This window comes from Polaromonas sp. CF318 (genome assembly GCF_000282655.1).
GTDB lineage: Bacteria > Pseudomonadota > Gammaproteobacteria > Burkholderiales > Burkholderiaceae_C > Polaromonas.
In genome coordinates, this window is record NZ_AKIV01000065.1 from 1 (window position 1) to 85,801 (window position 85,801).

91 protein-coding genes, 1 tRNA gene and 1 pseudogene are annotated in these 85,801 nt (G+C 64.3%); 54 read left to right on the top strand and 39 right to left on the bottom strand.

The genetic code is table 11. From position 1 onward, the window contains the following. Positions 1-132: 132 nt before the first annotated feature. From PMI15_RS12505 to PMI15_RS25480, 4 genes are all read right to left on the bottom strand, one after another. On the bottom strand, positions 133-498 hold the full coding sequence (locus PMI15_RS12505) for an SPW repeat protein (protein WP_007869112.1): 366 nt from the start codon (positions 496-498) through the stop codon (positions 133-135). A gap of 126 nt (positions 499-624) precedes the next feature. Continuing rightward, entirely contained in the window at positions 625-2,730 is a 2,106-nt protein-coding gene (gene fusA / locus PMI15_RS12510; protein WP_007869113.1) for an elongation factor G, read from the bottom strand. 131 nt (positions 2,731-2,861) lie between these two features. Next, positions 2,862-3,566, bottom strand: a complete 705-nt coding sequence (locus tag PMI15_RS12515; RefSeq protein WP_007869114.1) for a glutathione S-transferase family protein — start codon at positions 3,564-3,566, stop codon at positions 2,862-2,864. Positions 3,567-3,596: 30 nt separating this feature from the next. Beyond that, a complete protein-coding gene (locus tag PMI15_RS25480) occupies positions 3,597-4,175 on the bottom strand; it encodes a methylated-DNA--[protein]-cysteine S-methyltransferase (protein ID WP_007869115.1) in 579 nt (192 codons plus the stop codon). A gap of 133 nt (positions 4,176-4,308) precedes the next feature. Between PMI15_RS25480 and PMI15_RS12525 the strand changes: the two genes are divergently transcribed. Next, positions 4,309-4,863, top strand: a complete 555-nt coding sequence (locus PMI15_RS12525) for a polymer-forming cytoskeletal protein (protein WP_007869116.1) — start codon at positions 4,309-4,311, stop codon at positions 4,861-4,863. A 107-nt stretch (positions 4,864-4,970) separates the two neighbouring features. Here PMI15_RS12525 and PMI15_RS12530 read toward each other — a convergent pair whose 3' ends face one another. The 11 genes from PMI15_RS12530 to purU form a co-directional block, all read right to left on the bottom strand. After that, on the bottom strand, positions 4,971-5,696 hold the full coding sequence (locus PMI15_RS12530) for an LrgB family protein (protein ID WP_007869117.1): 726 nt from the start codon (positions 5,694-5,696) through the stop codon (positions 4,971-4,973). Next, positions 5,689-6,060: a CidA/LrgA family protein gene (locus PMI15_RS12535; protein WP_007869118.1), complete on the bottom strand. Its 372-nt coding sequence runs from the start codon at positions 6,058-6,060 to the stop codon at positions 5,689-5,691. Before PMI15_RS12535 ends, PMI15_RS12530 begins: the two co-directional genes overlap by 8 nt. Positions 6,061-6,072: 12 nt before the next feature. Further along, entirely contained in the window at positions 6,073-7,287 is a 1,215-nt protein-coding gene (locus tag PMI15_RS12540) for a serine hydrolase (protein ID WP_036838792.1), read from the bottom strand. A 140-nt stretch (positions 7,288-7,427) separates the two neighbouring features. Next, a complete protein-coding gene (locus tag PMI15_RS12545) occupies positions 7,428-8,930 on the bottom strand; it encodes an FAD-linked oxidase C-terminal domain-containing protein (RefSeq protein ID WP_007869125.1) in 1,503 nt (500 codons plus the stop codon). 192 nt (positions 8,931-9,122) lie between these two features. Beyond that, the gene (locus tag PMI15_RS12550) at positions 9,123-10,322 is read right to left on the bottom strand and encodes a S1C family serine protease (protein ID WP_007869127.1); all 1,200 of its coding nucleotides are present in this window, start codon (positions 10,320-10,322) and stop codon (positions 9,123-9,125) included. 39 nt (positions 10,323-10,361) lie between these two features. Further along, entirely contained in the window at positions 10,362-10,922 is a 561-nt protein-coding gene (locus tag PMI15_RS12555) for a DUF2846 domain-containing protein (RefSeq protein ID WP_007869130.1), read from the bottom strand. A 36-nt stretch (positions 10,923-10,958) separates the two neighbouring features. Further along, entirely contained in the window at positions 10,959-11,087 is a 129-nt protein-coding gene (locus tag PMI15_RS25435; protein WP_007869132.1) for a hypothetical protein, read from the bottom strand. A gap of 27 nt (positions 11,088-11,114) precedes the next feature. Continuing rightward, entirely contained in the window at positions 11,115-11,897 is a 783-nt protein-coding gene (locus PMI15_RS12560; protein WP_007869133.1) for a carbonic anhydrase family protein, read from the bottom strand. A gap of 327 nt (positions 11,898-12,224) precedes the next feature. After that, a complete protein-coding gene (locus PMI15_RS12565) occupies positions 12,225-13,115 on the bottom strand; it encodes a LysR substrate-binding domain-containing protein (RefSeq protein ID WP_007869134.1) in 891 nt (296 codons plus the stop codon). A gap of 11 nt (positions 13,116-13,126) precedes the next feature. Then, positions 13,127-14,236 (bottom strand): tetratricopeptide repeat protein, encoded by a 1,110-nt coding sequence (locus tag PMI15_RS12570; RefSeq protein ID WP_007869135.1) that lies wholly within the window; start codon positions 14,234-14,236, stop codon positions 13,127-13,129. Positions 14,237-14,254: 18 nt separating this feature from the next. Then, positions 14,255-15,103 (bottom strand): formyltetrahydrofolate deformylase, encoded by an 849-nt coding sequence (gene purU / locus PMI15_RS12575; RefSeq protein WP_007869138.1) that lies wholly within the window; start codon positions 15,101-15,103, stop codon positions 14,255-14,257. An 88-nt stretch (positions 15,104-15,191) separates the two neighbouring features. On the opposite strand from purU, the gene PMI15_RS12580 reads away from it, so the two are divergent. Then, on the top strand, positions 15,192-16,532 hold the full coding sequence (locus tag PMI15_RS12580; RefSeq protein ID WP_007869140.1) for an aminotransferase class III-fold pyridoxal phosphate-dependent enzyme: 1,341 nt from the start codon (positions 15,192-15,194) through the stop codon (positions 16,530-16,532). Between the two features lie 231 nt (positions 16,533-16,763). Here the strand turns inward: PMI15_RS12580 and PMI15_RS12585 are convergent, their stop codons facing one another. Beyond that, the gene (locus tag PMI15_RS12585) at positions 16,764-17,573 is read right to left on the bottom strand and encodes a ChaN family lipoprotein (protein WP_007869142.1); all 810 of its coding nucleotides are present in this window, start codon (positions 17,571-17,573) and stop codon (positions 16,764-16,766) included. Between the two features lie 105 nt (positions 17,574-17,678). Between PMI15_RS12585 and PMI15_RS12590 the strand changes: the two genes are divergently transcribed. Beyond that, positions 17,679-18,791: an AbrB family transcriptional regulator gene (locus PMI15_RS12590; RefSeq protein ID WP_007869144.1), complete on the top strand. Its 1,113-nt coding sequence runs from the start codon at positions 17,679-17,681 to the stop codon at positions 18,789-18,791. Between the two features lie 111 nt (positions 18,792-18,902). On the opposite strand, the gene PMI15_RS12595 is transcribed toward PMI15_RS12590, so the two are convergent. The 3 genes from PMI15_RS12595 to PMI15_RS12605 all read right to left on the bottom strand — a co-directional run bounded on the left by PMI15_RS12595 (position 18,903) and on the right by PMI15_RS12605 (position 21,277). Then, positions 18,903-19,184, bottom strand: coding sequence for a DUF3567 domain-containing protein (locus tag PMI15_RS12595; protein WP_007869145.1), 282 nt, complete (start codon positions 19,182-19,184; stop codon positions 18,903-18,905). A gap of 168 nt (positions 19,185-19,352) precedes the next feature. After that, positions 19,353-20,429 carry a DUF3108 domain-containing protein gene (locus tag PMI15_RS12600; RefSeq protein WP_007869147.1) on the bottom strand — a complete coding sequence of 359 codons (1,077 nt, stop codon included), beginning with the start codon at positions 20,427-20,429 and terminating at the stop codon, positions 19,353-19,355. Then, a complete protein-coding gene (locus tag PMI15_RS12605) occupies positions 20,426-21,277 on the bottom strand; it encodes an IclR family transcriptional regulator (RefSeq protein ID WP_007869149.1) in 852 nt (283 codons plus the stop codon). The genes PMI15_RS12600 and PMI15_RS12605 overlap by 4 nt, the downstream gene beginning before the upstream one ends. Before the next feature lie 149 nt (positions 21,278-21,426). Between PMI15_RS12605 and PMI15_RS12610 the strand changes: the two genes are divergently transcribed. Next, positions 21,427-22,410 carry a fumarylacetoacetate hydrolase family protein gene (locus tag PMI15_RS12610; RefSeq protein WP_007869150.1) on the top strand — a complete coding sequence of 328 codons (984 nt, stop codon included), beginning with the start codon at positions 21,427-21,429 and terminating at the stop codon, positions 22,408-22,410. A gap of 200 nt (positions 22,411-22,610) precedes the next feature. Here the strand turns inward: PMI15_RS12610 and PMI15_RS12615 are convergent, their stop codons facing one another. Continuing rightward, complete coding sequence (locus PMI15_RS12615; protein ID WP_007869152.1) at positions 22,611-23,786, bottom strand: toxin-antitoxin system YwqK family antitoxin; 1,176 nt, start codon at positions 23,784-23,786, stop codon at positions 22,611-22,613. Continuing rightward, positions 23,783-24,388, bottom strand: a complete 606-nt coding sequence (locus PMI15_RS12620; RefSeq protein ID WP_007869154.1) for a MarC family protein — start codon at positions 24,386-24,388, stop codon at positions 23,783-23,785. The genes PMI15_RS12615 and PMI15_RS12620 overlap by 4 nt, the downstream gene beginning before the upstream one ends. Before the next feature lie 155 nt (positions 24,389-24,543). Here PMI15_RS12620 and PMI15_RS12625 point away from each other — a divergent pair, with 155 nt between their 5' ends. Then, positions 24,544-25,404, top strand: coding sequence for a PhaM family polyhydroxyalkanoate granule multifunctional regulatory protein (locus PMI15_RS12625; RefSeq protein WP_007869156.1), 861 nt, complete (start codon positions 24,544-24,546; stop codon positions 25,402-25,404). A gap of 48 nt (positions 25,405-25,452) precedes the next feature. Then, complete coding sequence (locus tag PMI15_RS12630; protein WP_007869158.1) at positions 25,453-26,745, top strand: FIST N-terminal domain-containing protein; 1,293 nt, start codon at positions 25,453-25,455, stop codon at positions 26,743-26,745. Positions 26,746-26,858: 113 nt separating this feature from the next. On the opposite strand, the gene PMI15_RS12635 is transcribed toward PMI15_RS12630, so the two are convergent. Next, positions 26,859-28,016, bottom strand: coding sequence for a hypothetical protein (locus PMI15_RS12635; protein ID WP_007869160.1), 1,158 nt, complete (start codon positions 28,014-28,016; stop codon positions 26,859-26,861). A 228-nt stretch (positions 28,017-28,244) separates the two neighbouring features. Further along, positions 28,245-28,976, bottom strand: coding sequence for a helix-turn-helix transcriptional regulator (locus PMI15_RS12640; protein ID WP_007869162.1), 732 nt, complete (start codon positions 28,974-28,976; stop codon positions 28,245-28,247). A 121-nt stretch (positions 28,977-29,097) separates the two neighbouring features. Between PMI15_RS12640 and PMI15_RS12645 the strand changes: the two genes are divergently transcribed. From PMI15_RS12645 to PMI15_RS12690, 10 genes are all read left to right on the top strand, one after another. Continuing rightward, positions 29,098-30,009 carry a hypothetical protein gene (locus PMI15_RS12645; RefSeq protein ID WP_007869164.1) on the top strand — a complete coding sequence of 304 codons (912 nt, stop codon included), beginning with the start codon at positions 29,098-29,100 and terminating at the stop codon, positions 30,007-30,009. Then, complete coding sequence (locus PMI15_RS12650; protein ID WP_007869167.1) at positions 30,006-31,964, top strand: MFS transporter; 1,959 nt, start codon at positions 30,006-30,008, stop codon at positions 31,962-31,964. The genes PMI15_RS12645 and PMI15_RS12650 overlap by 4 nt, the downstream gene beginning before the upstream one ends. Continuing rightward, positions 31,961-32,317: a DUF805 domain-containing protein gene (locus PMI15_RS12655; protein WP_007869170.1), complete on the top strand. Its 357-nt coding sequence runs from the start codon at positions 31,961-31,963 to the stop codon at positions 32,315-32,317. The genes PMI15_RS12650 and PMI15_RS12655 overlap by 4 nt, the downstream gene beginning before the upstream one ends. Before the next feature lie 23 nt (positions 32,318-32,340). Next, positions 32,341-34,614 carry an FAD-binding protein gene (locus PMI15_RS12660; protein ID WP_007869172.1) on the top strand — a complete coding sequence of 758 codons (2,274 nt, stop codon included), beginning with the start codon at positions 32,341-32,343 and terminating at the stop codon, positions 34,612-34,614. After that, a complete protein-coding gene (locus PMI15_RS24810; protein WP_007869176.1) occupies positions 34,611-35,657 on the top strand; it encodes a hypothetical protein in 1,047 nt (348 codons plus the stop codon). Before PMI15_RS12660 ends, PMI15_RS24810 begins: the two co-directional genes overlap by 4 nt. Then, the gene (locus PMI15_RS24050) at positions 35,641-36,684 is read left to right on the top strand and encodes an alpha/beta fold hydrolase (RefSeq protein WP_007869179.1); all 1,044 of its coding nucleotides are present in this window, start codon (positions 35,641-35,643) and stop codon (positions 36,682-36,684) included. The genes PMI15_RS24810 and PMI15_RS24050 overlap by 17 nt, the downstream gene beginning before the upstream one ends. A gap of 122 nt (positions 36,685-36,806) precedes the next feature. After that, positions 36,807-37,271 carry a YiaA/YiaB family inner membrane protein gene (locus tag PMI15_RS12675; RefSeq protein ID WP_036838845.1) on the top strand — a complete coding sequence of 155 codons (465 nt, stop codon included), beginning with the start codon at positions 36,807-36,809 and terminating at the stop codon, positions 37,269-37,271. 29 nt (positions 37,272-37,300) lie between these two features. Continuing rightward, positions 37,301-37,756, top strand: coding sequence for a hypothetical protein (locus PMI15_RS12680; RefSeq protein ID WP_007869184.1), 456 nt, complete (start codon positions 37,301-37,303; stop codon positions 37,754-37,756). 13 nt (positions 37,757-37,769) lie between these two features. Then, positions 37,770-38,582, top strand: coding sequence for a DUF2145 domain-containing protein (locus PMI15_RS12685; protein WP_007869186.1), 813 nt, complete (start codon positions 37,770-37,772; stop codon positions 38,580-38,582). A 37-nt stretch (positions 38,583-38,619) separates the two neighbouring features. Then, positions 38,620-39,702: a zinc ribbon domain-containing protein gene (locus PMI15_RS12690; RefSeq protein WP_007869187.1), complete on the top strand. Its 1,083-nt coding sequence runs from the start codon at positions 38,620-38,622 to the stop codon at positions 39,700-39,702. A 9-nt stretch (positions 39,703-39,711) separates the two neighbouring features. Here PMI15_RS12690 and PMI15_RS12695 read toward each other — a convergent pair whose 3' ends face one another. Beyond that, positions 39,712-40,713 carry an aldo/keto reductase gene (locus PMI15_RS12695; RefSeq protein WP_007869189.1) on the bottom strand — a complete coding sequence of 334 codons (1,002 nt, stop codon included), beginning with the start codon at positions 40,711-40,713 and terminating at the stop codon, positions 39,712-39,714. A gap of 235 nt (positions 40,714-40,948) precedes the next feature. Between PMI15_RS12695 and PMI15_RS12700 the strand changes: the two genes are divergently transcribed. Next, positions 40,949-41,431: a hypothetical protein gene (locus tag PMI15_RS12700; RefSeq protein WP_007869191.1), complete on the top strand. Its 483-nt coding sequence runs from the start codon at positions 40,949-40,951 to the stop codon at positions 41,429-41,431. 9 nt (positions 41,432-41,440) lie between these two features. Here the strand turns inward: PMI15_RS12700 and PMI15_RS12705 are convergent, their stop codons facing one another. Genes PMI15_RS12705 through queA form a run of 6 tightly spaced genes read right to left on the bottom strand, consistent with a single transcriptional unit; the run spans position 41,441 to position 48,091 of the window. Next, positions 41,441-42,229: a distant relative of cell wall-associated hydrolase gene (locus PMI15_RS12705; protein WP_007869193.1), complete on the bottom strand. Its 789-nt coding sequence runs from the start codon at positions 42,227-42,229 to the stop codon at positions 41,441-41,443. Positions 42,230-42,276: 47 nt separating this feature from the next. Beyond that, the gene (locus PMI15_RS12710) at positions 42,277-44,046 is read right to left on the bottom strand and encodes a glycosyltransferase family 39 protein (RefSeq protein WP_157214615.1); all 1,770 of its coding nucleotides are present in this window, start codon (positions 44,044-44,046) and stop codon (positions 42,277-42,279) included. Beyond that, complete coding sequence (locus PMI15_RS12715) at positions 44,027-44,560, bottom strand: GtrA family protein (protein ID WP_007869195.1); 534 nt, start codon at positions 44,558-44,560, stop codon at positions 44,027-44,029. The genes PMI15_RS12710 and PMI15_RS12715 overlap by 20 nt, the downstream gene beginning before the upstream one ends. Positions 44,561-44,576: 16 nt before the next feature. After that, positions 44,577-45,824, bottom strand: a complete 1,248-nt coding sequence (locus PMI15_RS12720; protein WP_007869196.1) for a glycosyltransferase family 9 protein — start codon at positions 45,822-45,824, stop codon at positions 44,577-44,579. Further along, positions 45,824-46,987, bottom strand: a complete 1,164-nt coding sequence (gene tgt, locus PMI15_RS12725) for a tRNA guanosine(34) transglycosylase Tgt (RefSeq protein WP_007869197.1) — start codon at positions 46,985-46,987, stop codon at positions 45,824-45,826. The genes PMI15_RS12720 and tgt overlap by 1 nt, the downstream gene beginning before the upstream one ends. A gap of 51 nt (positions 46,988-47,038) precedes the next feature. Further along, positions 47,039-48,091, bottom strand: a complete 1,053-nt coding sequence (gene queA / locus PMI15_RS12730) for a tRNA preQ1(34) S-adenosylmethionine ribosyltransferase-isomerase QueA (protein ID WP_007869198.1) — start codon at positions 48,089-48,091, stop codon at positions 47,039-47,041. A 17-nt stretch (positions 48,092-48,108) separates the two neighbouring features. Between queA and recG the strand changes: the two genes are divergently transcribed. The 4 genes from recG to ubiA all read left to right on the top strand — a co-directional run bounded on the left by recG (position 48,109) and on the right by ubiA (position 52,767). Continuing rightward, positions 48,109-50,253, top strand: coding sequence for an ATP-dependent DNA helicase RecG (gene recG, locus PMI15_RS12735; RefSeq protein ID WP_007869199.1), 2,145 nt, complete (start codon positions 48,109-48,111; stop codon positions 50,251-50,253). A 48-nt stretch (positions 50,254-50,301) separates the two neighbouring features. Beyond that, positions 50,302-51,300 (top strand): LysR substrate-binding domain-containing protein, encoded by a 999-nt coding sequence (locus tag PMI15_RS12740; protein ID WP_007869202.1) that lies wholly within the window; start codon positions 50,302-50,304, stop codon positions 51,298-51,300. Positions 51,301-51,392: 92 nt separating this feature from the next. Further along, complete coding sequence (locus PMI15_RS12745) at positions 51,393-51,917, top strand: Dps family protein (RefSeq protein WP_007869204.1); 525 nt, start codon at positions 51,393-51,395, stop codon at positions 51,915-51,917. Continuing rightward, positions 51,907-52,767, top strand: coding sequence for a 4-hydroxybenzoate octaprenyltransferase (gene ubiA, locus PMI15_RS12750; protein ID WP_007869206.1), 861 nt, complete (start codon positions 51,907-51,909; stop codon positions 52,765-52,767). The genes PMI15_RS12745 and ubiA overlap by 11 nt, the downstream gene beginning before the upstream one ends. A gap of 69 nt (positions 52,768-52,836) precedes the next feature. Here ubiA and PMI15_RS12755 read toward each other — a convergent pair whose 3' ends face one another. From PMI15_RS12755 to PMI15_RS12775, 5 genes are all read right to left on the bottom strand, one after another. Beyond that, positions 52,837-53,058 carry a hypothetical protein gene (locus PMI15_RS12755; protein WP_007869209.1) on the bottom strand — a complete coding sequence of 74 codons (222 nt, stop codon included), beginning with the start codon at positions 53,056-53,058 and terminating at the stop codon, positions 52,837-52,839. 146 nt (positions 53,059-53,204) lie between these two features. Then, on the bottom strand, positions 53,205-54,041 hold the full coding sequence (proC, locus tag PMI15_RS12760; protein ID WP_007869211.1) for a pyrroline-5-carboxylate reductase: 837 nt from the start codon (positions 54,039-54,041) through the stop codon (positions 53,205-53,207). 6 nt (positions 54,042-54,047) lie between these two features. Next, positions 54,048-55,211, bottom strand: a complete 1,164-nt coding sequence (locus PMI15_RS12765; protein WP_007869213.1) for an esterase-like activity of phytase family protein — start codon at positions 55,209-55,211, stop codon at positions 54,048-54,050. A 55-nt stretch (positions 55,212-55,266) separates the two neighbouring features. Further along, positions 55,267-56,760 carry a glycerol kinase GlpK gene (gene glpK / locus PMI15_RS12770; protein WP_007869216.1) on the bottom strand — a complete coding sequence of 498 codons (1,494 nt, stop codon included), beginning with the start codon at positions 56,758-56,760 and terminating at the stop codon, positions 55,267-55,269. A gap of 38 nt (positions 56,761-56,798) precedes the next feature. Further along, on the bottom strand, positions 56,799-57,566 hold the full coding sequence (locus PMI15_RS12775; protein WP_007869218.1) for a DeoR/GlpR family DNA-binding transcription regulator: 768 nt from the start codon (positions 57,564-57,566) through the stop codon (positions 56,799-56,801). Positions 57,567-57,865: 299 nt separating this feature from the next. Between PMI15_RS12775 and PMI15_RS12780 the strand changes: the two genes are divergently transcribed. The 26 genes from PMI15_RS12780 (at position 57,866) to PMI15_RS12900 (ending at position 75,167) form a co-directional block, all read left to right on the top strand. Next, the gene (locus tag PMI15_RS12780) at positions 57,866-58,951 is read left to right on the top strand and encodes an ABC transporter ATP-binding protein (RefSeq protein ID WP_007869221.1); all 1,086 of its coding nucleotides are present in this window, start codon (positions 57,866-57,868) and stop codon (positions 58,949-58,951) included. Next, a complete protein-coding gene (locus PMI15_RS12785) occupies positions 58,938-60,017 on the top strand; it encodes an ABC transporter ATP-binding protein (RefSeq protein ID WP_007869224.1) in 1,080 nt (359 codons plus the stop codon). Before PMI15_RS12780 ends, PMI15_RS12785 begins: the two co-directional genes overlap by 14 nt. An 85-nt stretch (positions 60,018-60,102) precedes the next feature. Continuing rightward, complete coding sequence (locus PMI15_RS12790; RefSeq protein ID WP_007869227.1) at positions 60,103-60,993, top strand: carbohydrate ABC transporter permease; 891 nt, start codon at positions 60,103-60,105, stop codon at positions 60,991-60,993. After that, positions 60,990-61,802 carry a carbohydrate ABC transporter permease gene (locus PMI15_RS12795; RefSeq protein WP_007869238.1) on the top strand — a complete coding sequence of 271 codons (813 nt, stop codon included), beginning with the start codon at positions 60,990-60,992 and terminating at the stop codon, positions 61,800-61,802. Before PMI15_RS12790 ends, PMI15_RS12795 begins: the two co-directional genes overlap by 4 nt. 75 nt (positions 61,803-61,877) lie before the next feature. Further along, the gene (locus PMI15_RS12800; protein WP_007869240.1) at positions 61,878-62,186 is read left to right on the top strand and encodes a DUF2160 domain-containing protein; all 309 of its coding nucleotides are present in this window, start codon (positions 61,878-61,880) and stop codon (positions 62,184-62,186) included. A gap of 108 nt (positions 62,187-62,294) precedes the next feature. Then, a complete protein-coding gene (locus tag PMI15_RS12805; RefSeq protein WP_007869242.1) occupies positions 62,295-64,025 on the top strand; it encodes an ABC transporter substrate-binding protein in 1,731 nt (576 codons plus the stop codon). A 137-nt stretch (positions 64,026-64,162) separates the two neighbouring features. Further along, complete coding sequence (locus PMI15_RS12810) at positions 64,163-65,752, top strand: glycerol-3-phosphate dehydrogenase/oxidase (protein WP_007869244.1); 1,590 nt, start codon at positions 64,163-64,165, stop codon at positions 65,750-65,752. Between the two features lie 352 nt (positions 65,753-66,104). Continuing rightward, positions 66,105-66,473 (top strand): 50S ribosomal protein L14, encoded by a 369-nt coding sequence (rplN, locus tag PMI15_RS12815; protein WP_007869247.1) that lies wholly within the window; start codon positions 66,105-66,107, stop codon positions 66,471-66,473. A gap of 9 nt (positions 66,474-66,482) precedes the next feature. Continuing rightward, on the top strand, positions 66,483-66,803 hold the full coding sequence (gene rplX, locus PMI15_RS12820; protein WP_007869250.1) for a 50S ribosomal protein L24: 321 nt from the start codon (positions 66,483-66,485) through the stop codon (positions 66,801-66,803). A gap of 1 nt (position 66,804) precedes the next feature. Next, complete coding sequence (rplE, locus tag PMI15_RS12825) at positions 66,805-67,377, top strand: 50S ribosomal protein L5 (protein ID WP_007869254.1); 573 nt, start codon at positions 66,805-66,807, stop codon at positions 67,375-67,377. A gap of 8 nt (positions 67,378-67,385) precedes the next feature. Continuing rightward, positions 67,386-67,691 carry a 30S ribosomal protein S14 gene (rpsN, locus tag PMI15_RS12830; RefSeq protein WP_007869264.1) on the top strand — a complete coding sequence of 102 codons (306 nt, stop codon included), beginning with the start codon at positions 67,386-67,388 and terminating at the stop codon, positions 67,689-67,691. Between the two features lie 18 nt (positions 67,692-67,709). Next, positions 67,710-68,105, top strand: a complete 396-nt coding sequence (rpsH, locus tag PMI15_RS12835; protein WP_007869267.1) for a 30S ribosomal protein S8 — start codon at positions 67,710-67,712, stop codon at positions 68,103-68,105. 24 nt (positions 68,106-68,129) lie between these two features. After that, on the top strand, positions 68,130-68,663 hold the full coding sequence (rplF, locus tag PMI15_RS12840) for a 50S ribosomal protein L6 (protein WP_007869269.1): 534 nt from the start codon (positions 68,130-68,132) through the stop codon (positions 68,661-68,663). 11 nt (positions 68,664-68,674) lie between these two features. Continuing rightward, the gene (rplR, locus tag PMI15_RS12845; protein ID WP_007869273.1) at positions 68,675-69,040 is read left to right on the top strand and encodes a 50S ribosomal protein L18; all 366 of its coding nucleotides are present in this window, start codon (positions 68,675-68,677) and stop codon (positions 69,038-69,040) included. Between the two features lie 17 nt (positions 69,041-69,057). Beyond that, on the top strand, positions 69,058-69,576 hold the full coding sequence (rpsE, locus tag PMI15_RS12850; protein WP_036838811.1) for a 30S ribosomal protein S5: 519 nt from the start codon (positions 69,058-69,060) through the stop codon (positions 69,574-69,576). A gap of 12 nt (positions 69,577-69,588) precedes the next feature. Further along, positions 69,589-69,771 carry a 50S ribosomal protein L30 gene (gene rpmD, locus PMI15_RS12855; protein WP_007869277.1) on the top strand — a complete coding sequence of 61 codons (183 nt, stop codon included), beginning with the start codon at positions 69,589-69,591 and terminating at the stop codon, positions 69,769-69,771. Between the two features lie 13 nt (positions 69,772-69,784). After that, complete coding sequence (gene rplO, locus PMI15_RS12860; protein ID WP_007869279.1) at positions 69,785-70,216, top strand: 50S ribosomal protein L15; 432 nt, start codon at positions 69,785-69,787, stop codon at positions 70,214-70,216. A gap of 20 nt (positions 70,217-70,236) precedes the next feature. Next, positions 70,237-71,556, top strand: a complete 1,320-nt coding sequence (secY, locus tag PMI15_RS12865; RefSeq protein WP_007869281.1) for a preprotein translocase subunit SecY — start codon at positions 70,237-70,239, stop codon at positions 71,554-71,556. Between the two features lie 18 nt (positions 71,557-71,574). After that, positions 71,575-71,793, top strand: a complete 219-nt coding sequence (gene infA, locus PMI15_RS12870) for a translation initiation factor IF-1 (RefSeq protein WP_007869286.1) — start codon at positions 71,575-71,577, stop codon at positions 71,791-71,793. Positions 71,794-71,823: 30 nt separating this feature from the next. Beyond that, complete coding sequence (gene rpmJ / locus PMI15_RS24385; RefSeq protein WP_028820150.1) at positions 71,824-71,937, top strand: 50S ribosomal protein L36; 114 nt, start codon at positions 71,824-71,826, stop codon at positions 71,935-71,937. Positions 71,938-71,961: 24 nt separating this feature from the next. After that, a complete protein-coding gene (gene rpsM, locus PMI15_RS12875; RefSeq protein ID WP_036838814.1) occupies positions 71,962-72,327 on the top strand; it encodes a 30S ribosomal protein S13 in 366 nt (121 codons plus the stop codon). Positions 72,328-72,340: 13 nt separating this feature from the next. Continuing rightward, a complete protein-coding gene (gene rpsK, locus PMI15_RS12880) occupies positions 72,341-72,745 on the top strand; it encodes a 30S ribosomal protein S11 (protein ID WP_007869288.1) in 405 nt (134 codons plus the stop codon). Positions 72,746-72,877: 132 nt separating this feature from the next. Beyond that, on the top strand, positions 72,878-73,501 hold the full coding sequence (rpsD, locus tag PMI15_RS12885; RefSeq protein ID WP_007869291.1) for a 30S ribosomal protein S4: 624 nt from the start codon (positions 72,878-72,880) through the stop codon (positions 73,499-73,501). Positions 73,502-73,595: 94 nt separating this feature from the next. Then, positions 73,596-74,585: a DNA-directed RNA polymerase subunit alpha gene (gene rpoA / locus PMI15_RS12890; RefSeq protein WP_007869294.1), complete on the top strand. Its 990-nt coding sequence runs from the start codon at positions 73,596-73,598 to the stop codon at positions 74,583-74,585. 85 nt (positions 74,586-74,670) lie between these two features. Next, on the top strand, positions 74,671-75,072 hold the full coding sequence (gene rplQ / locus PMI15_RS12895; RefSeq protein ID WP_007869297.1) for a 50S ribosomal protein L17: 402 nt from the start codon (positions 74,671-74,673) through the stop codon (positions 75,070-75,072). Positions 75,073-75,090: 18 nt separating this feature from the next. After that, positions 75,091-75,167 (top strand) — tRNA-Met (locus PMI15_RS12900). A 134-nt stretch (positions 75,168-75,301) separates the two neighbouring features. Here the strand turns inward: PMI15_RS12900 and PMI15_RS12905 are convergent. From PMI15_RS12905 to PMI15_RS12915, 3 genes and pseudogenes are all read right to left on the bottom strand, one after another. Beyond that, a pseudogene (locus PMI15_RS12905) lies at positions 75,302-75,685 on the bottom strand (toxin-activating lysine-acyltransferase); the annotation flags it as partial. A 114-nt stretch (positions 75,686-75,799) separates the two neighbouring features. Continuing rightward, positions 75,800-76,318 carry a DUF2846 domain-containing protein gene (locus PMI15_RS12910; RefSeq protein ID WP_036838816.1) on the bottom strand — a complete coding sequence of 173 codons (519 nt, stop codon included), beginning with the start codon at positions 76,316-76,318 and terminating at the stop codon, positions 75,800-75,802. Beyond that, the gene (locus PMI15_RS12915; RefSeq protein ID WP_157214616.1) at positions 76,315-76,917 is read right to left on the bottom strand and encodes a hypothetical protein; all 603 of its coding nucleotides are present in this window, start codon (positions 76,915-76,917) and stop codon (positions 76,315-76,317) included. Before PMI15_RS12915 ends, PMI15_RS12910 begins: the two co-directional genes overlap by 4 nt. Positions 76,918-77,148: 231 nt before the next feature. Between PMI15_RS12915 and PMI15_RS24055 the strand changes: the two genes are divergently transcribed. After that, positions 77,149-78,705, top strand: a complete 1,557-nt coding sequence (locus PMI15_RS24055) for a tetratricopeptide repeat protein (RefSeq protein ID WP_007869306.1) — start codon at positions 77,149-77,151, stop codon at positions 78,703-78,705. A gap of 92 nt (positions 78,706-78,797) precedes the next feature. Here the strand turns inward: PMI15_RS24055 and PMI15_RS12925 are convergent, their stop codons facing one another. Beyond that, positions 78,798-79,100, bottom strand: a complete 303-nt coding sequence (locus PMI15_RS12925; RefSeq protein WP_007869307.1) for a DUF1840 domain-containing protein — start codon at positions 79,098-79,100, stop codon at positions 78,798-78,800. Between the two features lie 143 nt (positions 79,101-79,243). Here PMI15_RS12925 and PMI15_RS12930 point away from each other — a divergent pair, with 143 nt between their 5' ends. The 6 genes from PMI15_RS12930 to PMI15_RS12955 form a co-directional block, all read left to right on the top strand. After that, positions 79,244-79,990 (top strand): 2OG-Fe dioxygenase family protein, encoded by a 747-nt coding sequence (locus tag PMI15_RS12930; protein ID WP_007869308.1) that lies wholly within the window; start codon positions 79,244-79,246, stop codon positions 79,988-79,990. A gap of 128 nt (positions 79,991-80,118) precedes the next feature. Continuing rightward, positions 80,119-82,443 carry a bifunctional salicylyl-CoA 5-hydroxylase/oxidoreductase gene (locus PMI15_RS12935; RefSeq protein ID WP_007869310.1) on the top strand — a complete coding sequence of 775 codons (2,325 nt, stop codon included), beginning with the start codon at positions 80,119-80,121 and terminating at the stop codon, positions 82,441-82,443. A 34-nt stretch (positions 82,444-82,477) separates the two neighbouring features. Then, positions 82,478-82,963 (top strand): MarR family winged helix-turn-helix transcriptional regulator, encoded by a 486-nt coding sequence (locus PMI15_RS12940; protein WP_007869313.1) that lies wholly within the window; start codon positions 82,478-82,480, stop codon positions 82,961-82,963. Continuing rightward, a complete protein-coding gene (locus PMI15_RS12945; RefSeq protein WP_007869316.1) occupies positions 82,960-83,814 on the top strand; it encodes an enoyl-CoA hydratase family protein in 855 nt (284 codons plus the stop codon). The genes PMI15_RS12940 and PMI15_RS12945 overlap by 4 nt, the downstream gene beginning before the upstream one ends. 24 nt (positions 83,815-83,838) lie before the next feature. Beyond that, positions 83,839-85,020, top strand: coding sequence for an acyl-CoA dehydrogenase family protein (locus tag PMI15_RS12950; RefSeq protein WP_007869319.1), 1,182 nt, complete (start codon positions 83,839-83,841; stop codon positions 85,018-85,020). Beyond that, a partial coding sequence (locus tag PMI15_RS12955; RefSeq protein WP_007869320.1) for an AMP-binding protein occupies positions 85,017-85,801 on the top strand: 785 nt, incomplete at its 3' end. The genes PMI15_RS12950 and PMI15_RS12955, both read left to right, overlap by 4 nt.

The window sequence follows — 85,801 nt, forward strand, 5'->3', positions numbered from 1 at the left end:
GCATAGCGCGCCTTTTGGCGAAGCAAAAGAAAAGTGAGTTGCCGCCGGGCAACCCCCGGCCAGCAAGCCTATGCAGAGAGCACAGGCGCGCAAGCCGGTGCGGCCCGTCAATGCCCTAGGGACACCAGGGCCTCAATGAGCGTGGTGATGCGATCTCCAGACCTTGAACTTGTCATAGAGCACGCGCTCCAGGGCCCAGCCCGAGGTCAGGGTCACCAGCAAGCCCATGAGCAGCGCATTGAGCAGGGCGTTGTCGTGCCCGCTGTAGCCCCAGACCCAGGGCGAGATCATCAGGCCCACGCCGAGCAGGACGTTGGCCCAGTCGTCCATGTGGTTGGGCAGGAAGAGATCTTGCGATGCGAGGACGATGACGGACACGCCCACGACCACCGAGCACCATGCCGCCGCCGCGGGCAGCGCCAGCGCCCATGGCGCGATGCACAGCCAGAGTCCCGCGAAAATCTCCAGCCTGTCCTGCCAACGATTGAGGGTATCCATGACAACCTCCGCAAGTGAAGCCAAGGGAATTTCAGTGTAGAACTCCGGCGGAAATACGCAACGGGCGCCGGCAGACCCTGAGGGCGTAGATGTCTTTGCCCCCCCGGGGCCCGCACGGTCCTCCCGTCAGCCGCCTTTGCCGCGCATGATGGCCGCGGCCACGTCGGAGGTGGTCTCGGCGTAGCGCTTGAACTCCATGGTGTAGGTCGCGCGGCCCTGGGTCAGCGAGCGCAGGGTGGTGGAGTAGCCGAACATTTCCGACAGCGGCACCTCGGCGCGCACCAGCTTGCCGCCGCCGCCCGCGATGTCTTCCATGCCCTGCACCATGCCGCGCCGCGACGAGAGGTCGCCCATCACATTGCCCATGAAGTCCTCGGGCGTTTCCACCTCCACGGCCATCACCGGCTCCAGCAGCACCGGCTTGGCGCGGCGCATGGCTTCCTTGAAGGCCAGGGAACCGGCCATGCGGAAGGCGTTTTCGTTGGAGTCCACGTCGTGGTAGGAGCCGAACACCAGCGTGGCCTTCACGTCCACCACCGGGTAGCCCGCGAGCACGCCGGCCTTGAGCGTTTCCTGTATGCCCTTGTTGACGGCGGGAATGTATTCGCGCGGGATCACGCCGCCCTTGATGGCGTCGACGAACTCATAGCCCTTGCCCGAGGGCTGGGGCTCCAGGTTGAGCACCGCGTGGCCGTACTGCCCGCGCCCGCCCGACTGCTTGATGAACTTGCCCTCGACGTCATTGACCGCCTGCTTGATGGTTTCGCGGTAGGCCACCTGCGGCTTGCCGACGTTGGCCTCGACGCTGAACTCGCGCTTCATGCGGTCCACCAGGATTTCCAGGTGCAGCTCGCCCATGCCCGAGATGATGGTCTGGCCCGACTCCTCGTCGGTGTGCACGCGAAATGACGGGTCCTCCTGCGCCAGGCGGTTCAGCGCGATGCCCATTTTTTCCTGGTCGGCCTGGGTCTTGGGCTCCACCGCCTGCGAGATCACCGGTTCGGGGAACACCATCTTCTCAAGGATGATCACGTGGGCCGGGTCGCACAGCGTGTCGCCGGTGGTCGCGTCCTTGAGGCCGACGGCCGCGGCGATGTCGCCGGCGCGCACTTCCTTGACCTCGTTGCGTTCATTGGCGTGCATTTGCAAAATGCGGCCCAGGCGTTCGCGCTTGCCCTTGACCGGGTTGTAGACCGAGTCGCCCGCGCTGATCACGCCGGAATACACGCGGAAGAAAATCAGCTGGCCGACGTAAGGGTCGGTCATGATCTTGAAGGCCAGCGCCGAGAAGGGCTCGTCGTCCTTGGGATGCCGCTCGGCCTCGCCGTCGTCCTCGGTGTGGCCCAGGATGGCGGGAACGTCCGCCGGCGAGGGCATGTAGTCGATCACCGCGTCCAGCATGGCCTGCACGCCCTTGTTCTTGAAGGCGCTGCCGCAGAGCATGGGCACGATCTCGTTGGCGATGGTGCGCTGGCGCAGGCCCTGCTTGATCTCATCCTCGCTCAGGGGCTCGCCCGCCAGGTATTTGTTCAGGAGGTCGTCATTGGCCTCGGCGGCCGCCTCGATCATTTTTGTGCGCCATTCGTTGGCGGTTTCCAGCAGCTCCGCAGGGATGTCGCCGTACTCGAAGTGCACGCCCTGGCTGGTGTCGTCCCAGATGATGGCCTTCATCTTGACGAGGTCCACCACGCCCTGGAAGTGCTCTTCCGCGCCCACCGGGATCTGCACCGGTACGGCCACGCCTTTGAGGCGCTCGCTGATCTGGCGCTGCACGCGGAAAAAGTCGGCGCCCACGCGGTCCATCTTGTTGACGAAGGCCAGGCGCGGCACCTTGTACTTGTTGGCCTGGCGCCAGACGGTTTCCGACTGCGGCTGCACGCCGCCCACGGCGTCGTAGACCATCACGGCGCCGTCGAGCACCCGCATGGAGCGCTCGACCTCAATGGTGAAGTCCACGTGGCCCGGCGTGTCGATGATGTTGATGCGGTGCTCGGGGTAGTTGCCGGCCATGCCTTTCCAGAAGGCCGTGGTCGCGGCCGAGGTGATGGTGATGCCGCGCTCCTGTTCCTGCTCCATCCAGTCCATGGTGGCCGTGCCCTCATGGACCTCGCCTATCTTGTAGTTCACGCCCGTGTAAAACAGGATGCGCTCGGTCGTGGTGGTCTTGCCGGCGTCGATGTGCGCGCTGATGCCGATATTGCGGTAGCGCTCTATGGGGGTATGGCGGGGCATGGCGGACTCCTTGTTTTGCCGGCCCGCCTATTGGGAGGGAGTTGTAGCGTGGCCGGGCCGCCAGTTTGCGCCAAAGCAGCGGTTTTTGCATGGCTCATTTGCAGCAGCCCCTCTGCCGCCAGGCCTGAAGCTCAGTCGCCCTGCAGCATTTTTGCCATGAAGGCAGGCAAAGGCCAGCCGATGGACAGCAGGTATTGCGCCATGGGGACCACCACGCTACGCACCGAAGGCCGCGCGCTCATCCTGTCCCGCCAGGCCAGCAACAGTGGCGTGGCCGGTGTGAGGGGAGCGCCCTGGCGTTCGCCGAACAGCATTGCCATATAGAGCGCGATATCGGCAAAGGAAAAACTTTCCATGATGAACTCGCGGCCCTGCAGGCGCTTTTCAAGCCGTGCGTAAAAGTCGCGCGCGCCTTCGATCGCCGCGACGGCTTGCGGGTCCTTCAGGTCGTGCTGCAGGCCCATGAGCCGGATGATGTGGGGAAAGTAAACCTCATCCGACATGTGTTCCATCTGGCGTGCGCGCGCACGGGCGGCGATGTCGGCGGGCCAGAGCGCCGGTTCGGGTTTCAGGTCCTCCAGGTACTCCAGGATCTGCGTTGAATCGAACAGCTCAAGGTCGCCGTTGATCAGCACCGGGACCTGCTTCTTGGGGTTGATGCGCACGACCTCCGGGTGCTTGGGCGAGTAGCCCTCGGTCTGCGTGAAGGGCACCATGACGATATCAAGAGGTATGCCTTTTTCAAATGCGGCGATCTGCACCTTGGCGCCGAACATGCTGAGGGAGGCCGAGTACAGGCGGATGGAGGGTGATGTGGACAGGGGTGTGGAGGGCATGGGTGTTGATGTTCCGTGTGAAGCAAAAAATCAGTGTGTGGAAAGCGGGGGCTCGCGGTCGAACAGGCCGGGCTCGCCGCCGATTTGGGCGCCCTCGATCAGCAGCATGCGCAGCTTGGTCGAGACGCCGCCCGGTGCCGAGAAGCCGCCCGAACGCGCGCCCGAAGCCAGCACGCGGTGGCAGGGCACGATGATGGGAAAGGGGTTGTGGCCCAGCGCCTGCCCCACGGCGCGCGCCGCACCGGGTTCGCCCAGCAGCGCCGCGATTTCGCCATAGGTCTTGGTCTTGCCGGGCGGGATGTCCTGCGCGGCTTCGTACACGCGCCGGTGGAAGGGTGTCTCGCGGCGCAAGTCCAGCGCGCAAAAGCGCAGGTCGCGCGCTTCGCCTTCCAGCAGGGCCACCATGGCGTCAATGGCCTGCTGCGCGGCCGTTGGTGGCGTGCCGGCTTCCAGTTGCGGGAATCGCCCGTGCAGGCGCGACAGCATGCGGCCGTCGGTCTGCTCGGGCAGGCGCACGGCGGCGATGCCGTGTTCGTTCCACACCAGTGCGCACCGCCCGATGGCGGTGGCAAAAAGCGTGAAGTGGTGAAGCTCGCTGTCGGTGCTCATGCTGCGCTACATGCTACACACTTGGTGCCGCCGCTGCTGAATGTAAGAATTAATTTCGTTACCTCTCTTGCATGCTGCTCAAGCTTTTAATTTTTCGCAGACGTACCATGCCTTCTTTTTTGAAGGAACTCACATGGCAACACCGTTCTTTGGCAAGCGAGAAAACGAGACACCGACGGGCCTGCGAAACAGCCCCGGAAACGGCTACAGCAACAGCGGCTCGGCCAGCACGCTGCATTCGGCCCCGCTGTCCGGCCAGCAGAACAATGCCGCCAAACCTGTGAACGAAGCCTCGCCTTCCACCACTGCCACCAAGGAAGGCGGCAGCAAGCTGACGGTGGGGCCCAACATCAAGCTCAAGGGCGTGGAGATCACCGACTGCGACACCCTCGTCGTCGAAGGCCTGGTGGAAGCCACCATGGATTCCCGCGTGATCCAGATCTCCGAGCAGGGCGCCTTCAAGGGCTCGGCGGAAATCGACGTGGCGGAAATCCGCGGCGAGTTCAACGGCAACCTCACGGTGCGCCAGAAGCTGGTGATTTATTCGACCGGCAAGGTGACGGGCATCATCCGCTACGGCAAGCTGGTGATTGAAGAAGGCGGCCAGCTTTCGGGCGAGATTTTGTTCGGTGCACTGGCTGCGGCAAAACCCGCCAGCGTGGTGAAGCCGGGTTTGCAGGCGGTGTAGGAGACTTCTAAAGCAACAAACAGGCGCGGTTCAGCCGCGCCATCGAAAAGCCACATCACCGCCTTGCCGTTCACGGCGGGAAGTGATGCGGCATTTCTGCGTTCGTCCTAGAAAAAGCGAAACGCCAGCGGTATCAGCGCGGAGGCCAGCACCACCTGCAGGCCCAGCGCCAGCCCGGCATAGGCGCCCGCATCGGCATTGACCTGCAGCGCGCGCGCCGCGCCCAGGCCGTGGGAGGTTGTTCCCAGCGCAAAACCGCGCGCGGCCCAGCCTTCGGGGCTGCGTGGAATGCGCAGCGCGTCAAACAGGTATTTGCCGCTGAGCGCGCCCACCAGGCCGGTGATCACCGCGAACACGGCCGCCAGCGCCGGGATGCCGCCTATCTTTTCGGCAATGCCCATGGCCACCGGCGCGGTGACCGATTTGGGCGCGAGCGACAAGGTCACTTCCCAAGGCAGGCCCAGCGTCCAGCCCATCAGCAAGGCGGAGCCGCTGGCCGCGATGCCGCCGGCCAGCGCGGCCAGCAGCAGCCGGCCCCAGCGCCGTCGCAACTCCTCGCGCCGCAACCACAGCGGCCAGGCCAGCGCCACCACCGCAGGCCCAAGCAGGAAATGGATGAACTGCGCGCCCGCGAAATAGGTGGGGTAGGGCACGCCGGTGGCCAGCAGCGCGCCGGCCAGGCACACCACCGTCCAGAGCACCGGGTTGGCCCAGGGCGCTTGCCCCAGGCGGGCATACACCGTTTGCGCCAGCACATAAACCACCAGCGTGGCTGTCAGGCCGAACAGCGGCGTGGCCGACAGGTAAACCCACAACTCCACGAATTTAGGCATCCGGCGACTCCCCGGGTGCGGTGTCGCCGCTGTCCCGCAGCAGGTGCAGCGTCAGCACGGTGACCAGCAAACCCGCCAAAGTGGACACCACCAGGGCCAGCAAAATGCGCGCGCCGTACTCGCTGACCAGCGAAAGATGGGTCATGACGCCCACGCCGACGGGTACAAAGAGTAACGAAAGGTGCGAGAGCAGAAAGTCTGCGCACACTGACACAGGGCCTCGCACCAGCTCTGAACGCAGGCCAATCAACAGCAAAACCATGCCGATTACCGGTCCCGGAAAGGGCAGGGAAAAGCCGCGCGACAGCAGTTCCCCCATGGATTGAAAAACCAGTAACCAGGCCAATCCGCGCAGGGCTGTCATCGCGTCAAGCCTTTAGGGGTTGTTGGCAAACAGGTCTCCTTGCGGCCATTCCTTCACCGCATTGGCCGCGCCCCACAGCGCCTGGTCGATGTCCTTGAAGAAGGCGCGGCGCTCGGCATGTTCCGGCCTGGAGTTGAAAGCCACCACCCAGGCATAACCCTGCCGGGTCCTGAGCGCCAGGGTTTGCAGGCCCGGCTGGCTGCCCGTGTGCCACCAGTTGTCGCCCTTGTCGCTTCTGACTACGTGGATGCCCGCCCCATAAAAGGCGCGCGGGTTGACTTCTTTGGCCAGCACAGGCTCGCTGCGCATGGCCCGCAGGGACTCTTCATTGAGCAGGCGCTTTCCCCGGGTGCCGTCTATTGCCAGGAAAAATTTCAGGACCTCTGTCGGCGTGGCAAGCCATGCACCCAGGGCATCCATGTTTTCGACCGAATAGGAACCATAGGGGCTGGGCACGTTCGCGTTCGAGACGCCGGGCGCGCCGCGCTGCAGCGGTTCGCCGGGAAAGGGGTAGTACTTGGTCTCGCCGGGCCGGCTTTCGGTGCTGCTGGCGGCCTGAAAACCTTTGCCGATGACGGTCTGCAGAAACTCCCGGCTGCTGAAAGCCCGGTAGGACTCGCCGGTGACGATCTCCACCACTCTCCCCAGCATGCAGTAGCCGGTGTTCGAATAGGCGAAGCGCTCGCCGGGCGTGAAGTCCAGTTTCTCCTGCAGCGAATCGCGGATGATGGCGTCGCAGCTGACGGGCGAGACACCTTGCCGGCGAGAAATTTCCCTGAGCCGCGGCTGGAAGAACGGGTCACCCGAGCGCTCCCGGTCAAACCCGCCGGAATGCTGCAACAGGTGGCGTATGCGGATGTCCTTCGCGCGCGGGTCGGCGGGCGAAGCGGGGGCTATCCCGGCTTTCTCGAACAGGGGCAGCACCGGGTCGTCCAGCTTCAGTTTCCCGTCCTCCGCGAGCTTGAGCACCATGACCGCCGTCAAGGTCTTGTTGATGCTGCCCATGCGGGTGAGGGTTTGCGGCGTCATGGCCTCCTGCCTGTCCTTGTCGGCATAACCGTAGCCTTTGGCGAGCAGCAACCTGCCGTCCTTGGCCACGGCCAGGCTGGCACCGGGAATGTCGTGTTTCCTCATGACCTCCTGCACGGCCTTGTCGAAAGGCTCGAGCTTGGGCAGTGCAGGGCCTTGCTCCAGGCAAAGCCCCGATTGCGGAAGCCATGCAAGCAAGACGCCTGCGAGACCGCAAAGAAGCCGTCCAGGTGTGGTGAGAGAAGTGCTGGCGCCGCTGGACCGTGTTGTGTGCATGACCTTGCCCCGGGGTTTTTCGCGCAGTCTACGTGATCCCCATCTGGCAGCCCTTGCCTTGTTTAGAAACGCGGCAAATCAGGATGCTTGATCTGCCCGGCGCGCACCAGCATTTTTCCGTATTCGGCGCAGCGGTTCAGCGTGGGGATCACCTTGCCCGGATTGAGCAAACCCTTGCTGTCGAAGGCGCGTTTGACGCCGAACATCTGCTCGTTCTCCTCGGCGGAGAACTGCACGCACATGGAGTTGAGTTTTTCCACACCCACGCCGTGCTCGCCCGTCACCGTGCCGCCCATGGCGACGCTGGTCTCCAGGATGTCGGCGCCGAAGAGCTCGCAGCGGTGCAACTGGTCGGGGTCGTTGGCGTCAAACAGAATCAAGGGGTGCAGGTTGCCGTCGCCCGCGTGAAACACATTGGCGCAGCGCAGCCGGTATTTCTTTTCCATCTCCGCGATCGCGAGCAGGATGTCCGCCAGGCGCTTGCGTGGAATCGTCGAGTCCATGCACATGTAGTCGGGGCTGATGCGGCCCGAGGCCGGGAAGGCGTTCTTGCGGCCGCTCCAGAAGCGCAGGCGTTCGGCCTCGTCACGGCTCACGGCGATGGCGGTCGCGCCGCAGCGGCGCAGCACTTCGCTCATGCGGCCTATCTCTTCTTCGACCTCCTCGGGCGTGCCGTCGCTTTCGCACAGCAAGATTGCTTCGGCGCTGAGGTCGTAGCCGGCGTGCACAAAATCCTCCACGGCGGCCGTCATGGGCTTGTCCATCATTTCCAGCCCGGCGGGAATGATGCCGGCGGCAATCACGGCGGCCACGGCGTCACCGGCCTTGCGCAGGTCGTCAAAGCTGGCCATGATGCAGCGCGCCAGCCGGGGCTTGGGCACCAGCTTCACGGTGACTTCGGTGGTCACGGCCAGCATGCCTTCGCTGCCGATGATGATGCTCAGCAAATCGAAGCCGGGGGAATTGAGCGCGTCGCCGCCGAACTCGACCTCCTCGCCTTCAATCGTGAAGCCCTTGACCTTGAGCACGTTGTGCACCGTCAGCCCGTACTTGAGGCAGTGCACGCCGCCCGAGTTTTCGGCGACGTTGCCGCCTATGGTGCAGGCGATCTGGCTGGAGGGGTCTGGCGCGTAATACAGGCCCAGCGGCGCGGCCGCCTCGGAGATCGCGAGGTTGCGCACGCCGCCCTGCACCACGGCCGTGCGGCTGGCGGCGTCGAGCTTCAGGATTTTGTTGAACTTGGCCAGCGACAGCGTGACGCCCAGCTTGTGCGGCATGGCGCCGCCGGAAAGCCCGGTGCCGGCGCCACGCGCGACCACCGGCACGTCCAGCGCATGGCAGGCCTTGAGCACGGCTTGCACCTGCGCATAGGTTTCAGGCAGGGCCACCACCAGCGGCCGCTGGCGGTAGGCGGTCAGGCCGTCACATTCGTAAGGTGTGGTGTCCTCGCTGTTCCAGAGCAGGGCGTGGGCCGGCAGCACCGCCTGCAGCGCGCGCACGACCTGGACCTGGCGTTCACGGCGTTCAAGCGGGTGCTGTTGCCAGGCTTCAGTGGGTGCGTTCATGGATGGCCTTCGGGAATAAAACCGGTTCTCGCCGGTGATGAAGGCACTTTAATGCAAAGCCGGGGCTGGCGGCGTGAAGAAAATGAGGGTGTTTTGTGAAAACGCTTGCGGGACAAGTTTTTCAGCCGTTGGGCAAAAATTTTCCTTTTTCAGCGACCCATCATGCCCAATGCGCCGCACCTCGCCCTTCAGTCACTCCTTGCGGATGTCGAACAGTTCCAGGGCTTCGTCGACAAGAAAGAAGTAGATGCCGGTTCCTCCGCGCGTTTTGGCATCAAATCGCACGACACGGCCAAGTTCAGGCGCGTACCACGCATTGGCGGTGTACACCGCGCTAACCCTGTTGCGTTCCGTAAACCCGGTGAACTCGACCCGCATGATGCGAAACTCGCGCTCACCGATGCGCATGGTCGACTCATCCGTTGCGCGGGCAGTGACGTTCATTCCGATTCGCTGGTTTTGCATCCGCGTTTCGTACTGAAGCTGCCATGTCTGCCCGGGCTCCGGTGTTTTGGTGATCCAGCCGCGCGGCGGCATGGCCAATTCATATTCCCCTGCAATGGCGCTGGTGAGCGTGACAACCTCGCCGCCGGCCCGCTCCACCCGGCTCCCCTGGTTGAAGATCAGCTGGTCTCCGTCCATGCGTTCCAGCCGGTACCTGATGTTCTGCGTCAATCCGGTGGTTCGATCGCGCAACCGGTATTCGAAGACTTGCGCATTTCCCGCCTGGTTGGTCGCGGCGGTTTTGCGTTCATTGCGAGCGGCCAGCGCTGCCGCCGAGCGCGCGGGGACTTCGGCAATCCACGCGGCCGGGAAGGCGAAGTTCAGGTTCTGTGCATCGCGACGGATCAGGGTCGTGATGCCAATCAGACGGCCCTGCGCGTCGAAAAGGCCGCCGCCGCTGGAACCCGGCGAAATGGGTACTGTGATTTGCAGCACGATGAACTCATCGTCGTCTGCACGGCGGATTCCAGACAGAAGACCATCGCTGATCGTCATTTCCATCCCGCGTGGATTTCCAATGGCATAGACCCGGGAGCCAACTTTCGGTGTCTCCGTAGCGATGATGACCGGCGGTGCGTTGAAATTTGCCACCTTAAGCTGGCACAGGTCGCGCGCGGGGTCTGCGTACTGCAGGGTGGCGCCGTAAGCCACGTTTTCGCGTGTCACCGAAACCTTGCGCGCCTTGATCAGCACATGGCAATTGGTGATGAGCGAGCCGGCTTGAATGACCACCGCGCTGCCTGTGGCAATCTGCCTTCCCGTGTCATCAAAGGTTCTGACAACCCAGATACTGGGTGACAGGCGCTCGAAGAGCTGTTCAGGGCTCGGCGTTGCATTTTGCGCAAGGGCATTGCAACCAACTAGCAACAGGCCGATGCCGCGAAGCATGAATTGAAGTCTCACGGTGCACCTCGTGGCGGGTTCGGTTTATCGTGCGGGAGGCAGCAGGCCGCTCAAATCGTCGAGCGTCACGGGGCCGGATGTGCGGGTTCGTTCGTCGGTGCCGCGCCCTGTGATGCTGTTCGAGGAACTGGCACGCGGTGTGCCAGGCACGAGTGGAATTCCACCGGTATAAGCCAGGCGAGACAGGTGTTTTATCGCCGTGCTTTCGCTTTGAAGGCCGAAAACGGGGTGACCCACAAAGAGGCCCATCGTGATGCCGGTCTGCACATAGGTTGTGCGACCGTCCTCCAGGTCAACGTCCAGGCTCGTCTCGATTTCAGTGCGAGCGCTGACCGTGTATTTACCTGCTGCGCGGTCAACAAAGAAAAAACCTTCGGGTTGAGACTTGCCGACAACTTCGCCATTGAGTTTGATGTCTGGCTGGACCGCCATCCCGAGACCTCCCGAGCGGTAAACCACCAGGCGCGCATCACCCGAGCGCAGGGTAGGGAAGCTGGCCTCCACCTCGGCATACTGGGGGCCGGTGGCCGCACAACCGGTGAGAAAAACGGCCACAGCAATGACAAGCAGTCGAAAAACCCGCATCAACTCCCCCGGCTTATTTGTTGGAATCGCGCGAGTCTAACATTCAGTTACGGCTGTGAAGTGCCTCAGCTTGATGCGGTCCAACGCCGCGCCCATGCCGGCTGCACCGGGCAGCGGGATGGGCGCCTGCAGCGTCAAGGCGACGGTGAGCTGGCGCTGGGCCATGAACCCGTCCAGCCATTCAGGAGGTTCTCAGGACTTCGTGCCAGGGGCCTTGCTGGCGCCCGGCGTGTCATAGAACTTCACCTTGCCGGTCTTCACGTCGTACATGGCGCCCACGATCATGATCTCGCCCTTTTGCTCCATCTCGCGCAGGATGGGGCTTTTCTCGCGGATGGTCTCCACCGTGAGGCGTACATTGCTCTCGGCCACCATCTCGACAAAGGCGTAATTCTTGGAAGTGCGGTCCTTGATGTCGGCGGAGACCAGGTTTGCGGCCGGTTTGATCTTGCCGATCAGGCCGGTCAGGTTGCCCAGCTGGGCATCGTCACACGCGCCCTTGATGGCGCCGCAGCTGGTGTGGCCCATCACCACCAGCAGCTTGGCGCCCACGACCTTGTGCGCGAATTCCAGGCTGCCCAGGATGTCTTCATTGACGATGTTGCCGGCCACGCGTGCGTTGAAGAGGTCGCCTATGCCCTGGTCGAACACGATTTCGGCCGGTGCGCGCGAGTCTATGCAGGACACCACGCTGGCCAGCGGGAACTGGCCGTCCGCCGTGGCCTTCATTTCCTTGAGATAGTTTTGGTGGCGCGGCTTGCCGGAGACAAAGCGCGTATTGCCGGCCTTGAAGCGCGACAGGATTTGAGCGGGCGTCACGGCGTCTTGGCAGGCCTTGGCGTCCTGGATGGTGCAAAAGGTGCCGGGCTTGACGGACTTGGCCGCGGGCTTGCCCTCGGCATGGGCCAAGGGCGACATGGCAAGCATGGACAAAACGATGCCGGCTACGCTGGCGCTGAACTGGTTCTTCTTCATGGAAATCCCCTCGCGAGATGGTTGGTTTTTAGGCTTGTTTGAGGCTGAAGCCGGAACAAGCTGACACTTGCCCGGCCGCAACCGACCCCACTCTAACCCTGAGCGATCCGGATGTCACCTGCCGGCGCGGCTCCTCTCGCCGCCGCCGCTGCGGCCTGTTCAGTAGCTGTTAATGCTATTTGTGTCATGTGCGTTGCGAGCCAAAACAGCATGGCGCAAAGCGCAAAACGCCGGCGGGGCCAAGCCCGTCAAGGCGCGGCGCGAAGTGGCGACTTCCTCACCATCCATTCGCAATTCGCATGAATAGCTAAATAGTGCCAGCCGGTCCTAGCCCAGGCTTTTGCGCAGCCAGTCCGCAAAAGCCGCGCATTCCCAGCGGTCCATGGTGCCGGTGCGCCAGCACAGGTAGTGCGCATGCGGGCTGGGGACATTCCCGGCGAAGACGGCGTTGCTGCCCAGGCGCACCAGCGAGCCGTTCTCCAACCAGGGCGCGCCCAGCTTGAGGCGTATCAGCGCGATGCCCATGCCGGCCGCGGCGGCGTCGCACATCAGGCCTATGTCGTTGAACTGGGAGCCGTCGGCGGGCTCGGGCCAGTCGAGCTTGTGGGCGGCAAACCAGGTGCGCCAGGGCTCCAGCGGCGAACGCAGCAGGCTTTCGCCTTCGAGGTCTTCGGCCGCTTCAAAAGGGCCGTGCTCGCGCACAAAAGCCGGCGAGGCCAGCGGCGCGACTTCGTCCTTGCTCAGGCAGACGTGTTCGAGGTCCGCATAGCGGCCGGTGCCGAAGCGCACGATCAGGTCGGCATCCTCGGCCACCACGTCCAGCAGCGGAATCGACACCTGCAAGGTCAGGTCGATCTCGGGATAGGCATCGGTGAACTGGCGCAGGCGCGGAATCAGGATGGAGCGCGCAAAGGTCGGCGTCACCGCCAGGCGCAGCTTGCGCTTGCCGGGCGTGCTGCTTTGCCCGGCCGCGCCGGGAAACTTCTGCAAGGTGGCCAGGCCTTCGCGCACATGGGCCAGGTATTCGCTGCCCTCGGTGGTCAGCGAAAAATCGGCGCGCCCGAACAGCTTGGTGCCGATGATTTGCTCCAGTTGTTTGACGCGGTGGCTGACCGCGCTGGGCGTGACGCACAACTCTTCGGCCGCCTGCGTCACGCTGCGCAGCCGCGCCAGCGCCTCGAAGGTCAGCAGGCATTGAATGGGCGGGATTCTGCTCATGATTCAGCCTCCTATTCCGACGGGGAGGTCTGGGCGATCTCCGGCTCAATGCGTGGTGGACACAGGGTGAGTTCAAGCCTGCGCAGCTCGGTTTTTCTCATGGTGCTGTATGACGGAGCCGCCCGGGTGTACCACATACAGGCAGCTTGCTGGTCTCTCTCAACGCCTGTTCCGCGAGCCAGGGTCAGGCCCCACATGATCTGCGCAGCGGCATACCCTTGCTCAGCCGTTCGCTTGAACCATTGCGCGGCCAGGGACGTGTCTTTGGCAACGATGGTTCCCTGCAGGTAGGCCCGGCCGACAAAAAGACCAATTTGTTGCCGGGCAGTGTCCATATGCGTGCCGCTGGCTTTGCCTGAGCGTTTGATGATGGTGGGGATGTCGCCTTGACCCGAGGCGAAGGCTTCCATTTCCTTGAAAACGGCGAGGGTAAAGGCCTCTGCCTTCTTTCGCGCGTCCTCTGGCGGCAGACCGAGATCGGCTTGCCGCGCCACCGCTTCGCTGAGCACCGCCAATGCCTCAAAGGGAGTGGCCTCACGTGGCATTGCCGGGGAGTACCACGCGGCCAGCATCAGTTTGTCGAGATCCATCAAGGTGTCGCGGCGGTAAGGAAAATAGCTCAAGACGGTTTTGCCGGACGGATGGCCTGGTATGCCCATGGCATGCATGACTTCATGAAAGGTGCAGCTCCATGTGGATCGGGATCGCATTCTGATCTGCACTTTGCTGAAGATACGATTCGACCATTGGAGGGGGCGCATAAAGCACGCTTGATGGTCCGGCAGGTCGGGGTCGTTGTCATTGGCTACTTCAATCTGCAATGCGGCGGTTTTTTCTCCATCGGCGTCGTCCGAAACATTGATCATTCGCAAGCGCGTTGCTTGGCCGGCGGCCTCCAGGGCGCGAATGATGTGTTCCCGGTGACGGGGCGCGTCGACGCCAAAGATGCGATACCGGACTTCGTGCTCCCAGCGCATCAGTTGCCACGGCGTGCCTCGCTCGTCCCACAAGCTTTCCCAAACTGTTTGCAAGTCGTCGTCGAGTTTGTCGGCGTGCGCCGTGCCCAGGCAAAGGCACAGCAGCACGCTGCTGAACAGGAGGCGCGGCAATCGCGTTGTCATGGGACGTAAGCTGTGGGCTTACTTGAAGATGACGGTCTTGTGGCCGTTGAGCAGCACCCGGTGCTCGCTGTGCCATTTGACGGCGCGCGCCAGCACCTGGCTTTCGGTGTCGCGGCCCATGGCTGTCAGGTCTTCCACGGTCTTGCTGTGGTCGACGCGCGCCACGTCCTGCTCGATGATGGGGCCTTCGTCGAGGTCGGCCGTCACATAGTGGGCGGTCGCGCCTATCAGCTTCACGCCGCGGTCGTGCGCCTGGTAATAAGGCTTGGCGCCCTTGAAGCTGGGCAGGAAGGAGTGGTGGATGTTGATGGCGCGGCCCGAGAGCTTCTGGCACAGCTCGTTGGAGAGCACTTGCATGTAGCGCGCCAGCACCACAAGTTCGGCGCCTTCGGACTCGATGATCTCCAGCTGCCTGGCCTCGGCCTGGGCCTTGGTGGCCGCCGTGACGGGGATGTGGTGAAACGGGATGTTGTAGCTGGCCGCCAGCTGGTAGAACTCGCGGTGGTTGGAGACGATGGCGCGCACGTCGACCGGCAGCAGGCCCGACTTGCAGCGAAACAGCAGGTCGTTGAGGCAGTGGCCTTCCTTGCTGACCATGATGACGGTGCGCATGGGCTGGGTGGTGGCGTGCAGCTTCCAGTTCATGCCGAAGGGCCCGGCAAAGGCCTTGAGCCGGCTGGAGAGCTCCTCATGGCCCAGCTTGTCGCAGGCGAACTGCACCCGCATGAAAAACAGGCCCGTGTCGTGGTCGTTGTATTGCGCGGCTTCTTCGATATTGCCGCCGTTGTCCAGCAGGAAGCCGGACACGGCATGAACAATGCCCATACGGTCCGGGCAGGACAGGGTGAGGATATAAGCGTGATTCATAGGGGATGAATTGTCGCAGGTGGGGCCGGCGCCCGCCCGGAAGTGCCAGAATGCCAGAACACCCCCTTTCAGACGCAGGAAACACGCCATGGCCTATCAGGACTTCAACATGGAGCACCACTGGCTCCCTTTCACGCCGAATCGCAGCTTCAAGAAGGATCCACGCGTGTTCGTGGCCGCCGACGGCATGCACTTCACCACGCATGACGGCAAGCAGGTCATCGACGGCATCTCCAGCCTGTGGTGCGTGGGCGCCGGCCACAACCGAAAGCCCATCAACGATGCCATCAAGAAGCAGCTGGACACGCTGGACTACGCGACCGCCTTCCAGGCCAGCAACGACCAGGCCTTCAAGGCCGCCGAAGTCATCGCCGGCATGGCGCCCGGCGACCTCAACAAGGTGCTGTTCTGCAACTCGGGCTCGGAAGCGGCCGACACCTCGCTCAAGGTCGCGCTGGCCTACCACCGCGCGCGCGGCGAAGGCCACCGCAACATCTTCATAGGCCGCGAAAAGGGCTACCACGGCGTCGGTTTCGGCGGCATGAGCGTGGGCGGCATTCCGGCCAACCGCAAGGTCTACGGCGCCGCGCTGCTGCCGCGCGTGGACCATATGCGCTTCATCCACGACCCGGTCAAGCACGCCTACATCAACGGCGCCGAGCCTGTGTGGGAGGAAGACCCGTTGCTGGAACTGGAAAACCGCATCCTGCCGCTGCACGACCCCAGCAATGTGGCCGCCGTCATCGTGGAGCCCGTGGCCGGCAGTGCCGGCTGGTATCTGCCGCCCAAGGGCTACCTCAAGCGCCTGCGCGAGATCTGCGACAAGCACGGCATCCTGCTGATCTTCGACGAGGTCATCACCGGCTTCGGCCGCCTGGGCACGGGCTTCGGCGCCGACTACTACGGCGTGGTGCCCGACATGTTGAATTTCGCCAAGTGCGTGACCAACGGCGTGATCCCGCTGGGCGGCGTGATCTGCTCGGACCGCATTTACGACGGCATGATGAACGCCAACAGCGGCGCGCCCGAGCATGCCATCGAGTTTTTCCATGGGTACACCTATTCGGGCCACCCGGTGGCCTGCGCGGCGGCGATCGCGACGCTCAGCCTGTTCAAGGAAGAAAAGCTCTATGAGCGCGCCGGGCAAATGGGCAAGGTGCTGGGCGACGCCATGCACAGCGGCCTCAAGGGCCTGCCCAATGTGATCGGCATCCGCGCCCTGGGCATGGCCGGCGCGGTGGAACTGGCGCCCGTGGCCGGCGCGCCCGGCAAGCGTGCTTACGACGTCTTCATGGAATGCTTCCACCATGGCGTGCTGGTGCGGCCGGCGGCCGACAACATCGTGGTCTGCCCGCCCTACATCGTGGAGAAAGAGCACATAGACCGCATCGTCAACGTGGTGGCCGACGCGATCCGCAAGTACGCCTGAGAACGGGTTCACCCCTGTCCAAGCTCACTGCGTGTAGCTTGCTCCCCCTCAAGGGGGCGGCGCCTGGGGCCGGCGGAGCCGGACCCTCGGCCCCCACTGGTGAAATACCACCCCGCTAGTGACACCCTGAATCTTCAAGCCAGCATGAGCCGCGGAACCGGCTTTGCCGGGCCGCAGGCGGGCGGCCCCCTCGAGGGGCAGCGCATTACACGAAGTGAAAAGCGTGGGGGCCTACTTTTTTGGCGCCAGCTGTTTGTCCAGGCCCGCGCAGTAGTCTTTTTCGGGCAGGGCGGGCGTTTCCCACACGGCATCGAAGGCCTCGGCCTTGTCGCTGGTCGCGGCGCCGCCGGCGCGCAGGCGAACGGCCTTGGCCTTCACGTCCGCGGGCAGGTGCTGCGGCACGCCCAGCTGGCGGTCCGCGTGGCCGCTGCCGGCCAGCAGCAGCACGGTTTTCCCCGGCAAGGCGGCCTGGGCCAGGGTGTTGGCCATGGTGATGTCCTTGGCGATCTGCAGGCGTGCCATGGGCGTGACCTGGCTCTCGGGCAGCAGGTTGCAGTGGCCGGTGCGCATCAACTGCTGCTGCGCCTTCAGGGCCGGGCCCGGCAACTGCTGGTCGAGCCGGCTGTCGGCCATGCGGGCCGGCATCAGCGCGCGCGGCAGGTTGGCGCCCAGCACCGGCACGCCGGCGCGCACGGCCGTCATCACGGCGGGACCGTAGGTGGCCCAGGGCCAGCCCTTGTCGTTCCAGGCCAGCGCGTTGCGCACCTGCTGCTCGGTGGCGCTGGGCTTGAGCGCGGAGGTGCTGGCGCCGGTGTCGGCCATTTCCAGCGCCAGTGCGGCCAGTGTGCCGCGCGCCGCGAGCAATGCGACGACCTGCTGCTGGATCTGCTGGTGTTCGGCCGCATCGTGCTGCTCGCCGAGGATCAGTACCTCCGCCGGAAGCACGGCTTCCAGCCGGGCGGAGGTTTGCGCGCTTTCAAGGCCGGGCGCCTGCAGGATGGGCGCCTCGGGCCGGCCCGCGCAGCCGGCGGCCAGGGCCATCGCGGCGGTGCAGGCAAGCCATGCCAAAGGACGAGGGGCGGCAAAATAAGGCATCGATGGATACTACTGCCTCCAGCCGGTTTTTTGTCGGCCGCGCCCTAAGCCATGCCGTTCTTTTCCCTCCCCGCCCGCGCCTTTTCCACGCGCGTCGTCCTGACGCTGCTTATTGCCTGGGCTGCCGCCTCGCTGTGCGTCTGGTTGCGCACGCCTTTGCCCTGGATGATCGGCCCGCTGCTGGCGACCGCTGTGGTCTCCATGCTGGGCGGCCCAACGGCCAGCTGGACGCCGCTGCGCAACACCGGGCAATGGGTGATCGGCTGCGCGCTGGGGCTTTACTTCACGCCGCAGGTCGTCACCCTGCTCGCCGGCCTGTGGTGGGCTATTGTGCTGAACATCGTCTGGGCATTGGCCCTGGGGCTGGCTTTCGGGGCCTGGCTTTACCGGGTGCACCATGGCCCCGGGCCGTTCCAGGTGAAAGGCCTGTCGCGCATCACGACCTACTTTGCCGCGCCCATAGGCGCTGCCTCGGAAATGACGCTGATGGCCGAGCGCCACGGCGCGCAGACCGACCTGGTGGCCTCGGCGCACAGCCTGCGCGTGCTGCTGGTCACGTTGGTCATTCCCTTCGGTTTCCAGTGGGCGGGCCTGCACGGGCTGGATGCCACCCTGCCGGGCGCGCGCGTGGTGCAGTGGCCCGGCCTGGCTTTGCTGGCCGCGCTGACCGGCATAGGCTGCTGGATCATGCTCAAGCTGGAGCGCACCAACCCCTGGTTCATAGGCGCATTGGTGGTGTCGCTGCTGCTGACGGCCTTTGGCTTCACGCTCTCAGCCCTGCCGCAGTGGATGACCAATGCCGCGCAGCTGGTCATAGGCATCAGCCTGGGTGTGCGTTTTACCAGCGGCTTTGTGCACATGGCACCGCGCTGGCTGGGTTCGGTGGCGCTGGCCACGCTGGGAATGATCGCGCTGTGCGCGGGGTTTGCGTGGTCGCTGGCCCAATTCACCAGCCTGCACTGGGCCACGCTGCTGCTGGGCACCTCACCGGGCGGAATCGCCGAAATGGCCATCACGGCCAAGGTCCTGCAGCTGGGTGTGCCGGTGGTCACGGCCTTTCACGTCACACGGCTGGCGGCCGTACTGTTGCTGGCCGAACCCATGTACCGGTGGATCTACGAGAAGCACTCAGCCGCGCAAGCCGAAATCCCACCCGCAGAGTAAGCGCGTGGCCTCTTCAATCAAGTAGGGGCCGCGGAACCGGCTTTGCCGGGCCGCAGGCGCAGCGGCCCCCTCGGGGGGCAGGGAACTACACGAAGTGAGTGACCGTGGGGGCTAGTGAAGTGACATGGGAGTGTTTGCCAGCCCGCTGTAGCCCTCCAGCGTATCTTCGATTTCTTCCTGCGTGGGCGTGTTCTGTGCCCATGCGCTCAGGCGCTGCTGGAACATTTCGGCCCAGGAGCCATCCAGGTAGACCTCTTTGCCCGAGCGTTTGTCCACGATTTCAAAGCCGTGGCGGGCCAGCTGGGGAACGGCGGGCGCGGGTGCGGATTCTTCCGGCGCATTCGCGTGAATCTGCAGCACGGCAAAGGAGTCGGAGTCGTAAAGCATTTGCATGGTGAAGTCCTTTCTCGTCAGATAGCTACGATGAGGCCAAGTTCAAGAGTTGGCACGCTACGGCATGCAAGTGTTCGGTAAAGACGCGGTACAGCGTGTGAAACCGCACAAAAAGTGGGCACCAGCGTGCGGCAATCGCAACGCGGTCCAGCGCGGGATAAGAGGTCCTCAACCCTTGCTGAGGGCGCGGAGCTGCTGGTCGATGAAATCCCCGTTGGACTGGGTGATCTTGTTGCGCACCGGCAGGTAGCCCAGTGAGGGCGCGTACCAGATCTCGACTTTCTGGTCGAATTCACGCCGCGGCTGGCGTGTGAGCTTGACCGCGGCCAGTTCGCCGAAAGGCAGGGACATTTTTTCCTCGGCCTCCACCAGGAAAGTCCAGGTTTCGGCATCGCGCGGCCCCACGGTGTAGATCGAGATGGTGGAGCCTGCCGGAAACCCTGCCGGGTTGCCCGCCAGCATGCCGCCCAATTGCATGAACACGCTGACCCGGTCTTGCGCGCCCTTGACCCAGGGCAGTGTGGGCGTGTTGGCGCTGAAGCTGATCTGGTTTTTCTCGGGCTCAAAATGCGCAGCCACTTCGGTTCTGGATTTGTCTGAAAAGCGCGTGGGTGCCAGGCCCTCGGGGCCCAGCTGCCCGGTGCTGGCCATGCTGCGCGAACCGAGGAACAGGGCGCTGACGCGCATCAGGGCGTCATAGGCGTCGCCGGTGTTCTGCCAGCGCAATTCGGCGTTCGCGTGGTAGTTCAAGCCCTTGGCGCTGCCGGTCATTTTGTAGTCGAGCACGATGCTCGCGGGCAAGGCGATGGTGGTCACCGGCGCCTCGGCGGGGCCGGCGGGCGCGGCCTCGGATGCGCTCGCGGCGGGGGCTTCGGCCCTGGCGGCTGCCTCCGCGAGCAGGTCTGTGGGGGTGGGCGCGTCGGGCACGTAGTCGGCTGGCCGCTGTTTGGGCGCCCGCACGGGCTCGACCTCGTTGTCCTCTTCTGCGGGGTCTGCCATGGCCGCCACCGGCTTTTTTCTTGCAGGTGCGGGCGCTGTCTCGGGCGCCGGGGCCGGTTGCGGCGGCGCAATGATGCGCGTCACGAAGGGCCGCTCGGTCAGCGGCGCGGTGTCCCGTCCGAGGCCGAAGCGCGCCGGCACGAAGGTCAGCACCAGCGTATGCACGATCAGCACCAGCATGGCCAGCAAAGCCAGCGCGCGCCGTGGCGGCGCGGTGTGGAGGGAGGCGGGCGCCGGCGTGCTCATGCCGCTTCGAAGCCCAGGTCGCGGGAAAGTTGCCGGGCCGCCGCCGCCAGGGGCCGGGCCACCGCGCCGTCCCAGTCGGCGTCAAAGGTGGCCAGCGAACCCAGCGCCACCATGCCCAGGGCCAGGTGGCCGTCGGCGTCGAAGACCGGCGCGCAAAAGCCGGCCACGCCCGGCAGCAAGGTATTGACGGCGCGCGCGATGCCGCGGCGGCGCACTTCTTCCAGCACTTCGGCCAGGCCGGCCATGGTGGTGGGGACGTCCTGGCGCGCCAGCTTCTGGTTGCGCGCGAGCTCGTCCTTGACCAGCAGCGCCAGCCGGCCCTGCGGCCTGCCGGCGGCCAGCAGGCGCGGCGATGAAAACGCGGTAAAGCACAGGCCGGTGGCCGAAGACAGCAGCGGCATCACGTCGCCCAGCCGCAGGTTGACCGTCACCGCCCGCGGTGACTCTTCCCAGTGCACCAGCGTGGGCCCCTGGTTGCCCCAGACGGCCAGGGCCAGGGTCTGGCCGGTCTGCGCCATCAGGGGCTGCAGGCGCTGCCGGGCCAGTTTCACGCTGTCCAGCCTGGAAAGGGACGCCAGCCCCAGCTTGAGCGCCGCCGGGCCCAGGTCGTACAGCGTGGTGGCCGGGTCCTGGACCACCAGGCCCAGCCGCTGGAAGCTCACCAGGTAACGGTGGGCCTTGGCCGCGCTCATGCCGGCCGCCGCCGCCAGGTCGCGCAGCATCAGGGCGCCGGGCGAGCTGGAGAGCACTTCCAGCAGGGCAAAACCGACTTCGAGCGACTGTATGCCCGCGCGCTGCGGCGCCGTGCTGCGGCGTGCGGGGGCGGTGGCGCCGGGGCTTGCTTTCATGGGCTTGGGGGCTTGACTAGAATTTCGGGTGACCCGTCGGGCCGGGATGCATGGATCGTAACGCGGGTCCGGACACCGCCGCCGGCCACGGCATACACGGCACAATCAAGGCCTGCGGCGAAAGCCGGCAGCCACCCACCAGGATATCGATGAAACTCGCCACTTACAAAGACTCTTCACGCGACGGCCAGCTCGTCGTGGTGTCGCGCGATCTCTCCACGGCCCATTATGCGACCGGCATTGCGGGCAAGCTGCAGCAGGTGCTGGACGACTGGAACTTCATGTCGCCGCAGCTGCAGGACCTCTATGAAACGCTGAACAACGGCAAGGCGCGCCACGCCTTTCCCTTCGAGCCCTCGCGCTGCATGGCGCCGCTGCCGCGCGCCTACCAGTGGGCCGACGGCTCGGCCTACATCAATCATGTGGAGCTGGTGCGCAAGGCCCGCAATGCCGAAGTGCCGGAGAGCTTTTACAGCGATCCGCTGATGTACCAGGGCGGCAGCGACGACTTCATAGGCCCCTGCGACGACGTGGTGGTGGCCAGCGAGGATTTCGGCATCGACTTCGAGGCCGAAGTCGCCGTGATTACGGGCGACGTGCCCATGGGCGCCACGCCGGCCCAGGCGCTCGAGGGCGTGCGCCTGCTGATGCTGGCCAATGACGTCTCGCTGCGCAACCTCATTCCCAACGAGCTGGCCAAGGGCTTCGGCTTCTTCCAGAGCAAGCCGGCCACGGCCTTCAGCCCGGTGGCGGTAACGCCGGACGAGGTCGGCGATGCCTGGGACAAGGGCCGTTTGCACCTGACCTTGCAAAGCACCTGGAACGGCCGCAAGGTCGGTATGTGCGAGGCCGGCCCCGAAATGACCTTCCACTTCGGCCAGTTGATCGCCCACATCTGCAAGACGCGCAATGTGCGCGCCGGCAGCATCGTGGGTTCGGGCACCGTCAGCAACAAGGACTGGAGCCACGGCTACAGTTGCATCGCCGAAAAACGCGCGATCGAAACCATTGAAGACGGCAAGCCCAAGACCGAATTCATGAAATACGGCGACACGATCCGCATCGAAGCCAAGGGCAAGGATGGGCAGTCGGTGTTCGGTGCGATAGATCAGAAAATAGTCGAGAACGTCTGATCAGGGCTCATTTCCGTTCGCCCTGAGCCGCCTCACCGTTCGGGAAGTGGAGCGGCGCAACCCCAACAGGTGGACTCCGCCTTCTTCTTCAATCTGCGGATAAAGAGAATTCGTCCGTAGATTACGCGGATTTACACAGATAAAGGTCATCAGAGGAGGCTTCGATTGCTCAGGGCGAACGCGCATTTTGTGAGTCACGGCTACTTTGAATAGGCTTTTCTAGAGCCGTCCTCAAATACCGCATCATCGCTCAGCAGTTTGCCTTCGTCGTCCCAGGTTTTCTCGCGTGTGATGCGGCCACGGTCGTCGTAGCTCGATTCGGCCACCAGCTTTCCGGCCTCGTTGAAGCGCTGGTGTGTGCCCAGGGGGAGTTGTCGGTAGCGGCTGGAATTGCTGTAGCGGCCGGTCCTGGCAACTGCTCCGTTGTCGAAATAATCGGTGGCTTGCAACCAGGCGCTGTCGCCCTCGCCACCAAACTCGGTTTTGCTGCGCGGCTGGCCGTTGAGGTAATAAGACTGGTCGCTCACCAATTTGCCTTCGGACCATTTCCGGTCGCGCGTCAGGGTGCCGCTGTCGGCGAACTCCTGCTCCCGCTCCTTGAGCGAATTCCGGGGCGTTTCACCGTCCAGCTTCCATTGGATTTCCCGCCGCTTCACGCCGGCGTTATTGAAATGGCGCTCGATGCGGGTGCTGCCCGATACCTCGTCCAGGTAATCCGGCTTGCCGCCCTCGCCCAGAGTTTCATGGCGGATGCGTTTTCCGGCCAGGTAACTGCTGCTGCCGTTCAGCACGCCCTTGCTGCTGAACAGCTCGACCTTGGAGGCGCCGCCCGAAAAACCGCACCAGCGGGCGTCGTCGGCCGGCGCCGCCAGCAGCGGCTTGTCTGCGCAGCGCATGGCCTGGAGCTGGCCGCGATCGTTGAATTCGGCATAGGCCTGCTCGATGCTGCCGCCCGCGCGCGGGCCGTAAAACACGATGCGCCGCAGTTGCCCGTTGTCGTGAAAGCTGCGCGCCAGGCCGGCCTCGGTGCCGTTGTCGTACACGGCATCGCGCAGCACCTGGCCGCTAGGCGCGAACTCGCGCGCGCGGCCGTGCCGGTTGCCGCGCTCGTTTTCGCTGTATTCACGCTGCAGTTTGCCGTTCTGGTAGGCGCGCACCAGGCCCATGAACTTGCCGCCCTGCAGTTCCTGTTCACGCATCAGCTGGCCTGAATCCCGGTCCTTGCAGCGCATGATGCCGGTCTTGCCGGCGGTGGTGTTTCCATTGTTGGGGTTGACGCTTTCGCCGTTGATTTCACAGTCTTGCACGGCATGTGCCCAGGGCGAGGCCAGCGCGCAGGCGCAAAGCAGCACCACGCGTTGCGCGGACTTTTTCATGCGGCAGCCCCGGTCTGGGTGATGAACAGCCGTATGCCGCGCAGGAACATCTCGACCGAAATCGCCACCAGGATCAGGCCCATCAGCCGCTCAAACGCCATCATGACGCGGTCGCCGGCCACGCGCTGTATGCGCTCGGACAGCACCAGCACCACGGCGCAGACGGCCATGGTGACGCAGAGCGCGGCAATCCATTCCAGCCGGCGCTCCGGCGCCTGCGACACCAGCAGCATCACGGTGGCCAGGGCGGACGGGCCGGCCAGCGCGGGAATGGCCAGCGGCACGATCAGCGGCTCGCCCAGCAGCGGCGCGGCCTCAGGCTGGTCCGAGGGGAAGATCATGCGCAGCGCGATCAAAAACATCACAACGGCGCCGGCGATCTGCAGCGACAGGTCGCTGAGGTTCATGAGGCGCAGAAAACCGTCGCCGACGAACATGAAAGCCAGCAGCAGCAAAAAGGCGATCAGCACCTCGCGCAGGATGACGAACATGCGCCGCTCGGGCGCCACGCCTTTGAGGGCATTGGCAAAAATCGGGATGTTGCCGAAAGGGTCGGTGATCAGCAGCAGGAGCACCGTGGCGGAGGCGAAGGTATAGGCCATGGCGCAAGCTTATCAGGCCGTGCCCGCGGGCGAGGGCCAAAAACCGGTTGACGTCCTGCCCCGGCGCTGCACAATGAAGACAAGGGCGCGAGCCGGGCCGTCCTGCCGCCCCGCCCTTCAATGCCATCATGCACAACATGCCAGGAGACACATTCATGAGTGACGCAGACAACCCTTCCTTCCCCGGTTTCGGCAAGCTGGTGCCCGGCTTTGATTTTCTGCAGAACCTGGCCAAACAGGCGGCCGGCAGCGCCACGCAGAACATCCCGCAGCTGCCCAACCTCGGAAACTGGGTGGCGCCTACCCTCAATGTCGAGGAGCTGGACAAACGCATCGAGGAGCTCAAGGCCGTGCAGTTCTGGCTGGACCAGAACGCCACGGCGCTCAAGGCCACCATCCAGGCGCTGGAAGTGCAGAAGATGACACTGGCCACGCTCAAGGGCATGAACTTCAACATGGGCGACGTGGCGAACGCCTTCAAGCTCAAGGTCGCCGACAGCGTGGCCGGCGGCGTGCAGCGCGTGGCCGACAAGGCCCGGACGTTTTCGGGGCTGGAAGTTCCGCCCACGAGTTTTGGGACGGGCAAGCCCGCCGCCAAGGCCGCTTCCAAGGCCAAAACCCCCGCCGAGGGCAAGGCCTCCGCCGCGCCGGCCGGGGTGGTCGACCCCATGCAGTGGTGGGGCGCGCTGACCCAGCAGTTCCAGGCGATCGCGACCGACGCCATGAAGGATGCGGCCAAAAAAGCCGCGATGGACACGACCAAGAATCTGGCCACGGGCCTGGCCAAGGACGCGATGAAAACCGCCACCGGCATGGCGACGGGCATGGCCCGCAACATGGCCGAGACGGCGGGCAAAACCATGGCGGGCGGCGCGCGCGCGGCCATGAACACCGCGCTGCGCAGCAGCCAGGGCTGGCCCACGCCGGCCGCCGGCAAGACGCCCGCCAAGCCCGCCGCCAAAACCAGAGCCAAGGCGCCGGCCCGCAAGGCGGCCGCCCGCAAAACCGCACGTTGAACTGCGCTGGACCCACCCCCGACCTCCACTGAATTTCACCAGGACCCCATGAAGCTTTTCCCCTACGGCCACGCCACCCATCCGCAATGGCAGATGGCGGCCGGCCTGGTGCTGGCGCAGCTGCGCGCCTACCAGGCGCTGCCCGGCTACGCCAAGTCGCCCACGCTGGCGCTGCTTTACATCACCGACCACTATGCGGCCCATGCGCAGGACATCCTGGACCACCTGAGCGCCGAGCTGCCCGACATCACCGACTGGAGCGGCACGGTGGGCGTGGGCATCGCCTCCAACAATGTCGAGTACTTCGATGAGCCGGCCCTCACGGTGATGCTGTGCGAGCTGCCGCACGACCAGTACCGGGTGTTTTCCGGCGTGTCGCCGCTGCCGCCGGCCAGCAGCGGCCGCTTCAAGGCGCACACCGCCCTGGTGCACGCCGACGCCGCCACGCCCGATGTGGCCGAACTCATCGCTGAAATGGCCGAGCGCACCGACAGCGGTTATGTGTTCGGCGGCCTGGCCTCCAGCCGCTCAGGCACCGTGCAGTTCGCGCTCAGCGGGCACGGCAACGTCAAGGGGCAGGGTGCCGCCGGCGGCGTGTTCAGCGGCGGCCTGAGCGGCGTGGCTTTCGGCCGGGGCGCGGCGCTGATGTCGCGCATCACCCAGGGTTGCCGGCCGGTGTCGGCGGACCATGAAATCACCGCCTGTGAGTCCAATGTGGTGACGGAGCTTGACGGCAAGCCCGCGCTCGACGTCATGCTGGCCGACCTGGCCGTGTCGCTGGACCAGCCGCGCGAGGCGCTGGCCAAGGTGCGCACCACGCTGGTTGGCCTGAGCCGGCCGGCCGACATTCCCGACGATGGCGCGGCCCACGCCGCGGGCCGGCGCGCGGGCCAGTTCGGCGCCGAGGTGCGGGTGCGCCACCTGATAGGGCTGGACCCGTCGCGCCGCGGCATCGCCATCGCCGAGGTGCCGGCTGTGGGCATGAAGCTGGCCTTTTGCGAACGCAATATGGAAGCCGCGCGCGCCGACCTGATCCGTGTCTGCGCTGAAATCCGCGAAGAGCTGGAGCCCGAGGAAGTCACGCTGGAAGTCGCCAGCGCCCTGAGCGCATCGGAAGCCGAATCGGCGCCGCATGCGGCCAGACGTATCGCCGGCGCGGTTTATGTGAGCTGCTCAGGCCGCGGCGGGCCGCACTTCGGTGCGCCCAGTGCCGAGATGCAGATCGTGCGGCGCGCGCTGGGTGACGTGCCGCTGGTGGGTTTTTTCGCCGGCGGCGAGATCGCACGGCACCATCTTTACGGCTACACCGGCGTGCTCACCGTATTCACAGCGCAGGACTAGGCTTACCCCTATCGACGCTCACTGCGTGTAGCGCCTTTTCCCCTTCCAGGGGACGGGCGCCTCGCGGCCGGCAAAGCCGGACCGCGGCCCCCGGCTTGCGCGACATAGGGACGTTATAAAACCTGCGCTTCCAGCAACTCCATCGGATCGCCGTAACGCGCGGCCATCGCCACCACGGCCGGGTCGCGCAGCGCGCACAAAAAGCCGTCCTTGATCAGCGTGCTGCCGCCCGCGGTCACCGTGGCGTCCAGTGTGATCAGGTCCATGTGCACCGGCGGCTCTTCCCAGTCGGGCATGACGCGGCGTATGTAGTCGCTGGGCTGGGCCAAGTCTATGCCGAAGTGCAGCGCACCGGGCGCGTTGGAACCTGCCGGGTAGACCGTGTGGCGCGGCGCCTTGGGGTTGAAGCCGCAGCCGCCGCCTTCGATCATGCGGCCGCCCACCAGCATCTCGCGCAGGATCTGGGCTTCTTCCGAGATGCCGTCGACCGCCGAAATCGTGTCGCCCTCAAAACGCACGGCGATTTTTTCCTCAAAGGGTTTGGCAAAGCCGACCGCCCACTGCGGATACAGCACACCGGCCATGGGCACCACGGCCTTGAAGTCGTTCTTGACCGAGTTGTGGTCCCAGAGGTTGGGGCCGTGCGTCGGCAGGTAGTGCACATAGCAGCCGTCTTCTTCGGCCGTCATCTGGCCGCGCCAGCGATTCGTGGCCAGCTGGTTGGCGCGCATTTCCTGCGTGAAGCTGATGCGAAAGTCGCTGCCGCGCGGGTCGGTAAAGCGCAGGTCAAAGCCGCCCTCGGTCGGGTAGCGGGCCGCCGTGCCGCGGATGATTTCGCCGATCAGGTCGACCGGAAAACGCGCCTGCGGCGTGTGCAGCAAATCGAGGTTGCGAAAGTAGGTGATCTTGACCCAGCGCTGGCCGGTGCGGCGCAAGTTGATGCACAAAGGATCGAGGATGGAGCAGAACCAGGTCGACACCACAAAACTGGCCTTTTTGAGCATGGCGTGCACTTCTTCCGGCACGGCCGTCACCTGGGTGCTGGGCTCCATATAGATGCGCACTTCGGCGCCGCGCGATTTGGCGATGCCGATCACCGCGTCGATCACCCGCGGGTCCAGCAGCGGGTCCGCCAGCATCAGCACCCGGTCCCCCGGTCGTACCGCCATCACGCGCGAAAAATTGTCCAGCGCCTGGAAAAAATACTTGGTGTCGGTCAGATTGGCCGCCACGGGGATGGGCAGGCCGACATAGGTGGAGCTGGTATTCATCGTGATTTCACCTGAAATTGCATGCATAAAAACCGTGTTTCCGGCCTCTTTTGGCTAAATACTACCAGTAAATCCAATATTTTCTTAGTTGACTAATGCAATTGCATGCAATTGACTCCGGCATCTTCTCTGCAAGCCAGTGGGGGCCAAGGGTCCGGCTCCGCCGGCCCAAGGCGCCGCCCCCTTGAGGGGGGAACAGGCTACACGAAGTGAGCCTGGACGGGGGTGTTACCTGCGTAGCGCGGCGAAAGCCTCAAACTCCCAGCTCCGCATGGCCAGCAACAGCGTAAAACCTTCGCGGTCTTTCTCGCCCAGCTTCTGGTCCGTCTGGTGCTGCTGGGCAAAATCCTGGGCCACGCGCTGCATGCGCTCCAGGAAGGACGGCGCCAGGCCGCGGCTGATGGAGCCGTGCACCAGCAGCAGGCCTTCGCCCTCGCCATCGAAGCCGCCGGAAAAATAGTCGAGCAAGGCGTTCTCGCGGAAATAGTCCATCACCGGCCCATGCGGCCGCCAGCGAAAGGTCTTGGCGAGCTTGAGCCGGTAGCGGTTCAGAGGCTTGAGCTCGATGATGCCTATGCGGTCCAGCTGCGCGAGGTATTTGATGCATTCGGCCTCCGAGAGCCGGTAGCTGCTGGTGATCTGCTCCAGCGTCCATTGCGAGAGCACGCAAATCGCGGTCAGCAGCAGCTTTTTATCGGCCACCACGGCTTTTTCCTGCGCCTCGGCCAGTTCCGCCAGCAGCGGCTGGGTGTCGGCGATGCGCCTGGCGAGATCGGCAAAGTCCAGCTTGAGCGCGCGGCAGATCGCGTCTATGCGCGACAGCGGCATGTCCCCTTTGGCCAGCATGCGCTTGACGCTGGATTCGGCCATGCCCAGTTTGGCGGCCAGGTCCGCATACGTCATGCGCGCGGCCTTGAGTTCTTTTTTGAGGACGGTGACGAGGTCGGCGGTGGTGCTCATGGGTATCGATTATCGGTACTTTGGGTTTGAAGTGTCTCCACCGCACTGAATTTTGATGCCTGCGGCCCATCCCGCCCCGCACAGTGCGGCTCACTCATATATAGACAGAGGAGCTTTCCACATGCAGACCACCCCCTCCATTCTTCACCGCCGGGTCGCGCCTCTCCCCTGGCACGCGCGGCCGGCTGCCCTGGCCTGGCGCCGTGAGTGTGTGCTGGCCCTTGTCTTCCTGCTGTTGCTGGCGGCCGCGCTGCTGGGGCCTCCGGTGGCGCAGCCCGCCCACTACCACGACTTCGCCGACCAGCGCAGCTGGGGCTGGCTGCCGCACGCGATGGACGTCACCAGCAACCTGCCCTTCGCGCTGTGGGGCATGGTCGGCCTCTGGGCGCTGCTGCGGGCCATTCGTGAGCAGGCCGTCAGCGCCACGGCGGCGGCCATGGCCGGGCTTTTCTTCGGCGGGCTGTGGGTGACGGCGGCGGTGTCCGCGGCCTACCACCTGCAGCCCGGCGATGCCGGCCTGGCCTGGGACCGCGGCGGCATGGTGTTGGCCTTTGCCGGCTTGCTGGGTCTGGCGGCGATGCGGGCCGTCAGCACGCGCGCCGGGATGGCGCTGGCCACCGCCGTGCTGGTGCTGGGGCCGCTTTCCGTCTATGCCTGGTCGCTGGGCGGCAATGTGCTGCCCTGGGCGGTGCTGCAGGGAGGGGGCATGGCGCTGATCCTGGGCTTTGCCTGCCTGCGTCCCGCCCAGGCCTGGGAGCTGCCGGTGCGCTGGGGTCTGGTGACTGCCATCTATGCGCTGGCCAAGCTGCTGGAACTGGGTGACCACGCGGTCTACGAGTGGACCGGCCAGCTGGTGTCGGGCCACAGCCTCAAACACATGGTGGCTGCCTGCGCCGCCTGGCCCGTGGTGTCGGCGCTGCTGGCCGCGCGAAAAATCAGGGCAGAATCCCATGCACCATTCAAAAACAGAGCCGGCCAGTCGCTCAGGCGCGAAGCCCGTCGCACAACAATCAAAACGAGGAGTCACGCATGAGTGTTGATAAGGCCACGCCGGTGTCGCCGCCGCCTGTCCAGGGGCATCCGAACCAGTTCGCGCTGCTCAAGCAGCGCCGCTTCGCGCCTTTTTTCTGGACGCAGTTTTCCGGCGCGGCCAACGACAACCTCTTCAAGTTCGCCTTCACCGTGATGGTGACCTACCAGCTCAGTGTGAGCTGGCTGCCCCCGGCGCTGGCCGGGCTGGCCATAGGCGCGCTGTTCATCCTGCCCTTCCTGCTGTTCTCGGCCACCAGCGGGCAACTCACCGACAAGTTCGAAAAAACCCGGGTGATCCGTTTCGTCAAGAACCTCGAAGTCGTGATCATGCTGATCGCGGCCGTCGGTTTCATGAGCGGCAACGCCAATGTCCAGGTGCCGGTGCTGCTGGGCTGCACCTTTCTGATGGGCCTGCATTCCACCATCTTCGGCCCGGTCAAGTTCGCCTACCTGCCGCAGGCGCTCAACGAGCGCGAACTCACGGGCGGCAACGGCATGGTCGAGATGGGCACTTTTGTGGCCATCCTGCTGGGCCAGGTTGTGGGCGGGCTGATGGTGGCCGTGCCGCAGGTCGGGCCCGACTATGTGGCCATGGCCTGCGTGGGCCTGGCCCTGGTGGGCCGGCTGGTTTCGCAGTTCATTCCGCTCACGCCGGCGACCGACCCGGGCCTGAAGATCAACTGGAACCCGGTGACGGAAACCTGGCGCAACCTCAAGCTCGCCAGCGACAACCTGGTGGTGTTCCGCTCCATGCTGGGCATCAGCTGGATGTGGTTCTTCGGCGCCGTGTTCCTGAGCCAGTTCCCGAGTTTTGCCAAGGAAGTGCTGCACGGCAACGAGCAGGTGGCGTCCCTGCTGCTGGTGGTGTTTTCCGTCGGCATCGCGACCGGCTCGCTGCTCTGCGAGGTGCTCAGCAAGCGCCACGTGGAGATCGGCCTGGTGCCGGTGGGCGCCATCGGCATGAGCGTGTTCGCGGTGGACCTGTATTTCGCCTCGCGCGGCCTGCCTGCCGTGCCCATCATGAGCGTGGGCGAGTTCATGGCGCAGCATGCCCACTGGCGCGTGATGATTGACCTGGCGCTGCTGAGCCTGTTCGCGGGCCTGTACAGCGTGCCCATGTATGCCCTGATCCAGCTGCGCAGCCAGCCCACGCACCGGGCCCGCATCATCGCGGCCAACAACATTCTGAACGCGCTGTTCATGATCGTCAGCGCCATCCTGGCCGGCGCCCTGCTCAAGGCCGGCTTCAGCATTCCGCAGATATTCCTCTTCGTGGGCCTGGCCAATGCGGTGGTGGCCTTCTACATCTTCATGCTGGTGCCCGAGTACCTGCTGCGCTTTATCGCGCTGATCGCCTCGCGCCTGGTCTACCGTTTCAAGATCAGCGGCGACGACCACATCCCGGCGCAGGGCGCGGCCGTGCTGACCTGCAACCATGTGAGTTTTGTCGACCCGGTGCTGCTGATGGCCGCCAGCCCGCGTCCCATCTACTTCGTGATGGACCACCGCATCTTCAAAATGCCGGTGCTGGGCTGGCTGTTCCGCCTGGCCAAGGCCATCCCCATCGCGCCGCGCACGGAAGACCCAGCGCTCTACGAAGCGGCCTTCGAGGCGGCCGCCAAGGTGCTGCGGGACGGCGACCTGCTGGCCATTTTCCCGGAAGGCGGCATCACCAAGAACGGCGAACTCCAGGCCTTCAAGGGCGGCGTCATGAAGATCCTGGAAAACGCGGAGCGCGACGGCCTGCAGGTGCCCGTCGTGCCCATGGCGCTCACCAACCTCTGGGGATCGTTTTTCAGCCGCGTCGAAAGCGGGACCGCGATGAGCAAGCCTTTTCGCCGGGGGTTTTTCAACCGGGTGGGGCTTAACGTAGGCGCCCCTCTGGCGGCTGAAAAGGTGGCGCCCGCGGACCTGCAGGTCCGGGTGGCACAACTTCTGCAACAGGGAAACACATGAAATCACTTCAATTCTTCAAGGCCGGGGGGCGTTTGTCGCGCGGTGGCTTCTGGCTTCATGGCCTCATCGTCTGGGGAGTGTTCTACCTGGTCTGGGCTGCGCTCGGAAATTCATCGTCCGACATCCTGACCTGGGTGATCAACCTGCCGGTGCTGGCGGCGCTGGTGCTGATCTGCATCCGGCGCCTGCATGACCGGAACTACTCCGGCTGGTGGCTGTTGCTGGCCGCCGTCCCCGTGCTCGGGGCGCTCTGGCTGGTCTGGCAGCTGGCGCTCAGGCGCGGCGTCGCCGATGGCAACCAATGGGGCCCGGATCCCCTGCAGGCGCGCGGCGACTACCTCGTGGTGCGCTAGGGTTCAAAAAAAGGGAGCGAGGGATGCAGCAAAACACATTGATCGTCAACGACGTCACCGGTTTGAACCCGGTGGCGGTCTGGGCCATCAGCAAGCCAAAAACCGTGGCCGACGTGGCTGATGCCATCCGCCGCACCGACGGGCCGGTTTCCGTGGGCGGCGGGCATTTCAGCATGGGCGGCCAGACCGCCAGCCCGGGCAGCCTGCACCTGGACATGCGGGACATGAACCAGGTGATGGCCTTCTTTCCGCAGGACAAGGTCATTCGTGTGCAGGCCGGCATACGCTGGTGCGATATCCAGCGCTTCGTCGATCCGCACGGCCTGGCCGTCAAGATCATGCAGACCTATGCCAACTTCACGGTGGGCGGCGCGCTGAGCGTCAACTGCCACGGCCGCTACATGGGGCTGGGGCCGGTGGTGCTGTCGGTGCGCGCGATCAAGGTCGTGCTGGCCGACGGCAGCGTGCAGGAAGCTTCTCCGGCCGCGAATGCGGAGCTGTTTTACGCGGTGATAGGCGGCTATGGCGGCGTGGCGGTGATCGTCGAGGCGGAACTGAGCCTGGCGGACAACGTCAAGGTCAAGCGTCTGGCGCGCAAGATGAGCGCCGCGGAATACATCAGCCATTTCAAGGCCAAGGTCCGGTATTTCCAGGACGCCGTTTTCCACAATGCCGACCTGTACCCGCCGCATTACCGCAAGGTCCGCTCGGTGACCTGGGCGCGCACCGACGAGGCGACGACCGAGCCGCGGCGCCTGCAGCAGGGCGGCCAGAGCTATCCGCTGAACCGCTACTTCGTCTGGGCGGTGACGGAGACCCCGCTGGGGAAATGGCGCCGCGAGTACCTGATCGACCCGCTGCTCTATAGGTTCCGCAAGGTGCACTGGCGCAATTTCGAAGCCGGTTACGACGTGGCGGAACTCGAACCCGCTTCGCGCAAGCACACCACCTATGTGTTGCAGGAGTACTTCATCCCGGTGGAACGCTTCGACGATTTTGTGCCCAGGATGGCGGAGATCCTGCAGCGCCACAAGGTCAACGCGCTCAACGTGTCGGTGCGCCACGCGCAGCAGGACCCGGGCACCCTGCTGGCCTGGTCCCGAGGGGAGACCTTCGCCTTTGTGCTGTATTACAAGCAGCGCACGCGCGACAACGCGATCAACCGCGTGTCGGTCTGGACGCGCGAACTCATAGACGCGGCCATCAGCGCGGGTGGCAGTTACTACCTGCCCTATCAGCCGCACGCCACGGCCCGGCAGTTTCACGCGGCTTACCCGAGGGCCCAGGAGCTGTTCGCGATGAAGCGGCGGCTTGACCCGCAGTTCAGGTTCCGCAACGTGCTGTGGGACACGTATTACGCTCCCACGCTTGCCGCATCCCCCCATCCCGCTCATCCCGCCACTTCGATTGATGCCATGGACAACACCAAACCCGCTTCGGAATTCAGGGCCGTTTTTTCCGACGTCGGCTGGCGTGACGGTTTTTACAAGTTCCTGCAAAACATCTACCGGCTTTATCCCGAAGACCGCTTCCATACGCTGATCAAGAGCACTTCGGCGGAGCTTGACGACGACGAGGCGATTTACCGCCGGCTGCAGCGCGAGCTGCCGAAGATCAAGCCCCTGCTGGCCGACCTGACGCATGCGCTGCCCGCGCTCTTCAAGCAGAAAAAGGAGATGGCCGACCAGACCCTGCGCCTGCTGGAGGGCAGAAAACGCATCGACGGTTATGTCGAGATCGGCTCGACGGGCCGCTACATCAGCGAGCTGCGCAAGCGCGTGGACGTCACTGGCCCCATCACCCTCGTCAACGACCTGGCGCCGACGAATTCGCCGGTCGATATCGCGGAGCGCGGCGGCCTGCGGAAAATCGGCGGCTTTGTGCCCATGGGCGACTACGATCCGCTGCCCGCCTCCATGCCTGACGCCAGCGCGGACCTGGTGACCTGCTACATCGGCCTGCACCACTGCCCGCTGGACAAGCTCGACAGTTTTGTCGCTTCCATCATGAGGGTGCTCAAACCGGGCGGCACCTTCATCCTGCGCGACCACGACGTCACGACGCCTGAAATGCACACCTTTGTGTCGCTGGTGCACGCCGTCTTTAACGCCGGCCTGAACGTGGCCTGGGAAAGCAACCAGCGCGAACTGCGCCATTTCAGGCCCGTCGCGCATTGGGTGACCTACCTGGGCGAGCGCGGGCTCAGCGATACGGGCAAGCGGGAACTGCAGGCCCATGATCCTTCCGACAATGTCTTGCTGGCCTTCACCAAGGCCGGCGCGCGGGTGCCGGCATGATGCGCGGCATCCGCCGGATGGGCGCTGTGGGCGCGCTTGTCGCGGGGCTTTTTTTGGCATGCGGCATCGCCGCGGCGCCCGCCAGGCCCGTGGCGAGCGCCGAGCATGTGCGCGGCGTGGAGCAAACGCTGCTGACCTACCCCGAATGGTTCCTGGTGTTCAGCCCCTATGAATACGGTGAGTTCATCGCCGCGAACGCACCCAGCCGCTTCCCCTACTACGGGCACATCGCGCAGTTCTGGGAAAGCTACAAGGCGGTGTTTGACGAGACGCGCCGGCGTGCCCTGGACCTCAATGCCGGCTACCACCTCATGATCATGGTGATAGGCACCAGCACGAGCGTGGAATATGCCTTGAAGTCCGCCTACGAAACTTTGATCGGCCGCCTTGCCGAGTCGACGGCCGGCCACCCGACGCCGGAAGACCGGCATGCCGCGGCCGTGGCGCAAGACTATGTGCGTTTCATCCGCGTGCAGCCCTGGTACGAGTACGACTTCGGCAAGGCGATGGCCGGCCTCTGGCAGGGCGTTCCCGCGACCGGCCCCGACATGCTTCGCAAGTGGGAGCGGCGCTTTGCCCTCACGACCGAATATGCCGTCAAGATGGCCTACGCCAGGCTGATCAAGTTGGGCACCAAGTCCATTTACGATGCGCCCTTGCCGGTGACGGCCGTGGTGGCCAGGCCCGCGCCCGCGGCGGATGCGGCCCTGCCTGAGCTCAAGCTGCTGCAGCCCCTGCCGGACGGCGCCGCGCTGGTCACCATTCCGCGCTACGAAGCCTTTATGACGTATGCGCAGGCGCTGGCCGGGCAGGGTGTCAACTTCAGCGAAATCGCCGGCAACGATTCCTTCATCCTGGTCAGCGTGCTCGCGCCGGGCGCATGGAAGCCCGAAAGCCCCGCTGCGGCGCTGCTGGTGCAGCCCATACTCACACAGCCGGGCACCCAGCGCGTGGTGATGACGCTGCCCGTGGCCCACCTGGCCGAGGCCTTGCGGCAGTGGAAAACGGCGAAGCTGCAAGTCGAGCATGTCTTTGACTACTAGGCCCGGAGCAAAGCGGGCGCCGGCGCCACGCCGTCCCGCGCGCGGCTGGCCGTCTGTTGCGCTGCGGCTTGTCGGCGCCGCCTTGCTGTGCCTGCTTTTGCTGCTGGGGCTGTCATGGGTGCGCATGCTGTGGGTTGAGGACCGCAGCCCGCGCCAGGCCGCACCGGCGCAGGGGCGTTGGCTGCATGCGCATGATGTCGAGCTCTACGTGCAGGAGTTCGGCGACCCGGCCGCGCCGCCGCTGCTGTTGACCCACGGTACAGGCGCCTGGAGCGGCACCTGGGACCAGAACGTGCAGGCCATGGCTGCCGCCGGCTACCGCGTCATCGCGGTCGACCTGCCGCCTTTCGGCTTCAGCACGCGGCCCGCTTCGCGCGACTACAGCCGCGCCGCGCAGGCGCGCCGCATTGTCGGCCTGATTGATGCGCTGAAGCTCGGCCCGGTGACGCTGCTGGGTCATTCCTATGGCGGCGGGCCCGCTGCCGAAGCCGCCATGCTGCAGCCGGATCGCGTGCGTCGCCTCATCCTCGTCGACGCGGCGATCGGCCTGAGGGAAAATCCCGCGCCGGCGGAAAACGGCGGCGTGGCGGCCGGCCTCTTCGGCGTTCGTCCGCTGCGCACGGCGCTTATCGCCACGGTAGGCACCCAGCCGCTGTTCAGCGAGTTCTGGCTGCGCAAGTTCGTGGCCCGCAAGGAAGTCGTCACGCCTTCGCGCACGGCGATTTACCGCCAGCCTTTTGTGCTGCATGGCTTTACCGAAAGCCTGGGCGACTGGGCGGTGCAGTTTGCCGGCGAAAGCGGCCAGTCCCTGAGCGAAAGGCCTGAGGCTTATCGCAAGCTGTCCGTGCCGCTCACGCTGGTCTGGGGACAGGAGGACACCATCACACCCCTGTCCCAGGCGCAGGCCCTGCAGCGGCTGGCTGCCGGGTCAAGCTTGCTGGTTCTGCCGGGCGTCGGACATATCCCGCAAATCGAGGATCCGGCCCTGTTCAATTCGCGAATGGCCGAGCTGTTGAAGCAACCCTAGCCAGGTGTTGAGTATCAAGATTCGATACTCCCGAGCCATTTTTTAAGGACTGTATTGCCATCTGCATGATTTCCGGGGCGCCGGCCGCACAGTCGGGGCACCTCAACAACCGCAAGGTTTTTATGCAGACGCTGATACACCGTGACTCCAAACCCTGGCAACTGCAGGTCTGGGCTTCCTTCCTGATCGCCGTTTTTCTCTGCGCCGTGGGCTTGTCCTGGCTGCCCGGCAGGGACCTGGACCGCGCGTTCATGGTCATGGGTTATTTCTTCTGCCTGTCGGCGGCTTTTGTGCTGGCCAAGTATGTGCGTGACCAGCAGCAAAGCAGGGCCGAAGGCAAGCTGGCCGACACGCCCATGTTCAGGCTGGTGGTATGGGGCGGCTTCTTCCTGGCCATGTCGCTGACCGGCTGGGGCTTGTGGCGCATGGAGATCAACGAAACCTACAAGGCTTTCCTGGGCGTGAGCTGGCTCTACCTGATCACCTGCAGCTTCACGCTGGCCAAGACGCTGCGCGACAGCCATGAAGCCGACCTCAGCGAAGCCCGCATGGGCCGCGCCGCCCGCAATCACGCGGCCAACGAATAAGCACCGCACACACATACCAAGGAAACATCATGAAGAATCGACTTTCTGCTTACCTTGCCGCTGTTTGCATCACCCTGGCGGGAAGCGCCGCGTTCAACGCGCAAGCCCAGTCGGAAGCCTCGGCCTTGAGCGCCGTGTCGGCCTTGCCGGTGGCTTCCGTGGTGGTCGGCGCCAGCGCCACCGCGAGTGCCGTGCTGGCCATTCCCGTGGTGTTGTCCACGGCGGGCACCGTGCTGGTGGTCAAGACCGTCGAGAGCACGGCCCGCGGAACGCTGTATGTGCTGGAGCGCGCCTCGGACGGCGCCCGCGCCAGTATCGAGGTGGTGGGCCGGGGTGTTGCCGGCGTGTCCATGGTGGCCGGGACGGCCGTGGTCGTCAGCGTGGTGGGCGCGGGTGTGGTGCTGTCGGCGGCCGGGGAGGCGATTGCCTTTATCCCCAATGCGCTGGGCCGTGCCCTGCTGCACAACGAACGCCTGACCCCCTAAGCCGGAGCCATCCATGAAAATCCCGAGAGTCTTCTTGCCGCTGGTGCTGGCCGTCGCCGTCCTCGGCACGGCGCCGGCTGTCCATGCCGGGCGTTCCTGCGAAGCGCACAAGACCACACCGCAGACCGTGGAGCGCGCCATGGTGCTGGCTGAAAAGACGCTGGCCTCGCTCAACGCCAGTGGCGAGAAAGTCGTGCTGCTGGCGCGGGCCGGCCAGGATCTCAGCAAATACGGTGTGCGCTATTCGCACCTGGGCCTGGCCTACCAGGTGCCCGACGGGCAGGGCGGCATGACCTGGCGCGTGGTGCACAAGCTCAACGGCTGCGGCACCAGCGAGTCGGCGTTGTACCGCCAGGGGCTGGGCGAATTCTTTCTTGATGATTTGTGGCGCTTCGAAGCGGCCTGGGTCGCGCCGTCGCGCGAAGCCCAGGACCAGCTGCTGGCGCTGCTGCAGGATCCGGCCCGGCTCACCGCCATGCACCACAAGCCCTACAGCATCGTCAGTTATGCCTGGGGCCGCAAATACCAGCAGTCCAACCAGTGGGCCATTGAAACCCTGGCCGCCGCCGTGGAGCCCGGCATCACCACGCGCGAGAAAGCGCAGGCCTGGCTGCAGTTCAAGGGCTACGAACCCACGGCGCTCAAGCTGGGCCCCCTGACCCGGCTGGGCGGCCGCATGACGGCGGCTAACGTCGCATTCGACGACCACCCCAACGACAAGCGCTTTTCCGACCGGATCGAAACCGTCACGGTCGACTCGGTCTTCGCCTGGCTGCAAAGGGCCCGCATGACGGACGGCAAGCCTATGGCGGTCGTCAGGCTGTGAGCGATGTATTTGTGACGTTCAAAAACTGGAGATAAGCATGGCCAATACCTTGCGATTGACGGAAAAATGGATGCACCGCGGCCTTTGGCTGGTGGCTTTTGTGTTCGCCGGCTTCCTGATCGGACTGGGCGGCACTGTGGTGGGCGACCTGCCCAAAGTCGAGAAACAGCTGTCGCTCGACGACTTCATGGATGCGAACGCCGCCACCGCGCTGCGCAACGCCATCAAGGCCGCCGAGCGCGCAGGGCAGGACGCCCAGATTGCGCTGGAGCAAGCCCAGCTCAAGCGCCGTGCCGCCCAGGCCGATTCTGCCGCGGCGCGCGAGACCTTTAACAACTGGCTGTCCACGCGGCATGCCACGCAGCTGGCCGAGCAGGACCCAGAGCTGGTCTCGCGCACGCGGGCGCTGGACGCGCTCAAGGAGCGCGAACGCGCGGCCGGTACGGCCGTCGAGGCCCAGCAGCAGGCCGCGCTCGATGCGCGCCAGGGCGCCGCGCGCGAACGCCGCAAGCTCCGCGAGATGGAAGAGGCCGCGCAGGTGCAGCTCAATGCCGAATACCGGCGTGTGGAACTGCGCGTCTTTTTATACCGCCTGGCCCTGACGCTTCCGCTGCTGATGGCGGCCGGCTGGCTGTTCGCGAAAAAACGCAAAAGCACTTACTGGCCTTTTGTCTGGGGCTTTATCTTCTTCGCCCTGTTCGCATTTTTCGTCGAGCTGGTGCCCTACCTGCCCAGCTACGGCGGTTATGTGCGCTACATCGTGGGCATTGTTGTCACGGCGCTGGTCGGCCGGCAGGCCATCATCGCGCTGAACCGCTACCTCGAAAAGCAGAAACTGGCCGAGCAACTTCCCGACGCGCAGCGCCGCGAGGAGCTGAGCTACGACACGGCGCTCAAGCGCCTGTCAAAAAGCGTGTGCCCCGGTTGCGAGCGGGCCGTGGACCTCAAGAACGCGGAGATCGATTTCTGCCCGCATTGCGGCATAGGCTTGTTTGACCATTGCTTCAAGTGCACGACGCGCAAGAGCGCCTTCGCCAGGTTCTGCCATGCCTGCGGCACCACGGCCGACAAGAAACTCCAGTTGCCGCGGGACGGTGCCGACAGGGTGCCGACGCTCTAGGCGGCGCGTTTAAACCGGGCGGCCGAAGAAGGGATAGCCCGGGTCGTTGTAGCCGTGGCTGGACGCATGGCCGGGCACCACCAGCTCGTTGACGAAAGCCTCGTCGTCCTTGTCCAGCACCAGGTCCACTGCGCCGTACACGTCTTCCAGGTGCGGCAGGGTGCGTGGGCCCACGATGACCGAGCTGACCAGCGGGTTGGCCAGCACCCAAGCCGCGGCGAACTGGCCGGGCACCTGGCCTTTGCCTTCGCAGCGGGCCTTGATTTTTTGCGCGATCAGCAGTGACTCCTCGCGGAACTCGGTTTCCAGGATGCGTTTGTCGCCGCTGCCGGCGCGCGTGCCTTCGGCCGGCGGCTGGCCGGGCGGGTATTTTCCGGTGAGCACGCCGCGCGCCAGCGGGCTGTAGGGCACCACGCCCAGGCCGTAATGGCCGCAGGCCGGCAGGATTTCGACTTCCGGGCCGCGATTGAGCAGGTTGTAATAAGGCTGGCACACGACGGGTTGCGGCACACCCAGTTCCTTGCACAGCCGCACCACCTCGGCGATGCGCCAGCCGCGGAAGTTGGAGAGGCCAAAGCTGCGCAGCTTGCCGGCGCGTATCAAATCGCCCAGCGCGCGCACCGCTTCCTCGAGGTTTTCCTCGTGGTAGTCCCGGTGCAGGTAGAGGATGTCCAGGTAGTCGGTCTGCAGCCGCGCGAGGATGGCGTCGGTCTGCTGGATCAGCCAGCGGCGCGAGTAATGGCTTTCATTGATGTTGTCGCTGACCGCATTGCCCAGCTTGCTGGCCAGTACCCAGTGCTGCCGCTGGCCGGCAAGCAGCTTGCCTACGTCTTTCTCGGACTGGCCCTGGTTGTAGACGTCGGCGGTGTCGATGAAGTTGAGGCCGTGCTCGCGGGCCGAGGCCACGATGCGGGCCGCTTCCTCAAAAGGCGTCTGCTTGCCGAACATCATGGTGCCCAGGCACAGGACGGAGACTTTGAGGTTGCTGTTTCCAAGGCGGCGGTATTGCATGGTCATCTTTGCGGCAAAAAACAATGAAGGGGAAGGGCTTGATGTTGCCTCAGCCTGTTGTATTGCGCTGGGCATCGGTTATTTCGCGGATGGCTGGCATCCTGAATTTCGGTGAAGTATCTAATTTTGATACTTTCCGTATACATGGGATGATCTTGTATCTTTAAATGCAACCTTTTGAACGCCCCGCCGCACACTGCGCCCACAAGCATGTGCTTGGGCCTTCGGGTTATTTATGAAGATCGTTTCTTCCTTGTTCTCCCTGTCACGCCTCTCACGGTTGTCTCGCCGCACGGCCCTGGCCGCCGCGGTGCTGGGCGCCACGGCCCTGACGGGCTGCTACGTTGTGCCGGTCCAGCCTAATCATCCGCCGGTCACTTCCACGGTCTACGTCACGCCGGCCGTCCCGGCCAGCACGACGTTTGCGGCGCGGCTGTACCCGGCCAACGACCTGGCCCGTGGCTACGGCATGGTGGGCGCGGTGGTGACCAATGACATGAACGGGCGCGGGACTTTCACCACCAACATCAATGGCGAGAGCTTTACCGGGGAGGCCACGCGCATCGCGGGCTCATCGACGCGAGAAGGCGTGGCCAACGGCTCGGGCAGCCGGGGCAACTACATCAGCTGCCGCTACCAGATGAACTCGTCCACGCTAGGCACCGGGCAGTGCAGGCTGTCCAACGGCGCCGAGTTCACCATGCATGTGGGTGGCTGAAAGCGCGGGCTAGCGTTCCAGCTGCTCCGCAGCCACCATCTGCGGGGCCGCCTTGAGGTGGCCCACATACCGCAGCGGCTTGTGAATCATGACGGAGGGCACGTCGCCCTCCCTCATGTGCAGCAGGTCGCCGGGGTTGATCAGGCGCGGGTCGGCGTCGGTGAGCGGCAGGCCCGCGCTGCGGTAGGCCTCCAGGATGAACTGCGAGCAGAAGAACTGGTCGTTGCGCCCCAGGCCCAGCTGCACGGCCGCGATGCCGCGTATGCAGAAGTCCCGCACCATGGACGGCACCAGCGGCAGTTCGCACATGCGCCGCTCCAGCGCGAAGGGGGCCTGCAGCATCACACCGACGTAGTTGTATTTCTTGCCTTCGTGGCTGGCCACAAAGGTGTTGATCTTCACGGCCTGCCCCGCCGTGAGGTCGGGGTGGCGAAAAGCCACCACCGTCGCTTCATCTTCGAGCATCGCGTCCACGCTGCGGATGCGTATGCCCGAACCCACGGCTTCGGCGATCTGCCGGTTGCCCATGTAGACCGCGGCATGGCTCACCGGCGACAGCGTGATCAGGCGTATGCCGACCGAGTTCAGGCCGTTTTCAGCCGTGAGGATGATGTCGCCCGGACGCAGCGTGTCGGCGGTGACCAGCTCCCCGCCGTTGCCCGGGTTGAGCGCCATGCTCTGGAAACCCAATGTGGGTGCGCCGCTGGTTTCATGCGGCTTGATGGCCGTGGCGCAACCGCCCAGCGCCAGCATGGCCGCCAGGGCCAACATCCCTGCAAATCTGGTGAATCGGAGCATGGCGTTTCCTCGTTGTTGTTTGTTTGCAGGGACGGAGCAGCATGGGATTACGGCGCGGCCCGCTCGACCAGGTACTCTTTGGCGTACCAGAAGGTCTCCGGCGATTTGAAGGCGCCCAGCGTACCTTCTTTTTCGTCCTGGCGCGAACGCAGGTCCCAGCGCTCGTCGATGACGCGGCACTGCTCGCAGGGCTTTTGCCCCGGGCGGCGCTGCACCAGGGCGTAGCGCGTGCTCTTGAAGAGCGCATCCACGTCCTGGTAGTCCACCGGCTGCGCGGCAAAGTAGGGAACGATTTTGGCGCCGGGGATGATGAATTCGTAGCGCTCGAAATGCCCGTTGAAATTGCTGGGCACGGCCACGGCCTGGCCTTTGAGCAGCGTATTGGTCTCCGCGCGGAAGCGGCCCATGTCGCCGTTGAAGGGCGCGGTGACCCAGGCCAGCGCGAACAGCACGGCGAAGCTGCTGAGCGCGGCGACGGGGCGGGTCCATCGGGGCTTGGCCATGCCCGTGATGCAGGCGGCGGCCAGCACGGCCAGGAAGGCCCAGTACAGCGGCGAGAACAGCCAGGCGTCCTGCGTGGCGCGCACGCCGCCATAGCCGATCAGACCCATGGCCAGCGCGCCTATCAGGCAGATCACCAGGGTCAGGCTGAACCAGATGCGCGCGATGCGGTCCCAGTAGAGGGCGATCAGCACCGCCAGCGCCGGCATGGCGGGAATCAGGTAGCGTGTGGAGCGCTGCGTAGGCACCATGAACACCAGCGCGAAGGCCAGCAGCCAGATCCACAGGGCTTTTTCGGTGTCGCTGATGGTTTGCGGCGTGCCGCGGCGCTGGCGCCAGGCCTTCCACGCAGCCACGGTGCAGCCGACCGCGACGGGCAGCAGGAACAGCGCGTTGGAGTAATAGCCTGTGAGAATCGTCAGGATGCCGCTGCTGCCGCTGAAGGCAATGGCGAAGTAGCCTTTGGACGAATTCATCTTGCCGGCGTTTTCGCCGACGACAAACTCGCGCCAGACTTCGCCCGGCTGCGGGTCTATGGCAAACCACAGGCCGAAAATCGCCAGGGCCAGCGCGCAGATCGCCGCCACCTTGAGGCCGTCGGCGACGATGCCGGGCCGGAAAAATTCCCAGGCCGGCTTGCGCGCACCCAGCAGCTGGTAGCACAGCGCCAGCGCGAAGCCGACCGGCACCACCATGACAAAAGACTTGTAAAGGCAGCCTATGCCGATGGCGATGCCCGCCAGCAGCGGAAACTGCCAGCGCGAGGTCAGCAGCCTGGCGGGCGACCAGGCAATCGCAAACAACACGCCGAACAGCCAGAAGGTTTCGGGCGCGCTGGTCAGGTAGGGCCGGCCGTAGCGGTAGGTGCTGAAGAAGGACAGGTAGACGATGGCGGCGATGGCACCCATGGCCAGGGCGTGGCGGCGGCGGTCGGCCGGCGCGGTTTCGCCCTGGACGATCTTCCAGGCCAGCAGCGCCGTCATCAGGGCGATGGCCCAGGTATAGGCAATGCTGGGCAGGCGAAGGTTCAGCAGCGTCCAGTGCTCGCCCCAGCCGCCGGCCACCATGGCCTGCCAGAACAGCACGGGCGGCTTGGTGTTGCGCATGAAGTCGTAGGAACTCACCAGCGGCAGCCATTTGCCGGTTTCCGCCGTCAGCCGCGCGATGTGGGCGTAGACCAACTCGTCGCCGTTGCGCGGAATGTGGTCGCCGCCCAGGCCGAACAGGTAGCCCAGGGCGACCAGCAGGGCCAGCCCTATCCAGATGCGGTGGGCGGGAAAGCGTGTTTTCAGGGGCTCAGGGCTTGTCATGGACATCGGTGGGCGGTGGGTGCGCGGCGGCATCGGCCACAATTTTGGCGCGGCGGCGGCGGAAAGTCATGCGGTCATTGGCCACAAAATTGCAGACGCTGGACAGCACGATGGCCAGCACATTGGCCAGCAGGTAGTGCATGTACAGGGCCAGCCATTTGGTCAGCAGCGACTGCAGCACGATGGCCAGGCCGGCGGCCATCACGTACTTGGCGAACAGGAACAGCGCCGAATGGTGGACTTCGTGCTTGCGGTCGCGCCAGGTCAGGCGCCGGTTCCAGTAGAAGTTGCTGATGGTGGCGACGGTGATCGCCAGCGCGATGGAGTAGTTGAGCCGGTCGTGGAAATCCACGATCCCGCTGAACAGAAACTCCTGCGCGAGGTACAGCACCGCGACGTTGACCACCGTGCCGCTGGCGCCCACCACACCGAACTTGATGAAGCGCCAGCGCACCATGGGCTGCAGGCGCTCGGGCAGGCGCCGTATGACGGCTTCGGCAAAGGATCGGAGTGTGGACATCAGGGGGTGTGTGGATTCAGGGCGCCGCCAGGCACTCACGCGCCTTGGCCAATACGGTGTCCGGTGCGATGACTTTCAGGCACTGGTTGTCGCCGTCGCAGTACGAAGAGCGGTGGTTGTAGGCGGTCAGGCAGGGCGAGCAGGGCCACTGGCTGTAAAAGGAATGGCATTGCGGCGTGAGCGGCGCATAGAGACCGGGCGTCTCGGGGCCGAACAGCATCAGCGTCCAGATCGGCGTGAGTGCCGCGAACTGGCCCGGCCCGCCGTCGTTGGTGACCAGCAGGCGCGCCACATGGAACAGCGCCAGCAGCTCGGAAATCGAGCGCGTGTAGCCGGTCAGGTCTATCACGGAGCTGGTCGGGCTGGCCGGGAAGCCGGCCTGCACGTCGGCCACCAGTTGCCGCGCCAGCGCCTGGTCGTCCTTCAGGCCTATCACGGCCACGGCGCAGCCGTCGGCCACTAGGCCCCGGCACAGCGCGGTGTAGGAGTCCAGCGGCCAGGCTCGTATCGGCAGGATGCCGCCGCCCGGGTAGACCAGCACCAGCGGCTTGCCGGCGATCGCGGGAAAGTCTTGCGCGAGCCGGGTCTGGATGCCAGGCACCAGTGCTGCATCCAGCTGCACATGCGGCGGCGGCTTGCCAGTACCGGCTGCTGGAAGGTTGGCCGGCAATTTGGACTTGGGCACGGCGGTCGAATCGATCGCCCGCGCCAGCGTCAGGAACTGCGCGCTGATGTGGTGGTACGGGTTGTAGGGTACGGGCCGGTTGATGTGCGAGCCCCGGTACAGGCCCTCTTGCGTATGGCGGTGAAAGCCCACGCGGATGCGCGCACCGCTGGCGTACGACAACAGGCTGCTGATGCGCGAGAACAGTTCGCAGTCAATCGCGACATCAACATTCGCGCGGCGCAGCTCGCCAATCGCCTTCCACAAGCTGGAGAGCAGGCCACCCAGCGATTTGTCGTTCACCGTGTGTACGTTGGCCGGGTCCACGACCTTCATGAGGTCGAGGATTTCGCGATTCTTGCCGAACAGCAGGGCATGCAGCGGTGCGTCGGGGTAGCGCTGCTTCAGGCGCGCAAACATCTCGTGGGCCAGCACCAGGCTGCCCATTTCCGACAGCAAGATCACCACGATGGCGCGTGGAGCCTGGTCCGCCTTGCCGTCCTTGCGAAAGCACCGTGCCACGGCGTCTACCGCAGAGACGGCCGCACACAGCGGGATACCGGCCCAGCGGTCTATCCAACGTTGCAGCTTGATGTTCATTACACCCCCCGCTGCCGGTCGGCACGGAACTGCGCGGTGAACTCGCCGAAACGGCCGGCGTCCAGCGCATCTCGCACTTCCTGCATGAGGTTGAGGTAGTAATGCAGGTTGTGGATGCTCGACAGCATGGGCCCCAGCATTTCGCCGCAGCGGTCCAGGTGGTGCATATAGGCGCGCGAGAAATTTTTGCAGGTGTAGCAGGTGCAGGTGGCGTCCACCGGCTGGTCTTCGGTCTTGTAGCGCGCGTTGCGTATCTTCAGGTCGCCGAAGCGCGTGAACATATGGCCGTTGCGGGCATTGCGTGTGGGCATCACGCAGTCGAACATGTCGACGCCGGCGGCCACGCCCTCGAGCAGGTCTTCGGGCGTGCCCACGCCCATCAGGTAACGCGGCTTGTGCGCGGGCAGGCGGTGCGGTGTGTGCGCCATGATGCGCTGCATCTCTTCCTTGGGCTCGCCCACGCTGACACCGCCCACGGCGTAGCCCGGCAGGTCCAGTTCGACCAGCGCGTCCAGCGATTCCTGGCGCAGGTTTTCAAACATGCCGCCCTGCACGATGCCGAACAGCGCGTTGGGGTTCTCCAGCTTGTTGAACTCGGCGATGCAGCGGCCGGCCCAGCGCAGGCTCAGTTCCATGGAATGACGCGCTTCGTTTTCGGTGGTGATGTGGCCCTTGGTGTCGTAAGGCGTGCATTCGTCGAACTGCATCACGATGTCGCTGTTGAGCACCGTCTGGATCTGCATGGAGATTTCGGGCGTCAGGAACAGCTTGTCGCCGTTGACGGGCGAGGCGAACTTCACGCCCTCCTCGGAGATCTTGCGCATCTCGCCCAGCGACCAGACCTGGAAGCCGCCGCTGTCGGTCAGGATGGGCTTGTTCCAGCTTTCAAACTTGTGCAGGCCGCCGAACTGCTGCATCACATCCAGGCCGGGCCGCATCCAGAGGTGGAAGGTGTTGCCCAGGATGATTTGTGCGCCCATGTCGTGCAGCGACTGCGGCATCACGCCCTTGACCGTGCCGTAGGTGCCGACCGGCATGAAGATGGGGGTTTGCACCACGCCGTGGTTCAGCGTCAGTTGGCCGCGCCGGGCGTAGCTGCCGAGGTAGGCGCCGGCGCCTTCGCCTGCCGGGGTATCGGTCTTCAGAACTTCAAATTCGAGCATCTTGGGATTGTCGCAGGTGTACGCGGGGAGATTCAGGCGCCCTCAGGCAGGTTAAGAGGGGGTTTTGCGCGCCAGCAGCATGGCGTCGCCATAGCTGAAAAAGCGGTAACGCTGGGTGATCGCATGTCGGTACAGCGCCATGATGTGCTCATAGCCCGAAAACGCGCTGACCAGCATCATCAAGGTGCTTTTGGGCAGGTGAAAGTTGGTCAGCAGCAGGTCCACCACGGCGAACTCAAAGCCCGGCGTGATGAAGATATTGGTGTCATTGCACTCGGGGCCGAACTTGGCGCGCGACTCCAGCGCGCGGACCGTGGTCGTGCCTACCGCCACCACGCGGCCGCCGCGCGCCTTGCAGGCGGCAATCGCTTCCCGTGTGGCCGGGGGCACCTCAAAGCGCTCAAAGTGCATGGTGTGCTCGGCGATGTTCTCGGCCTTGACCGGCTGGAAGGTGCCCGCGCCCACATGCAGGGTCACGCTGGCGCGCCGGATGCCGCGCGCTTCCAGCTCGGCCAGCACGGCCTCGTCAAAATGCAGCGCGGCCGTGGGCGCCGCCACGGCGCCGGGGTTTTTGGCAAATACGGTCTGGTAACGCTGCTCGTCCTCGGCGGAATCGGTGTGGGTGATGTAAGGCGGCAGCGGCACATGGCCGTGCTGGGCCATCAACGCATAGGGGTCGCTGCTCAGGCGAAAGCGGTACAGCGGCCCGCTTTCCTCGGGCCAGCGGCCCAGCAAGGTGGCGGTGAAGCCGCCGTCCATTTGCAGCACCGCGCCCGGCAGCGGTTTTTTGCTGACTTTCATATGGGCGGCAACTTCGTGGCCCTGGTCCGCATGTGGCGACAGCACCCGCTCAATCAGCAGCTCCAGCTTGCCGCCGCTGGCTTTCTGGCCGAAGAGGCGGGCCTTGACCACCTTGGTGTCGTTAAAGACCAGCAGGTCGCCGGGTTGCAGCAGGCCGGGGAGTTCGGTGAAGCGCCGGTCCACCGGCGGGCTTTCGCGCCCGTCGAGCAGGCGCGAGGCGCTGCGCTGGGCGGCGGGGTGTTGGGCTATGAGTTCTTCGGGCAGCGTGAAATCAAAATCGCCTAGGCTGAAATGCGTTTTCATGAAGGCACAATTGTCCCATGTCGCCACTTGGTGCTCCCGCCCGCAAAACCGCCCCGCCCGCGGCCGGGGAACCGGCCGCGGGCGGGGCCAGGCCTGAAAAAGCCCCGGCCAAGTCGCCGGCGCAAAAAGCTCTGGAAAAGCTGGGCCTGCGCCGCGACATCGACCTGGCCTTGCATTTGCCCCTGCGCTACGAGGACGAAACCCGCATCGTGCGCCTGGCCGACACCCGCGACGGCGACCTGGCGCAGATCGAGGGCGTGGTGACGCACAGCGACGTCGCTTTCCGCCCGCGCCGCCAGCTGCGTGTGGTGGTGGACGACGGCAGCGGCACCTGCACGCTGCGCTTCCTCAATTTTTATCCGGCGCACCAGAAGACCCTCAGCGTGGGCGCGCGCGTGCGTGTGCGTGGCGAGGTCCGCGGCGGTTTTGTCAGCCGCGAAATGATTCACCCGAGCTTCAGGTTGGCAGAGGGCGACCTGCCCGGGGCGCTGACGCCGGTATACCCCACGGTAGCGGCCCTGCCGCAAAACTATCTGCGCAAGGCGGTGCTCAGCGGGCTCGCCCGCGCCGACCTGCGCGAGACGATTCCCCCGGAAATCCTGGACCAGCACCTGCCCCAGCTCCAGTGGAGCTTGCGCGAAGCGCTGCGGTTCCTGCACCACCCCACGCCCGACGTGTCGCTGGCCACGCTGGAAGACCGCAGCCACCCGGCCTGGCAGCGCCTGAAAGCCGAGGAACTGCTGGCCCAGCAGCTGTCGCAGCTGCAGGCCAGGCGCATACGCGCGGCCATGCGCGCGCCGGCGCTCACGGGCCCGGCCATGCGCGGCCCGCAATGCACGCTGGAAGCGCAGTTGCTGGAGCGCCTGCCCTTTCGGCTCACCGCAGCCCAGCAGCGCGTCTGCGGTGAGATCGAGGCGGACCTGAAGAAAAACATCCCCATGCACCGCCTGCTGCAGGGCGATGTGGGCGCCGGCAAGACCGTGGTGGCGGCGCTGGCTGCGGCCCGCTGCATGGACGCGGGCTGGCAGTGCGCGCTGATGGCGCCCACCGAAATCCTGGCCGAGCAGCATTTCCGCAAGCTGATCGGCTGGCTGGAACCCCTGGGCATCAAGACCGCCTGGCTGACCGGCAGCCAGAAGGCCAAGGAGCGGCGCGAGATGCTGGCGATGATTGAAAGCGGCGACGCCGGCCTGGTGGTGGGCACACACGCGGTGATCCAGGACAAGGTGAAGTTCAAAAACCTGGCGCTGGCCATCATCGACGAGCAGCACCGCTTCGGCGTGGCGCAGCGCCTGGCCCTGCGCAGCAAAATGACTGAAGGCGGCGAAGAACCACACTTGCTCATGATGACGGCCACGCCGATTCCGCGCACCCTGGCCATGAGTTATTACGCCGACCTCGACGTTTCCACCATCGACGAGCTGCCGCCCGGCCGCACGCCCATTGTGACCAAGGTGGTCAGCGACGCGCGGCGCGACGAAGTGATCGCGCGCATACGCGGCCAGCTCGCCGAGGGGCGACAGATTTACTGGGTCTGCCCGCTGATCGAGGAAAGCGAGTCTATAGACCTGGTCAACGCGACTCAGACCCACGAAGCGCTGGGCGCGGCATTGCCCGGCGTGATGGTCGGTTTGCTGCATTCGCGCATGCCGCTGGCTGAAAAAAAGGCCGTGATGGCGCTGTTCACCGGTGGGCAGATGGGCGTGCTGGTCAGCACCACGGTGATCGAGGTGGGCGTGGACGTGCCCAATGCCTCGCTGATGGTGATAGAGCACGCCGAGCGTTTCGGCCTGAGCCAGTTGCACCAGCTGCGCGGCCGGGTCGGGCGCGGGGCGGCGGCTTCGGCCTGCGTGCTGCTGTATTCCACCGGCGATGCGCCCCGGCTCGGCGAGATGGCGCGCGAGCGCCTCAAGGCCATGGCGCAGACCAACGACGGCTTCGAGATCGCCCGGCGTGACCTGGAAATCCGCGGGCCGGGCGAATTCCTGGGCGCGCGGCAGTCGGGCGCGCCCTTGCTGCGTTTTGCCGACCTGGCCACCGACACGGAGTTGCTGGCCTGGGCGCGTGGCCTGGCTCCCGCCATGCTGGACAGGCACACCGAACTGGCGCACCGGCACGTTCTGCGCTGGCTGGGCGGCAAGGCTGAATACCTGAAAGCCTGAGCGCCATTCCTGTGGCACGGCGATTGAGAAAAGCAGCACAATAAGCCCATGACGCTGACCGAACTCAAATACATCGTCGCCGTTGCCCGGGAAAAGCATTTCGGCAAGGGCGCCGATGCCTGCCATGTTTCCCAGCCCACGCTCAGTGTGGCCATCAAGAAGCTGGAAGAGGAGTTGCAGGTCAAGCTGTTTGAGCGCAATGCCAATGAAATCACGGTCACCCCGCTGGGCGAGGAGATCGTGCGCCAGGCCCAGAGCGTGCTCGAGCAGGCCGACAACATCCGCGAAATCGCCAAGCGCGGCAAGGACCCGCTGTCCGGCCCGCTGCGCCTGGGCGTCATTTACACCATAGGCCCCTACCTGCTGCCCGACCTGGTGCGCCAGGCCATCGCGATGACGCCGCAGATGCCGCTGATGCTGCAGGAGAACTTCACCGTCAAGCTGCTCGAGGAGCTGCGTACCGGCGAGATCGACTGTGCCATCCTGGCCGAGCCCTTCCCGGACGCCAACCTGGCGATCGCGCCGCTCTACGACGAGCCCTTCATGGCGGCCGTGCCCAGCGCGCATGCGCTGGCCGCGCGCGGCGGAGTGACAGCCGAGGAGCTCAAGAAGGAAACCATGCTGCTGCTGGGTACCGGCCACTGCTTTCGCGACCATGTGCTGGAGGTCTGCCCCGAGTTCGCGCGCTTTTCCAGCAGCGCCGAGGGCATCAGCAAAAGCTTTGAGGGCTCCTCGCTGGAGACCATCAAGCACATGGTGGCGGCCGGCATGGGCATTACGCTGGTACCCCGTTTGGGCGTGCCCAAGGAAGCGCTGGCCGAGCAGGCCGCCGCCAAAAAGGCGGTGAAAGGAAAAACCGCCCCAGGCCGCGGCAAGGTGGCCGCAGAGCAACCTTCGTTTATCAAATACCTGCCCTTCGAGGGCGAGGTGCCGAGCCGGCGCGTGGTACTGGCCTGGCGGCGCAGCTTCACGCGTTATGAGGCCATCGCCGCGCTGCGCAACGCCATCTACGCCTGCGAGCTGCCCGGCGTCATCCGGCTGTCTTGAATCCCGCCTATGACGCGTATTGGCGGCGGCTGTTGCGGCCGTCATCCCGATTTCGTTAAAGTTGCCCCTGAATTTTTAAAAAAGGAAACACCATGGCCAAGTCTTCCGCCAAACCCGCCGGCAAATCCGCCGGGAAAGCCGCACCCTCCATCAACATCGGCATCAGCGAAAAAGACCGCGCGGCCATCGCCAAGGGCCTGAGCCGCCTGCTGGCCGACACCTACACGCTTTACCTCACCACCCACAACTTCCACTGGAATGTGACGGGCCCCATGTTCAACACCCTGCACCTGATGTTCATGACGCAGTACACCGAACTCTGGGTCGCGGTCGACCCCGTCGCCGAACGCATACGCTCGCTGGGCCATCCCGCGCCGGGCTCTTATGCGCAGTTCAGCAAGCTGGCTTCGATTCCCGATGTGCCGGTGGTGCCGCCCAAGGCGCTCGAGATGGTGCGTATCCTGGTGCAGGGCCATGAGGCCGTGGCGCGCACTGCGCGAGAGCTGTTTCCGCTGGCGGACAAGGCCGGTGACGAACCGACGGCCGATTTGCTGACGCAGCGCCTGACGGTGCACGAGCAGACCGCGTGGATGCTGCGCTCGCTGCTTGAAGAATAAGCTCGCCCTCTATCTTCAGCTGATCCGCTGGAACCGCCCGGCGGGCTGGCTGCTGCTGCTGTGGCCCACGCTGTCGGCGCTGTGGGTGGCTTCGCACGGCTTTCCGGGCTGGCACCTGCTGGCGGTGTTCACGCTGGGAACCATCCTGATGCGCAGCGCGGGCTGCTGCGTCAACGACGTGGCTGACCGGGACTTCGACCGCCACGTCAAACGCACGGCCCAGCGGCCGGTCACCAGCGGGGCGCTCTCGGTGCGCGAAGCGCTCATCGTCGGCGCGGTGCTCGCGCTGCTGGCCTTCGGCCTGGTGCTCACCACCAATACAGCCACCGTCACCTGGTCGTTCGCGGCGCTGGCGATCGCGCTGGCCTACCCTTTCGCCAAGCGCTATGTGTCCATGCCGCAGGCCGTGCTGGGCGTGGCCTTCAGTTTCGGCATTCCCATGGCTTTTGCCGCCGTGCAGTCGCGTGTGCCGCTGCTGGCGTGGGTGCTGTTGCTGGGCAACCTGTTCTGGGTGGTGGCTTACGACACCGAATACGCCATGGTGGACCGTGACGACGACCTCAAGATAGGCATGAAGACCTCGGCCATCACGCTGGGCCGCTTCGACGTGGCGGCGGTGATGTTTTGCTATGCGGCCTACCTGGCGATCTGGGCCTGGGCCTTGCCGGACATGGTGCGGCAATCACTGGTTTTTTGGGTCGCCATGGGCCTGGCCCTGTTGCAGGCCTTGTGGCATGGCTGGCTGATCCGCAAGCGCGAGCGCGAGGACTGCTTCAAGGCTTTTCGCCTTAACCACTGGCTGGGGTTTGCGGTGTTTGCGGGCATCGCCTTGTCTTATCTGGGCCGCTGACCGCGCCAGGCCCGGAAGGCGCCCATAAAAAAGCCCGCTCGAAGCGGGCTTTTTGCGTCAGCGTGCTGCTTAGACGGCGGCTTTTTTAGCCTTGGCCTTGCGCTTGGCCTTCTTGGTGGCCTTTGCCTTGGCGGGAGCGGCGGCCTTTTTCTCAGGGGCTGCTGCGGGTGCAGGCGCTGCCGCTGGTGCGGCGGCGGGAGCGGCGGCCTGGGCCGATGCGGACGTGGAAATCACGGCCAGGGGCATGGCGAGGACGGCTGCGCTGATGAGGGTGGACAGGACTTTGTTCATGTGAAGCTCCGGATGTTGGAAAAAGTTGTAACGCGGATGCCGCCGGGGGTGTCCCACTGTGCGTGGACCAAGACAAGCTGCACGTACGCCTGTGTTCAACGCCTGCCCGGGCCGGGCGGTTGACGCGCCGCGAGGCCGGACAAGGCTTAGGCGCCGCCGAATTCGTCGCCGAGTTCGGCGGCGCGTTGCCGGGCGGCGTGGATAGCGCGCATGAACTGCATCTTGACGCGGTCCTGCTCCATCGATGTCAGCGCAGCGTAAGTGGTCCCGCCTTTGGAGGTGACCCGCGCGCGCAGCTCCTGCGGGGGCTCGTCCGAAGCCTGCGCCAGCGCGGAAGCGCCTACAAAAGTGCCGATCGCGAGCTGGCGCGCCTGCGCGGCGGGCAGGCCCATGTCGGTGCCGGCCTCGATCATGGCCTCGATGAAATAGAACACATAGGCCGGGCCCGAGCCGGACAGCGCGGTCACCGCATCGAGCTGGGCCTCTTCGGCCAGCCACAGAAATTCGCCCGTGGGCTTGAGCACTTTCTCAATCGCCAGCTTGTCGGCGCCGGTGGCGGCCGCGCGGGCGAACAGGGCCGTCATGCCCTTGCCGACCAGCGCCGGCGTGTTGGGCATGGCACGCACCACGCGCTCGGTGCCCAGCCAGTGCGCGATGCTGCCGGATCGCACGCCGGCCGCCACGCTCAGGTGCAGGGCGGTTTTGGTGTGAAAGCGCGTCTGCAGCGCCGCATCCTTGAAGACCTGCGGCTTGACCGCCCAGACGACCAGGCCGGCGGCGGCCAGCCAGGCGCCCGGGCTTTCATGGACCTCAACGCCGAATTGCTGCGCGAGTTTGGCGCGCTGCTCGGCGAAAGGCTCGACCACCTGGATCTGGCCGGCGGGCAGGCCCTGCTTGAGCAGGCCGCCGATGATGGCGCTGGCCATGTTGCCGCCGCCTACGAAGGCGATGTGTTCGGTGTTTGCGCGGGAAGTGGAAGTCATGCGTTGTCAGTCCAAAAATTCAAAGGCCAGCCACTGGCTGATTTGCCGGGGGCTGAAATTGTCGTCGCTGATGAACATCAGGCTGCGGCGCCCGTTGGGGAGCACCGGGCCCCAGCTCATGCCTTCGCTATTGTCCAGCTGTTTAAGCCGCGGGCCGGCGCCGGGGCCGGTAAAGGCCGAAAAATCCGCCAGCAGGGTTTTGCCTGCGGCCTGGTAAGCGCCCGGTTGCAGGGCGGGTAGGGCCAGCGTGTCGGAAGCCTGGCGGGTGTCGATGAGATAAAGGCGCAGCGAATTGCCCGAGCCTGTCACATAGGCCCGCTCCAGCACCAGCATGCGCTCGGCGTCCAGCATCAGGATTTCCGCCACACCGTTGTCGGCGAAGGTGGTGGGTGGCATGGGCGCGCGCGGGATGGCGTCGGGCACATAAGCGATCTGCCGCAGGGCCTTGCCGCTCGCGAGGTCTATCTGCGTGAAGCGGCAAGGCCCGCCCGGTGCCTGCACGCTGGGCATGGGGCCGTCCTGCAGCAAGGCGTTTTCCATGGCGATCCAGGCTGTCTGCCCGTCGGGCGCCAGCGCCAGGCCTTCCAGGGTCAGGTTGCCGCGCGGCCCCGCGCCGGCCTGGAAATTAAACATCGCCGGCAGGGCGAATTCGCGCACAAAGCCGCCGTCGGGGCGCGTTTCGCGCAGCCAGGGCGCGGTGCCCGTGGGTGCATGGCCTTCGCTGGACCACAGCAGGGTGTTGCTGGCCGCGCGCCAGCGTATGGCTTCCGGGTCCGGCACGAGGCCGCCCTGCAGCGCCGAAGGATAGGGCTTGCCGTCGGCCTGGCGCAGCGTGGCCACGCCCAGTAGCTCGGGCGCGCCCAGGCTGTCCATACCCAGCGCGATGCGCGCGGTGTAAAAGCGCGCCGGGTTGATGCTGGAGCTGTCGTCGCTGATCAGGTAATAGAGGTCAGCGGCGGGGTCGTAGTCCATGCCCGACAGCCCGCCCACGGTGCTGCCCTGGAATTGCAGGCGGTGCGCAAAACGGGATTCGCCGATCAGGCGCAGGCGTGCGCGCGGCGGCTGGCCGGTCGCGGCCGGGGCTTGCGGTGCCGTGCAACCGGCCAGGCCCAGCACGGCGGCAGCGCCAGAGCCGAGGATGAGCCGGCGCCTCGAGAGGGACGTGTTCATGCGGCCAGTCTAGCGGCCGCGCCTGTGGGAAATGTGACAGCGGCGCAGGCAGCGTTCACTGCAGCACGGTCTGCCGCACCGCCTGCTCCCAGCGCGCCATCAGTTCGGCCGCCCGGTCCGCGCCCAGCGTGGGCAGGAATTTGCGCTCGGCGCGCCACATGCCGGACAGCTCGTCAATGCTGCCGTACACGCCGCTGGACAAGCCGGCCAGGTAGGCGGCGCCCAGCGCGGTGGTCTCGATCACGGCCGGGCGAATCACCGGGATGCCCAGCAGGTCGGCCTGGAATTGCATCAGCAGGTCGTTGACGCAGGCGCCGCCGTCCACGCGCAGCTCGGCCACGGGCGCGGCGCCGGCACCGACCGCGTCGCGGCTCATGGCCTGCAGCAGGGCTGCGCTCTGGTAGGCGATGCTTTCGAGCGCGGCGCGCGCGATGTGGGCCACCGTGGTGCCGCGCGTGAGGCCGGTGATGGTGCCGCGCGCGTCGGGTTTCCAGTAGGGCGCGCCCAGTCCGGTGAAGGCCGGCACCATCATCACGCCACCGGAGTCGGGCACGCTTTCGGCCAGCGCCTGCACTTCGGCGCTGCCCTTGATGGCATGCAGGCCGTCGCGCAGCCACTGCACGACGGCGCCGCCCACGAACACGCTGCCTTCGATGGCGAATTGCGTCTGTGCGGTGGTTTGCGCCGCGCTGGTGGTCAGCAAGCCGTTTTGCGAGGTCTGGAACTGCCCGCCGGTGTGCATCAGCATGAAGCAGCCCGTGCCGTAGGTGTTCTTGGCCATGCCGGCTTTGAAGCAGGCCTGGCCGAAGAGCGCGCTTTGCTGGTCACCGGCGACGCCGCCTATGGTGATCGCATGGCCCAGCAGGTCGGGGCGTACTTCACCGTAATGCGCGCTGGAGGGAAGCACCTTGGGCATCAGCGAGGCCGGGATGCCCAGCAGGTCCAGCAGTTCCGTGTCCCACTGGTTGGTGTGCACATTGAAGAGCATGGTGCGCGAGGCGTTGCTGACGTCGGTGGCATGCAGCGCGCCGCCCGTGAGCTGCCACATCAGCCAGCTGTCTATGGTGCCGAAAGCCAGCTCGCCGCGTTCGGCCTGGGCGCGCGCGCCGGGCACGTTGTCGAGCAGCCATTTGAGCTTGGTGCCGGAAAAATAAGCGTCGATCAGCAGGCCGGTTTTGGACTGGATCAGTTTTTCCTTGCCCTGCTCGCGCAAGGCGGCGCAGGTGGCTTCCGCGCGCCTGTCCTGCCAGACGATGGCGTGGTGCACCGGCTGGCCGGTCTTGCGGTTCCAGAGGGCGGTGGTCTCGCGCTGGTTGGTGATACCCAGCGCGCGTATGTCGCCGGCCTTGATGTTGGCCTTGGCCAGCACCTCGCGCGCCGTGGCCAGCTGGGTGCGCCAGATTTCATTCAAGTCGTGTTCGACCCAGCCGGGCCGGGGATAGATCTGCGGCAGCTCCTGCTGCGCCAGGGCCACGATGTGGCCGTGTTCGTCAAACACGATGCTGCGGGAACTCGAGGTTCCCTGGTCAAGGGCGAGGAGGTAGGTCATGCGCTGGAGTGTATGAAAACTGCCCTGTCCGGGCGGGCTCAGGGATGGGCCACCTCGCAGCTGACGTCCGCTTCTTCCAGCAGGGCCGGGAAGGGCTCGGGCGGTGGCATGTCGGTGAACAGCCGGTCGATCTGCGAGAGCCTAGCCAGCTCGACCATGGCCGGGCGGTTGAATTTGCTGCTGTCGGCGGCCAGCCAGACCTCGCGGGCGTGCTCGATGATGGTTTGCGCGACCTTGACCTCGCGGTAGTCGAAGTCGCGCAGCGAGCCGTCGGGCTCTATGCCCGAAATGCCGATGACGGCGATGTCGACGCGGAACTGGCGCATGAAGTCCACCGCCGCCTCGCCCACGATGCCGCGGTCACGCGCGCGCACCACGCCGCCGGCCACGATGACCTCGCAGTCGGTATTGCCGCACAGGATGGCCGCCACATTGAGGTTGTTGGTGATGACGCGCAGCCCCTTGTGGTTCAGCAAGGCCTTGGCGACGGCTTCGGTGGTCGTGCCGATATTCAGGATCAGCGAGCAGTCGTTGGGGATGCGCCTGGCAACGGCCTCGGCGATGCGCGCCTTGCCTTCGGCGTTGAGGCTTTCGCGCTGGCGGTGCGCGATGTTTTCAATGGTGGAGGTGGGCACCCGCACGCCGCCGTGAAAGCGCGTCAGCAAGCCGGCTTCGGACAGGCGCTGCACGTCCCGCCTGACGGTCTGCAGGGTCACATTGAGCTTGTCGGCAAGCTGCTCGACCGAGGCCGAGCCGTGGGCGCGGACCACGTCAAGAAGCTTGATTTGCCTGGGATTGGAGTTCACGCGGGTCCAAGTCTGGGGGAATCTGGGGGGAAATCGGGAATTAAAAGGACCTAAGAATGACAGCTGTATGGCCTTGGAGAAACTTTATATCGAAACAAAAGGAAACAGATAAGGGAAAACAATTAGATAAAACAATCACAAAGGAAGAAAAATAGAAAAAAACCGAACTTATCCGGTTCAGTCCACACATCCTCGGGAGAGTCTTTCTTGGTGATCGTTTTAAATTTCTTGTCCATCGCAGCCCCGGTCGGGGTGTGCGGCGGCCTGTTCCAGCCCCTGCGGGGCGGGGGAGCGGCGTGATGCAGCTGTCCCTGGACCAGATCAGCAAAAAAGTCGGTGCCGAGCAATGGCTGTACGACATGAGCCTGGCGCCGCGCAGCGGCGAAGTCACGGTGTTGCTGGGCGCCACGCAGGCCGGCAAGACCAGCCTGATGCGCATCATGGCCGGCCTGGACGTCCCCACGCACGGCAAGGTCCTGGTCAACGCCGCCGACGTGACCGGCATGCCGGTGCGCGAGCGCAACGTCGCCATGGTCTACCAGCAGTTCATCAACTACCCCTCGCTGCGCGTGGCCGACAACATCGCCTCGCCGCTCAAGCTGCGCGGCGAAAAAGACATAGAGCGCAAGGTGCGCGGGCTGGCCGAGCGCCTGCACATCGACATGTTCCTGGACCGCTACCCGGCCGAACTCTCGGGCGGGCAGCAGCAGCGCGTGGCCCTGGCGCGCGCGCTGGCCAAGGGTGCGCCGCTGATGCTGCTGGACGAGCCGCTGGTCAACCTCGACTACAAGCTGCGCGAGGAATTGCGCGAGGAGCTGACCCAGCTCTTCGCCGCGGGAGATTCCACGGTTATTTACGCCACCACCGAGCCCGGTGAAGCCCTGCTGCTGGGCGGCTACACCGCCGTGATGGACGGCGGTGAGTTGCTGCAGTACGGCCCAACGGCCGAGGTTTTCCACGCGCCGCAATCGCTGCGCGTGGCGCGTGCCTTCAGCGACCCGCCCATGAACCTGGTCGCGGCGCTGCCCGCCGCCCAGGGCCTGCAACTGGCCGGCGGCCCGGCGCTGGCGCTGAAACTGCCGGACGCGCCGGCGCAGCGCCTGGCCTCTTTCACGGCGGGGGTTCGCGGCAGCGCCCTGCGTGTCACGGCGCGCGAAGGCGACGTGGCGCTGCCCGGCAAGGTCGAACTGGCCGAGATATCCGGCTCCGACACCTTTGTCCACGTGGCGACGGCCGTGGGCGAGCTGGTGGCGCAGCTCACGGGCGTGCACTACTTTGACCTGGGCGCGCCCGTCACCCTGTACCTGGACCCGGCGCAGGTCTATGTCTTCGACGCCGAAGGTGCGTTGCTTCTGGCTCCACGGAGGTCTCATGGCGCGCATTGACCTGGACCTGGCCCATGCCTATCGGCCCAACCCGCGCGAGGACAGCGACTACGCGCTGCTGCCGCTGACCATGAGCTTTCGCGACGGCGGCGCCTACGCGCTGCTGGGCCCCTCGGGCTGCGGCAAGACCACCATGCTCAACATCATGTCCGGCCTGCTGGTGCCCTCGCAGGGCAGCGTCAAGTTTGACGGCGTGGATGTGACGCGCGCGACGCCGCAGCAGCGCAACATCGCGCAGGTCTTCCAGTTCCCGGTGATCTACGACACCATGACGGTGGCCGAAAACCTGGCCTTTCCGCTGCGCAACCGCAAGGTGCCGGAGGCGCAGATCAAAAAACGCGTGGGCGAAATCGCCGAGATGCTGGACATGAGCGGCCAGCTCAACCAGCGCGCCGCCGGGCTGGCGGCGGACGCCAAGCAGAAGATCTCGCTGGGCCGCGGCCTGGTGCGGCCCGACGTGTCGGCCGTGCTGTTCGACGAGCCGCTCACGGTGATCGACCCGCACCTCAAATGGCAGCTGCGGCGCAAGCTCAAGCAGATCCACCACGAGCTCAAGCTCACCCTGATCTACGTCACCCACGACCAGGTCGAGGCGCTGACCTTTGCCGAAGAGGTGGTGGTGATGACGCGCGGCCGCGCGGTGCAGACCGGCTCGGCCGACGCGCTGTTCGAGCGGCCCCGCCATACCTTTGTCGGCCACTTCATCGGCTCGCCCGGCATGAACTTCCTGCCGGCCACGGTGTCCGGCGGCGCGCTGCGCGTCGCGGACCGGCCGCTGGCGCTGCCGCCCGGGCGGGCCATGCCCGACGGCGACCTCAAGCTGGGCGTGCGCCCCGAGTATGTGGTGAAGACCGCGCCCGGCGACCCGGCGGCGCTGCCCTTCACCGTCACACTGGTGCAGGACATAGGCACGCACTGGATGCTGACGGCGCGTATCGGCGAGCACACCCTGAAAGCCCGCCTGAACCCGGCCTCCCGCGCGCCGCAGGTAGGCGAGGAAATCTGGCTGCAGGTCATGGGCACGCATACCTGCCTGTACCTTAACGATGAATTGGTGGAAGCATGAGCGCAGCGCAGAACCGCTTCAAGCAAGCTCCGGCCCCCTCGGGGGGCAGCGCGGTACACGCAGTGACAAGCGTGGGGGTAAATCCATGAGCACAACAACCAAGCCGGTTAACCAGAAGGCCTGGCTGCTGGTGCTGCCGGTCATCATCTGCGTGGCCTTCTCCGCCATCCTGCCGCTGATGACGGTGGTCAACTATTCGGTGCAGGACATCATCTCGCCCGAGCGCCGCGTGTTTGTCGGCACCGAGTGGTTTGCGTCCGTCATGCGCGACGAGGACTTGCATGCGGCCCTTTGGCGGCAGCTCACCTTCTCGCTGGCGGTGCTGGCGGTCGAGATCCCGCTGGGCATCGCGCTGGCGCTGTCCATGCCGGCCCAGGGCTGGAAGGCTTCGCTGGTGCTGGTGCTGGTCGCGCTGTCGCTGCTGATTCCCTGGAATGTGGTCGGCACCATCTGGCAGATTTATGGCCGGGCCGACATAGGCCTCCTGGGCGCGATGCTGCAGAAGGTGGGCTTTGACTACAGCTACACCGGCAATGCCACGCATGCCTGGGTGACGGTGCTGATGATGGACGTCTGGCACTGGACGCCGCTGGTGGCCCTGCTGGGTTACGCCGGCCTGCGTTCGATTCCGGACGCTTACTACCAGGCCGCGCGCATCGACGGCGCGAGCAAGTTCGCGGTGTTCCGCTACATCCAGCTGCCGAAGATGCGCGGCGTGCTGATGATTGCCGTGCTGCTGCGCTTCATGGACAGCTTCATGATCTACACCGAGCCCTTTGTGCTCACGGGCGGCGGGCCGGGCAATGCCACGACCTTCCTGTCGCAATATCTCACGCAAAAAGCCGTCGGCCAGTTCGACCTGGGCCCGGCGGCGGCTTTCTCGCTGATTTACTTTTTGATCATCCTGCTGCTGTGTTTCATCCTCTACAACTGGATGCAGCGCGTGGGCACGCAGGAGAAGGAGGGCGTGGAATGAACACACCGAGATTCCAGGCGCGCACGCTGTTCCTCATCGCCTACATCCTGTTCGCGCTGCTGCCCATCTACTGGATGGTCAACATGAGCTTCAAGACCAACAGCGAGATCCTGTCGAGCTTTTCCTTCTTCCCCCAGCAATTCACCTGGGACAACTACAAGACCATCTTCACCGACCCGTCCTGGTACTCCGGCTACATCAACAGCCTGATCTACGTCGCCATCAACACGGTGATCTCCATCACCGTGGCCTTGCCGGCCGCCTATGCGTTCTCGCGCTACAGCTTCCTGGGCGACAAGCATGTGTTCTTCTGGCTGCTGACCAACCGCATGACGCCGCCCGCGGTGTTTTTGCTGCCCTTCTTCCAGCTCTACACCACCGTGGGCCTGATGGACACCCACATCGCGGTGGCGCTGGCCCACCTGCTGTTCAACGTACCGCTGGCGGTGTGGATCCTGGAGGGTTTCATGAGCGGCATTCCGCGCGAGATCGACGAGACCGCCTACATCGACGGCTATTCCTTCCCGCGCTTTTTCATGCGCATCTTCCTGCCGCTGATCAAGGCCGGCGTGGGCGTGGCGGCGTTTTTCTGCTTCATGTTCAGCTGGGTGGAACTGCTGCTGGCGCGCACGCTGACCAGCGTCAACGCCAAACCCATCGTCGCGACCATGACGCGCACGGTGTCGGCCTCGGGCATGGACTGGGCCACCTTGGCCGCGGCCGGGGTGCTGACCATAGTACCGGGCGCCATCGTGATCTGGTTTGTACGCAATTACATCGCGAAGGGTTTCGCGATGGGCAGGGTATGACCCCCCGAAGCGCCACCTGCGGCCCGGCGAAGCCGGTTCCGCGATGGCACCTGGATGAGAAACAGGAGATGACAGATGTTTGAGTGGATGGCCTGGACGACGCCGGTGGCGATTTTTTTCAGCTGCATCGTGCTGATGCTGGTGGGCATGACGGTGTGGGAGTTCAAGTCGCCGACGACGCTGCGGCGTGGCTTCCTGCCGCTGGAAACCACGCGTGGCGACCGGCTGTTCATAGGCCTGCTCAGCGCGGCCTATGTGAACCTGATTTTTGTCGGCATCAGCGGCAAGCTGGCCGGCTGGCTGGGGCTGGAGGGCGACCCCTCGATCTGGATCAGTTTTGTGCTGTCCATGGTCTTGCTCGCATGGATCATGCGCAGGGGCTAGGCAGGACGTGAAGAAAAGAGAAGTGCGTAGAAAAAGGAACCCGGCTCATATTCCCCGGAGCCGAACAAGCCTTCAACCACGGGGAGTGAACCAATGAGGAGACAAGTCATGAAGATGCGTTATACGGCACTGGCAGTGGCCGCGGTGTGTGCCATGGCCAGCCCCGGCTGGGCCGGCGAGGCCGAGGCGAAGAAATGGATTGACAGCGAATTCCAGCCGTCCACCCTGGCCAAGGACAAGCAGCAGGCGGAGATGAAATGGTTCATCGACGCGGCCAAGAAGCTGCAGGCCAAGGGCGTGAAGGAGATCTCGGTGGTGTCCGAGACCATCACCACCCATGAGTATGAATCGAAGACGCTGGCCAAGGCCTTCGAAGAGATCACCGGCATCAAGGTCAAGCACGACCTGATCCAGGAAGGCGACGTGGTCGAGAAGCTGCAGACCTCCATGCAGTCGGGCAAGTCGATTTACGACGGCTGGATTTCCGATTCCGACCTGATAGGCACGCACTACCGCTACGGCAAGATCCTGGCGCTGTCCGACTACATGGCCGGCGTGGGCAAGGAATACACCAACCCGGGCCTGGACCTCAAGGATTTCATCGGCACCAGCTTCACCACGGCGCCCGACGGCAAGCTCTACCAGCTGCCCGACCAGCAGTTCGCCAACCTCTACTGGTTCCGCGCCGACCTGTTCGCGCGCAAGGACCTGCAGGACAAGTTCAAGGCCAAGTACGGCTACGAACTGGGCGTGCCGCTGAACTGGAGCGCCTATGAGGACATCGCCGAGTTTTTCACCAACGACGTGAAGACCATAGACGGCAAGCCCATTTACGGCCACATGGACTACGGCAAGAAGGACCCGTCCCTGGGCTGGCGCTTCACCGACGCCTGGCTGTCCATGGCCGGCACCGCCGACAAGGGCATTCCCAACGGCATGCCGGTGGACGAGTGGGGCATTCGCGTGGCGGACGACAAGTGCACGCCGGTGGGCGCTTCGGTGTCTCGCGGCGGCGCGACCAACTCGCCGGCCGCGGTCTATGCGCTGACCAAGTATGTGGACTGGATGAAGAAGTACGCGCCCAAGGAAGCCGGCGGCATGACCTTCGGCGAAGCCGGTCCGGTGCCGGCCCAGGGGCAGATCGCCCAGCAAATCTTCTGGTACACGGCCTTTACCGCAGACATGACCAAGAAGGGCCTGCCGGTCGTCAACGCCGACGGCACGCCGAAGTGGCGCATGGCGCCCGGCCCCAACGGCCCCTACTGGAAGCAAGGCATGCAAAACGGCTACCAGGACGTGGGCTCCTGGACCTTCTTCAAGGACCATGACCCCAACAAGGTCGCCGCCGCCTGGCTGTATGCGCAGTTCATCACCTCCAAGACCGTTTCGGCCAAGAAATCGGTGGTGGGCCTGACCTTCATACGCGACAGCGACATCCACCACGAGTACTTCACCAAGAATGCCGCCAAGTACGGCGGCCTGGTCGAGTTCTACCGCAGCCCGGCCCGCGTGGCCTGGACGCCGACCGGCAACAACGTGCCCGACTACCCCAAGCTGGCGCAGCTCTGGTGGAAGAACGTGGCGCAGGCCGTGACCGGCGAAAAAACGCCGCAAGGCGCGATGGACACGCTGGCCGACGAGATGGACCAGGTGATGGGACGCCTGGAGCGCGCCGGCATGGCCAAGTGCGCGCCCAAGCTCAACCCCAAGAGCGACCCGGCCAAATGGCTGAGCGACAAAGGCGCGCCATGGGCCAAGCTGGCCAATGAAAAGCCCAAGGGCGAAACCATCAATTACGACAAGCTGCTGCAGGCCTGGAAGGACGGCAAGGTGCGTTAAACCGCGGGGCCGTGCGGCGCCTTGGCGCCGCGCGGCCCTTTTTTTGCGGATGAGGGCGGCGCTTGCCGCCACGGCGCTGGGGTAAGCTCGTCGCCACTTTAAAAAAATGGGTTTGTATGGAACGGGAATCAAAGCCCATGTCGACTGAATTCGTACCTGCCGCCGCCACGCGGCGCCAGGACTTGATGGACAGCCTGGCCGCGCCTCGCCACTACGACATCGCCATCATCGGCGGCGGCGCCACCGGCCTGGGCGTGGCGCTTGACGCCGCCGCGCGCGGGTTTTCCGTGGTGCTGGTGGAGTCGCACGACTTCGCCAAGGGCACCTCCTCGCGCGCCACCAAGCTGGTGCACGGCGGCGTGCGCTACCTCGCGCAGGGCAATATTTCACTGGTGCGCGAGGCCTTGCTGGAGCGCACCACCTTGCTGGCCAATGCGCCGCACCTGGCGCAGCCGCTGCCTTTTGTCATGCCTTCCTACAAATTCTGGGAAGCGCCGTTCTACGGCATAGGGCTCAAGATGTACGACGCGCTGGCCGGCAAGGCCGGCCTGGGCGCGACCGAATTCCTCAATCGCCGGGAAACCCTGGCTTACCTGCCGACGGTGCAGCCGCGCGACCTCAAGGGCGGCGTCAAGTACTGGGACGGCCAGTTTGACGACGCGCGGCTGGCGCTGGCGCTGGCCCGCACGGCCGCAAGCCAGGGGGCGCTGCTGGTCAATTACTGCGCGGCCACCGGCCTGATCCATGAGGGCGGCAAGCTGGCCGGCCTGCATGCGTGCGACCAGGAAACCGGTCGCACGTTTGAGATCCGGGCGAGTTGCGTGGTGAACGCGGCCGGCGTCTGGGTGGACCAGCTGCGCCTGCTGGACGGCCAGGCCATAGGCCGCGACACCAAGCCCATGGTGGCGCCCAGCCAGGGCGTCCACATCGTGGTGGACCGCTCGTTCCTGCCCACCGACCATGCGCTGCTGGTGCCCAAGACGGCCGATGGCCGGGTGCTGTTTGCCGTGCCCTGGCTGGGCAAAACCATTCTGGGCACCACCGACACGCCGCGCCACGACCTGGCCCGCGAGCCGCTGCCTTTCCGGGAAGAGGTCGATTTCATCCTGCGCGAATCGGCTCGCTACCTGAGCCGGGCCCCAGGCCCGGCGGACATCAAAAGCATCTGGGTGGGCCTGCGGCCCTTGGTCAAGCCGCCGGACGACGATGCCGGCAGCACCCAGGCGCTGTCGCGCGAGCACACGGTGCTGGTCAGCAAAAGCGGCCTGGTCACGGTGACGGGCGGGAAATGGACCACCTACCGCGCCATGGCGGAGGACGTGCTGGACAAGTGTTTTGGCGCTTCGCTGCTGCCCGCCCGGGCCGGTAGCACCACCGCGCATTTGAAGTTAGTTGGCGCTCACAACTCCGGCCATAAGATCAGCGAGGCCCCCGGCCCTCATCTATATGGCAGCGAGGCGGCTTCCCTGGACAGCCTGCCGGGCGCCGGCCGCGAGCTGGGCGGCGGTCTGACGGAGGCCATGGTGCGTTTTGCCGCCCGCCACGAATATGCACGCACGGTGGAAGACGTGCTGGCGCGGCGTTCGCGGCTGCTGTTTCTGGACGCCGCGCTGGCCCGGACCCTGGCGCCGGAGGTGGCGACCCTGCTGCAACAGGAAAACGGGGTGGATCCGCAGCTGGATGCATTCTTGGCGCTCTGCGGCCAATACCTGAGCCTGCCCGACTGAGTACTATCTTGAATTGCTCCGCTTTTTATAGCGGACTTTTCTTTCTCATATTGATATTGGGCTAAATTTCATACCTGAAATTCACCCCATTGGGCGTGCCGGCTCCGGCCGCAGCTTTGCGGTTTTTGGGCTGCCAGGCCTGCCTGCAAAAGCGCTGTTGGGATATTTTCACACCAGCCGGTTGACACTGCCGGGCGATTCAGTGATAATCGTGGGCTTCGCTCTAAAAAGGCGAGGAATTCTGCCTAACGGAAGCATTGCAAGTGGTTTGCGGTGTGGACGACAGGCCCAAGACTGATTGGCTGGCGATCCCAAGGGGTTGTCTTCCGGTGCAAGTTGGGAACACATTTAAATGATTCAAACGCAATCCAAGCTCGATGTTGCTGACAACACGGGTGCCAAGTCCGTGATGTGCATCAAGGTTCTGGGCGGCTCCAAGCGCCGGTACGCCAGCGTTGGTGACGTCATCAAGGTGAGCATCAAAGAAGCCGCTCCGCGTGGCCGCGTCAAAAAAGGCGAGGTTTACAGCGCTGTGGTCGTTCGCACCGCCAAGGGCATCCGCCGCGGTGACGGCTCCCTCGTCAAATTCGATGGCAACGCAGCCGTGTTGCTTAACGCCAAGCTGGAGCCTATCGGCACCCGCATCTTCGGACCAGTGACGCGCGAACTGCGCACTGAAAAGTTCATGAAGATCGTGTCCCTGGCTCCTGAAGTTCTGTAAGGACGCGCCATGAACAAGATTCGTAAGGGCGACGAGATCATCGTGATCGCCGGTCGTGACAAAGGCAAGCGCGGCAAGATTTCGCTGCGCAAAGACGACAGCCATGTCGTGGTTGAGGGCATTAACCTGGTGAAGAAACACACCAAGCCCAACCCTCTGAAGGGCACCACCGGCGGCATCGTCGAAAAAAGCATGCCGATTCACCAGTCGAACGTGGCAATCTTCAATGCCGCAACCGGCAAGGCGGATCGCGTTGGCATCAAGCTTCTGGCTGACGGCAAAAAAGTGCGCGTCTTCAAGTCCAGCGGCGAAGAAATCAAGGTTGCATAACATGGCAAAGACCGCACCCGCACAAACTGCTTTGCAGGCCCGCCTGCAAACCCAGTACCGCGAAAAAATCGCCCCCAGCCTGGTTGAAAAATTCGGCTACACCTCGCCAATGCAGGTTCCCCGCATCACCAAGATCACGCTCAACATGGGTGTGAGCGAGGCTGTCGCCGACAAGAAGGTCATGGACAACGCCGTCGGCGACATGACCAAGATCGCCGGCCAGAAGCCCGTCGTGACCAAGGCCAAGAAGGCTATCGCCGGTTTCAAGATCCGCGAAGACCTGCCCATCGGCTGCATGGTGACCCTGCGCGGCGTGAAGATGTATGAGTTCCTCGATCGTTTCGTTACCGTGGCCCTGCCCCGCGTGCGCGACTTCCGCGGTATTTCCGGTCGGGCCTTCGATGGCCGCGGAAACTACAACATCGGCGTGAAAGAGCAGATCATTTTCCCTGAGATCGAGTACGACAAGGTTGACGCCCTGCGCGGTCTCAATATCAGCATCACCACCACGGCAAAGACCGATGAAGAGTGCAAGGCACTCCTCACCGCTTTCCGTTTTCCGTTCAAGAACTGAGGCGGGACATGGCAAAACAAGCTTTACTGCAACGTGAACTGAAGCGCGAAAAACTCGCCGCCAAGTTCGCCAAAAAATACGCTGAACTCAAGGCTGCGTCCAACGACGCCAAGCGCTCCGATGAAGAGCGCGCCCTGGCTCGCCTTGAGCTGCAAAAGTTGCCCCGCAACGCCAACCCGACCCGCCAGCGCAACCGCTGCGAGATCACGGGTCGCCCACGCGGTACGTTCCGTCAATTCGGCCTGGCTCGCGCCAAGATTCGCGAGTTGGCTTTTGCTGGTGATATCCCTGGTATCACCAAGGCAAGCTGGTAAGCATAGGAGAACCACAAAATGAGCATGAGTGATCCTATCGCCGACATGTTGACCCGCATCCGCAATGCACAAATGGTTGAAAAGGCCGTTGTGCTGGTGCCGTCGTCGAAAGTCAAAGTTGCAATCGCGCAGGTGCTGAAGGATGAGGGCTACATCGATGGCTTCTCCGTCAAGACCGACGAAGGCAAGTCCCAGCTGGAAATCGCCCTGAAGTATTACGCAGGCCGCCCCGTGATTGAGCGCATCGAGCGCGTCAGCCGCCCCGGCCTCCGCGTCTACAAAGGCCATGGCGCCATCCCCCAGGTCATGAACGGCCTTGGTGTGGCAATTGTCACGACCCCGAAAGGCGTCATGACCGATCGTAAAGCCCGCGCTACCGGTATCGGTGGTGAAGTGCTTTGCTACGTGGCCTAACGGCGGCATTGAGGAGAAACTGAAATGTCTCGTGTAGGAAAAATGCCGGTCTCCGTCCCCCAGGGCGTGGACGTGGCCATGAAAGACGACCAGATCAACGTCAAGGGCGCCCTCGGCACCCTGGCGCTGGCCCAGAACGCGCTTGTCACCATCAAGAACGATGCCGGCAAGCTGACCTTTGCGCCGGCCAACGATTCGCGTGAAGCCAATGCCATGAGCGGCACGATGCGCCAGCTCGTGAACAACATGGTGACGGGCGTGACCAAGGGCTTCGAGAAGAAGCTCAGCCTGATCGGCGTGGGTTACAAGGCCCAGGCCCAAGGCGCCAAGCTGAACCTGACGGTGGGTTACTCCCATCCGGTGGTGATGGACATGCCGGCCGGTATCAAGGTCGAAACGCCCACCCCGACCGAAGTCGTGATCAAGGGTTCCGACCGCCAGCGTGTGGGACAGATCGCCGCCGAAGTGCGCGCCGTCCGTCCTCCCGAGCCTTACAAGGGCAAGGGCATCCGTTATGCGGATGAGAAAATCACGATCAAAGAAACCAAGAAGAAATAAGGAGCTGCATCATGTTGACCAAAAAAGAGCAGCGCCTTCGTCGTTCACGCCAGACCCGCATCCGCATTGCCACGCAAGGCGTTGCCCGTCTGACCGTCAACCGCACCAATCTGCACATCTACGCCAGCGTTATCTCTGGCGACGGCACCAAGGTTCTGGCTGCCGCTTCCACCGCGGAAGTCGAAGTGCGCAAGGAAATCGGCGCCTCGGGTAAAGGCGGAAACGTTGCTGCCGCGCAAGCCATTGGCAAGCGCATTGCCGAGAAGGCAAAAGCAGCAGGTGTAGAAAAAGTGGCGTTTGATCGCGCCGGTTTTGCGTACCACGGCCGCGTCAAAGCGCTGGCTGATGCGGCTCGCGAAGCTGGTTTGCAGTTCTAAGCAGACTGGAATTAAGTATGGCTAAGTTTCAAGCAAAATCGAACAACGACGCTCCAGACGATGGTCTGAAGGAAAAAATGATCGCGGTCAACCGCGTGACCAAAGTCGTGAAGGGCGGCCGTATCCTCGGTTTCGCCGCGCTCACGGTGGTTGGTGACGGTGACGGCCGCGTCGGCATGGGCAAGGGCAAGTCGAAAGAAGTGCCTGCAGCCGTGCAAAAGGCCATGGAAGAAGCGCGCCGCAACATGACCAAGGTCTCGTTGAAGAACGGTACCCTTCACCACAATGTTTTCGGCCACCACGGTGCGGCCAGCGTCATGATGGCGCCGGCTCCCAAGGGTACCGGCATCATTGCCGGCGGCCCGATGCGCGCTGTTTTCGAAGTCATGGGCATTACCGACATCGTGGCCAAGAGCCATGGTTCGAGCAATCCCTACAACATGGTGCGAGCCACCATGGATGCACTGAACAACTCCACGACCGCTTCGGAAATCGCGGCCAAGCGTGGCAAGTCTGTCGAAGAAATCTTCGGTTAAGGCGGCATTGAAATGACCAAAGAAACCAAACTCAAAGTCCAGCTGGTTCGCAGCCCGATTGGCACCAAGGAATCGCATCGCGCCACCGTGCGCGGTCTGGGCCTGCGTGGCGTCAACAGCGTCAGCGAACTGCAGGACACGCCCGCAGTGCGCGGCATGATCAACAAGATCAGCTATCTGGTCAAGATTGTCTGAGCGGAGACTCATCATGGAATTGAACGGAATCAAGCCTGGCCAAGGCGCCAAACATGCCAAGCGCCGTGTCGGCCGCGGCATCGGCTCCGGCCTGGGCAAAACGTCGGGTCGCGGCCACAAGGGCCAGAAGTCCCGTGCGGGCGGCTACCACAAGGTGGGCTTCGAGGGCGGTCAAATGCCCATGCAGCGTCGCCTGCCCAAGCGCGGCTTCAAGTCGCACCTGCTGAAGTTCAACGCAGAGGTCACCCTCGGCGCGCTGGAGCAGCTCGGCCTGGCCGAAGTGGACCTGCTGGCACTGAAGACGGCCGGCCTGGTGGGCCAGCTCGCCAAGAACGTCAAGGTCATCAAGACGGGCGAACTGACCAAGGCTGTGAAGCTGAACGGCATTTCCGCCACGGCGGCTGCCAAGGCCGTGATCGAAGCCGCCGGCGGCTCCATCGCTTAAATATCTGACTGGATAAATCAGTGGCAACCAACTCGGCTCAAATTGCGAAAACCGGCAAGTACGGTGACCTGCGCAACAGGCTTGTGTTTTTGCTGCTGGCCCTGGTGGTGTACCGCATTGGCGCGCACATCCCGGTGCCGGGGATCGACCCTGGCCAGCTGAAAGAGCTTTTCAAGGGCCAGCAAGGCGGCATATTGAACCTGTTCAATATGTTCTCGGGTGGTGCCCTGTCGCGATTCACCGTGTTTGCCCTGGGCATCATGCCTTACATCTCGGCCTCGATCATCATGCAACTGATGACTTACGTCGTTCCGACGTTCGAGCAGATGAAAAAAGAGGGTGAAAGCGGTCGCCGCAAGATTACCCAGTACACGCGCTACGGCACACTGGCCCTGGCCTTGTTCCAGTCCATGGGCATTGCCGTGGCGCTGGAAAGCTCGCCGGGCCTGGTCCTGGCGCCTGGTTTCGGTTTTCGCATGACGGCGGTTTTCAGCCTGACGGCCGGCACCATGTTCCTGATGTGGCTGGGCGAGCAGATCACCGAGCGCGGTCTGGGCAACGGCATCTCGATCCTGATCTTCGCGGGTATCGCGGCCGGTTTGCCGAACGCGATGGGCGGTTTGCTGGAACTGGTGCGAACCGGTGCCATGAGCATTATTGTGGCGATCGTGATTGTCCTGGTCGTCGTGCTGGTGACGTATTTTGTGGTGTTCGTGGAACGCGGGCAGCGCAAGATTCTTGTGAATTACGCGCGGCGCCAGGTGGGCAACAAGGTTTATGGCGGCCAGTCGTCGCACTTGCCGCTGAAGCTGAACATGGCGGGCGTGATCCCTCCGATCTTCGCTTCTTCGATCATCCTGCTGCCGGCAACCGTGGTGGGCTGGTTCAGCGCCGGTGACAGCATGCGCTGGTTGAAAGACATCGCCAGCACGCTGACACCTGGCCAGCCGATCTACGTGATGCTGTATGCCAGCGCGATTGTGTTTTTCTGCTTCTTCTACACGGCCCTGGTGTTCAACAGCCGTGAAACGGCGGACAACCTGAAAAAGAGCGGCGCCTTCATTCCCGGGATCCGGCCTGGTGACCAGACGGCCCGCTACATTGACAAAATCCTGGTGCGCTTGACGCTGGCAGGTGCGGTGTACATCACATTCGTGTGTCTGCTGCCGGAGTTTCTGATTTTGAAATACAACGTGCCTTTCTATTTCGGCGGCACGTCGTTGATGATTATTGTCGTGGTGACCATGGATTTCATGGCCCAGGTGCAGAACTACATGATGTCGCAACAGTATGAGTCGTTGCTTAAAAAGGCGAACTTCAAGACGTCACTGGGCGGTTAACTGGGTATTTGATGGGATATGTCTAAAGACGATGTGATCCAGATGCAAGGCGAGGTTGTGGAAAACCTTCCCAATGCGACTTTCAGGGTGAAGCTTGAAAATGGACATGTGGTACTGGGGCACATCTCGGGAAAAATGCGTATGCACTACATCCGCATCCTTCCCGGTGACAAGGTGACGGTTGAATTGACGCCTTACGATTTATCGCGGGCACGCATTGTTTTCCGTGCCAAGTAGGCACAGAGTGAAAGTTTAGGAGTAATAGAAATGAGAGTTTCAGCTTCGGTCAAGAAGATTTGCCGCAACTGCAAGGTTATCCGTCGCAAGGGCGTTGTCCGTGTGATCTGCACGGACCCACGCCACAAACAGCGTCAAGGCTGATTTCAAGAGTTTTAGAGGACGAACATGGCTCGTATCGCTGGTATCAATATTCCGCCGCAGCAGCACGCCGAAATCGGTTTGACTGCTATTTATGGCATCGGTCGCACGCGCGCTCGCAAGATTTGCGAAGCATGCGACATCGCCTACGCCAAGAAGGTCAAAGACCTGACCGACGGCGACCTGGAAAAAATCCGTGAGCAGATCGCCCTGTTCACCATCGAAGGTGACTTGCGTCGTGAAACCACGATGAACATCAAGCGCCTGATGGACATCGGCTGCTACCGCGGCTTCCGCCACCGTCGTGGCCTGCCCATGCGCGGCCAGCGCACCCGGACCAACGCCCGCACCCGCAAGGGTCCGCGCAAGGCCGCTGCAGCTTTGAAGAAATAATTGAGAGGTCGTCATGGCAAAATCACCAAGCAATAACGCCGCACAGCGCGTTCGCAAGAAAGTTCGCAAGAACGTGGCCGATGGCATCGCCCACGTGCACGCTTCTTTCAACAACACGATCATCACCATCACGGATCGCCAGGGCAATGCCTTGTCCTGGGCTTCCTCCGGTGGCCAGGGCTTCAAGGGTTCGCGTAAATCCACGCCTTTCGCAGCGCAGGTCGCTTCGGAAGTCGCCGGCCGCGCCGCCATTGAGCAGGGCATCAAGAACCTTGACGTCGAAATCAAGGGTCCTGGTCCCGGCCGCGAATCGTCGGTTCGCGCATTGGGCGCACTGGGCATCCGGATCAATTCGATTGCCGATGTGACCCCGGTTCCGCACAACGGCTGCCGCCCGCAAAAGCGCCGCCGCATTTAATCCCCCGTGCCTGGCTGTCCGGCGGGCGTTTTAGCCCGTCAGACACCAGGCATTTTTACCAAGCCCACCGCCGGCAGGTCACGACCTCCGGCTCCTGCATGTAAATGCAGCAGATGAAAAAAGGACACTCAAGTGGCACGTTATCTCGGCCCCAAGGCCAAACTATCCCGCCGTGAAGGCACCGACCTGTTCCTGAAGAGCGCCCGCCGCGCCATCAGCGACAAGGCCAAATTCGACTCCAAGCCAGGCCAGCACGGCCGTACCTCCGGTACCCGTACTTCCGACTTCGGCCTGCAGCTGCGCGAAAAGCAAAAAGTCAAGCGCATGTACGGCGTGCTCGAGAAGCAATTCCGCCGCTACTTCGAGGAAGCCGATCGCCGCAAGGGCAACACCGGCGCCAACCTGTTGTTCATCCTGGAATGCCGCCTGGACAACGTGGTGTACCGCATGGGCTTCGGGTCGACCCGCGCTGAAGCACGCCAGTTGGTGTCGCACAAAGCCATCACGGTCAACGGCGGCACGGTCAACATTCCTTCGTACATGGTCAAGACCGGCGACGTCATCGCCGTGCGCGAGAAGTCGAAGAAGCAGACCCGCATCACCGAAGCCCTCGAGCTTGCAAAACAGGTCGGCCTGCCCGCCTGGGTCGATGTGAACGCCGACAAGGGCGAAGGCACCTTCAAGAAGGTTCCTGACCGCGATGAGTTTGCCGCCGACATCAACGAATCGTTGATCGTCGAGTTGTACTCACGCTAATTTTCGTTCCTGCGGCACGGGGCACCGTGCCGCCAGGGTGTGCTTCGCCGGCCTTATCGGTGTAACGAACCGAGGGTATTGAGAGGAAGACTGCATGCAGACCAATTTGTTGAAACCAAAAACCATCAATGTCGAGCAGCTTGGCGCCAACCGCGCCAAGGTGACTCTGGAGCCCTTCGAGCGCGGCTACGGCCACACGCTGGGCAACGCGCTGCGCCGCGTACTGTTGTCGTCCATGGTCGGCCACGCCGCCACCGAAGTCACCATCGCGGGTGTCCTGCACGAGTACTCGTCCATCGACGGTGTGCAGGAAGACGTCGTCAACATCCTGTTGAACCTCAAGGGTGTGGTGTTCAAGCTCCACAACCGCGACGAAGTCACGCTGAGCCTGCGCAAGGACGGCGAAGGCCCCGTCACTGCCGCCGACATCCAGACGCCGCACGACGTGGAAATCATCAACCCTGAGCACGTCATCGTGAACCTGTCGCACGGCGGCAAGATCGACATGCAGATCAAGGTTGAAAACGGCCGCGGCTATGTGCCCGGCAACCAGCGCCGCTACGGCGACGAGTCGCCGAAATCCATCGGCCGCATCGTGCTGGACGCCTCGTTCTCGCCCGTCAAGCGCGTGAGCTACACCGTCGAAAGCGCCCGCGTCGAGCAGCGCACCGACCTCGACAAGCTCGTGCTGGAAATCGAGACCAACGGCGCCGTGACGGCTGAAGACGCCGTCCGTGCTTCGGCCAAGATCCTGGTTGAGCAGCTCGCGGTGTTCGCGCAGCTCGAAGGCAATGAACTGGCCGCGTTCGACGCGCCCGTTCAGCGCAGCTCGCAGCAGTTCGACCCCATCCTGCTGCGCCCCGTCGACGAGCTCGAACTCACCGTCCGCTCGGCAAACTGCCTCAAGGCCGAAAACATTTACTACATTGGCGATCTGATCCAGCGCACTGAAAACGAGCTGCTCAAGACCCCCAATCTGGGACGCAAATCCCTCAACGAAATCAAGGAAGTGCTGGCCTCCCGCGGCCTCACGCTTGGTATGCGCCTGGAAAGCTGGCCTCCCGCCGGCCTCGACAAGCGTTAATTGAAAACACAAGACCCGCCTCAAAGGGGTCTCGCACGGGCAGTACCTGATACGGCTGCCCGGATTTTAAAAAAGGAAATTGATCATGCGCCACGGACACGGACTACGTAAACTCAACCGCACCAGCGAGCACCGCCTCGCCATGCTGCGCAACATGATGAACTCGCTGCTGCAGCACGAAGTCATCAAGACCACCCTGCCCAAGGCCAAGGAATTGCGCCGCGTGGTCGAGCCCATGATCACCCTGGGCAAGGAACCCACGCTGGCCAACAAGCGCCTGGCATTCGACCGCCTGCGCGATCGCGACATGGTCGTCAAGCTGTTCGCTGAAATCGGCCCCCGATACAAGGCCCGTCCCGGCGGCTACACTCGTATCCTGAAGATGGGTTTCCGCGTTGGTGACAATGCGCCCATGGCCCTGGTCGAACTGGTGGACCGCCCTGAAGTGTCGGAAGACACTACCGCTGACGCGGCCAAGGCAGAGTAAGCTACAATACACATATACCGCGCGGTGGAGCAGCCTGGTAGCTCGTTGGGCTCATAACCCAAAGGTCGTAAGTTCAAATCTTGCCCGCGCAACCAAACCCCAAAACGCCTGCATCATGCAGGCGTTTTGCTTTCCGGCTTGCATTCTTCTTTTGGATGCATTCTTGATGCGCGTCGTGAAAGAAGAAAAGAAAGAAAAGCACGCTCCTTGCTTTTCACATCTATCGATTTCATGACGTACCTGCCTCGGTAGCAGGCCAGGTCACCAGTTTGACCTGCGCCGACCCGACCGGCACCAGCTGGCGCAGCACCTGCCCGGCAAACACCTTCTCGCGCAGGTTCCTGAGCACCTCCTGCGCGCCGCCATAAGGCGTGAACACATCAATCAACCAGATCTGCTCACCCGAAGCCCAGTCGGCCAAAGTGAGCTGATGCGGCCCGGCCTGGTAGCGCTGCGCCACCTCTTCGCTCAATTTGGCCCAAGAGACAAAGGCCACGGGCGCCTCATCCTTCAAATACAGCTTGGCCTGGTTCAGAACCAGTGCCGGCATGACACGCCACTCCAGTTCACTGAGCAGGGTATGCCGGTTGGCGGCCTGCTGCAGCATCAGCCAAGTTACCGCACCCCCCTCGGGTCAGACTTCAGCGGAGTTCAACACCAGGCACTCTCAACGAGCTGTTGCCAGCACTTTTAAACCCCACTGTCATTGCAATGGACTTCTGCGGGCTCAAGGTAACTGTAAACCTTTAAGTATTGGCACGGCTTCGGCCTCCGAAATACGCTCAAAGCTGAGGTTCACAATCCAATTACCCGATCCTGCTTTAGGGTTAACTAGGCCGCCGTCGCTTGAACTCAGCAAGTAGAAGTAGCGGGTCCTTTTCTCGGCCTTGAGCTCGCGCGAGAGCATTGGAGCAGGCCACCAAGTCGGCGTGTCAAGCGTCTTGATGCTAATTTGTCCGGGAGGTACCTTAACGAAAAGATACCCACCTCGCTTGAGTGAACCAACGTTTTGTCCATTCACTGAAATATCGGGAAAAGCGCCGGTCCTGTCACGTCTGGAATCGCTGATTGTTTTCCCGCCCTCAATGCGCAGAAAATAGATATGAGCGAAGTCGGGTTCCTGGGGCTGCATCTCTGTGAACTTGTTCCCCATCGCGATGGCACACCCCTGGAGTAGAGCGCACGTGCCAAGCAAACAGAGTAGTAGAAACTTCCTCGCTGTCGCACCAAACCATTGCAGTTTCATGGGATGGCCTTCGCTGCCACTAATCGCTCAACGACAGCTCTATAAAGGTCATCGGCCATTGCCGGCGTTTGTTCCATCCCCAAGAGAGCACCGGCCTTGAAATCGGCCGACCACACCGGCGTACTCAGCTTGTGGTCAATCAGCCGGACGTCAAATGTAATGGACGTTTGGCAAATGATGGATGCTTTTCCACATTCAACGAAGTAGCGTTTCGGCGTGATGACCAAGCTGATACTTGTTGCTTGGTCTGGCGCTTCGATCGCCACGCTAAGCCTTCGCCTTTCCAGCCGTGGTTTCAACTCTGTGAGCAGTCCCTTTCGCACATGCGAGAGCATCACAGGAACATCTCTTTGGGCTTGCGCTTCCTGCTTGGACCAATCCACTGCATAGCCCTTCTGCACGAGCGTCTCATAGGCGCCCTTCAGGGTGGGGTTCTCAACAAAGGCGATGCTCATAGAAGACACCGGCGTGAAAGGATCTGGACCCCTTCTTTCATTGCTGACGAATGTCGAGCAGCCTGCCAGCATGATCAGGCCGAGAAGAGCGGCAATACTGCGCCAGCAGTGCATGCGACGAACAAAACTTGTCTGAGGGTTCACACTAGCTCCAACAATTAAAGACAGAACACGACGGCAATGTGGAACCATCGACGATAAGCGATCCCGTGCTACGGGAAGGTGCCAGCGGACGGACTGTAAAGAGATGAGGAGAAAGGCGCCAATAGTGTTTCGGCATCTGCGCATGCGCATCCCTCATAGTGTTCATGAACGCAGTGTTCAAAGTGCGACTTCTTGCAGATAAACTCCCTCGCACAAAGGGAGGACAGTTTCATGATCAAAAAAACAGCGCATCAACGCGCAGCACGCTTTTCGATTGCCTGCATCCTGGCAGTCGCGCTTCAGATGACCTACCTGCTGGCGTTTGCGCAAGCAGGCGCGGCACCCAATGCCCAGATCGCGCCGCGCCTGGACCAGGTCAGCAAGATGCTGGCAGGCGCCGCGTCGCGCGATGCCAATGCGGTGTGGGATGCCAAGACCGAAATTGAAGAGCTGCCTTACCCGGCGCGCGGGGACCGCAAGCTGGCGCGGCGGCTCAACACCACGGCGCTCGACAAATTCAAGGCCGACCAGGTGGCCGAGGCTCTCGCTGATTTTGAAAAGGCGCGTCGGGCCGATCCTTCCGACCAGGAGATCGCCAACAACTACGGTTATGTGCTCTACCGCGCGGGCAAGCTGCCTGAGGCGGAAGCGCAGTTGCGCTACACGCTGGCGCTGGCGCCGGCACGGGCTGCGGCCTGGGCCAATCTGGCCGAAGTGCTGGGCGCGCAGGGGCAGGCGCCGCGTGCGGCTGATGCCTTTGTGGTGTCGCATCGCTTTTCTCGCAACCCCGATACGACCCGCCAGTACATCGAGAAATTCGCCGCCTCCACGACGGACCCGGCGGGTTTGACGCAAGGCGCGGCGCAGGCGCTTTCACGTTTGTTTCCCGCTGCGGGCGCGACCGGCACTGCCGCCGCCCTTGCGCAGCCGCTGGCCGGCACGACGGCGGAACGCAATGCGGCCGCGCAGACTGAAATGGCCGCGGCTGCCGGCACGGCGGCGCCCACTGCTGCTGTTAACCGCGCACTGGCTACCGCTGCTACCGATGCGGCCAAGGCGGTGCCGGTGGCGCAGGCCGATCCGTTAGCGCGGCTGCTGTCGCAGCTGCCCAATCCTGAAGTCGTGCCGCTGTTTTCGGCGGCGGCCAAGGGTTCGGCCAGCGCGCGTGAAGACTTGCTGCGCCTGGCCCATGGCGGCAACGCGCGCGCCCAGCATGCGGTGGCGATGATTTACAACAATGGGCGCGGTGTGGAGGTGAACCACGAGCTGGCCAATACCTGGTACCGCAAGTCTGCCGAGGCGGGCTTTGTGCTGGCCCAGGCCGCACTGGCGTGGAACCAGCAGCATGGTATCGGCATGGCGGCCGACCTGCCGCTGGCCTTTGACAACTACCGGCGTGCGGCCGAGCAGGGGCACCCCTATGCGATGAACAACCTGGCCTTGATGTACTACCGGGGCATGGGCACGCGGCCTGATGTGAAAGCCTCATTTGACTGGTTTGTGCGGGCCGCGGAGGCCGGCCTGGCGCGCGGCGCGCATAACGCGGCGTGGTACCTGGAATACGGCGTCGGCCAGCCGGCGGATCTGCGCAAGGCTTTTGCCTATCACCTGTCCGCCGCCACGGCCGGTTTTGCGCAGTCGCAGTACAAGGTGGGCCATGCTTACGAATACGGCTGGGGCGGCAGCCAGGACAGGGCGGCCGCCATCGACTGGTACAAAAAGGCGGCGCTGCAAGGGCTGGAGCCGGCCAAGGATGCCTTGAAGCGGCTGGGCGTGACTGATATTTAAAGCGCCTGCCCCCCAATGAAAAAAGCCCTGTCACCAGGGCTTTTTTCATTCATACCTATAAGAGAGTCAGGCCGCCGCGGCGGCCGCGGCGCCTACACCCCCCAAACCACCTCATGCCCAGCCTTGAGGTTGCGCTGCAGCATGTCGATAAAGGGCACGGCGCGCTGGCGCAGGCCCAGGCCGTCGCCGGGGACCACGCCGTCTTCGGCATTGGCGTCGTGGGCCTCCTCGTGCGCGATGGCGGCCTGCAGGGCGGCGATGGCGGCGGGCATCTGTTCGGGCAGGATGATGCCCTTGGGGGCGGGGTCCTTGCCGATGATTTCGAGGACCTTGCGGCCGTTGGCTTCGAGCATGATCACATCGCCGGCGTCTTTGGATTTGAATTTGTAAAGCATGGATGGCTCCTCAAGTTGGACAGACGGCCCATTATGGAAAGTTTTGCGGCCGGTGTATGTAGGCAGGTTTCACCTTTTGCGGCCTGAAGGTTTCCGCTGGCGGGGCGCGGGCCGGCCGCGCGGCTCAAGCAAAATAGCAGCCTATGTTCAATATCGCCACTGTCCCCAAGTCGGCCCGCCAGGCGCTCAGCCAGGACGGCCTGAGCCTGCTGAACCCGGCCGAGCTGACGGCCACGCTGGAGCTGGGCGCCGCCTGGGCGCCGGCCTGGAATGCCCTGGTGCCCTCCTGGGACCGGCTGCCGCCGGACGCCCACCTGAAGGATGGCGGGCATTACCGCAAGCGCCGGCACTCGTGTTTTGTGCAGGAGATTGCCGCGGGCACGCTCACGCAGACGCCGCACCGCGCGCACTGGCAGCCGACCGACTACAACGCGCTGCACGGCGGCTTTGAGCGCTGGTTCGAGCCGGTGGAGCCGGCCGTGGCTACGGCCGCGGCCTGGACGGATTTGATCGCCGCGCTGGGCCGGCTGTTTGCCCAGGTGCAGCCGGCCCAGCGCTGGCACATCGAGGCGCACCAGTTTCGCATCGACACGGCCGGCGGCGTGGGCCGGCCGACGCCCGAGGGCGCGCACCGCGACGGCGTGGACTTTGTGGTGGTGATGATGGTGGGCCGCCACGGCGTGAAGGGCGGCGAGACCCGGGTGTTTGACGCCAACGGCCCGCACGGCGTGCGTTTTGTGATGCGGGAGCCGCTGACGGCGCTGCTGCTGGACGACGCGCGGGTGATCCACGAGACCACGCCCATCCTGCCGGCCGACGACCAGCCGGAGGCGGGTTACCGCGACACGCTAGTGCTCACTTACAGAGCAGCTGCCTTCCAGGCACCCTGAGGAGCTTGCCGGCCGGGGGGGGCCACACCCTGGTCACATCTGCTTGCCATCCCGCGGTAAACCCCGCTTGACGGATTTAGTTTAAACCTAAACAATTAAGGCAAGATTAATCCAGAGAGTACGCTTTCATGCACATTCTTTGCCTGGGCGGTGGTCCCGCAGGTTTGTATTTCGCCCTGCTGATGAAGCTGCAGAACCCGGCCCACCAAGTGACGGTGGTGGAGCGCAACCGGCCTTTCGACACCTTCGGCTGGGGCGTGGTGCTGTCGGACCAGACCCTGGGCAACCTGCGCGCGGCCGACCCGGTCAGCGCGCAGCTCATAGGCGATGCCTTCAACCACTGGGATGATGTGGAGGTGTTCTTCAAGGGGCGCTCGGTGCGCTCGGGCGGCCACGGCTTTTGCGGCATAGGCCGCAAGCGCCTGCTCAACATCCTGCAGGAGCGCTGCATGGCGCTGGGCGTGGCGCTGGTGTTTGAAACCGATGTCCAGGACGACCAGGCCATCGCGGCGCAGTACGGCGCCGACCTGGTGGTCGCCAGCGACGGCCTGAACAGCCGCATCCGCAACCGCTACGCGGAGACCTTCAAGCCCGACGTGGAGCTGCGCGCCTGCCGCTTTGTCTGGCTGGGCACACGCAAGACCTTTGACGCCTTCACCTTCGCCTTCGAGCAAACCGAGCACGGCTGGTTTGCCGCGCATGCCTACAAGTTTGACGAGAACACCTCGACCTTTATCGTCGAGACACCCGAGGCGGTGTGGAAGGCCCACGGCCTGGACCAGATGAGCCAGGAGGACGGCATCGCGTTCTGCGAGCGCCTGTTCGCCAAATACCTGGACGGCAACGCGCTGATGAACAACGCCACCCATGTGCGCGGCTCGGCGATCTGGATACGTTTCCCGCGCGTGGTGTGCGAGCGCTGGGTGCATGAGGCTGCGATCAACGGCAAGCAGGTGCCGATAGTGCTGATGGGCGATGCGGCGCATACCGCGCATTTTTCGATTGGCAGCGGCACCAAGCTGGCGCTGGAAGACGCGATAGAGCTGAGCCACTGCTTTGCGCAACACGGCGATGCCACGGCGGCGCTGCAGGCCTACGAGGCGCTGCGTTCCGTCGAGGTGCTCAAGATCCAGAATGCGGCGCGCAACTCGACCGAATGGTTCGAGAACGTGGACCGCTACAGCGGCATGGAGGCCGAGCAGTTTTTTTATTCGCTGCTCACGCGCTCGCAACGCATCAGCCATGAGAACCTGCGGGTGCGCGATGCGGCCTGGCTGCAGGGCTATGAGCAGTGGCTGGCCAAGAGCAACGCGGCGCATGCACCACCGCCCATGCTGCTGCCCTTGAAGGTGCGCGAACTGAATTTGAAGAACCGCATTGTGGTGTCGCCCATGGCCACTTACAGCGCGGTGGACGGCATGCCGCAGGACTTCCACCTGGTGCACCTGGGCGCGCGCGCCCTGGGCGGCGCCGGCCTGGTGTTTGTGGAAATGACCTCGCCCTGCCCCGAGGGCCGCATCACGCCGGGCTGCCCGGGCTTATGGAACGAGGCGCAGGCCAAGGGCTTCAAGCGCATCGTGGATTTTGTGCATGCCTCGGGCGCGGGCGCCAAGATAGGCATGCAGCTGGGCCACAGCGGGCCCAAGGGGTCTACGCAGGTGGGCTGGGAGCAGCCCGATGAGCCGCTCGTCACCGGCAACTGGCCGCTGCTGGCGGCCAGCGCCGTGGCCTACGGCCCGAGCAACCAGCTGCCCCAAGCCATGACGCGCGCCGACATGGACCGCGTGAAGGCCGAGTTTGTGCAGTCCACGCGTTATGCGGCCGAAGCCGGCTTTGACTGGCTGGAGCTGCATTGCGCGCACGGCTACCTGCTGTCAAGCTTTATCACGCCGCTGACCAACCAGCGCAGCGACGAATACGGTGGCAGCCTGGAAAACCGCTGCCGCTTTCCGCTCGAAGTGTTTGCCGCCATGCGCGCCGTGTGGCCTGCCCACCTGCCCATGAGCGTGCGCATCTCGGCGCACGACTGGGCGCCGGGCGGCAACACGGCGGACGACGCGGTGGCCATCGCGCGCCTGTTCAAGGCCGCGGGCTGTGATTTCATCGACGTGTCGTCGGGCCAGACCACGCGCGCGGCCAAGCCGGTGTACGGCCGCATGTACCAGACGCCGTTTGCCGACCGCATACGCAACGAGGTGGGCATACAGACCATCGCGGTGGGCGCGATCTCTGAAGTCGACCACGTCAACAGCATCATCGCGGCCGGCCGCGCCGACCTGTGCGCGATTGCCCGCCCGCACCTGGCCGACCCGGCCTGGACGCTGCACGAAGCGGCCAAGCTGCAAAGCCGGCATGTGAACTGGCCCAAGCCTTACCTGAGCGGGCGCGACCAGCTCTACCGCGAAATCGCCAGGCAGAAAGAGCTTGCGGTCCAGCCCGCAGCCGGTAAATAAAAAAAGCAAAAGCCAATACATCAAGGAGACCCGCATGGACATGGAAGCACGAGGCCACAGCGAACACCCCGAGGCATTGCGCCTCTGGCTGCGCATGCTGACCTGCACGCAGCTGGTGGAAAAGCAGGTGCGCACCCAGCTGCGCGAGCAGTTCGACACCACGCTGCCGCGCTTCGACCTGATGGCGCAGCTCGAGCGCAGCCCCGAGGGCCTGAAGATGAACGAGCTGTCGCGCCGCATGATGGTGACGGGCGGCAACGTCACCGGCATCACCGACCAGCTGGTGGCCGAAGGCCTGGTCGAGCGTGTGGACGTGGAGGGCGACCGGCGCGCCTACCGCGTGCGCCTGACGTCCCGCGGGCGCAAGCTGTTTGACGAAATGGCGACCGAGCACGAGGCCTGGATCGTCGCGGCCTTTGAGGCCTTGTCCCCGCGCGAGGTCGAATCCCTGCACAAGCTGCTGGGCAAGGTCAAGCAGCACCACAACCAACTTGCCGACGCAAAACTGGAAACCCCATGAAACACTACATAGGCCTGGCCAATCCCATGCACGCGCAGTTCGATGCGATGGCCCACCACCAGGCGGAGCATTTCGCCTATGCCTTCGACGCCGGCGTCGCGACGCTGACCTTGAACCGCCCCGAGCGCAAAAACCCGCTGACCTTTGACTCCTATGCCGAGCTGCGCGATCTGTTCCGCACGCTCAACAGCGCGACCGACGTGAAAACAGTGGTCATCACCGGCGCGGGCGGCAATTTTTGCTCGGGCGGCGACGTGCACGAAATCATCGGGCCGCTCACCAAGATGAGCATGCCCGAGCTGCTGGAGTTCACGCGCATGACGGGCGACCTGATCAAGGCCATGCGCCTGTGCCCGCAGCCCATCATCGCGGCGATCGACGGCATCTGCGCCGGCGCGGGCGCCATGATGGCGCTGGCGGCCGACATGCGCCTGGGAACGGCCCAGGCCAAGACGGCTTTTCTGTTCACGCGCGTGGGCCTGGCCGGCGCCGACATGGGCGCCTGCGCGCTGCTGCCGCGCCTGATAGGCCAGGGCCGCGCGTCTGAGCTGCTGTTCACCGGCCGCGCCATGAACGCGCAGGAAGGCCTGCAGTGGGGCTTCTTCAACGCCCTGCATGAGCCGCAGGAGCTGCTGGCGCAGGCGCAGAAGTTGGCGCTGGAGCTGGCCGATGGCCCGACCTTCGCGCACGGCATGACCAAGACCATGCTGCACCAGGAATGGGCCATGACGCTGGACCAGGCCATAGAGGCCGAGGCGCAGGCGCAGGCCATCTGCATGCAGACCAAGGACTTCACGCGCGCCTACGAGGCCTTCGCGGCCAGACAGAAACCGGTGTTCCGCGGCGACTGAGCACAGCACAACAAGGATTCAGGCATGAAATCGAGCACCGCCCACCTGGCTTTGCCTTTTTTTGACGAGGTTCACCGCGAGCTGGGGCAGCGCCTGGCCGGCTGGGTGCCCCAGCAGCAGGTCGACGAGAGCGACGACCGCAAGGCCTGCAAGGAATGGGTGGCCTTGCTGGGCGGCCAGGGCTGGCTGCGCTACTGCGTGCCGGCGGGCAAGGACGGCGCCCTGGGCGGCGCGCTGGAGAAACTGGACTCGCGTGCGCTGGTGATCCTGCGTGAGACACTGGCCTTTCATTCGCCCCTGGCCGACTTCGCGTTTGCCATGCAGGGCCTGGGCAGCGGCGCCATCACGCTGGCCGGCACGCCGGCGCAGCAGGCGGCCTATCTGCCCCTGGTGGCCAGCGGCAAAAAAATCGCGGCTTTTGCCCTGAGCGAGCCCGACGCGGGCTCGGACGTTGGCGCCATGGGGACCTCGGCCACCGGCAGCGGCGAAGGCTGGACCCTGAACGGCAGCAAGACCTGGATCAGCAACGGCGGCATCGCGGATTTTTACGTGACCTTCGCCAAGACCGACCCCGAGGCCGGCACGCGCGGCATCACGGCCTTCATCGTCGATGCCGCCAACCCGGGCCTGGACAGCAGCGAGCACATCGCCGTGATGGCGCCGCACCCGCTGGCCACGCTGAAGTTCGTGCACTGCAAGCTGCCCGGGGACGCGCAGCTGGGCGCGCTGCATGGCGGCTTCAAGCTGGCGATGCAGACGCTGGACATCTTCCGCGCCTCGGTGGCGGCCGCCGCGTTGGGCATGGCGCGCCGTGCACTGGCCGAGGCGGTGCGCTTTTCCAAGGAACGAAAAATGTTCGGCCAGACACTGGCCGACTTCCAGCTGACGCAGGCCAAGCTCGGCGAAATGGCGGTCCTGGTCGACGCCGCCGCGCTGCTGACCTACCGCGCCGCCTGGATGCGCGACGAAAGCGAACGCCTGGGCAGCGGCGCGCGCATCACCGCCGAGGCGGCCATGGCCAAGATGACGGCCACCGAGAACGCGCAGAAGGTCATCGACATGGCGCTGCAAATGCACGGCGGCCTGGGCGTGAAGGTGGGCACCAAGGTGGAAAGCCTGTACCGCGACATACGCTCGCTGCGCATTTACGAAGGCGCGACCGAAGTGCAGCAACTCATTATTGGAAAGGCCCAATTGCAATCATGAGCACCTCCGTCTCCGATCCGATCAAAAGTGTCACCGCGGCGCCCTCCGCGCCTTCCGCGCAGCCGGACCGTTTTGTGCACGAGCGCCTGCCGGCGCCCGAGCAGCTGCCGCGCATGGAATACGCACTGCCCGAGCTGCGCATCCCGGCGCAGGCCAACCTGGTGCAGTCCCTGTTCGACAAGGCGATTCGCGAGGGGCGCGGCGACAAGCCGCTGCTTCGCTCGGACAGGATCACGCTGAGCTACACCGAAGCGCTGGAGCGCGTGAACCGCATCGCGCAGGTGCTGACCGAAGACTTCGGCTTGAAACCCGGCAACCGCGTGCTGCTGCGCGGCGGCAATTCCATCGGCATGGCGCTGGCCTGGCTGGGTGTGGTGCAGGCCGGGCTGGTGGCGGTGGCGACCATGCCGCTGCTGCGCGCCAAGGAGCTCGGCGAGATCATCGAAAAAGCCCGGCCCGCGCTGGCCTTGTGCGATGCCACGCTGCTGGAGGAATTGCAGGCGGCGCAGGCGCAAAGCGATGTGCTGCCCACCATCGTGCCCTTTAACCTGATGGATGCGCCCGGTTCGCTGGCCGTGCTGTCGGCGCAAAAGGACGGCAACTTCAAGCCCTGCCCGGTGTCGGCCGACGACATCGCCCTGATGGCTTTTACCTCGGGCACCACGGGCAAGCCCAAGGCCGCGGTGCACACGCACCGCGACGTGCTGGCCGCCTGCGAGGCCTGGCCGCGCCATGTGCTCAAGGCGAACCCGGACGACATCGTGGTCGGCTCCCCCCCCCC

Coding starts and splice junctions, on each gene's coding strand:
- PMI15_RS12505 (WP_007869112.1), bottom strand. CDS start 498: ATGGATACCCTCAATCGTTGGCAGGACAGGCTGGAGATTTTCGCGGGA.
- fusA (WP_007869113.1), bottom strand. CDS start 2,730: ATGCCCCGCCATACCCCCATAGAGCGCTACCGCAATATCGGCATCAGC.
- PMI15_RS12515 (WP_007869114.1), bottom strand. CDS start 3,566: ATGCCCTCCACACCCCTGTCCACATCACCCTCCATCCGCCTGTACTCG.
- PMI15_RS25480 (WP_007869115.1), bottom strand. CDS start 4,175: ATGAGCACCGACAGCGAGCTTCACCACTTCACGCTTTTTGCCACCGCC.
- PMI15_RS12525 (WP_007869116.1), top strand. CDS start 4,309: ATGGCAACACCGTTCTTTGGCAAGCGAGAAAACGAGACACCGACGGGC.
- PMI15_RS12530 (WP_007869117.1), bottom strand. CDS start 5,696: ATGCCTAAATTCGTGGAGTTGTGGGTTTACCTGTCGGCCACGCCGCTG.
- PMI15_RS12535 (WP_007869118.1), bottom strand. CDS start 6,060: ATGACAGCCCTGCGCGGATTGGCCTGGTTACTGGTTTTTCAATCCATG.
- PMI15_RS12545 (WP_007869125.1), bottom strand. CDS start 8,930: ATGAACGCACCCACTGAAGCCTGGCAACAGCACCCGCTTGAACGCCGT.
- PMI15_RS12550 (WP_007869127.1), bottom strand. CDS start 10,322: ATGCTTCGCGGCATCGGCCTGTTGCTAGTTGGTTGCAATGCCCTTGCG.
- PMI15_RS12555 (WP_007869130.1), bottom strand. CDS start 10,922: ATGCGGGTTTTTCGACTGCTTGTCATTGCTGTGGCCGTTTTTCTCACC.
- PMI15_RS25435 (WP_007869132.1), bottom strand. CDS start 11,087: ATGGCCCAGCGCCAGCTCACCGTCGCCTTGACGCTGCAGGCGCCCATC.
- PMI15_RS12560 (WP_007869133.1), bottom strand. CDS start 11,897: ATGAAGAAGAACCAGTTCAGCGCCAGCGTAGCCGGCATCGTTTTGTCC.
- PMI15_RS12565 (WP_007869134.1), bottom strand. CDS start 13,115: ATGAGCAGAATCCCGCCCATTCAATGCCTGCTGACCTTCGAGGCGCTG.
- PMI15_RS12570 (WP_007869135.1), bottom strand. CDS start 14,236: ATGACAACGCGATTGCCGCGCCTCCTGTTCAGCAGCGTGCTGCTGTGC.
- purU (WP_007869138.1), bottom strand. CDS start 15,103: ATGAATCACGCTTATATCCTCACCCTGTCCTGCCCGGACCGTATGGGC.
- PMI15_RS12580 (WP_007869140.1), top strand. CDS start 15,192: ATGGCCTATCAGGACTTCAACATGGAGCACCACTGGCTCCCTTTCACG.
- PMI15_RS12585 (WP_007869142.1), bottom strand. CDS start 17,573: ATGGCCCTGGCCGCCGGCTGCGCGGGCCGGCCCGAGGCGCCCATCCTG.
- PMI15_RS12590 (WP_007869144.1), top strand. CDS start 17,679: ATGCCGTTCTTTTCCCTCCCCGCCCGCGCCTTTTCCACGCGCGTCGTC.
- PMI15_RS12595 (WP_007869145.1), bottom strand. CDS start 19,184: ATGCAAATGCTTTACGACTCCGACTCCTTTGCCGTGCTGCAGATTCAC.
- PMI15_RS12600 (WP_007869147.1), bottom strand. CDS start 20,429: ATGAGCACGCCGGCGCCCGCCTCCCTCCACACCGCGCCGCCACGGCGC.
- PMI15_RS12605 (WP_007869149.1), bottom strand. CDS start 21,277: ATGAAAGCAAGCCCCGGCGCCACCGCCCCCGCACGCCGCAGCACGGCG.
- PMI15_RS12610 (WP_007869150.1), top strand. CDS start 21,427: ATGAAACTCGCCACTTACAAAGACTCTTCACGCGACGGCCAGCTCGTC.
- PMI15_RS12615 (WP_007869152.1), bottom strand. CDS start 23,786: ATGAAAAAGTCCGCGCAACGCGTGGTGCTGCTTTGCGCCTGCGCGCTG.
- PMI15_RS12620 (WP_007869154.1), bottom strand. CDS start 24,388: ATGGCCTATACCTTCGCCTCCGCCACGGTGCTCCTGCTGCTGATCACC.
- PMI15_RS12625 (WP_007869156.1), top strand. CDS start 24,544: ATGAGTGACGCAGACAACCCTTCCTTCCCCGGTTTCGGCAAGCTGGTG.
- PMI15_RS12630 (WP_007869158.1), top strand. CDS start 25,453: ATGAAGCTTTTCCCCTACGGCCACGCCACCCATCCGCAATGGCAGATG.
- PMI15_RS12635 (WP_007869160.1), bottom strand. CDS start 28,016: ATGAATACCAGCTCCACCTATGTCGGCCTGCCCATCCCCGTGGCGGCC.
- PMI15_RS12640 (WP_007869162.1), bottom strand. CDS start 28,976: ATGAGCACCACCGCCGACCTCGTCACCGTCCTCAAAAAAGAACTCAAG.
- PMI15_RS12645 (WP_007869164.1), top strand. CDS start 29,098: ATGCAGACCACCCCCTCCATTCTTCACCGCCGGGTCGCGCCTCTCCCC.
- PMI15_RS12650 (WP_007869167.1), top strand. CDS start 30,006: ATGAGTGTTGATAAGGCCACGCCGGTGTCGCCGCCGCCTGTCCAGGGG.
- PMI15_RS12655 (WP_007869170.1), top strand. CDS start 31,961: ATGAAATCACTTCAATTCTTCAAGGCCGGGGGGCGTTTGTCGCGCGGT.
- PMI15_RS12660 (WP_007869172.1), top strand. CDS start 32,341: ATGCAGCAAAACACATTGATCGTCAACGACGTCACCGGTTTGAACCCG.
- PMI15_RS24810 (WP_007869176.1), top strand. CDS start 34,611: ATGATGCGCGGCATCCGCCGGATGGGCGCTGTGGGCGCGCTTGTCGCG.
- PMI15_RS24050 (WP_007869179.1), top strand. CDS start 35,641: ATGTCTTTGACTACTAGGCCCGGAGCAAAGCGGGCGCCGGCGCCACGC.
- PMI15_RS12675 (WP_036838845.1), top strand. CDS start 36,807: ATGCAGACGCTGATACACCGTGACTCCAAACCCTGGCAACTGCAGGTC.
- PMI15_RS12680 (WP_007869184.1), top strand. CDS start 37,301: ATGAAGAATCGACTTTCTGCTTACCTTGCCGCTGTTTGCATCACCCTG.
- PMI15_RS12685 (WP_007869186.1), top strand. CDS start 37,770: ATGAAAATCCCGAGAGTCTTCTTGCCGCTGGTGCTGGCCGTCGCCGTC.
- PMI15_RS12690 (WP_007869187.1), top strand. CDS start 38,620: ATGGCCAATACCTTGCGATTGACGGAAAAATGGATGCACCGCGGCCTT.
- PMI15_RS12695 (WP_007869189.1), bottom strand. CDS start 40,713: ATGCAATACCGCCGCCTTGGAAACAGCAACCTCAAAGTCTCCGTCCTG.
- PMI15_RS12700 (WP_007869191.1), top strand. CDS start 40,949: ATGAAGATCGTTTCTTCCTTGTTCTCCCTGTCACGCCTCTCACGGTTG.
- PMI15_RS12705 (WP_007869193.1), bottom strand. CDS start 42,229: ATGCTCCGATTCACCAGATTTGCAGGGATGTTGGCCCTGGCGGCCATG.
- PMI15_RS12710 (WP_157214615.1), bottom strand. CDS start 44,046: ATGTCCATGACAAGCCCTGAGCCCCTGAAAACACGCTTTCCCGCCCAC.
- PMI15_RS12715 (WP_007869195.1), bottom strand. CDS start 44,560: ATGTCCACACTCCGATCCTTTGCCGAAGCCGTCATACGGCGCCTGCCC.
- PMI15_RS12720 (WP_007869196.1), bottom strand. CDS start 45,824: ATGAACATCAAGCTGCAACGTTGGATAGACCGCTGGGCCGGTATCCCG.
- tgt (WP_007869197.1), bottom strand. CDS start 46,987: ATGCTCGAATTTGAAGTTCTGAAGACCGATACCCCGGCAGGCGAAGGC.
- queA (WP_007869198.1), bottom strand. CDS start 48,091: ATGAAAACGCATTTCAGCCTAGGCGATTTTGATTTCACGCTGCCCGAA.
- recG (WP_007869199.1), top strand. CDS start 48,109: ATGTCGCCACTTGGTGCTCCCGCCCGCAAAACCGCCCCGCCCGCGGCC.
- PMI15_RS12740 (WP_007869202.1), top strand. CDS start 50,302: ATGACGCTGACCGAACTCAAATACATCGTCGCCGTTGCCCGGGAAAAG.
- PMI15_RS12745 (WP_007869204.1), top strand. CDS start 51,393: ATGGCCAAGTCTTCCGCCAAACCCGCCGGCAAATCCGCCGGGAAAGCC.
- PMI15_RS12755 (WP_007869209.1), bottom strand. CDS start 53,058: ATGAACAAAGTCCTGTCCACCCTCATCAGCGCAGCCGTCCTCGCCATG.
- proC (WP_007869211.1), bottom strand. CDS start 54,041: ATGACTTCCACTTCCCGCGCAAACACCGAACACATCGCCTTCGTAGGC.
- PMI15_RS12765 (WP_007869213.1), bottom strand. CDS start 55,211: ATGAACACGTCCCTCTCGAGGCGCCGGCTCATCCTCGGCTCTGGCGCT.
- glpK (WP_007869216.1), bottom strand. CDS start 56,760: ATGACCTACCTCCTCGCCCTTGACCAGGGAACCTCGAGTTCCCGCAGC.
- PMI15_RS12780 (WP_007869221.1), top strand. CDS start 57,866: ATGCAGCTGTCCCTGGACCAGATCAGCAAAAAAGTCGGTGCCGAGCAA.
- PMI15_RS12785 (WP_007869224.1), top strand. CDS start 58,938: ATGGCGCGCATTGACCTGGACCTGGCCCATGCCTATCGGCCCAACCCG.
- PMI15_RS12790 (WP_007869227.1), top strand. CDS start 60,103: ATGAGCACAACAACCAAGCCGGTTAACCAGAAGGCCTGGCTGCTGGTG.
- PMI15_RS12795 (WP_007869238.1), top strand. CDS start 60,990: ATGAACACACCGAGATTCCAGGCGCGCACGCTGTTCCTCATCGCCTAC.
- PMI15_RS12800 (WP_007869240.1), top strand. CDS start 61,878: ATGTTTGAGTGGATGGCCTGGACGACGCCGGTGGCGATTTTTTTCAGC.
- PMI15_RS12805 (WP_007869242.1), top strand. CDS start 62,295: ATGAAGATGCGTTATACGGCACTGGCAGTGGCCGCGGTGTGTGCCATG.
- PMI15_RS12810 (WP_007869244.1), top strand. CDS start 64,163: ATGTCGACTGAATTCGTACCTGCCGCCGCCACGCGGCGCCAGGACTTG.
- rplN (WP_007869247.1), top strand. CDS start 66,105: ATGATTCAAACGCAATCCAAGCTCGATGTTGCTGACAACACGGGTGCC.
- rplX (WP_007869250.1), top strand. CDS start 66,483: ATGAACAAGATTCGTAAGGGCGACGAGATCATCGTGATCGCCGGTCGT.
- rplE (WP_007869254.1), top strand. CDS start 66,805: ATGGCAAAGACCGCACCCGCACAAACTGCTTTGCAGGCCCGCCTGCAA.
- rpsN (WP_007869264.1), top strand. CDS start 67,386: ATGGCAAAACAAGCTTTACTGCAACGTGAACTGAAGCGCGAAAAACTC.
- rpsH (WP_007869267.1), top strand. CDS start 67,710: ATGAGCATGAGTGATCCTATCGCCGACATGTTGACCCGCATCCGCAAT.
- rplF (WP_007869269.1), top strand. CDS start 68,130: ATGTCTCGTGTAGGAAAAATGCCGGTCTCCGTCCCCCAGGGCGTGGAC.
- rplR (WP_007869273.1), top strand. CDS start 68,675: ATGTTGACCAAAAAAGAGCAGCGCCTTCGTCGTTCACGCCAGACCCGC.
- rpsE (WP_036838811.1), top strand. CDS start 69,058: ATGGCTAAGTTTCAAGCAAAATCGAACAACGACGCTCCAGACGATGGT.
- rpmD (WP_007869277.1), top strand. CDS start 69,589: ATGACCAAAGAAACCAAACTCAAAGTCCAGCTGGTTCGCAGCCCGATT.
- rplO (WP_007869279.1), top strand. CDS start 69,785: ATGGAATTGAACGGAATCAAGCCTGGCCAAGGCGCCAAACATGCCAAG.
- infA (WP_007869286.1), top strand. CDS start 71,575: ATGTCTAAAGACGATGTGATCCAGATGCAAGGCGAGGTTGTGGAAAAC.
- rpmJ (WP_028820150.1), top strand. CDS start 71,824: ATGAGAGTTTCAGCTTCGGTCAAGAAGATTTGCCGCAACTGCAAGGTT.
- rpsM (WP_036838814.1), top strand. CDS start 71,962: ATGGCTCGTATCGCTGGTATCAATATTCCGCCGCAGCAGCACGCCGAA.
- rpsK (WP_007869288.1), top strand. CDS start 72,341: ATGGCAAAATCACCAAGCAATAACGCCGCACAGCGCGTTCGCAAGAAA.
- rpoA (WP_007869294.1), top strand. CDS start 73,596: ATGCAGACCAATTTGTTGAAACCAAAAACCATCAATGTCGAGCAGCTT.
- rplQ (WP_007869297.1), top strand. CDS start 74,671: ATGCGCCACGGACACGGACTACGTAAACTCAACCGCACCAGCGAGCAC.
- PMI15_RS12910 (WP_036838816.1), bottom strand. CDS start 76,318: ATGAAACTGCAATGGTTTGGTGCGACAGCGAGGAAGTTTCTACTACTC.
- PMI15_RS24055 (WP_007869306.1), top strand. CDS start 77,149: ATGATCAAAAAAACAGCGCATCAACGCGCAGCACGCTTTTCGATTGCC.
- PMI15_RS12925 (WP_007869307.1), bottom strand. CDS start 79,100: ATGCTTTACAAATTCAAATCCAAAGACGCCGGCGATGTGATCATGCTC.
- PMI15_RS12930 (WP_007869308.1), top strand. CDS start 79,244: ATGTTCAATATCGCCACTGTCCCCAAGTCGGCCCGCCAGGCGCTCAGC.
- PMI15_RS12935 (WP_007869310.1), top strand. CDS start 80,119: ATGCACATTCTTTGCCTGGGCGGTGGTCCCGCAGGTTTGTATTTCGCC.
- PMI15_RS12940 (WP_007869313.1), top strand. CDS start 82,478: ATGGACATGGAAGCACGAGGCCACAGCGAACACCCCGAGGCATTGCGC.
- PMI15_RS12945 (WP_007869316.1), top strand. CDS start 82,960: ATGAAACACTACATAGGCCTGGCCAATCCCATGCACGCGCAGTTCGAT.
- PMI15_RS12950 (WP_007869319.1), top strand. CDS start 83,839: ATGAAATCGAGCACCGCCCACCTGGCTTTGCCTTTTTTTGACGAGGTT.